Origin of the sequence: Paenibacillus sp. FSL R5-0713, assembly GCF_037973325.1 — a bacterium.
Classification (GTDB): Bacteria; Bacillota; Bacilli; order Paenibacillales; family Paenibacillaceae; genus Paenibacillus.
In genome coordinates, this window is the sequence record NZ_CP150229.1 from 2,306,860 (window position 1) to 2,422,202 (window position 115,343).

The 115,343-nt window shown below is 46.4% G+C and carries 85 protein-coding genes (2 of these 85 only partly in view); 69 read left to right on the top strand and 16 right to left on the bottom strand.

Annotated features, from left to right (window positions below; all coding sequences use genetic code 11):
* Nucleotides 1–53 carry the beginning of an SNF2-related protein gene (locus MKZ12_RS10590; RefSeq protein ID WP_339241238.1) on the bottom strand. 1,711 nt of this gene lie to the left of the window's left edge, so only the first 53 of its 1,764 coding nucleotides appear in the window; it begins with the start codon at nt 51–53; its stop codon lies beyond the left edge, outside the window.
* A 485-nt stretch (nt 54–538) separates the two neighbouring features.
* On the opposite strand from MKZ12_RS10590, the gene MKZ12_RS10595 reads away from it, so the two are divergent.
* Nucleotides 539–3,172 (top strand): adenosylcobalamin-dependent ribonucleoside-diphosphate reductase, encoded by a 2,634-nt coding sequence (locus MKZ12_RS10595; RefSeq protein ID WP_339260304.1) that lies wholly within the window; start codon nt 539–541, stop codon nt 3,170–3,172.
* A gap of 84 nt (nt 3,173–3,256) precedes the next feature.
* On the opposite strand, the gene catA is transcribed toward MKZ12_RS10595, so the two are convergent.
* A complete protein-coding gene (gene catA / locus MKZ12_RS10600) occupies nt 3,257–3,904 on the bottom strand; it encodes a type A chloramphenicol O-acetyltransferase (RefSeq protein WP_339260306.1) in 648 nt (215 codons plus the stop codon).
* Between the two features lie 231 nt (nt 3,905–4,135).
* Here catA and MKZ12_RS10605 point away from each other — a divergent pair, with 231 nt between their 5' ends.
* The 8 genes from MKZ12_RS10605 (at nt 4,136) to MKZ12_RS10640 (ending at nt 16,917) form a co-directional block, all read left to right on the top strand.
* Nucleotides 4,136–4,696 carry a flavin reductase family protein gene (locus tag MKZ12_RS10605; RefSeq protein WP_339260307.1) on the top strand — a complete coding sequence of 187 codons (561 nt, stop codon included), beginning with the start codon at nt 4,136–4,138 and terminating at the stop codon, nt 4,694–4,696.
* A 585-nt stretch (nt 4,697–5,281) separates the two neighbouring features.
* A complete protein-coding gene (locus MKZ12_RS10610; protein WP_339260308.1) occupies nt 5,282–7,366 on the top strand; it encodes an acyltransferase family protein in 2,085 nt (694 codons plus the stop codon).
* Nucleotides 7,367–7,622: 256 nt separating this feature from the next.
* On the top strand, nt 7,623–8,936 hold the full coding sequence (locus MKZ12_RS10615; protein WP_339260310.1) for an extracellular solute-binding protein: 1,314 nt from the start codon (nt 7,623–7,625) through the stop codon (nt 8,934–8,936).
* A gap of 147 nt (nt 8,937–9,083) precedes the next feature.
* Nucleotides 9,084–9,965, top strand: coding sequence for a sugar ABC transporter permease (locus MKZ12_RS10620; RefSeq protein ID WP_253433433.1), 882 nt, complete (start codon nt 9,084–9,086; stop codon nt 9,963–9,965).
* Between the two features lie 35 nt (nt 9,966–10,000).
* Nucleotides 10,001–10,855 (top strand): carbohydrate ABC transporter permease, encoded by an 855-nt coding sequence (locus MKZ12_RS10625; RefSeq protein WP_253442477.1) that lies wholly within the window; start codon nt 10,001–10,003, stop codon nt 10,853–10,855.
* Between the two features lie 30 nt (nt 10,856–10,885).
* Entirely contained in the window at nt 10,886–12,667 is a 1,782-nt protein-coding gene (locus MKZ12_RS10630) for a sensor histidine kinase (RefSeq protein ID WP_339260312.1), read from the top strand.
* Nucleotides 12,664–14,250 (top strand): helix-turn-helix domain-containing protein, encoded by a 1,587-nt coding sequence (locus tag MKZ12_RS10635; protein ID WP_339260313.1) that lies wholly within the window; start codon nt 12,664–12,666, stop codon nt 14,248–14,250. The genes MKZ12_RS10630 and MKZ12_RS10635 overlap by 4 nt, the downstream gene beginning before the upstream one ends.
* 90 nt (nt 14,251–14,340) lie before the next feature.
* On the top strand, nt 14,341–16,917 hold the full coding sequence (locus MKZ12_RS10640) for a glycoside hydrolase family 2 protein (protein WP_339260315.1): 2,577 nt from the start codon (nt 14,341–14,343) through the stop codon (nt 16,915–16,917).
* 99 nt (nt 16,918–17,016) lie between these two features.
* Here MKZ12_RS10640 and MKZ12_RS10645 read toward each other — a convergent pair whose 3' ends face one another.
* Nucleotides 17,017–18,165 carry an FAD-dependent monooxygenase gene (locus MKZ12_RS10645; RefSeq protein WP_339260316.1) on the bottom strand — a complete coding sequence of 383 codons (1,149 nt, stop codon included), beginning with the start codon at nt 18,163–18,165 and terminating at the stop codon, nt 17,017–17,019.
* Nucleotides 18,166–18,435: 270 nt separating this feature from the next.
* Between MKZ12_RS10645 and MKZ12_RS10650 the strand changes: the two genes are divergently transcribed.
* Nucleotides 18,436–18,918, top strand: coding sequence for a MarR family transcriptional regulator (locus tag MKZ12_RS10650; protein ID WP_339241265.1), 483 nt, complete (start codon nt 18,436–18,438; stop codon nt 18,916–18,918).
* A 98-nt stretch (nt 18,919–19,016) separates the two neighbouring features.
* On the opposite strand, the gene MKZ12_RS10655 is transcribed toward MKZ12_RS10650, so the two are convergent.
* On the bottom strand, nt 19,017–19,316 hold the full coding sequence (locus MKZ12_RS10655; RefSeq protein ID WP_339260318.1) for a hypothetical protein: 300 nt from the start codon (nt 19,314–19,316) through the stop codon (nt 19,017–19,019).
* A gap of 213 nt (nt 19,317–19,529) precedes the next feature.
* On the opposite strand from MKZ12_RS10655, the gene MKZ12_RS10660 reads away from it, so the two are divergent.
* From MKZ12_RS10660 to MKZ12_RS10680, 5 genes are all read left to right on the top strand, one after another.
* Complete coding sequence (locus tag MKZ12_RS10660) at nt 19,530–21,554, top strand: Na+/H+ antiporter (protein ID WP_339260319.1); 2,025 nt, start codon at nt 19,530–19,532, stop codon at nt 21,552–21,554.
* A gap of 106 nt (nt 21,555–21,660) precedes the next feature.
* Nucleotides 21,661–22,602 carry an aldo/keto reductase gene (locus MKZ12_RS10665; protein ID WP_339260320.1) on the top strand — a complete coding sequence of 314 codons (942 nt, stop codon included), beginning with the start codon at nt 21,661–21,663 and terminating at the stop codon, nt 22,600–22,602.
* Nucleotides 22,603–22,665: 63 nt separating this feature from the next.
* Nucleotides 22,666–23,454: a polysaccharide deacetylase family protein gene (locus MKZ12_RS10670; protein ID WP_339241276.1), complete on the top strand. Its 789-nt coding sequence runs from the start codon at nt 22,666–22,668 to the stop codon at nt 23,452–23,454.
* Nucleotides 23,455–23,667: 213 nt separating this feature from the next.
* Nucleotides 23,668–23,871, top strand: coding sequence for a YwbE family protein (locus MKZ12_RS10675; protein ID WP_339243006.1), 204 nt, complete (start codon nt 23,668–23,670; stop codon nt 23,869–23,871).
* Between the two features lie 2 nt (nt 23,872–23,873).
* Nucleotides 23,874–24,473, top strand: coding sequence for a DUF4269 domain-containing protein (locus MKZ12_RS10680; protein WP_339241278.1), 600 nt, complete (start codon nt 23,874–23,876; stop codon nt 24,471–24,473).
* Between the two features lie 260 nt (nt 24,474–24,733).
* On the opposite strand, the gene MKZ12_RS10685 is transcribed toward MKZ12_RS10680, so the two are convergent.
* Nucleotides 24,734–26,176: a hypothetical protein gene (locus MKZ12_RS10685; protein WP_339241280.1), complete on the bottom strand. Its 1,443-nt coding sequence runs from the start codon at nt 26,174–26,176 to the stop codon at nt 24,734–24,736.
* A gap of 379 nt (nt 26,177–26,555) precedes the next feature.
* Between MKZ12_RS10685 and MKZ12_RS10690 the strand changes: the two genes are divergently transcribed.
* The 20 genes from MKZ12_RS10690 to MKZ12_RS10785 all read left to right on the top strand — a co-directional run bounded on the left by MKZ12_RS10690 (nt 26,556) and on the right by MKZ12_RS10785 (nt 55,835).
* Nucleotides 26,556–28,355: a sensor histidine kinase gene (locus tag MKZ12_RS10690; protein ID WP_339260321.1), complete on the top strand. Its 1,800-nt coding sequence runs from the start codon at nt 26,556–26,558 to the stop codon at nt 28,353–28,355.
* Complete coding sequence (locus MKZ12_RS10695; RefSeq protein WP_339260323.1) at nt 28,330–29,943, top strand: helix-turn-helix domain-containing protein; 1,614 nt, start codon at nt 28,330–28,332, stop codon at nt 29,941–29,943. The genes MKZ12_RS10690 and MKZ12_RS10695 overlap by 26 nt, the downstream gene beginning before the upstream one ends.
* Before the next feature lie 184 nt (nt 29,944–30,127).
* Nucleotides 30,128–31,114 carry an ABC transporter permease subunit gene (locus MKZ12_RS10700; RefSeq protein WP_339241286.1) on the top strand — a complete coding sequence of 329 codons (987 nt, stop codon included), beginning with the start codon at nt 30,128–30,130 and terminating at the stop codon, nt 31,112–31,114.
* A gap of 17 nt (nt 31,115–31,131) precedes the next feature.
* Entirely contained in the window at nt 31,132–32,040 is a 909-nt protein-coding gene (locus tag MKZ12_RS10705) for a carbohydrate ABC transporter permease (protein WP_339241288.1), read from the top strand.
* Nucleotides 32,041–32,173: 133 nt separating this feature from the next.
* Nucleotides 32,174–33,706 (top strand): ABC transporter substrate-binding protein, encoded by a 1,533-nt coding sequence (locus tag MKZ12_RS10710; protein ID WP_339260326.1) that lies wholly within the window; start codon nt 32,174–32,176, stop codon nt 33,704–33,706.
* Nucleotides 33,707–33,886: 180 nt separating this feature from the next.
* A complete protein-coding gene (locus MKZ12_RS10715; RefSeq protein WP_339241292.1) occupies nt 33,887–34,585 on the top strand; it encodes a hypothetical protein in 699 nt (232 codons plus the stop codon).
* A 298-nt stretch (nt 34,586–34,883) separates the two neighbouring features.
* On the top strand, nt 34,884–36,653 hold the full coding sequence (locus tag MKZ12_RS10720) for a sensor histidine kinase (RefSeq protein WP_339260328.1): 1,770 nt from the start codon (nt 34,884–34,886) through the stop codon (nt 36,651–36,653).
* 56 nt (nt 36,654–36,709) lie between these two features.
* Complete coding sequence (locus MKZ12_RS10725) at nt 36,710–38,338, top strand: response regulator (RefSeq protein ID WP_339241297.1); 1,629 nt, start codon at nt 36,710–36,712, stop codon at nt 38,336–38,338.
* A 123-nt stretch (nt 38,339–38,461) separates the two neighbouring features.
* Nucleotides 38,462–40,153 (top strand): sugar ABC transporter, encoded by a 1,692-nt coding sequence (locus MKZ12_RS10730; protein WP_339241299.1) that lies wholly within the window; start codon nt 38,462–38,464, stop codon nt 40,151–40,153.
* 190 nt (nt 40,154–40,343) lie between these two features.
* Nucleotides 40,344–41,234, top strand: a complete 891-nt coding sequence (locus tag MKZ12_RS10735; RefSeq protein ID WP_339260329.1) for an ABC transporter permease subunit — start codon at nt 40,344–40,346, stop codon at nt 41,232–41,234.
* Nucleotides 41,235–41,263: 29 nt separating this feature from the next.
* A complete protein-coding gene (locus tag MKZ12_RS10740) occupies nt 41,264–42,142 on the top strand; it encodes a carbohydrate ABC transporter permease (RefSeq protein ID WP_076326910.1) in 879 nt (292 codons plus the stop codon).
* A gap of 32 nt (nt 42,143–42,174) precedes the next feature.
* Nucleotides 42,175–43,260 (top strand): arabinogalactan endo-1,4-beta-galactosidase, encoded by a 1,086-nt coding sequence (locus tag MKZ12_RS10745; protein ID WP_339260330.1) that lies wholly within the window; start codon nt 42,175–42,177, stop codon nt 43,258–43,260.
* A 131-nt stretch (nt 43,261–43,391) separates the two neighbouring features.
* Nucleotides 43,392–45,464, top strand: coding sequence for a beta-galactosidase (locus MKZ12_RS10750; RefSeq protein WP_339260332.1), 2,073 nt, complete (start codon nt 43,392–43,394; stop codon nt 45,462–45,464).
* A 203-nt stretch (nt 45,465–45,667) separates the two neighbouring features.
* Nucleotides 45,668–47,104: an NAD-dependent malic enzyme gene (locus MKZ12_RS10755; protein WP_339241306.1), complete on the top strand. Its 1,437-nt coding sequence runs from the start codon at nt 45,668–45,670 to the stop codon at nt 47,102–47,104.
* A 4-nt stretch (nt 47,105–47,108) separates the two neighbouring features.
* A complete protein-coding gene (locus tag MKZ12_RS10760) occupies nt 47,109–47,777 on the top strand; it encodes an HD domain-containing protein (protein ID WP_339260334.1) in 669 nt (222 codons plus the stop codon).
* A gap of 297 nt (nt 47,778–48,074) precedes the next feature.
* Nucleotides 48,075–49,142: an aromatic acid exporter family protein gene (locus tag MKZ12_RS10765; RefSeq protein WP_339260336.1), complete on the top strand. Its 1,068-nt coding sequence runs from the start codon at nt 48,075–48,077 to the stop codon at nt 49,140–49,142.
* Between the two features lie 133 nt (nt 49,143–49,275).
* Nucleotides 49,276–49,737, top strand: a complete 462-nt coding sequence (locus MKZ12_RS10770) for a pyridoxamine 5'-phosphate oxidase family protein (RefSeq protein WP_339260337.1) — start codon at nt 49,276–49,278, stop codon at nt 49,735–49,737.
* Between the two features lie 244 nt (nt 49,738–49,981).
* Complete coding sequence (gene helD / locus MKZ12_RS10775; RefSeq protein ID WP_339241313.1) at nt 49,982–52,357, top strand: RNA polymerase recycling motor HelD; 2,376 nt, start codon at nt 49,982–49,984, stop codon at nt 52,355–52,357.
* Between the two features lie 312 nt (nt 52,358–52,669).
* Nucleotides 52,670–54,529 carry an adenine deaminase C-terminal domain-containing protein gene (locus MKZ12_RS10780; protein ID WP_339260338.1) on the top strand — a complete coding sequence of 620 codons (1,860 nt, stop codon included), beginning with the start codon at nt 52,670–52,672 and terminating at the stop codon, nt 54,527–54,529.
* A 385-nt stretch (nt 54,530–54,914) separates the two neighbouring features.
* Nucleotides 54,915–55,835 (top strand): hypothetical protein, encoded by a 921-nt coding sequence (locus tag MKZ12_RS10785; RefSeq protein ID WP_339260340.1) that lies wholly within the window; start codon nt 54,915–54,917, stop codon nt 55,833–55,835.
* Nucleotides 55,836–55,892: 57 nt separating this feature from the next.
* On the opposite strand, the gene MKZ12_RS10790 is transcribed toward MKZ12_RS10785, so the two are convergent.
* Complete coding sequence (locus tag MKZ12_RS10790) at nt 55,893–56,813, bottom strand: AraC family transcriptional regulator (protein ID WP_339241318.1); 921 nt, start codon at nt 56,811–56,813, stop codon at nt 55,893–55,895.
* Between the two features lie 173 nt (nt 56,814–56,986).
* Here MKZ12_RS10790 and yicI point away from each other — a divergent pair, with 173 nt between their 5' ends.
* The 4 genes from yicI (at nt 56,987) to MKZ12_RS10810 (ending at nt 64,742) form a co-directional block, all read left to right on the top strand.
* The gene (gene yicI, locus MKZ12_RS10795; RefSeq protein ID WP_339260341.1) at nt 56,987–59,305 is read left to right on the top strand and encodes an alpha-xylosidase; all 2,319 of its coding nucleotides are present in this window, start codon (nt 56,987–56,989) and stop codon (nt 59,303–59,305) included.
* Nucleotides 59,306–59,383: 78 nt separating this feature from the next.
* The gene (locus tag MKZ12_RS10800; RefSeq protein ID WP_339260342.1) at nt 59,384–60,394 is read left to right on the top strand and encodes a phosphotransferase; all 1,011 of its coding nucleotides are present in this window, start codon (nt 59,384–59,386) and stop codon (nt 60,392–60,394) included.
* Between the two features lie 19 nt (nt 60,395–60,413).
* Complete coding sequence (locus MKZ12_RS10805) at nt 60,414–63,284, top strand: glycoside hydrolase family 3 C-terminal domain-containing protein (RefSeq protein WP_339260345.1); 2,871 nt, start codon at nt 60,414–60,416, stop codon at nt 63,282–63,284.
* Between the two features lie 159 nt (nt 63,285–63,443).
* On the top strand, nt 63,444–64,742 hold the full coding sequence (locus tag MKZ12_RS10810) for an MFS transporter (protein WP_339260346.1): 1,299 nt from the start codon (nt 63,444–63,446) through the stop codon (nt 64,740–64,742).
* A gap of 157 nt (nt 64,743–64,899) precedes the next feature.
* Here MKZ12_RS10810 and MKZ12_RS10815 read toward each other — a convergent pair whose 3' ends face one another.
* Both MKZ12_RS10815 and MKZ12_RS10820 read right to left on the bottom strand, forming a co-directional pair.
* Nucleotides 64,900–66,234, bottom strand: a complete 1,335-nt coding sequence (locus tag MKZ12_RS10815) for an MFS transporter (RefSeq protein WP_339260348.1) — start codon at nt 66,232–66,234, stop codon at nt 64,900–64,902.
* Nucleotides 66,235–66,263: 29 nt separating this feature from the next.
* Entirely contained in the window at nt 66,264–66,686 is a 423-nt protein-coding gene (locus tag MKZ12_RS10820) for a MarR family transcriptional regulator (protein ID WP_339260350.1), read from the bottom strand.
* Between the two features lie 259 nt (nt 66,687–66,945).
* Between MKZ12_RS10820 and MKZ12_RS10825 the strand changes: the two genes are divergently transcribed.
* From MKZ12_RS10825 to MKZ12_RS10835, 3 genes are all read left to right on the top strand, one after another.
* A complete protein-coding gene (locus tag MKZ12_RS10825) occupies nt 66,946–67,419 on the top strand; it encodes an RbsD/FucU domain-containing protein (RefSeq protein WP_339241332.1) in 474 nt (157 codons plus the stop codon).
* 233 nt (nt 67,420–67,652) lie between these two features.
* Nucleotides 67,653–68,153 carry a GNAT family N-acetyltransferase gene (locus MKZ12_RS10830; protein WP_339260352.1) on the top strand — a complete coding sequence of 167 codons (501 nt, stop codon included), beginning with the start codon at nt 67,653–67,655 and terminating at the stop codon, nt 68,151–68,153.
* 76 nt (nt 68,154–68,229) lie between these two features.
* On the top strand, nt 68,230–68,850 hold the full coding sequence (locus MKZ12_RS10835; protein ID WP_339241336.1) for a TraX family protein: 621 nt from the start codon (nt 68,230–68,232) through the stop codon (nt 68,848–68,850).
* A 112-nt stretch (nt 68,851–68,962) separates the two neighbouring features.
* Here the strand turns inward: MKZ12_RS10835 and MKZ12_RS10840 are convergent, their stop codons facing one another.
* Nucleotides 68,963–72,673 (bottom strand): amino acid adenylation domain-containing protein, encoded by a 3,711-nt coding sequence (locus MKZ12_RS10840; RefSeq protein ID WP_339260353.1) that lies wholly within the window; start codon nt 72,671–72,673, stop codon nt 68,963–68,965.
* A gap of 46 nt (nt 72,674–72,719) precedes the next feature.
* Entirely contained in the window at nt 72,720–74,462 is a 1,743-nt protein-coding gene (locus tag MKZ12_RS10845) for a methyl-accepting chemotaxis protein (protein WP_339243008.1), read from the bottom strand.
* A 509-nt stretch (nt 74,463–74,971) separates the two neighbouring features.
* On the opposite strand from MKZ12_RS10845, the gene rpiA reads away from it, so the two are divergent.
* The 14 genes from rpiA (at nt 74,972) to MKZ12_RS10915 (ending at nt 88,671) form a co-directional block, all read left to right on the top strand.
* Nucleotides 74,972–75,643 carry a ribose-5-phosphate isomerase RpiA gene (gene rpiA, locus MKZ12_RS10850; protein ID WP_339241340.1) on the top strand — a complete coding sequence of 224 codons (672 nt, stop codon included), beginning with the start codon at nt 74,972–74,974 and terminating at the stop codon, nt 75,641–75,643.
* Nucleotides 75,644–75,668: 25 nt separating this feature from the next.
* Nucleotides 75,669–76,268 (top strand): GNAT family protein, encoded by a 600-nt coding sequence (locus tag MKZ12_RS10855; protein ID WP_339241342.1) that lies wholly within the window; start codon nt 75,669–75,671, stop codon nt 76,266–76,268.
* A 15-nt stretch (nt 76,269–76,283) separates the two neighbouring features.
* Nucleotides 76,284–76,745, top strand: coding sequence for a MarR family transcriptional regulator (locus MKZ12_RS10860; protein WP_339241344.1), 462 nt, complete (start codon nt 76,284–76,286; stop codon nt 76,743–76,745).
* 287 nt (nt 76,746–77,032) lie between these two features.
* Nucleotides 77,033–78,127 (top strand): cobalamin-dependent protein, encoded by a 1,095-nt coding sequence (locus MKZ12_RS10865; protein WP_339260354.1) that lies wholly within the window; start codon nt 77,033–77,035, stop codon nt 78,125–78,127.
* Nucleotides 78,128–78,142: 15 nt separating this feature from the next.
* Nucleotides 78,143–79,852, top strand: coding sequence for an ATP-binding protein (locus MKZ12_RS10870; protein ID WP_339261374.1), 1,710 nt, complete (start codon nt 78,143–78,145; stop codon nt 79,850–79,852).
* A 37-nt stretch (nt 79,853–79,889) separates the two neighbouring features.
* Entirely contained in the window at nt 79,890–80,852 is a 963-nt protein-coding gene (locus MKZ12_RS10875; RefSeq protein WP_339260356.1) for an alpha/beta hydrolase, read from the top strand.
* Between the two features lie 58 nt (nt 80,853–80,910).
* Entirely contained in the window at nt 80,911–81,261 is a 351-nt protein-coding gene (locus MKZ12_RS10880; RefSeq protein ID WP_339260358.1) for a hypothetical protein, read from the top strand.
* Between the two features lie 17 nt (nt 81,262–81,278).
* Nucleotides 81,279–81,992, top strand: a complete 714-nt coding sequence (locus tag MKZ12_RS10885) for a methyltransferase domain-containing protein (RefSeq protein ID WP_339260360.1) — start codon at nt 81,279–81,281, stop codon at nt 81,990–81,992.
* A gap of 67 nt (nt 81,993–82,059) precedes the next feature.
* On the top strand, nt 82,060–82,224 hold the full coding sequence (locus tag MKZ12_RS10890; RefSeq protein ID WP_339241455.1) for a hypothetical protein: 165 nt from the start codon (nt 82,060–82,062) through the stop codon (nt 82,222–82,224).
* A gap of 184 nt (nt 82,225–82,408) precedes the next feature.
* Complete coding sequence (locus MKZ12_RS10895) at nt 82,409–82,846, top strand: GNAT family N-acetyltransferase (RefSeq protein ID WP_339241456.1); 438 nt, start codon at nt 82,409–82,411, stop codon at nt 82,844–82,846.
* Between the two features lie 215 nt (nt 82,847–83,061).
* Nucleotides 83,062–83,520, top strand: coding sequence for a MarR family transcriptional regulator (locus MKZ12_RS10900; RefSeq protein WP_339241458.1), 459 nt, complete (start codon nt 83,062–83,064; stop codon nt 83,518–83,520).
* Nucleotides 83,517–86,684: an MMPL family transporter gene (locus tag MKZ12_RS10905; protein ID WP_339260361.1), complete on the top strand. Its 3,168-nt coding sequence runs from the start codon at nt 83,517–83,519 to the stop codon at nt 86,682–86,684. The genes MKZ12_RS10900 and MKZ12_RS10905 overlap by 4 nt, the downstream gene beginning before the upstream one ends.
* Nucleotides 86,685–86,890: 206 nt before the next feature.
* Nucleotides 86,891–87,517 (top strand): GDSL-type esterase/lipase family protein, encoded by a 627-nt coding sequence (locus MKZ12_RS10910; protein ID WP_339241461.1) that lies wholly within the window; start codon nt 86,891–86,893, stop codon nt 87,515–87,517.
* A 92-nt stretch (nt 87,518–87,609) separates the two neighbouring features.
* Complete coding sequence (locus tag MKZ12_RS10915) at nt 87,610–88,671, top strand: phosphotransferase (RefSeq protein ID WP_339260363.1); 1,062 nt, start codon at nt 87,610–87,612, stop codon at nt 88,669–88,671.
* 113 nt (nt 88,672–88,784) lie between these two features.
* Here the strand turns inward: MKZ12_RS10915 and MKZ12_RS10920 are convergent, their stop codons facing one another.
* From MKZ12_RS10920 to MKZ12_RS10930, 3 genes are all read right to left on the bottom strand, one after another.
* Nucleotides 88,785–89,462: a tetratricopeptide repeat protein gene (locus tag MKZ12_RS10920; RefSeq protein ID WP_339260364.1), complete on the bottom strand. Its 678-nt coding sequence runs from the start codon at nt 89,460–89,462 to the stop codon at nt 88,785–88,787.
* 14 nt (nt 89,463–89,476) lie between these two features.
* Nucleotides 89,477–91,465 (bottom strand): translation factor GTPase family protein, encoded by a 1,989-nt coding sequence (locus tag MKZ12_RS10925; RefSeq protein WP_339260365.1) that lies wholly within the window; start codon nt 91,463–91,465, stop codon nt 89,477–89,479.
* A 141-nt stretch (nt 91,466–91,606) separates the two neighbouring features.
* Nucleotides 91,607–92,482 carry an AraC family transcriptional regulator gene (locus MKZ12_RS10930; RefSeq protein WP_339260367.1) on the bottom strand — a complete coding sequence of 292 codons (876 nt, stop codon included), beginning with the start codon at nt 92,480–92,482 and terminating at the stop codon, nt 91,607–91,609.
* A 192-nt stretch (nt 92,483–92,674) separates the two neighbouring features.
* Here MKZ12_RS10930 and MKZ12_RS10935 point away from each other — a divergent pair, with 192 nt between their 5' ends.
* Together MKZ12_RS10935 and MKZ12_RS10940 are read left to right on the top strand one after the other, a co-directional pair.
* Nucleotides 92,675–94,192 carry a tagaturonate reductase gene (locus MKZ12_RS10935; protein WP_339260369.1) on the top strand — a complete coding sequence of 506 codons (1,518 nt, stop codon included), beginning with the start codon at nt 92,675–92,677 and terminating at the stop codon, nt 94,190–94,192.
* A complete protein-coding gene (locus MKZ12_RS10940) occupies nt 94,189–95,703 on the top strand; it encodes an altronate dehydratase family protein (RefSeq protein ID WP_339260370.1) in 1,515 nt (504 codons plus the stop codon). Before MKZ12_RS10935 ends, MKZ12_RS10940 begins: the two co-directional genes overlap by 4 nt.
* Nucleotides 95,704–95,805: 102 nt before the next feature.
* On the opposite strand, the gene MKZ12_RS10945 is transcribed toward MKZ12_RS10940, so the two are convergent.
* From MKZ12_RS10945 to MKZ12_RS10955, 3 genes are all read right to left on the bottom strand, one after another.
* Nucleotides 95,806–96,492, bottom strand: coding sequence for a hypothetical protein (locus MKZ12_RS10945; RefSeq protein WP_339260373.1), 687 nt, complete (start codon nt 96,490–96,492; stop codon nt 95,806–95,808).
* Nucleotides 96,493–96,530: 38 nt separating this feature from the next.
* The gene (locus tag MKZ12_RS10950; RefSeq protein WP_339260375.1) at nt 96,531–97,484 is read right to left on the bottom strand and encodes a WYL domain-containing protein; all 954 of its coding nucleotides are present in this window, start codon (nt 97,482–97,484) and stop codon (nt 96,531–96,533) included.
* Nucleotides 97,485–97,924: 440 nt separating this feature from the next.
* Entirely contained in the window at nt 97,925–99,952 is a 2,028-nt protein-coding gene (locus tag MKZ12_RS10955; protein WP_339260376.1) for a beta-galactosidase, read from the bottom strand.
* 128 nt (nt 99,953–100,080) lie between these two features.
* Here MKZ12_RS10955 and MKZ12_RS10960 point away from each other — a divergent pair, with 128 nt between their 5' ends.
* The 11 genes from MKZ12_RS10960 to MKZ12_RS11010 all read left to right on the top strand — a co-directional run.
* Nucleotides 100,081–100,914, top strand: a complete 834-nt coding sequence (locus MKZ12_RS10960) for an AraC family transcriptional regulator (RefSeq protein ID WP_339260378.1) — start codon at nt 100,081–100,083, stop codon at nt 100,912–100,914.
* Nucleotides 100,915–101,058: 144 nt separating this feature from the next.
* Nucleotides 101,059–101,847 (top strand): alpha/beta hydrolase, encoded by a 789-nt coding sequence (locus tag MKZ12_RS10965; RefSeq protein WP_339241484.1) that lies wholly within the window; start codon nt 101,059–101,061, stop codon nt 101,845–101,847.
* A 36-nt stretch (nt 101,848–101,883) separates the two neighbouring features.
* Complete coding sequence (locus MKZ12_RS10970) at nt 101,884–102,546, top strand: SGNH/GDSL hydrolase family protein (protein ID WP_339241486.1); 663 nt, start codon at nt 101,884–101,886, stop codon at nt 102,544–102,546.
* Nucleotides 102,547–102,561: 15 nt separating this feature from the next.
* A complete protein-coding gene (locus MKZ12_RS10975) occupies nt 102,562–103,443 on the top strand; it encodes an SMP-30/gluconolactonase/LRE family protein (protein WP_339260380.1) in 882 nt (293 codons plus the stop codon).
* Nucleotides 103,444–103,870: 427 nt separating this feature from the next.
* On the top strand, nt 103,871–106,924 hold the full coding sequence (locus MKZ12_RS10980; protein ID WP_339261375.1) for a X2-like carbohydrate binding domain-containing protein: 3,054 nt from the start codon (nt 103,871–103,873) through the stop codon (nt 106,922–106,924).
* A gap of 273 nt (nt 106,925–107,197) precedes the next feature.
* Nucleotides 107,198–108,745, top strand: a complete 1,548-nt coding sequence (locus tag MKZ12_RS10985) for a response regulator transcription factor (protein ID WP_339260382.1) — start codon at nt 107,198–107,200, stop codon at nt 108,743–108,745.
* An 18-nt stretch (nt 108,746–108,763) separates the two neighbouring features.
* Nucleotides 108,764–110,533 (top strand): sensor histidine kinase, encoded by a 1,770-nt coding sequence (locus tag MKZ12_RS10990; RefSeq protein WP_339260383.1) that lies wholly within the window; start codon nt 108,764–108,766, stop codon nt 110,531–110,533.
* A gap of 351 nt (nt 110,534–110,884) precedes the next feature.
* Nucleotides 110,885–112,168 carry an extracellular solute-binding protein gene (locus MKZ12_RS10995; RefSeq protein WP_339261376.1) on the top strand — a complete coding sequence of 428 codons (1,284 nt, stop codon included), beginning with the start codon at nt 110,885–110,887 and terminating at the stop codon, nt 112,166–112,168.
* Between the two features lie 109 nt (nt 112,169–112,277).
* Nucleotides 112,278–113,201 (top strand): sugar ABC transporter permease, encoded by a 924-nt coding sequence (locus MKZ12_RS11000; protein WP_339260385.1) that lies wholly within the window; start codon nt 112,278–112,280, stop codon nt 113,199–113,201.
* A complete protein-coding gene (locus MKZ12_RS11005) occupies nt 113,194–114,024 on the top strand; it encodes a carbohydrate ABC transporter permease (protein WP_339260387.1) in 831 nt (276 codons plus the stop codon). The genes MKZ12_RS11000 and MKZ12_RS11005 overlap by 8 nt, the downstream gene beginning before the upstream one ends.
* 162 nt (nt 114,025–114,186) lie before the next feature.
* A protein-coding gene (locus tag MKZ12_RS11010) for a glycoside hydrolase family 2 TIM barrel-domain containing protein (RefSeq protein ID WP_339260388.1) crosses the window boundary here: on the top strand, nt 114,187–115,343 show its start. It continues 1,891 nt past the right edge of the window; only the first 1,157 of its 3,048 coding nucleotides appear in the window; its start codon is at nt 114,187–114,189; the stop codon falls past the right edge of the window.

The following is a 115,343-nucleotide window of genomic DNA, read 5'->3' on the forward strand; positions in this document are numbered from 1 at the left end:
ACGGGCAGCTCGGCTACAGGTTGATTCGTGTGGTGCGGGTTTTTCCGGTTCATGATGCTTCCTCCCCTGCCATACGTGATGACGTTTTATTCGTAGGTAATAGTATGGACGAATGAGAGTGAGTTCATAACTATACAAGTTGAACTACATTTTATTTGCACGAACACTACGATGACAGAACAACCTTCCAATCGCTGTTATCCCCAGATTTCTTTGATTCCCTTTTCTGAAGGGGAAATCCGGGGATAGCGTATGCTTTCGATGCAGCTTTCTTTCAGAAAGCTTTTAGGCGAACGCTTCGCTTTTTCAGGTTTTTTCTGTCCCAAAAAATTCACAGGTTTTGTATGCGTGAGTCTGAGGGTGTGTGAAGAAGCTTGTCCGAGCAGGAGAGTCCAAAAAATAAGGTCTGTGATAAAAGTCATATAGAAAATCAATATATGGTGTAATATACTGGTTTTATATCACTATATGTGGTGTTTCATCATAATTTACTTTTATAGTGAAAATGGAGCGTTAATCGGGGAGGTTGAACGTAGCGATGAAATCAAACCAACGATCGTACCAATTAGAAGGACTTAGCGAAAAAATATTTCTGGACCGATACGCCTGGAAGGATGCTGACTCGAATCATGCCAAGGTCGGAGATGTGGTACTGGTATTAACAAAGGATGATCCCAAGTTCCCAACCAAGGAAGTGGGCGAAATTATAGAACGTCAGGGTCAGCTCGTACAAGTAAGGACTCGAAGCGGAGAGATCATCGAGACCAGCGTGGAGAAACTGACACTCAACATCGAAAAAACACCGGAAGAGATGTGGAGCCGGCTTGCCAAAGCCATGGCCTCTGTTGAATCTACAGCAGATCAGCGGGCAACGTGGGAGTCCAAGTTCCGCTCCGTGTTGGAGGATTGGAAGTTAGTACCCGGAGGGCGTATTGCTGCAGGAGCGGGGGCAAGCGATGAGCTCACACTCTTTAATTGTTATGTTATTCCGTCTCCGCAGGACAGTCGGGGTGGCATCATGAAGACCTTGACCGAGATGACGGAGATTATGGCACGTGGGGGAGGTGTGGGCATTAATTTGTCTTCTTTGCGTCCTCGCCGAGCGGTGGTGAAAGGTGTCAATGGATCATCCAGCGGTTCCGTATCGTGGGGCGGATTGTTCAGTTATACGACAGGACTGATTGAACAGGGCGGAAGCCGACGGGGTGCGCTCATGCTGATGATGAATGACTGGCATCCAGATGTGCTTGATTTTATTACCGTGAAACAAACGATGGGGCAGGTGACCAATGCTAATCTGTCTGTATGTGTGAGTAACGCCTTTATGGAGGCTGTCAAGCAGGACGGAGATTGGGATTTGGTTTTCCCGGATACGAACGATCCAGACTACGACACCGAGTGGAACGGGGATATGCAGCAGTGGAAAGCCGCAGGTCATTCGGTGGTACACTATCGTACGCTGAAGGCGCGCGAAATCTGGCATACCATTATTGAATCAGCCTGGAAATCAGCAGAGCCTGGTGTGGTTTTCATGGAGTACTATAACCAGATGTCCAACAGCTGGTACTTTAATCCGATCATCTGTACTAATCCATGCGCGGAACAGGGTCTGCCTGCCTGGGGTGTATGTAATCTGTCAGCGATCAATCTGTCCAAATTCTATGATGAAACGAATCATGATGTGGCATGGGATGAACTGGCGGAAACCACTCGCATCTCGGCTAGATTTTTGGACAATGTCATTGATGCAACACCATATCATTTTGAGGAAAACAGACTGAATCAGCAGCGTGAACGCCGGGTGGGGCTTGGCACGATGGGACTGGCAGAGCTGATGATTAAGCTGCGTATAAGGTACGGCAGTCCTGAATCCCTTGAATTTCTGGATAAACTGTATGGATTCATGGCGAAGGAGGCCTATCTGGCATCGGCAGAGATTGCAGTAGAGAAGGGAGCTTTCCCGGCTTTCGAAGCTGAACCGTATTTACAGAGTGGATTCATGAAAAATATGGTTGCGAGGTACCCTGAAGTGGGAGAGGCCATTCGCAAACAGGGCATTCGAAATGTCACGCTGATCACCCAGGCGCCAACGGGAAGTACAGGTACGATGGTAGGCACATCAACAGGGATTGAGCCGTATTTCGCCTTCAAGTATTTCCGTCAAAGCCGTCTGGGTTATGATGAACAGTTCGTACCGATTGCGCAAGAGTGGCTGGATGAACATCCGGGTGAAGCTTTACCAGACTATTATGTGACGGCGATGGATCTGTCGGCTGAGAATCACATCCGGGTGCAGGCTGCGATTCAGCAATGGGTGGATAGTTCCATCTCGAAGACGGCCAACTGTCCGGCTGATTTTACGGTGGAGGATACGGCTGAGCTGTATGAACTGGCCTTCGACCTTGGCTGTAAGGGAGTAACGATATATCGAGACGGCAGTAGGGATGTGCAGGTGTTGTCCACTTCGAAGAAGGAAGAGACCCAGGAGATCGAAGATCAGAACACGGCGGAAGCAAAAGAGAAGACGGACGTATCTACAATAGATAACCCGAATAATGTAGGAGGGCAGGCAGGTGTTGAGCCGGTCAGTAGTAAGGTTGATGATGAAATCCATTCTTCCGATCAAACCTCTTCCTCTGCCACAGTGCTGGATAAACAATATAGAAGCCGCCCTCAGGTACTTCGCGGTGCAACATACAAAATTAATACGCCATTCGGAATGGCTTACATTACAATTAATGATCTGGAGGGAACGCCGGGTGAAATCTTCCTGAACGTGGGCAAAGCGGGATCGGACGTGTTCGCCATGGCCGAGGCCCTCGGTCGGGTATGCTCACTGTTTCTTCGATACGGAGATCACGGGCACAAGGTGGAACTGTTGATCAAACATCTCAAGGGAATTGGTGGTTCGGGTGCGATTGGCTTTGGAGCCAACCGGGTGGAATCGATTGCTGATGCCGTCGCCAAAGCATTGGAAAGTCATGTACAGAGCAATGTGCAGGCGAATGAAACGGGAGCTTCACAAGAACAGAACCAAGTGAAGAGCGCATATCCACAAGTGGAGAACTTTATCGAATCAAGAGATTTATGCCCTTCTTGTGGTTCGGCATCCCTGATGAATGTGGAAGGATGCAAAACATGCAGTCAATGTGGGTATAGCAAGTGCAATTAAATAGCATTTGAAAAAAAAGAGAAAAAGAAAAGGCGTTCCATGACTCCACCAAGAGTCAGGAATGCCTTTTCTTCATTTAGCTAACTAACACCATTTATGACTACGATCTGCCAATGACTGCAATACGTTGAATAGAACCCCAGCGTGATAGCCGTCGCACACGGCATGGTGTAACTGAATAGATAAGGGAAGATAAACTTTATCGTTTGTTTGAACATATTTTCCCATCGTGAAGATAGGCAACAAGAAGGTTCCCTCATTGTAAATATTCAGATTAAATCCCGTAAAGTTCACCCAGGGAATACTGGAAACGGGAAATGTATTTGGTGGTTCATTGGGTTTGGCAACCAATTGTTTATGATCTTTGTAATTCTTCATATCGTCCAGATAACGATTGTGGAACGTCTCAAAATCTTCATGGAATGTCGTCCAGATCGTCGAGAAACGTTTGTCGTCCTCATGAAAAATCGTATAGCTCGGAGACATCTCGTCCCAGTAGCCTAATCTCCCCTCGGCGTCGAAACTAGTTCGAAATTCTTGATGTGTATTGACGACCGTAGAGATCATATGAATAAGAGCTGGGTAGAACTTCATGCCTTTAAGTTTTATTTGAGCAATCAATAGCGTGATATCCAGATTAGCAGTCATGCTGTAGGTACATCTGACCTGATTCATGTAGTGGTCAAAGTAAGGCTTTCGATCCCACTGATCTAACACGATTGGATTAAACATAAAGTTAAAACCTCCTAAATTATAATAATGCCTTCATTTAGGAGGTATATTTGACTGATTTGACCATATCCTATCACATTCCCGGTATCGTATTTTGAGACATTGATCCCTCTCAGTATAACATAATAATGAATGTGTGCTTATAGCGTAATCACCCGCAAAGAGCTTCTTCAACCTGCTGCATTACTTTATAATGAAAGTGTATGTATAACGAAGAAGAGAGGGGATTAGATGCTTCAGTCGATAGAAGAACCCAAATTTTATTCTTATCCTGGAATGGTAGCGGTGGTGACTTCACGTCTTGAGGGAGTCCAGAATGTGATGGCGTCCGGATGGCATACATACATTGGATCATCTCCAGGCGTATATGGCATCTCCCTCCGTAAGGAAACATACTCCTATGAACTCATCGAGAAGAGTGGCGTATTCGGAGTTCATTTCCTACCAGGTCATCGATCAGAGTGGATTCAAGCTGCAGGAACGTTCAGTGGAAGAGATACTGATAAATTTACAAGATTCGGAATTCCGTATAAGGAAGGAATCAAGGTAAGTGTACCTATTTTGACGGACGCTTATTTTGCTTATGAATGTAAGGTTATGGATATTACAACATATGGTGACCATGAATGGATTGCAGGGGAAGTGTTGCAGCGATACCAGGATCATAGGTACTTTCTGGAGAATGGAATGGTTGATCTGGAGAAGTTGCAGATCCCAATGTACACAGGGCGCTCCACATACCGAATCTTGGATGCAAGGACAGAAGAAAAGAATCACCCGTTCTACCTCTAGGGTCCTAGGCAAGAAGAAGCAATTATGAGCAAAACTTTCAATCCGGTCTGACATAGGTTTATAATGGATAGTGGCTGCTGAGCAAGTCGGCAGCCTTTTGTTATGAATTTAATTGTTTCAATGAACGGTTGCGTGGGTATGCTGGTTTGCGCAAGCGGACAGGTAATTTTAGCCACTCGATGAAAAGTACTATATTTAACGACAAAATTAGAGTATGATTTTACAGCTATATGAGCTGGCAGGAAAGGTTACATCGGTTTAATCGTTTGTAACTATTCCTGTAAAGTATGAGGCTTATTTCGGGCGTATAATGCTAAACGTGAACTTACGAACGAATTAATATAAAGAATATTGTAATGATTAAAACTTAATGGACCGGCAACACGTCTTCTTTAAGATTATAGAATTTATCAAGAGTGTAGCATCATTGGATAGCGCTTCGACTCAGGAGCTTTCTTATGCTGTATGCTGTAAATGAAAGATGGAAGGTGCAATACGTATGTTAATGACAACCAGAACGATCAGGAGTTCCTTTATGCCCCCAACACCGATGTTGTTGACTCACAGTAACAAGGAGGGGCATGCATGTCACAATTGCCTAATAACAAGCGACATATGAACGGACTGGATGGCTTGCGAGCCATCGCTGTACTTGCGGTAATCGCGTATCATCTCAATTTGGATTTTATTCCGGGTGGATTGCTCGGTGTAGGTATATTCTTTGTTCTCTCTGGATATTTAATTACAGATATCCTCGTGTCACAGTGGCAGGAACATGGACGCATTTCACTCGGTGATTTTTGGGTAAGACGGGTAAGGCGCTTGCTTCCAGGCATGCTGACCATGACAGCTGTGGTAATGATCTGGTTGGCCTGTACAGACCCATCCCGGCTCGCTGCGCTTCGTGGTGATATCGTTTCGGGTGTATTATACATAAGCAATTGGTGGTATATCTTTCACAACGTTTCCTATTTCGAAAGTTTTGGCCCTCCATCACCGTTTGGACATTTCTGGTCACTGGCTGTGGAAGAGCAGTTTTATCTCATATGGCCTCTTCTACTGATCGCAGCAATCGTCGTGTTCAAAAGAAAGGGATGGCTGGTCGTTTTCATTGTCGTCGCAGCTGAGTTGTCTGCTGGCGCAATGGCCATCATGTATAATCCGGATCTGGACCCAAGCCGTGTATATTATGGAACAGACACGCGGGCATTCGCACTGCTTGCTGGTGCTGCTCTTGCCGTGGTGTGGCCTAGTCGCAAGCTCTCGAACTCTCTGCCTGGCATGAATCGGCTTGTACTCGATATATCGGGACTAGCTGCACTCGCTTTATTAATCTACATGATGTTGAACAGCAGTGAATATGATCCGTTTCTGTATCAAGGAGGAATGGTGCTTCAGGCTGTGGCAACAACGTTGCTGGTAGCGGTATTGGCTCACCCATCGTCATTCCTGGCACGGTTCATTGGAGCAAAGCCATTACGCTGGATTGGAGAGCGATCCTACGGATTATATCTATGGCATTATCCAGTTATTATTTTAACCAATCCCGCGGTGGATACGGGAGGAGCGCATCCTGTACGAATCATTTTACAAGTTGCTGTAACGGTTGTACTGGCTTCATTATCTCTTAAATATATTGAAAATCCGATTCGCTACAACGGATTCCGTGATTCCTGGTCCCGATTATGGGGAAGAGGGCGGTCATCGATCGGTATACGTAATGTGTGGTGGAAGCGGACAGGTCTGTTGATGACGATTCTGCTGTTGTCCTATACGGTATCCCAGATGATGGTCTCACATGCAGCGAATTCCGACTCCCATTCCGTATCGATGTCGACCACATTGAATGGAGAGAATTCTGTAGCGGAGGAACAGGGACAGGATGTTTTGCCAGCGAATACAGCGACATCCGGCTCAGGTCAAAAGAACGATGCGCATAGCCATAAACCGGAAGCAGGAACGAAAGATAATCCGGAGAACAATGAAAAACCGACAGGAGAGACGGCGCCAGACTCGAAACCTGGGGACCAGGACAATTCAACGAGTGTTGGCAAAGACGGTCAGTCTGAAGATAAGTCGGCTGATGAATCCGTGGCTAACGAGAATGATGCTCCGGACGGAGCTGAAGCGAACCCATCCGATGGAACGGATGATGTACCTGATTCATCTGAGGAACATGAAGAAACGGCTCCTCCTGCCGAGGATGGCAAGATTCATTATACCGTCATTGGAGATTCCGTGATTTTGGATGCAAAACCATATCTGGAGCAAAGTATAGCGGGAGTGTACGTGGATGGACATGTTGGCCGTCAAATGTGGCAGGCAGGCGACGTATTGGAAGGGCTGAAGCGAAACAACCAAATGGGCGGCAAGGTGGTGCTGGAGCTCGGGACGAATGGTTCCTTTAACTCCAAAAACCTGAATGCGGTGCTTGATTATCTGAAGGATGAGGATCAGGTGTATCTGGTTACTGTGCGTGTACCTCGTCCGTGGGAACGAACGGTAAACAGGGCGTTGAATGAAGCAGCATCCAACTACAGTAATGTCTCACTGATTGACTGGAACAGTGCAAGTGAAGGACACGACGAATATTTTGAAAAAGACGGTGTACATCTCACTACGCAAGGGTCAGAAGCTTTTGCAGAACTGGTGAAGAACAGTATTCAATAATACGCAATCCATATTCAATACGATTTAGCACTTATTCATTACTATAACCTAGGTTTAAGCTGCCGATGGCTGCAACAAGAAAGAGCTCTCATTGTGAGGGCTCTTTCTTGTTGTTATGAGCAATAAGTCAGCAATGTAAGTTCCAAACAGGGGAACCGATATTTTTCACCCCTGCATCCGTGGATCGTCACCTTACGGTATGATAACGTTACCATTTACAATAAGTGTAATCAAATCGCCGAGGGGGAATATAGAGATGTTGAAAAAATGGCTTTCGGGTGTTCTGGCAATAACGTTGTTCTCCATTATTCTAGCTGGCTGTGCTGGCGGAGATACTTCAGAAGGAGGCAGCGGTAATGACAAAGTAACCGTAACACTCTGGCACAACTGGACCGGACAGGATGCAAAGGCGGTTGCCATGCGTCAGATTATTGAAGATTTTCGCACGGCACATCCAGATATTGAAGTCGTGGATGAAGGACTGCCTACAGATGGTCTCAAAACCCGGCTTCGCACGGTCGCAGCTGCCAACGAGATGCCAGACCTGTTCGTAATGTGGCCGGATGCCATGACTAAGGAATTTGTAAAAGGGGATCTGTTACAACCCATCAATACCGAGCTGGACGCGAAGCCGGAGTGGAAAGATAATTTTATCCCGAACGCACTGGACGGATACACCGTGGACGGGAATATCTACTCCGTGCCCATGAATCTGGCGCCGAGTTCCTTCATCTATTACAATGAAGCTCTTTTCAAACAATACAACGTGAAAGTGCCTGAGACTTGGGCGGAACTGGAACAAGCGATTGCTACGTTTAATCAAAATAAAGTCATTCCCATGGCGCTTGGCAACAAGGCCAACTGGGTAGCACAATCGACCATATTCAGTACCCTGGCTGACCGGATCACCGGCACAGACTGGTTCCTGAAAGCGGTAGCTCAGGATGGTGCAAGCTTTACCGATCCGCAATTTATTGAAGCCCTGAACAAGATGCAAGAGCTTGGCAACACCAAAGCATTTCAGGATGGATTCAACAGTATCGATGAGACACAGATGATGCAGCTTTATTTTCAAGGTAAGGCAGCGATGGTTATGAACGGCGGATGGGCCTTGGCCAATCTGGTGAACAATGCACCTGAAGAGGTATTGAACAACACACATATTACGATTCTCCCTCCAGTGGACGGAGGTAAGGGTGAACCAAGAACCACATCCGGCGTTGTAGGAACCGGGTTGGGTGTAAGCAAAAAGCTGAGCGGTGCACAAAAAGAGGCGGCGATGGAGCTGTTCTACGCACTGGCAGGACCAGATGGTCAGAAGGCTACATTGGATAGCAGCACATTGGTGAGTTACAAGATTGATCTGGACAAAACCAAGGCGCATCCTTTGTTCGTTGAATTATATGATCTGATGCAGGAAGTAAAGATTACGCCTGTATACGATTCCAAGTTGGGATCGGCAACGGTTGAAGTTATTAACAATGCTTTGCAAGAGTTGCTCATGGGAGGTAAAGCCGAAGACATTGCGGCTAAAATCCAGGCGGCTCAAGCCAATGCAGTTAGTCAGTAATTATGGGTCAAACTAGATAGCGATTACGATGGTACAGCCAGACGATAAAGATTCAATGAACTCATCACATCGCGTATTAGCTGGTTATTCGACAAAACCCCTTCCCGGCAGGGGAGGGGTCTTTAAGTATGGAAGGGAAGTGAACAGATGAACGCACTGCGCAGTCGGCGTTTTATTATGCTGGGGCTGGCCCCGGCAGTCATCATTTATGCATTGTTTGTATTTGTACCGGTCGTATGGTCGGCGTACTACGGTTTCTTCAACTGGTCCGGCATCGGCGCATCCAAATATATTGGTATGGATAATTACGTAGAGATCTGGCATGATCCTGTATTTTGGCGGGCACTGAAAAATAACGTTATTTTTGTGTTGGCATCCGTATTTGGACAAATTCCGTTAGCACTGATGCTCGCGGTCATATTACACAAAAGCAATCCGTTACAGCGGTTCCTGCGCTCAGCCGTATTTCTGCCGATGGTACTATCGACTGTAGTGATCGGTATGATCTGGCAGTATATCTACCATCCGCAGATCGGGATATTGAACTTTCTGCTGGACGCACTGGGTCTGGAGAGTTGGAAGCTGCAATGGCTTTCCGATGACAAGATTGCGATCTTTTCCTTAGTGCCGCCGCTGCTCTGGAGTTTTGTGGGGTTGTATCTGATTATCTTCATCTCCGCATTGCAGAATATTCCAGGCGAGATTCATGATGCTGCCAAAATAGACGGTGCTTCAGGCATCCGTAAGCTGGTATCCGTCTCTTTGCCCATGATCTGGGGGACGGTTCAGGTTGCGATCATTCTATGTATCTCGGGGAGTCTGAAATCCTTCGATCTGGTCTACATCATGACCAAGGGTGGTCCGGCACATGCAACAGAACTACTTGCAACGTATATGTACAATTCGACCTTTACAACATACCGTTACGGTTTTGGTAGTGCGATCTCAACAACCATCGTACTGATCTCCCTGCTGCTGATCGGAACAAGCCAGTGGGTGACCAGTCGCAAACGAAAAGAGAATCAATAGAGAGGAGGGCTATCATGCGTGCGACACCTGTATCCATGCCATCACCACGAAGCGGCTCAGGCCATCCGATTCGCCGCCTCCGCAGCGGAATTGTTTGGACGCTGCTAACGGTCTATGGTATTTTAACATTGTATCCGTTCTACTGGCTCGTGATTAGTGCGTTCAAAACGAATGAAGATTTCTATAGCAGGCCCTTTGGTCTGCCGGAAAACTGGAATGTTGCCAATTTCAGCAATGCATGGGAAAGCTCCAGGCTGGGGACTGCTTTTGGCAATTCACTCATTGTATCCGTCGGATCACTTATTCTGACGCTGTTTATTGCAGCGCTATCTTCATTCATTCTGGCCCGTTTCCAGTTTCGCTGGAAAGGGTTAATCATGACCTTCTTTGTTGTAGGTATGCTTATTCCGATTCATAGTACACTTGTCCCTTTATTTATTTTAATGAAACAGATGTCCTTGCTAAATACGTACTGGGCATTAATATTACCTTATACGGCTTTTGCATTACCTACAGCTATTTTCGTGCTTACTGCTTATCTGACAAGTGTTCCACGTGATATTGAAGAGGCAGCTTTTATTGATGGAACAGGGCTTTGGGGGCTATTTACCCGAATCATGCTGCCCATGTCCGTACCTGCGTTGTCTACGGTTACGATTCTGAGTTTCCTGCATGCGTGGAATGACTTTTCATTTGCGCTTGTATTCATCAACAAGACCGGATTGAAAACGTTACCGCTGGCCATTGCGAACTTTGCGGACGGGTATCAAACCGATTACGGGTTAACACTTGCTGCCATGACCCTATCGGTCATTCCAACCATTATCTTGTATCTCGTATTCCAGGAACAGGTTATGAAAGGCATGACAGCTGGAGCTGTTAAAGGATAAGCGAAAGCGCATCCAGAGGAGGAGAAACGTTTGGCACGCTGGCTCACATCTTCGTTACAAAGGAAGCTATCCGTTGTTGTGACAGCTTCAATGATTGTGCCATTGCTGGCTTTGGGTCTGTTCGCCTTTCTAATCTCTTCCCGCATCACGGAGCAAAAAACAAAACTGTCCGGCATGGATACGCTGAAACAGGTGGAAGCCAATCTTCGTTATATGCTGCAGGATGCCGAGAACCTGTCCATTTTCCTGATTGGAGAAAGGGATATTCAGCATTATCTTAGCCAAAATGAGGATCACGAGATGGACAGAGTGGATATCTTGGGCAGGATGACCAATCTGGCTGCTTCCAAGAAATATATCGCCAACATCGCCATATATCCGGGGCGTTTTGATGCCACATTGTCGACCGCTACCTGGTATGAATCCAGTGAATTCAACTTATCCTATCCCTCTGTTCCTAGTGGTGAAACAGTTAAACAATGGACGGGGGTATACCCGGTCCAGAATTATGCGGGTATTCAAAATGTGATCACTTTGGTTCGGCCGATTCGCAGTATCCATGATTATCGGCCCATCGGCTGGTTAGCCATTAGTCTAGATGAGAAGGCCATATCCAAGGGATGGGCCGCTCTGGGATTAGGCAGAGGGCAAGGCAGATTGGAACTTATCGGCAGTTCTGGAGAGATTCTGTCTTCGATGGACAAATCCCGGCTTGGACTTAAGCTGGATGGTGTCGAGCCTGGGATCACAACGTTAGTTCAGGCTGGTGGTAGCGGAACCACTACGTATGGCAGTGGTGAGGATAAACGGACGCTGCTCTATTATCCGGAAGAATTGACGGGGTGGACGTTGGTCGGAACAGTCCCATATGATCAGTACAAGTCCGAGAATCGGTATATCCTTATTCTGACCGGGTGCGCCGTTGCCATGTCTGCTGCGATCAGTGCAGGTTTGGTCTGGTTTACGGTGCGGCGTGTGACGCGGCCGCTTCGCGTGCTTACCAGACATCTGTCCAGAATTGATCCGGAACGTCCTCTTCCACTGTTTCGGTCTGAAAGTGATGACGAGATCGGCAGGCTTGGGGAGAGTTACAATCTGCTCGGTTCACACATTCAGTTATTGAAGGAAGAGGTTATTCGCGGTGAAGCTCGCAAAAAGGAAGCGGATCTTCGGGTGCTCCAGGCGCAGATTAATCCGCACTTCCTATATAACACGCTCTCTTCAATTCACTGGATTGCCTTGATGTCCGAAGAGAAGCGGATCGCGGACATGGTTGAGGGCTTGAGTGATTTTCTGCGCATCAGTTTAAACAATGGTCAGGATTATTATCCTGTGGAACAAGAGATTGCTCATATCCGACATTATGTGCGGGTGCAGTCCATTCGTTTCCCTGATCAATTCGTATTGCATTACATCGTTGATCCAGCGCTTGAGAAGCGAATGATGCTGAAACTGTTGCTGCAACCGCTCGTTGAGAATGCCATGATTCATGGCATTCAGCCCAAAGCAGGCGTGGGTACCATCACTATAATGATTCGCAAGGACCCGGATAATGAACAGATGAATGTACTGGTACTGGATGATGGTGTCGGCATGGAGCCGAACAGGCTGGAGCAATTAAGGATAAGTATTAGGGAATGGAAGGGAAAACAGCCGGAAAAACAGCTAAACCAAGGCGGTTATGGACTCTGCAATGTGAATGAGAGACTGCTTCTCCATTATGGAGCGGATGCACAGCTAGAAGTCGACAGCAGGGTTGGGGGAGGTACCCGGATTTCGTTTTCCATTCCAATCTTGGAGGGTTCGCCATGAGACTATTAATTGTGGATGATGAAGTAATTATCCGTACAGGGCTTGCCAGCGTTATCGCTTGGCATGAACTCGGAATTGAACTTCTTCAACCGGCTGCCTCGGCAGAGGAGGCGTTAGCACGCATGGCTGAGGAACGTCCGCATATCCTGATGACGGATATTCGGATGACAGGCAGATCAGGGCTGGAACTGGCAGAAGAGGGACTGCGATTGTTACCTGAACTGGAGGTCATTATTTTGTCCGGATACGATGACTTTTCTTATGCGCAGCAGGCGATACGCCAAGGGGTTACAGATTATCTGCTCAAAACAAGCAAGCCGGAAGAGATCATCAAGACCGTATTACAGGCCAAACAACGGATCACGGAACGTTGGGCAGAGAAGTCCAGAGAGGGACAGCTTATGCGGGAGAATCGGGAGCGGTTATTCGCTGGTTGGATCATTGACGGTGACACCACTTCGGGCCAATTTCCTTCGTTTTTGCGTTCTGATGCTGGAATAGAGGCAGCAAATGATGGTCTTGATGATGAACAGATTCGCAGACAAGTCATTGTACTTCGAGCAGAGGGTTGGGATCGATCCTCGGATGCACTATTACGATTCGCGGTGCAGAATACCCTAGAGGATATGCTACCGGGTGCCATTGCGCATATAGAGAAACAGCAAATTATATGTGTAGTTTCATGGCCGCCTGTGGAACAGGAATATCCGTTCAAGCTGGAGAGTGCATTACGTCGGGTGGAGCAATTACTGAAGTGTACTCTGCGTGCAGCAGTAGGTCTGCCTGTGCGTGGATATGCAGATCTGCACGAAAGCTACCGAACGGCTTCAACTGCTTTCCGATATCAAGGTTTGATGGATGATAAAGTATGGCATTATGAGCACGTTCAGGAGCGCCAAGGTGGTAAAACTGTACTTACGCATGAAGAAGAGACCACACTTGGTTCAATATTGTTAGATAATGATTCAGTGAGGTTAACGACATGGACGCGTGAACTGGTGGCTAATCTGACTACAGAACCGGAGGTCACGCCAGAATCGTTCAGTGCTTGTCTGCACTCTGCGGTCATTGCAGGTCATCGCTGGCTTACCCGTACAATGCGAGCGACAGGGCGTGAAGAAACCGCAAGGCTTGAACCTTGGTTGCCGGAACCGGATGCCGAAGCTGTAGATCTTGGGGATATGTTGTTCCACCATCTGTATGGTCTGATGCATGTCTATCATAGCCGAATGGGTCAGGGACAGGCTGCCCATGTGCAAAAGGCTATTGGTTATATTGAATCATCACTGGCACAGGACATTAATCTGCAGCAGGTAGCTGGACATGTCCATTTGCATCCGGGTCACCTGAGTGAACTTTTTAAAAAGGAAATGGGTGTGACCTTTGGAGATTTTGTCACCGATATGCGTATCCGAAGAGCGATGGATATGCTCGCCGTGTCTCCAGCGAAGGTCAGTGAAGTCGCTGCCATTAGCGGCTACGAAGACGTGAAATATTTTAGCAGGCTGTTCAAAAAACATACCGGCAAGACCCCGAGTGAATATCGCGAAGAGGCGTTATCGTTCAAACCTTCGGGAAGTTAGAAATGAGCAGACCAGGCAGCATGTCTTGCATTTCTGCAAACGTTTTCGATAGAGTATTACTCAGGGTTATTGGAGAGTGAGGGTGTATTAATGAAGATCCATAGTTCAAGTCAGGATTTATCGGGACAATGGAAAATACAGCATTTTGAAGTTGGAGAGAAACGGGCAATGGATATGGCAGCTGCTGCGCTGGATGACCGTTTCTGGATCGGGGCAGAAGTGCCTGGGGATGTACATGCTGCACTGATTGAGCGCAGTATCATTGATCCGCCCTATTACGGTCATAATGATGTCAAAAGTCGCTGGATTGAGCAAAAGGAATGGTGGTACCGTACAACCTTCAATCTGGTGAGAGATGCGGAGACGGAAGAGCACTTTGAATTGGTGTTTGAAGGATTGGATACGTTTGCAACGGTATATGTGAATGGCCATGAAGTTGGAAAAACGGCAAATATGCTTATGTCACATACATTTAATGTAACGTCTCTGGTACGCAGTGGCTGGAATGCGATTGCTGTCAAGTTCGATCCGCTTCACCTGCATCACCGGGACAAAGAAACCTTCGACTGGTCCTCGTATACGAAGGAACGGCCATGGTTGCGCAAAGCAGCGATGAACTTTGGCTGGGACTGGGGACCACGCATGGTGACGGTGGGAATCTGGGGTGCCGTACGGCTGGAAAAACGAACAATAGCCAAGCTGGAAAGTGTGTATGCTCGAACGGAATCAGTCAGTCCAGAGCATGCTGTGTTACACGTCACGGCAGATGTGAAGTCCGTCTTGTCTTTCCGCAGCAGACAGAAACGTGAGCAGACTGTGGTTACGTCCTGTAATGTTCGTCTGCTGGATCGCAACGGACACGAGGTAGCAGGTGCCAATGAACTGCCTGTAGAAGGTGGTAAGGCAGATACCACGTTGAACGTCACGTCACCTCAGTTATGGTGGACTCATGATCTGGGTGAGCCGTATCTGTATACGTTAGAGGTTACATTGTGTGCTGACGGCATCGAGGTGGATCGTTACAGCGAACCTTATGGGTTACGAACGATTGAGCTGGCTCTTCACAATGAACAGGGTGAAGATGCATTTACATTTATTCTGAACGGAGTCAAAGTATATGCCAAGGGTGCCAACTGGATTCCGGCTGATCATCTGATTGGTGCCATCCCGAGCTCCCGGTATCGTGAGCTTGTCGAGCTGTCGGTAGAAGGACATATGAACATGCTGCGCGTCTGGGCCGGTGGCATCTATGAGAAAGATGTCTTCTACGATGAGTGTGACCGGCAAGGGGTGTTGGTGTGGCAGGATTTTGCATTTGCGAATGCGTTGTTCCCGGATTTCAATCGTGATTTCATGGATAATGTCCGGCAAGAGGTAGAAAACAATGTCATCCGTCTGCGTAACCGTGCCTCGCTTGCCATCTGGTGTGGCAATAACGAGATTGACTGGCTTTATGACATGAAGTCTGCAAGTGGGGATATTACCAGTCCGTTCTACGGCGAACTTATCTATCATGAACTGATCCCTGAAGTGCTGGATCGCTTGGATCTGTCCCGTCCGTACTGGCCTTCTTCTCCGTTTGGGGATAGCAATGGTCAGGATGCGAATGATCCCGATGTCGGGGATCGTCACAACTGGCAGGTATGGCATGGCTCGGTCTATCCAAGGAAGCATGGAGAGCCGCCCCTGCTGGACTATAGTATTGAAGGTGTGACGTTCAAAAATTATAAAAAGGATCATGCGCTTTTCAGCAGTGAATTTGGTATGCATGCCTCGGCCAATCGTTACACGCTGGAGAAAAATATGCCCGCAGGGCAGTTTTATTGGGGCAGTCCGGAGATGGCCTACCGTAACAAGGATACCAACCATCAAAAAGGCATTCTGCTGATGGAAGGTTACACAGGCATTCCGCAAAATATAGAAGAATACATGAACTATTCCATGCTGACTCAAGCAGAAGGATTGCGCTACGGAATTGAACATTTCCGACGGATTAATCACCGTAACAGCGGTGCACTCGTGTGGCAATTAAATGATAGTTGGCCAGGTACAAGCTGGTCCATGATTGATTATGAACTGCTGCCGAAGGCATCCTTTTATTACGGGAAAATATTCTTTCATCCTGTCTTGTTGTCACTGGAGCATGAGCCGGGGGAGCCGCTTGCGTTGTGGGTCGTGAACGATACACGGGACGTGCTGAAAGGCGAGCTTCGGTTCAATGTCTATGAATTGCAAGGAGAGAAGATCTATTCCAGCACACATGCTGTTGAAGTAACATCTCAATCCGCATTGTGTATTGCCGAATTAACTGAAGTAGAGGTGTTACAGGGCAGACGTGCGGAGGAAGTCATGGTTGAGTTGGTATCCGAAGGATTTACGGCGCCGATCAATCGGTACTTCTTGCGTGATCCTAAGGATGTGTCATTGCCGGAATCTCAATTGAGTGTACATGTGAATGAAGAGGAACAGTCTGTAACGGTTACGGCGAGTGGAGCAATTGCACGATTGGTGAAGTTGGAGCTCCCTCTTGGGCGTGTGCGATTCAGTGATAATTATTTTGATCTGCTCCCGGGCGAGAGCCGGACGGTAAGACTTCGTCATCCAGAGCGATCGTCTTTGCCACTGACGGAACTTCGAGTCAGTGCCATGAACGGCAGAGAAGGATAAAATAATAATAATAGACTTCGACTTCGATTCTAGTTCGAGGTTTTAAGGTGGTAATCCTGATCAGGGATGCCACCTTTTTTGCTTTTGCAGCAAGTGAATTCATGTATTCGTGTCAGGTGATCTTATCGGGTTTTGAAGAAAAGATTCATAGCGCTGCTGAAAAGACGACTCCATCTCCACTTGTCGTGCAAGTTGCTGTTGAACCTTCGCTCCGCGAATCGTCTGAAGTTCCTGAAGTTGTGCAGTGGAATTGAATTGGTCTGTGGCCATCTGAACAAGTAATTCGGAGAGCACATCCGCATCTTCGAGCGCAGCATTAAGTCCGAACGCACCGGTTGGGGTCATGGTATGAGCGGCATCACCGATGAGTACAACATTGTCTTGTGCCCACGACTGGCAATAGCTGCTTTCGACAGATAACAGAACAAAATCACTCCAGCTCTGAATGTTGGCAGCTACAGAATCAGACAGGCAAGGAAATGCGGAGACAAGTTTGTCTACAAAAGGAGCAATCGGCTGCTCTCGCAGCTTGGAGTATGCTCCTTCGGGGATGTTCCAGCCAATCTGAACATAACCGCCAAACTGTGAGAATAGTGCGAGCTGTTGACCATCCATGCTGGCCATCCGAACAGCCGGTTCCCAACCTATCGGTGCCGGAATACGCGCCCACAGTAGATCATACCCATGCTTGCGAATTTCGGGGGTCAAACCGGAATGTTTGCGTACAGCAGAGTATCTGCCATCAGCACCGACAATAACAGATGCTTCGATGGAGGCGGGCACGCCGTTCTGTCGAATGTTAATACCAACGATATGGCCGTTTTTGTCTCGTAGCATACCCGTCATTATCGTATTGAATCGTACTGGTTCGTTTGAACTGTGTTGCTGAGCGTGCGACGTGATGGCTTCCAGGAGATGATCTTGCGGAACATGAATACCCACATGAGATTCTCCGTTACCCGGGGATATTGTATGAACAATCTGACCATTTTCCCAATATTGAATCTGCTCCAAGAGCAGTGCTCCACGTTCCTTGACGAGGGAATAGAGGCCGTGTTTATTTAAAATTGTTTCGCCGTCCACATTGAGCAACTCTCCGCGGAACGATTTGTGCAGGTGGGGTTGCCGCTCTATGAGCATCGTGGATATTCCTTTTTGATTCAGTAAATATGAAAGTAAGGCACCACCTGGCCCAGCGCCGACGATGCAAACATCCGTTTTTAATGGTGATTGTAAGTTCTGATTCATGTGCATAAGTCCCTTGCAGTATAATGGTGACTCTTGTTTACTTTATAACAACAAATTTATTAAAATCATTAAGTAACTAAAAGTAACTTTGAAGATATAGGTTATTATAAACAAACCCGTTGCCATAATGCAATAGGTGCAACCCAAAATAGAACACAAGTCTTTCGGTAGAGTATAAGGTGTCCAATACAAGCGTATTTTTCACAAACATCATAGTGTAAATATGTTACAATATAAGGTAGGTTATGATGAAAGGCAGGAGGAACGTTTATGAGCCCGGATACGGAGCGAAACTCTCAATTGGCAAATGTAGATCAATTGTTGGAGGCCTTCTTCAGATATAAAAATAAAGTATTGGATCAGCAGCAGAAGACCGAAACCAACTGTAAACTGAATCCGACAAAAAGTCATATATTGGGCATGATTTTACGTGAACAACGCTGTATGGCGGTTGATGTGGCGAGACAACTCAGCTTGTCCTCCGGTGCAACCACGATTGTACTGAATCAACTGGAAACGGAAGGCTTGATCCAGCGGGTGCGCAGTGAAGAAGATCGTAGAATTGTTTGGCTGTCCTTAACGGATGAAGGGGCGCAGCTTGCGAAGACACTTAATGCGAATCGTGGCCGAATGACCTGGGAATTGTTACAAGCACTTTCCGAAGAGGAGCAGCAGCAGATGTTCGGCATGTTGAAGAAAATTGAACTGAAACTGCTGGAGAACATGAAGTCGTTTGAGCAGATCCATCGATAATGCATATATGACTTGTTCTTTTGAAGACGTCAGTCCTCATGAGTTCGTCCCTTTTTGCGGGGGGGATGAGCCTTGAAGACTGGCGTTTTTGAGTTTGTTCACAAATGAAAGCGAACCACATGATCCGTCAATCCTTCCTGAATCAACACTTCTTTTTGTTTCCTGCCCATCAGGTCAAAGTGGGGAAATGGCTGCCGCTGATGAATATATCGGGGGTCCAACCCGTGATCGTTACACCAACACTCGAGACGTTCCAGATCTGCACAGCCAACTTTGGTGACACTGGTGATGCCGGGGAATCGGTTGTCAATCCAGAAATGAGTGAGGTACGCAATCTCACCACGAGCAACTTGTTCCTTCCACGCAGCCAACTCTTGTCGTTTAATTCCAAATGCCATAGATACAAGTTCCTTTCCAAACGGGTATTGTCCTGAGCATATTGTAACATCTTATATACAGAATCCATCAGAATTCTTCAAAATAGACTAGTCTGAGACGAGATGATTGGGTATATGAATATGACAACATTTTTATAACAAAGTCTGGATTATGTTAAAATAAACCTATACAACAAAGGTTTCACACTTCTATAGCGGAAAGGGATTGTCATCATGGAAATATTTATAGCCGTACTTGTTTTACTGGTACTGATCGGTTTATCGAACATCCTCAACCGGTTTGTACCTTTTATTCCCGTTCCGCTCATTCAAATCGTGCTCGGTGTAGCCATAGCTCTGCTTCCTGCCGGGGTACACTTGCAGTTGAATCCGGAATTGTTCTTTGTACTTTTCATCGCACCATTGTTATACAACGACGGGAAGCGAACACCACGGAATGAATTATGGAATCTCCGTGCACCTATCCTTCTGCTTGCGTTGGGACTTGTGTTCGTGACGGTGGTTGTGGCGGGATATGCCATTCATTGGCTGATTCCTACGATTCCGTTACCCGCGGCTTTTGCTCTTGCAGCCATATTGTCCCCGACAGATGCAGTGGCTGTTGGTGCTATGGCAGGACGAGTACATTTGCCTAAAAGCATACATAGGCTTCTTGAAGGTGAAGCATTAATGAATGATGCATCCGGCTTGGTCGCCTTCAAATTCGCCATTGCAGCCACGGTCACAGGTGTGTTTTCCCTGGCACAGGCAACCTTCAGTTTTATTCTGATTGCCATTGGCGGACTTCTCGTCGGTGCATTGTTATCTTTTCTATTAATCCGGCTCGGGATGTGGATTCGCAGACTGGGCATGGAAGATGTAACAATTCACATGCTGTTGCAAATACTCACGCCATTTATCATCTATCTGGTAAGTGAAGAAATTGGGGTATCAGGTATTCTTGCGGTAGTGGCAGGCGGTATTATCCACGCCATTGAGCGTGACCGCGCTGAATCGGTTCAGCTGAAAATGCAGGTGGTATCTGCCAGCACATGGTCAGTCATTTTATTTATACTAAATGGTCTGGTGTTTGTAATTCTGGGTGTACAGGTCCCGGATGTTTTAAGTACCATTTTCGAAAATGTTTCGTTTAATAATCTGCAAGTGCTGGGCTATGTGGGCTTGATCTCGGTGCTACTGCTGGTTCTGCGCTTTCTCTGGATCTATCTGTTCTGGCAAGGGAATGAATGGCTGCGTACCAAATCCTCTATAGGCAGGCCCAAATTCAAGGATATCACGATTATTTCCCTATCTGGGGTACGTGGGGCTGTCACATTGGCGGGTGCCTTCTCCATTCCTTATGTGCTTCAGGATGGTTCACCTTTCCCTGAACGGGATCTCATTATTTTCCTGGCGGCAGGGGTTATCCTTTTCTCCCTGATTGCGGCGAGTGTGTTTCTTCCGGTTTTGGCTAAGAACGCTGGGGGATCCACCGAAGAAACACCACAGAAGTCCGAGCGAAAAGCACATGACATTATGCTGAATGCCGCAATACGGGCTGTCAAATCCGAAATGAATGATGAAAACAAAGCTGCAGCACTCGCGGTCGTCTCCGATCTATCCAAATATATTAGGCAGGCCGCAGGTCAGCTTACCGCGGATAAACGTAAATATATCCAGAAACAGGAAACGGCTATTAACCTGATTGCCACCCGAGCGGAGCGAAAAGAAATCGAAGCGATGCTGGATGAAAATGCAATTGCTTCCGATGCTGCTTTCAAATGTGACAGTTGGCTGGATCGCAAGGAAATGATGTTGGCCAATCGCGCAAACACTCAGATGATGACCTCAATCAATGAGATCGGGCGTATGCTGGGTCATCTATTCACCAATCGATCCCAGAAGCCGAGTCAACCATTCATGCTAGAAAATGCAGAACTTTTCCGTCAGGTGAAGTTACGCACCTCTGAAGCGGCAATTAAGGCCATTCGTGCCCATATGAACGATGGGAATCGAATCGTAGCTTTGTCAGTCATCGCCAAATATGAACGTGTCATTGCCAAACTGCGAACCTGGAACCAAGGGAAAACGGAAGATCCGTTTAATCAGGAGAAGCTTGAGTTGCAGATGGTGGCGATTCAGGAACAGCGCAATACAGTGCAACAATTGTATGAGAACGGTGAGATTAATCGTGATGTGGCTGCCAAGCTGCGCCGGTTTATTAATGATGTGGAAGCAACTGCGCTGAAAAACACCTAATCCGATAAATCCGATATTTTAAATAAGTTAAACGGTCTGATATACTATGGAACAAGAAAATGAATCACTATCCATTATATATCGATCAGTAAGGGAGAGATGAGACATGGTAAAACAACAAATACGGTTGGGCAAGACCGATCTGGTCGTAAATCCCATTGGACTGGGTGCAAATGCTGTAGGAGGGCATAATATCTATCCGGATATGCTGAATGATGAGACGGGTAAGGAAGTAGTTCGTACAGCTTTGAAACAAGGGATTAACTTTCTGGATACGGCATATATTTACGGACCTGAGCATTCAGAGCGATTGATCGGCGAAGTATTGAAGGAAACCGGTCAGCGTCAGAATACCATCATTGCGACCAAGGCAGCTCATAAATTGGTGGATGGCAAGATTGTCATGGATAACTCACCTGCTTTTCTGAAGACATCCGTAGATGAGGCGTTGAAACGTCTGCAAACGGATTACATTGATCTGTTCTACATTCACTTTCCGGATGAACATACGCCTAAGGATGAAGCGGTAGATGCGTTAAAACAATTAAAAGACGCTGGTAAAATTCGTGCGATTGGCGTATCTAATTTCTCCATTGATCAGTTACGTGAAGCCAACAAAGACGGGCATGTAGACGTATTACAGTCAGAATATAATCTGTTCAAAAGAGAAGCGGAGAAAGAGCTGTTGCCGTATACGGCTGAGCATAATATTTCTTTTGTGCCTTACTTCCCACTGGCAGCTGGACTGCTCGGTGGTAAATATAATCGTAATACAACCTTTCAGGATGGACGGGCGAAGAATCCGCTGTTCACGGGTGAAGCCTTCATCGAAAATTTGGATAAAGTTGAGCAACTGCGCAGCATAGCACAATCCAAGGATGTTGAGGTTGCTCATCTGGTTCTGGCCTGGTACCTGACGCAGCCATCGATTGATGCACTGATTCCAGGTGCCAAGAGACCAGAGCAGGTCATTAACAATCTGCAAACATTAAATGTGGAATTAACTGCTGAAGAAATTGCCGTCGTGGATCAGATCTTTCGTTCATGAGTTCGGGTGAATCGGGAAATGCTAACAGGGAGTTTACGTTTGAAGACAAAGTGAGGACACAACATGAACCTGAAGGCAGCCCGAGTCATCGGATTGTTCACGCTAATTATTTTGCTGGGTAGCAGTTCTGCTTATGCGAAGCCTGTACAGAAGAACCGTCAGTATTATGAGGAACGAGGAGAGATCGTGTGGGAAGTTCCCACACAGGATAAACTCATCGCTCTGACCTTTGATGATGGACCAGATCCGGTTCAGACTCCGCAGATTCTGGCATTGCTTCAGCAATATCAAGCCAAAGGAACCTTTTTTGTACTAGGCAAATGGGCAGAGAAATTTCCTGAACTGATTAAGCAGGAACAGCTCGAAGGGCATGAAATCGCCAATCATACGTATGCGCACACGTATGCAGTCCGATCAACACGTGCGGACAAGTACATGAAGGATATGAACGCAGCGGAAAGTTCCATCATTGAAGCGGGTGCGGAGCGGCCCTTGTTGTTCAGACCGCCTGGCGGTTATTACAATGATATGGTCATTCAGGCTGCCAAACAAAAAGGGTATACCATCGTACTCTGGTCCTGGCATCAGGATACACGAGACTGGGCTTCCCCAGGTGTGTCGGCTATCGTTAAAAAAGTACTGAATAACGCCCGTAATGGGGATATTGTACTCTTCCATGATAAGGTGGAAGGCAAATCCCATACGGTAGCTGCACTCAAAACGATTTTGCCAAAGTTACAGCAGCAGGGATATCGATTCGTGACGGTGTCTGAGCTGCTTGCTGTGAAGGCACGTGAAGCTGCGAAGGATGGGGCTGCACCTTCTTCTTCGTTGAAGCATGTGAAGCCCTAGATATTGCAATTCAATTAGAAACCGCAGGCCTCGGGATATAGAGACCTGCGGTTTCTTTATATTTGATCTCCATATGAAACATGAATCCAGGAGTGGGAAGTGTTGTCTGTCTCCCTTTTGTTTTGAAACCAAAACGTCTACAATAGATGGAGCTTTGTATGAAGAGCTACTTGAACCATGATATGAATGATGACATAGAGGAGAGTGAACATGATGAATGGACAACAACGAATAAATATTAAACCGGGTCTTGAAGTGGATATTGTATTGAAGCAGGACCAAGCTACAGGTAAGCTGACACGTGGCATTGTAAAGGATCTGTTAACCAAGTCCCCTACCCATCCACACGGAATCAAAGTACGACTGACGAGTGGCCAAGTTGGACGTGTGAAACAGGTCATTACAGGATCGAACTAACTGTGGCTCAAGGCGTTGAAATGAGCACGACCGCAGAAGTAATGGCACATCTGGCTTCGGGTAATGCACGTCAGCAGGACGCATATCGCGTAATACAGAGCAGTGGTTTGCTCGAACTATTAGCTGCCTACCACCCCTATCCGGCGGGCACAGTACCGATTGATGTTGATGTTCCTGGCAGTGATCTGGATCTGCTGTGTTATGCGGAGGATCTGGATGCCTTTGAAGCTGAGATGTATGAACAGATCGGAGCGATTGGTGAGTTTCAATGTGTTCGTGGTGGGGATCTTCCAGACCAACGTCCTTATGTGACTTGTCATTTGCAAGTGGGACATTGGCCTGTGGAGATTTTTGCCCAATCCGTGCCAGTTAACAGGCAGAATGCATACCTACATATGATTGTGGAGTGGAGATTGTTACAACTGTGGGGAGACGCAGGACATCGTGAGATCCGCAGACTAAAACAAGCAGGGTGGAAGACGGAGCCTGCATTTGCTTCTGTACTTGGATTACAGGGAGATCCATATGTGGAGATGCTGCATCTGGCCGAGATGAAGCGTGAAGAGCTCTGGAGATGGGCGCGTTCACGCACGTTTTTTTAAAATGTCTATTTGAGATGAACTAATCATTTACACGATAACGGAGAGGACAGAAAAAACTGAAAAAGCGAAGCTACAAGCTTTCTACAAGAAAGCTACTTCGAAAGCATACACTTCGCCTAAAAGCTTTCTGAAAGAAAGCTACATCGGAAGCATATGCTTATTACCTGATTTTCGCTTTATCAAGGGAATCAAAAAATCTGGGAATAACAGCGATTGGAAGGTGCTTCTGTCATCGAAGTGTCAGTGTAAATAACCTTTGCTCAGATCAGAAAGATAGCTACAATCGTCGTTACCGTAAGTCCCAGCAATACAGGCTTCAGGTTGCGTCTTGCAAGTTCAAAAGGACTGACTCCGCAGATTGCAGCAGCAGGAATTAACGCCCATGGAATCAAGGTTCCGCCACCTACCCATATGGCTGCAACCTGACCCAGCGCGGTCAGCACAGGTGCAGAACCTGCCGAACCTGCGAACATGGACGCAATCGAGCCAACCAGGGAAATACCCGAGAACCCCGAACCATCCATTCCGGTCACTGCTCCGGTCACCGTCATTGTAATTGCGCCCACGGTTCCATTCAGTGGTACCAGTCCAGCAAGTGCGACCCCGAGATCATTCACGATCCCGTGAGAACCTTCAGGAAGAGGGTTGCTGAACAACTCCGTAATTGCAGCATCTCCCAGATAAAAAAACGCAGCTATGGGAATAACCGGTCCAAATACCTTGAAACCAAACTGAAATCCTTCTATTAAATAATGGGTCGTTTCCTCAGGTCCAGCATGACGATGTGCGGCAAGGGTGACAGCGATCAGTATGACCACAGCGGTTCCACCAATCAGAGCGGTTGCATCGCCGCCTTGCAACTTCAATACAAACATCAGAATCACATCAACTGCGAATAACAGAGGGATAAGCAGTGCAAAAGCTTTTTGCAGACGGGGTGACATCACTTGACCTTGAACAGGCTGATTAGCAGGTAGGGTGGTGGGCACAGTCTCTGATGAGGAAGAGGGTTCCGTGCTCACGGTACCTGATATGGCATCTGGGGAATGAACAGGTGAGCCTGATCTCATCTCTTTGCGCAGCATCCAGAAGGCTGTAAGGGTAGATACGGTTCCCATGACAATAACCAAAGGGATGCTGGCCGTCATGACGGAAGTAACGGGTAGACCGGCTGCATCAGCTGTGAGTTTGGGAGCCCCCTGAATAATGTAATCTCCTGACAGTGCAATCCCGTGTCCAAACAGGTTCATGGCAATGGCAGCTCCAATGGGAGGAAGACCTACACGCACCGCTACAGGAAGAAGAACTGCACCGACGAGTGCTACGGCCGGCGATGGCCAGAAAAATAGCGATACGACCATCATAATCAATCCGATACCCCAATATGCGACCTGAGGAGAACGGATAAACCGGGTGACGGGTGTCACCATGACCTCATTAATACCGGTTCTGATCAGAACACGGCTCATCGCTACAATAATCGAGATGATAAAGATCGTACTTATCAATTCTTTTGTTGCATAGATAAAACTGCTGAAGATCCCGGCAACTGAGCCGCTTAAGGTTTCGGTTGCCAGAAGTCCAATGGTCATAATACCCGCGACACAGATGATCGTGGTGTCCCTGCGCCGGATCATTACGGCGATGATCAAGACGATAAATGCCAGATAGACATAATGTAATGCAGTGAGTTGAATATTCATTGAACAGGCCTCCCTACATCCTGGTGAATAACCCAAGGAGTGATATATCGTATGCATGTCAAGACCGGGCGTTCGTGGAGTCCGGGGCTTGCTACATCATTTATTTTTAGGGAGAAGCTTCAGAGTAATAATGAAGGATTTTTTTTACAACTGGAGAATTTATTACAACATGAAGCTTGTTACTATCGAAATGGGAGCGGATGAAAGTCACCAGAATTGACATATGAAGGTCACGGGAACCCATAGACAATGGCAAGCAGGGGTGATTACAATAAACATGCCATCATAAGGAAGAAAATAGAAAAAAATGATGTTGAATCAAAAAAAGTGTGTGTTCAAAAGCAGACTTCTTGAACTACCTCCAAAAGGGCGGGAATCCATGAACTTGATCCGTTCACTTCGTTTTAAATTTATCGTGGGTCTTACATTGATCATGCTGCCACTATTCATGCTGCTTTATTACAACAACGTCTACGCCATGAAAGTCGTCCGTGACAAAGTATCCCTCACCAATATGAGTCATCTCGCCAAGAGTGTGGAGCAGAATGAACGTGTATTACAGGAGACGAATCGGTATTTATATAGTCTGGGCGAGAGGGACCCGGATATTATCTCTCTGTTTTTTCTGAAATATGGCAGCGGCGATTATATTATTGCCAAGCAACGAATTATGAACAAATTCATGACAGATATCGGTTTTTATAATCTAATCGATTCTTTTTTTCTATATGATGCCGTGAATGATGATCTGCTGCTCGCCACTTCAGGCAATTATGATGTCAAAAAGTCGGTTGTGCAGGAGAGTATGCCTGTCCAGATGCAGCAATTGGAAGGGGATATCCAGAAGCCGGAATGGAGCATCGTGCGTGGCGGGACGTGGAATGCACTGGTCAAAACGGTGCGAATCAACCAGCAGTTCTATGCAGGTGCACTTGTCGATATGAATGCATTGAATCACACACAACCATTCACTGAATCCGGGGATCGGAGTGGCGCAGTTATTGTTGGAACAGACGGTGGCGCATTATCTGATTCCACTTTGACTACTGCACAGATTCAGCTTGCTGCAGCGCATCTTCCTGGCCTGAAAGATCCGTATCAGGTGATCTCCGAAGTTGTGAACAAGGGAGAAGCACGTCAATATCTGATGTTGGGTATTGCCTCGGCGATGTCCCAGATGAATTATATCGTGCTGCTGCCTGAGGAAGACATGATGCGTAACCTCCCGTTTTTCCAGCAGATCATTCGTCTGCTCCCCATCGGTGCGGCAGTAATTCTGGTTACTGCACTGATCTTTTTGCGGCATCTGTTATTCCGCCCAATGAATGCGTTGATTCGAGGTATGAGAAGGGTGAGCCGTGGAGATCTCGATGTGAAGCTGGACCCGCCATCTTCTTCGGAACTTGAATTTATGACACGAAGTTTCAATCAGATGACCAGTGAGATCAGGCATCTGAAGATTGATGTGTATGAGGAACAACTGCGAACGCGGGAGGCAGAGTTCAAACAATTACAGATGCAAATTAATCCTCACTTTTACCTGAATTCACTTAATATTATTCATAGTCTGGCTTCCTTGCAAAAGCATGAGTTGGTGCAGCAGATGGCGGGTCATCTTGCCGATTATTTTCGATTCAGTCTGCGCGCAGGCAAACGTGTCATTCGTCTGGATGAAGAGCTGGAGCACATTCGTCATTACTTGGAAATTCAAAAGCTGAGGTTTCCAAGCAGATTCGATTTTGAACTGGATGTCGAACCGAATCTGGAGCATTATGTGATTCCTCCTTTAACCATTCAGCCCTTTGTGGAGAATGCCATTATTCATGGATTTCAGCGCCGGACGCAAGCCTTCGTCATTCGGATCGTGGCACGTTTCGGTACGAACTCATCCGGTCAGGTCGATGGCACGGTGCTTCAATTGATGATTGCAGATAATGGTGTCGGTTTTGATAAGGAGTTATTGGAGCGTCTGCAACATGGACAATACACTGAAGACCCGAGTGGACAGCATATCGGTATATGGAACGTGGCTCATCGGCTTTTAGTGAAGTATGGTGATCAAGCCAGTTTGCAGTTTGGAAATGGGGCGGATCATGGCGCCAAAGTCATCATTGATTTGCCCGCACAGACCGAAGAGGAAGAAGGGGGAGCCCATGCGGAACCTGTTGATCGTGGATGATGAAATGTACGCATTACAAGCGATGGTGGAAGGCGTTAACTGGCAAGCAGCAGGCGTCGAGCAGGTATTCAGTGCTTGTGATGCCGAAGAGGCAAGAGAAATCTTAAGAGCAAATGCTATTGATATTATGATCTGTGATATTGAGATGCCTGGTGAAACAGGACTTGACCTGCAAAGCTGGGTGTTAAAACATGATCCAGGCATACTGACCATTTTCCTGACTGGGCATGCTTTATTCGATTATGCTCAGACAGCCATCAAGCTAAATAGCTTTGATTATGTGTTGAAGCCGGCTCCAGCGGATCAATTGATTAAGGTAGTAACCCAGGCGGTGGAGAAGATCAAGGATGGAGAGCAGCGTACCCGTACCAACGAAGTTTATGAGACCGTATACAAACGCTGGAAGACCCATAAACCGCTACTAACAGAACGCTTCTGGAAAGATGCCATCTCTCAGCGCATCACGTTAACCAAACAACGGTTGCAAGAGCTCGCAGAATTGTATGGTGCCGAGATTGATCCGCAGGCTCGTGTGTTACCCATTGTGATCTCGGTAGAGGAGTGGCTGCGTGAGTTTGACCTGCGCGACGAGGAGGTGCTGGAATATGCGCTCCGTAATGCAGCCAGGGAGATCCTGCTTGGCAACAAGCCGGGTGAGGTGTTTCAGGATCAAAGTGGATTGAATATTGTACTCGCTTACGAGCAAGACGGCATCATCCCGAGTGCGAGCGAAGTGGCACAACGTTGTCAGGGGTATATCCAGGATTGTGGTACGTATTTCTACTGCCGATTGTCCTGTTATGTTGGTGTCCCGGTTGCTGTAACTGAACTGCAAGGCATGTTAAATGAACTGATGGATATGGAACGCCGCAATATTAAGGAGCTTGAAGAAGTTTTTGTCTATGATGAGCGGGGAAGAGATCAGGAAGATCGCTTTTTGCCTATTCCATGGTTTTCGGAATTATCCATTCTTTTTGAGACAGGGAAAGTAGGGGATTTGCGAGAACGTGTGGATGAAATTTTTGAATTGCTTGCTGCCCAGGAGGGATTGTCTCCTGAAATGCTGCATCTCTACTATCATGCCATGCTGCATGTGGTCTATCCACTGCTTCATCAGAAGAACGTGTCAATACGCAGTCTGTATCCGGGTGAACGGGAGCCGGAAGAGAGTATGGTGACAAGGTCGCTGCCGCAGTTGAAGCAGTGGACGTCGGATCTGATTGATCGTGTTATCCCGGTGTTGTACCCGGACGATCATAGTCCTATGACCATTGTGGATCAGTTGTGCGTTTATATTGAAACCCATATTGGTGAAGAACTTATGCGAGAGGAACTTGCAGCTTTTGCCGGATTCAATCCCGCTTATCTATCCCGTCTGTTTCGGAAAGAGAAGGGCATGTCCCTATCTGAGTTTATCCTGCAGGGCAGAGTAGCTAAAGCGAAAACGTTGTTGTCCCAGTCCACCGTCAAGGTAACGGACATCGCTGGCAAGGTGGGGTATTATAATTACTCGCATTTCACCAAAATGTTCAAAAAGTGCACGGGGATCACACCACAGGAGTTTCGTAAACAGTCACGTACCGTATAGTCCAAGGCGCAGCATGCTTCGTCTTTGTTTTGTTTTTTTTGGTACTAAAGTCATAATTTGATAAGTCAACAGGTCACCACAGCAGATAGAGGTCTTACTCCCCCCGCCGTATACTTGAACCACAGGAGCCGCAACGGAGCTTCATCCTGAGGAAGAATTCAAGAGGAGTGAGGGAGAACAAGTTATGAAGACACAACCCCAGGCGGGTAAGGGAGTACGGATATCGGAAATACCGGGAGAAACAGTCCGAAAGCGCAAGTCTGTGTGGCACAATCTTGGCAAATTCAAGGTGTTGTATCTCATGTTCTTGCCAGGTGTCCTGTTTCTGCTGGTGAACAACTACATGCCGATGTTCGGCGTTCTGATCGCATTCAAAAATGTAAACTATGCTGATGGTATTTGGGGAAGCCCGTGGAGTGGATGGGACAATTTCAAATATTTGTTCTCAACCAGTGATGCATGGGAAATTACTCGAAATACACTCGCGTATAACACCGTGTTTATTGCACTGAATCTCTTTGTAGGTGTCGGGCTTGCTATTCTGCTCAATGAAGTGAAAAACAAGGCAATGTCCAAGTTATATCAATCACTTATGCTATTGCCGTATTTCCTGTCCATGATTGTGGTCAGTTATCTGGTACTGGCTTTCCTGGGCAAGGATTCAGGGTTCATGAACTCCACAATTCTGCAGATGTTCGGCGGTCAGCCGATCGACTGGTATTCCGAGCCGAAGTATTGGCCGTATATTTTGCCACTGGTGAATACTTGGAAGAACATTGGATATTATGCCGTCATCTATCTGGCAGCTGTCGTGGGTATCGATGAAGAATACTATGAAGCAGCTGTGCTCGATGGAGCAACCAAATGGCATCAGATCCGCTTCATCACCATTCCGTTCCTCATACCTTTAATCGTCATTATGACGTTATTGCAGATTGGCCGTATATTCTATGCGGACTTCAGCCTGTTCTACCAGGTTCCATTGGAGTCAGGAGCACTGTTCCCTGTAACAAATGTACTGGATACTTATGTATATCGTACGTTCCTTATCGGTGGAGATATCGGAATGTCATCAGCAGCAGGTCTATATCAAGCCATCGTCGGATTTGTGCTGGTTCTTGTATCCAATACCATTGTAAGACGAATAGATAAAGATAATGCATTATTTTGAGAGGAGGCAAGTCAGCTGTGAAATCACATGATCCACTAGCCGTATCGAAGCGTTCCGCATCCGTTATTCATGCGATGTTTCTATTCTATGCCGTTGCCTGTATTGTGCCGATCCTGCTTGTCTTCGCCATCTCATTTTCGGACGAGACAACCGTAATTGCCAATGGATATAAGCTTATTCCAGAGAAGTTCAGCCTGACGGCTTATGAGTTTCTGTTCAGAGATATGGATCAGATCCTTCACTCGTATGGTATATCCTTTATTGTTACCGTTGTAGGTACCATAACAAGTGTTGCGCTGACCGCATTGTATGCGTATCCGCTCTCGCGAAGAGATCTGCCTTACCGGGGCTGGTTCGCCTTTTTCATCTTCTTTACAATGTTGTTCAATGGAGGTCTGGTACCTTGGTATCTGGTCTATGTCAATGTATTGGATCTGAAAAACTCCATATTGGCACTCATACTGCCGCTACTGCTATCCCCATTCTTTGTACTGGTTATGCGTACATTCTTCGCGAACTCCATTCCGGTGTCCATTCTGGAATCCGCTCGGATTGATGGTGCAGGAGAATTGAGAACGTTTGCACGTATCGTACTACCGCTCTCTCTTCCCGTTATGGCAACCGTCGCGTTGTTCAGTACACTGAATTACTGGAATGACTGGTACCTTAGCATGATTTTTATATCAGATAACCGGACGATCAGCCTTCAGTACCTTATGTATCGAACGCTGCTCGATATTCAATATTTAACAACCAACTCCAACGTCTCTTCACAGATTTCATCGCAGGGTGGCTTGCTGAATCTGCCTAACAAAACGCTGCAAATGGCGATGGCTGTGGTCGGTATTGGTCCAATTGTACTGGCATATCCGTTCTTCCAGCGTTATTTCATCAAAGGTCTTACGGTTGGCGCTGTGAAGGGATAACTCTGAACCGGTTAGCGGAGAGGGCAAGGTAAATGAAGATGGACTGAAAGGGCATATACAGAAGTAGTTACAGGTTTATTTGTGAATTGGGGAAATCGGTTGTATGGTTCAACACATGACAGGAGGGGTTCAATTGGTTAGAACATTAAAGGTATGGTCACGCATGATGGCAACAGTTATGGCGCTGAGCCTGGTGCTGGCAGCTTGCTCAACAGACAAGGGTGGAACAACAACACCTGGCGCAGAAGGCGGAGGAGCAAGTGAAGGTGGGGGCAAACCCTACGAAGTGACACTGTTTTATCCAGGGACACCACAGAAGGATGTCGCTCTGGTGGAAGCCGAGATTAACAAAAAGATGGAGCCGAAGATTGGAGCCACGCTTAAGATCAATGCCATTGACTGGGGGCAATGGGATAACAAGCTGAATCTCATGATCTCCTCGGGTGAAAAATCAGACATTATCTTCACTGCAGCTTGGCAGAACTACACGGTGAATGTAGCGAAAGGTGCATTCTTGCCATTGAATGATCTGCTGGATACCTATGGTCAGGATATCAAGAAAAACCTGGACCCTGCCTTTCTGGAAGGTTCCCAGGTGGACGGCGTGAATTACGGGGTTCCTACGAATAAGGAACTCGCTGCCACACGGGGTGTGTTGGTACGTAAAGATCTGGCTGACAAGTATAAGCTGGACCTGACGGCTGTAAAGACTTGGGCTGATCTGGAGCCACTGCTCAAAACAATCAAGGAAAACGAGCCAGGCATTACACCATTCTATATGTCCAACACCAATGGTAACGGGCTGTTAGAGAATCTGGATTGGGATTATCTCGGTGATGCTTCCGTACCTGGAGTGATCTCCAAAACTGCAGGCGGAACAACGGTTCTGAATGAAGTGGAGACGCCTGAATTCAAAGAAGCGGCTGAACTGGCCCGCAAGTGGTATCAAGCAGGATATATCAATAGTGATGCTGCTACGTCCAATGTATTTCCGAAAGACCAAGCGAAGGCTGGAAAAGCGTTTCTCTGGACAGATGGCATGAAGCCAGGGAAGGATAAAGAAGAAGAAGGGTATGTGGGTTTCCCACTGACTCAGATTGAGATGACACAGCCGACAATCACGACAGGTGATGCATCTGGAGCAATGCTTGCAATCTCCCGTTCTTCCGAGCAACCGGAGAAAGCGATGCAGGTCATTAACCTGCTGCATTCCGACAAGGAAATTAACAACTTGCTGAACTTCGGAATTGAAGGCACCCACTATGTGAAAAAAGACGGACAGGATAATATCATTACTCTCCCTGAAGGCGTAGATGCCAACAGTCGTACCTACAATCCAGGTGCCCAGTGGCAGCTTGGTAACCAGTTCCTGAACTTCCTCTGGGATAATGAAGACCCGCAAAAGTGGGAAAAGTTCAAAGAATTTAACGCCAAAGGTGTGAAGTCCCCAGCACTGGGCTTTACATTCAACAGTCAATCGGTCAAAAATGAAATTGCTGCAGTCAACAACGTGAACAAACAGTTCAAGCCGGGCATGACATCGGGCGCCGTTGATCCAAATGAAATGATTCCGAAATATCTGGAAAAATTGAAAGCAGCGGGAATTGATAAAATTATTGCAGCCAAACAGGAACAACTCGATGCATTCCTTGCCAAAAGTAAATAAAATGATCATCAGTTATGATAAGAGACTTGTATTCTACAAGCTCTTGTCGGTGACAAATCAAAAGGACGTTTTCGGTGAACAACCGAAGACGTTCTTTTATTGTTATTTTTTTGATTTGGATTGTTAATCATAATTAGGAAAAATATGATATAATCAGGTGGTTGATTAGGGGGTGTTTGTGTGTCGAGGACCAGACTTGTGTTCTCTGGGGCTTTATTGCTATTTGCGATCATCTTTACATTTAACCATCATCTTGGTTTTTCTGTTGGAGATACAATACTGTCAGCAATAGGTATATCACCGTATACTACATCTTACTTAAGTGGTGTACATATCACACTTTTCCTCGGATTGGGGATCTTCGCCTGTGGCTTTTATCTTACTCGCAAAGAGATTGGTCGGTCGTTTCCGGGACTTGCGAAAGGGTTGTGGATTGTTGTTCTCGCTCTTGTTCTCAGTTACTCGTATATGACGGATAAATTCATGTATATAGCCAAGTGGGAGGCTAAAGGCATAGATTCGGTATCCTATCTACAGAATGCAAGCTCATGTACCTTTAACGTACTGAAAACGGGTGAGACCCGAGCAACCTGTGACCTGACACTCAAAAATTACGGTAGAGATCCCGTATCCGCTGTGTTATTGCCTGATCTCGCACGCAGTTATAAGTTTAAGGATGATCCACTATTGGAAGCCTTGCGGTCTGTCCAATTAAGGCCAGTACATATTGAGATTGAACCCCATGGAACGTTTACAGGGGAATTGGAGTTTTATGGGAAAGCGGAATCCCCACTGTACGTCAGCGGGAAACTCATGGATATTGTGCTCGATGTAGGCGTGGATGGAGCGAATACGGTGTTTGATTACGATATGCCATAGTTGATATTTTTATAGAAAATAAGAATAATTACATAAACAGATGTGGAATAAGATCAATCTAGATAGAACGTTCAAAGAGATATACTAAAATCAGATTAAGAGCTGGCTCATGGCTGGCTCTTTTTGTGCGTGGAAGTTGCAATTAGTGCTGAAATATTGGTTTTATCTCCTTCCCCCTTCAATTGGTAACGCTTACGCTAGATAATGAATTGGTTTGTCTCAAAAAAATAGTTTGTCTTTACCGCTTACATCATTACAATTAATGTCACGACAAATTAAGACAAGGTGAGATGAAAAGATGTCATATCGGACAAACCTGTTTTCCAAAATGGTCATTCTTATTCTGATTATGCTGATTCCTGTAGTGCTTCTGTACTGGTACTCCAATCACAAAACCACAGCTGTTCTCAGAGATGAGTTGAATCGATCGAATAGTAACCAGCTTGAATTTTTCCAAAATCAAGTGAACACGCACATCGAGCTGTTATCCTCCTGGCCGAATCTGCTCATACATGATCCTGACATTGCCAGCTTCCGGCGAATCTACGCGGATAGTAACTACTTTGACCTAGATGCGATCAATCTGGTCAAACGTATTCAGAATAAGCTAAGTATTCAGGAAAGCTCATCCAATTGGGCGACAAAGTTATATCTGTACTCTCCTTCGCTGGGCAGGGTGGTTTCGGAAAGGGATGCACGTTCTTACGATAAACAAGCGCTGAGGGAGAATATCAGTTCCGGCTGGGATGTACGCAAAATTCAGGATGGGGAAGACGATCGGTTTATGTTTAGCTGGATTACCGTATCTCCATACGGCATTAAAGACCCGGCTAATAATGCGGAAACGATTATTAAACTGGAGTTTGATAGTGACAACATTCGGGATATGCTCGATAAATTCAAGGACGATGGCAGGCATGACCCCTTCTATTTCCGTGAAGAATCGGGAGTTATCTATAATCGGACTTCGGATCGTTCGTTAACGAACCAATTGATGAAAGAACTATCCATCCATGAACTTCAGGATGTGGATAATCGGACTGCGGTGATAGATGGCGAGCCCTACATGGTTAACACCGTGAAATCAAGCACGACAGGCTGGTATCTGGTGGACTATATGCCTTTATCCGATATTCTGAAGCCGATTCATCAATCGAATATGCTCTTCTATTCTTCGATGATTTGTTTGTTGTTGATGAGTTTTGGCGTGGCCTACTTGTTATATGTCCAGGTGCAGGTACCAGTGAAACAACTTATTCGCGGTTTCCAGCGGTTGAAGCAGGAAGATTATTCGGTGAGGATTAAGCCGAAGGGTCGCAATGAATTCAGTTTTCTGTCTGAACGGTTCAACTTGATGGTGGAGCAGATCCAGCAGTTATTTGAACACGTTTACCTGGAACAGATTCATGTGCGTGAAGCCCGCTTGAAGCAGCTGCAATCGCAGATTAACCCGCACTTCTTCTATAATTGTTTCTCCTTCATTACGAGTATGGCGAAGCTGAAGCGTATGGATGCGGTTGTCGCGATGTCGCATAACCTCTCCCGATATTATCGGTATACGACAAGGCAGGAGCGGGATGTAGTGCCGTTGACAGAGGAAATTGAATTTGTCAGCTGTTATCTGGAGATCCAACGAATGCGTATGGACCGAATTCATTACAAGCTTGATCTGTCTGATGAGATGTTAAGAGAGGAAGTACCGCCCCTGATTGTACAACCACTGGTGGAGAATGCGGTAATCCACGGTATCGAAGCGGATGCGGAAGCCGGAGAAATAAGGGTTTCTGGGGAAAAACAGGGCGGTGTCATGGTTCTTGTCGTAGAAGATGACGGGCAAGGCATGACTCAGGAGGCACGTGAGGCGCTTCTGAATAAGCTCAGGGGAACGATGGATCAGGAGATGGGCTGTGGCCTGTGGAATGTGAATCAGAGACTCCAGCTTCGATATGGGGAGCAGGCAGGGCTTGATATAACGGAATCGGAACTTGGTGGATTACGGGTTACACTATCGTGGCCTGCCGAGAGGGAGCTTCTCCCAGATAGCCAAGATAGTATCGAGAACATGTGAGAGCCTGGTTAGAAATTGAACTTAGTGCATAACGAACGAGATAGGGAGTGACTTGCTTGATAGATATACTGCTAGTAGATGACGAAACGTATGTAACAGAAAGTCTGGAACTTACAATCCCCTGGGGAGAGCTTGGAGTAACGACTGTGTTTCGTGCCGCTTCCGGTAAAGAAGCGCTGGAGATTATGGAGGAAAATGCAGTAGATATTGTGGTAACCGATATTCGCATGCCGGGCATGTCCGGACTGGATCTAATTGCAGAGGTAAGCAAGCGTTGGTCCCATATTCGCTGTATCTTGCTGACCGGTCACAGTGATTTTACTTATGCGAAGAAAGCGATTCAATTGCAGGCAGCGGATTATATTTTGAAACCTGTGAACGATGATGAATTTATGAGTTCCGTCTCGGCAGCCATCACATCTCTTCGTGATGAGTGGGATGAATTCGACAAATATCACCGGCTTTTATACAGTCGGAAGTCTGACTATAAAATTTTACGGGAAAATCTGATGCATGATCTGCTGCTGGGACGTGAGATTACGGGGCGGGCACTTCGGGAACAACTGCAACAATATGAGATTCATATTGACCCGGAACAATCGGCTGTGATGATGCTGATTCGTCTCACAGGACGCTTCTCATCAATGGATCAGCAATCTCTGGATCTGATGGATTTTGCGGTAGGGAATATTGCAGAGGAAGTGCTCGGAGAGCAATTCAACGTGTGGTTTGGTCGCGGACCTCATGAGTGTCTGGTTATGTTTTTGCAGAATCAGGGACAGATCGAAGCTCCGCAGATGGACTTGGAGACGTTGAGAACCTCAGCTGAAACTTTCCGTGAGCATGTCATTCGATATCTACAGGGGGATCTGTCCATGGTCGTTACACCATCATTTCCTTTTAATGAATTGACAGCAGCTTATCGAAAAAGCCTGGGTTCCCTTGTCCTTTCAGGACCGGAAGAACACAAGATTATATATATGGACATGGATCAGGCACTCGGCAAAAGATCGGAGAATGATGCGACCCAGGCGCTCGAAGAGTTGTACAAACCGCCTGTACTTCCGCAATTGCTTGAGACCAAGCAATGGGAAGCGGCAGCGCGTAAGCTGAACACGGTCTTTGACGCGGCAGAACAGGTACGATTGTCCCGAGAACATGTGTATGAGATGTATCTGTCTGTAACCAATGCATTCATGTATATTGCCCATAAACAGGGGCATCTGGTACATGAAATTGATCATGCGGGATTCGATCTGCTCCTTGCTCATCAGTTGATCCAATCCCCCGAGAAGCTGCGGCGCTGGGCAACCGAGATGCTGGCGAAGCTTCAGGAAGAGTTGTCCGATCAGGAAGGTGTGCAGAGCCGCAGACATGTGATCAAGCAGGTTCAGGAGCTGGTGACAAGTGATACGGGACAGGATCTGTCGGTGAAGATGATTGCGGACAAGGTATATTTGCACCCCGTATACCTATCAAAAATCTACAAGGCAGAGACTGGGGAAGGTCTCGGGGATTACATGATTCGGATGCGCATGGAACGCGCGCTATATCTGCTTAAAAATAGCAACAAAAAAATATACGAGATTACGAGTGAACTTGGCTATCAGAATCCGCAATATTTCAGCAAAATGTTCAAAAAGCATTATGGGATGACACCCAATGAATTTCGGGATCAGGCATAATTACAACAACATTCCAGAATATAGGTTGGCAAAGGTGCAGAAATCTTGATTTCGTATCATAGGATCAAAGTCCTGGTCAGCCTATAATGAAAGGGTAACCAAAACGATTTAAGGGGGAACAACATGAGAGCGCAATCAACGAAAAAGAGATTCTTGACGCTTCTCGCTACAACGCTGAGTCTAACTGTCGTTCTTGCAGGATGTTCAGGAGGCAGTGGGGGCGGAGATAGTGCAACACCAAGTACGTCTGGAACCCAAAACGAATACAAAGAAAAGTATGATCCGGAAGTAACCATTACAACAGCATGGGGAATCGATCCTGAGCTGAAGTTTAAAAATGGCGAATCCATGGAAAATAACGTGGCAACCAAGTGGGCCAAGGAAAAATTCGGGATTAATGTCAGCGCGCTCTGGTCAGTAACAGACACAAACAGTGCGTTTGCAACTAAACTTCGTCTGGCTATGTCCTCTGGACAGGAAATGCCAGATATCGTGACGATTGGTAGTGCGGACAATCTCGTTGCTCAAGACTTGATCGACTCTGGCATGTACGAAGAGGTCGGTCCACTGTTCGACAAATATGCTTCTGACACATGGAAAAAAGCGATGGAGCAAGATCCTAACGTGTGGAACCAATATAGTCGTGATGGCAAAAGAATGGGTATCCCTGTTCTGGACTATGCCTACAACAATGATTATTTATTGTGGATTCGTCAGGATTGGCTGGACAAGTTGAATCTGAAAGCACCAAAAACAATCGATGAGCTGGAAACCGTTATGGAAGCATTCAAAAACAATAACCCGGACGGCTTGGCTCCGGATAAAGTCACTCCGCTCAGCGTTGGTTTCAAAACATCCATGAACACTTGGATGGGAGATGTATCTTGGATATTTGGTGCATATGGCACCTTACCTCAACAATGGAATCTTGCTGCGGATGGCAAGTTGGAGTATGGCTCCATCAATCCGGGTATGAAACAAGGTCTGACCAAATTGAGCGAATGGCTCAAAAAAGGATATATCCCGCAGGAAGCAGCGCTATGGGATGAGAACAAAACAGCAGAGCCAGCCGTTGCAGGAACTGCCGGCATTATTCCAGGACCTTACTGGATGAGTGGATGGCCACTTCTCGATACAGTGAAAAATGTACCGAGTGCGGTATGGAAACCGATTGAAATTCCTACCGGTCCTGAAGGAAAAGCGATGCGTCACGGAACACAGTTCGTGAATGGTGTTACGTTGATCAAAAAGGATATGGCACATCCAGAAGCATTCTTTACGTATCAGAATTACCTCTTCGACAATTATGCAGACCCAGCACCGGGCAGCCCTTATGATAATGGTCTGTTTGCAGGTTATGACTATCAATTGGATGCAAACGGAAAACAATTGCCGATTGACCAGATCGAAGGCGGATACGTGAACGTTGTACGTTATTTGCTTGTTCGTGATGGTGCACGTATTCCAGATGCACAGATGAAAGCTCTGATGAATCTGGCTAATGGCAAAGAGCCTGAAACGAAGCTTGAGAAAGACGTTGCTGTCAATTACGGTAAAGAAACTCCTGCCGCAGCAAAAGTGTTATTGAGCCAGGAAGAAATCTCCTTCAAAAACATGTTCACAGGTCCAACAACACAGACGATGAAATCCAAGCTGGACTATCTGAACAAAATCGAGAATCAGGCATTTAACGAAATTATCTATGGCAAAAATCCGGCTGATGCGTTTGATACCTTTGTACAAACGTGGAAATCGGGTGGCGGTGACCAAATCACGCAAGAGGTTAACGAATGGTATGACAGTGTGAAAAAATAGTTTTAAGCAGCGCCCAGACGACTAACGTCTGGGCGCTTTTTTTGGTTTATTCAAGCTGCGGCAAAGTGGTTGAATTTGTGCCATTTATATTGCTTTTATGTGCTGTTTGGACCCCGTAAAAGGTTGATATAATCGCAATATAAGCCACTCAGGGAGTACTTGAGTAGGAAGAAATACAGGGGGAGCAATCATGAGAACTTTGAAACGCACTTGGCCATTCCACGTTATGCTGTTGCCAGCCATTATCTTTCTGATTATCTTCAGTTATGTGCCTATGGGCGGGATTATTATGGCATTCCAGAACTACAAGCCATGGCTTGGAATTAGCGGTTCTGAATGGGTCGGGCTGGACAACTTTAGATATTTGTTTGAACGTGAAGACAGCTTACAGGTCATCTGGAACACATTGATTATTGCTGTACTTAAACTGATTTTCAATTTATTTGTTCCATTTGTTTTTGCCATTCTTTTGAATGAGGTTCGCAAGATGGCTATACAGCGTACGATTCAAACGCTTGTCTATTTACCTCACTTCTTGTCCTGGGTCATCCTGGGCGGGATTTTGATAGATCTGTTGTCAACAGGCGGCTTGGTTAACCGGGTTCTGGGAACCTTCGGACTTGGGCCATATTTCTTCCTGGGAGACAACAGCTGGTTCCGATCTACGATCATTTTGACAGATGTGTGGAAAGAATTTGGCTATAACATGATTGTTTTTCTGGCTGCCCTTGCCGGAATTAATCCAGCATTGTACGAAGCAGCAGAAATTGACGGAGCGGGACGCTGGAAACAGACACTGCACATTACAATTCCTTCACTTGTGCCGATGCTGATGGTTGTGGGAACACTGGCACTTGGTAACGTACTGAATGCCGGATTTGACCAGATTTTCAACTTGTATAACCCGCTCGTATATCAAACGGGTGACATCATTGATACATTTGTATATCGTTCCGCAATGCAAAATGGTGAGATGGGCTTTGCAACGGCGATCGGATTATTCAAATCGGTTATTAGCATGATCTTGATTCTTGTATCGTACAGCTTAGCCAAAAAATACGCCGGATACCGCATATTCTAAACGAATGAACAGAGAAAGAAGGGACCACGATGTATCATAAATCATTGCCTTATCGCGTGTTTAATATAGTCAATACCTGCTTTCTGATTTTGGTCGCCATCATGTGTATTGTACCGATGATTCATGTACTGGCAGTATCCTTTAGTACAAAGGCTGCTGCTGATGCAAATCTGGTCAATCTCTGGCCTGTAGGCTTCTCACTTGAGGCATACAAAAAAACGATGAACAATCCAATTTTCTTGAACTCGCTCTGGATCTCGCTCCTGCGTACAGTGATCGGTACAGCCATTACGTTGCTGATTACGTTCCTGGCGGCGTATCCATTGTCCAAAGAAAATAGTGAGTTCAAAGGCAGAACGATCTACTCCTGGATCTTTGTATTCAGCATGATTTTCAACGGGGGACTCGTGCCATTCTATATGGTTATTCAGAAGATTGGGTTGATGGATTCCTTCTGGGTACTGGTGCTCCCGGGGGCAGTTAACACATTCCTGGTCATTCTGATGCTGAACTTCTTCCGCGGTATTCCAAAAGAGCTGGAGGAAGCAGCGCTGATGGATGGAGCTAACCATTTCAGAACATTGTTCAGTATCTTCCTTCCCATTTCGATGCCGTCCATTGCAACCATTGCATTGTTCAGTATGGTGTTCCACTGGAATTCCTGGTTTGATGGATTGCTCTATATGAATAACGCCAAGGATTACCCACTTGCTACATTTATGCAAACGGTCATTATTGGACGTGACATGAGTAGCATGAGCATGAATCCAAAAGAAATGGAAGCTCTCTCTCAAACTACGGTAAGGGCAGCTCAGATCTTCATCGGAAGTGCACCGATCTTGATTGTGTATCCTTTCCTGCAACGTTTCTTTGTCAAAGGTATGACGTTGGGCTCAGTTAAAGGCTGAGCCTGTACCCCAAATTAATGGAGGTTGATACAGTGAGCAACTTGACGGAAAAGGCATTCGTTCTGGGAATGGATGTGTCTTTTATGGATGAAATCGAACAGCATGGCGGGAGCTACAGTGATGTGGATGGCAAGGAACAAGACTTGCTGTCCATCCTGAAGTTCAATGACACTAACGCGATTCGACTTCGAATCTGGAATGATCCTGTTGGTGGATTCTGCAATCTGGAGCGCACGGTGGAGATAGCCAAACGGATCAAGAAACAGGGATTGAAATTTTTGCTTGATTTCCATTACTCTGATCGCTGGGCTGATCCAGCCAATCAATGGAAGCCGAAAGCTTGGGAGAATCTGTCCTATGAAGAGCTTCAACGTGCAGTATGCATGTATACGGCTGATGTTCTGAGAACGTTAAAGGAAAACGATGCGCTTCCAGACATGGTGCAGGTCGGCAACGAGATTACGCCGGGCATGTTATGGAATGAGGGACGTGTCGGTGGAGAAGAGCATGATACGGATGAACAGTGGGAGCGTTTTGCAGGCCTTGTGAAGTACGGAATTGCTGCGGTCAAATCCGTTGACCCGGATATCCAGATTATGATACATATTGATCGTGGTGGAGATAACGCCGAGAGCCGCAAGTTTTACGATCGCTTTGAAGCACTCGGTGTGGAGTTCGATATCATTGGTCTATCGTATTATCCTTGGTGGCACGGCACACTTGATGCGTTACGCGACAATCTTCATGATCTGGCTGAGCGTTATGGCAAACCTGTCAATGTGGTTGAAACGGCTTATCCATGGACACTGGAGCAGCCAGAAGGCATCGAATGGATTTTGAATCAGGAAGAATTGTTGTTGCCAGGATACCCTGCAAGTGTAGAGGGGCAGACCCGATATCTGAAGGATCTGTTGCAGATTATTCGCGAAGTTCCTGGTGGTTTGGGGCACGGATTCTATTATTGGGAACCTGCATGGATACCAAGTAAAGAAGAATGGTCCGTTGGACATCCGAATAACTGGGGCAACCTCACCATGTTTGATTTTAAAGGTCGGAAGTTGGAATCGTTTACAGCACTAGCTACTACGGAAGAATCTGATGTTGTGACATACGTGTAATATCATACAGGTTCACAAGTGGTATCTGATGAAAAGATGAAGCCATGCCAGAAGATAAGCTTGGTAATTTGAGTCGTGAATATCGTTGTATTCAATAAAAATTGTAATTCAAAAGCAAGGGAGTTGTCCTTATGACATACAAATATGCACCTGTAAGTTCCAAAGCCCCGCACATGTTGCATGGCGCAGACTATAACCCGGAGCAATGGCTCCGCTACCCTGAAGTTCTGGAAGAAGATATTCGCTTGATGAAGCTTGCCAAGTGTAACGTGATGTCCATTGGTATCTTCTCATGGGTATCCCTTGAGCCGGAAGAGGGTGTATACACGTTTGAATGGCTGGATCAGGTGTTGGATCGTTTTGCAGCAAACGGAATCTATGCCTTCCTGGCTACACCAAGTGGTGCCAGACCTGCCTGGATGTCCGCCAAGTATCCGGAAGTGCTCCGCGTATCCGAGAATCGTGTCCGCAATCTGCATGGTTTCCGTCACAACCATTGTTATACTTCCCCGGTATACCGTGAGAAGGTTACTGCAATCAATACAAGACTGGCAGAACGTTATTCAAATCATCCGGCTGTTATCGGCTGGCACATCTCGAATGAGTTTGGCGGAGACTGTCATTGTGATTATTGTCAGGAAGCATTCCGTGGTTGGGTTCAGAAGAAGTATCAAACACTTGATGAACTGAACCATTCGTGGTGGACCACATTCTGGAGCCATACGGTTACAGACTGGAGTCAAGTGGAATCTCCGGCTCCTCACGGTGAGACACAGGTACACGCAATGAATCTGGATTGGCGCCGTTTCGTTACGGATCAGACAGCTGATTTTATCGTGCATGAAACGAAACCATTGAAAGCTCAGAATCCCGATCTGCCAGTCACAACCAACCTGATGGAATTCTATGGCGGCCTGAACTATTGGAAGTTCGCTGATATTCTGGACTTCCTCTCTTGGGACAGTTATCCCACTTGGCATGATGCAGATGACGACGCGAAACAGGCGTCCCGGATCGCAATGATGCATGACATCGTTCGTTCCATCAAAGGCGGTCAGCCGTTCTTGCTGATGGAGAGTACGCCAAGTTCGACGAATTGGCAAGATGTCAGCAAGCTGAAAAAACCGGGCATGCATCTGCTCTCTTCTCTCCAGGCTGTAGCACACGGTTCCGATAGTGTTCAGTATTTCCAGTGGAGAAAGAGCCGGGGTTCCAGCGAAAAACTTCATGGTGCGGTGGTAGACCACGTAGGAACGGAACATACACGTGTGTTCCAAGATGTCACCGACGTAGGAACGGCGCTTGAAGGCATGGAAGCCATTGTAGGAACAGCGGTTCCATCAGAAGTTGCAATCATATTCGATTGGGAAAACCGCTGGGCTGTTAATGATTCACAGGGTCCGCGCAATATCGGTGTGAAGTATGAGCAGACCGTGGAGGAGCATTACGAAGCGTTTTGGAAAAAAGGAGTCGCTGTAGACGTTATTGATATGGATGCAGACCTGTCCAAGTACAAGTTGTTGATTGCTCCAATGCTCTATCTGGTACGTGAAGGTGTTGGCGAACGCATTGAGAAGTTTGTAGAACAAGGCGGTACGTTTGTAGCCACTTACTGGTCTGGTATTGTAAACGAAAACGATCTGTGTTTCCTGGGTGGATTCCCAGGGCCACTGCGTAAGACACTTGGCATCTGGTCCGAGGAAATTGACGGATTGCATGATCGTGATCTGAACGGAATTATCCCCGAGCAGGGTAACGAGCTTCAGCTCAATACAGCGTACGATGCGATTGAACTGTGTGATCTGATCCATCTGGAAGGCGCGAAGTCTCTGGCTACGTACCGTTCTGACTTCTATGCCGGACGCCCGGCATTGACAGTTAACCAATTGGGCTCAGGGAAAGCGTATTATGTAGCGACACGTCTGAAAGCACCATTCTATGATGATTTCTACGCAAAACTAATCGCTGACCTGAACATTGAGCGTGGACTTCAAACAGAACTGCCTGCCGGAACAACGGCACATACGCGTACAGATGGTACAGCAGATTATGTATTTGTACAGAACTATACACCAGATGAGAAACGGATTGAATTAGATGCACAGTCCTACACGGATCTGCTCAGTGGTGATGCTGTGGAATCCAGTCTTAGCTTGAATCCATATGACATTCGTGTCCTGCGCAGACCGGCTGCCCGGAAATAATAGGTTCATCCTTACTTTATAAAGATTTAAGATACTAGAAAAGTGCCCTGAACGCCTGACATTGGTGTTTAGGGCATCTTTTTATTTTAAGTATATGGCTGTTGAACCACTTTTTCTGGACAAGATAAAGGATAAACGTGTCCGCGCAGCGAAGACAAACAGGTAACTTGTAACTCAAGACTTTCAGTCTGGGAGGAATGGAAATGAATCAAAGAAATCTGGATGGTAACAGCATTATTATTCGACTGGAAATGACAACGAAGGATATCAAGTTTGGCGAAGTGGCTTCGGCCATCTCGGAAGCTGGGGGAGACATCATTGCCATCGACGTGATTTCTACCAATCAGGATGTAAGCGTTCGCGACTTGACAGTCGCCGTTACAGATGCACAAGATAACAGTAAAATTATAGAAGGGGTGCGCCAGCTTAAAGGTGTGTCCATTATTAATGTATCAGATCGGACGTTCCTGCTTCATCTGGGCGGTAAGATCGAAGTAACACCAAAGACACCGATTCACAACCGGGAAGATCTGTCACGTGTGTACACTCCGGATGTGGCTCGTGTATGTTCAGCCATTTCAGAAGAGCCTGGCAAAGCCTTCTCTTTAACAATTAAACGGAATACCGTGGCCGTTATATCGGATGGCAGTGCCGTGCTTGGACTTGGTAATATTGGTCCTCGTGCAGCGATGCCTGTCATGGAAGGTAAAGCAATGTTATTCAAACAATTTGCAGGTGTGGATGCCTTCCCAATCTGCCTGGACACACAGGACACCGAGGAAATCATACGTACTGTGAAAGCGATATCACCTGGTTTTGGCGGCATTAATCTGGAGGATATCTCATCACCTCGCTGTTTCGAGATTGAACGTCGTCTGAATGAAGAATTGGATATTCCGGTATTTCATGATGACCAGCATGGCACAGCAGTTGTGTTATATGCCGGTCTGATCAATGCGCTCAAACTGGTTGGCAAGTCCATTGAAGATGTGAAAATCGTGGTCTGTGGTATTGGTGCAGCAGGTGTAGCATGCAGTAACATATTATTGTCTGCGGGAGCCAGCCGGCTTATAGGTGTCGATCGTGAGGGGGCAATTGTACGGACACAAACTTATGAGAATGAAGTCTGGAGTGATTATGCAGCTCGTACTAACCCCGAACTGGAGACTGGCTCTTTGCGTGATGTTATTCGCGGAGCCGATGTGTTCATTGGCCTGTCCCGCGGCAATCTGTTGACTCGCGAAGATGTGCAGACCATGGCAGAAGATCCAATCGTGTTTGCAATGGCAAATCCGGTACCTGAGATTATGCCTGCCTTGGTGGAAGACATTGTAGCGGTAATGGCAACGGGACGATCCGATTATCCGAATCAGATCAACAACGTGTTATGTTTCCCGGGCATCTTCAGGGCAGTTCTGGACTGCCGAGCCACCGAAATTAATGAAGAAATGAAGCTGGCAGCCGCTCAAGCGATTGCGTCGGCCATTACGGATGAAGAGCGTACACGTTATTACATTATTCCGAGTGTGTTCAATGATAAAGTGGTCAAATCGATGCGCAGTCGCGTCATTGAAGCAGCTGTTAAGACGGGTGTAGCTCGACGTATTCCGCGTGAACAGTCCCGTGAAGGCGGGGAATAATAAGATGTCAGAATTAGATGAAATAACGGCAGAGGCTGTTCTGCGAGCCGCCCGATCGTTTGTTCAAGGTGATTCATCCAAGCATAGTGATGGTCATGACTGGCCGCACATTGAACGAGTGACTGCACTTGCGGTCGAACTCGCTCACCGCATGGGGGCAGATCCATTTGTCTGCGAACTGGCGGCATTATTACATGATGTACCGGATGAAAAGCTGAATGAGAGCTTGGAAGCTGGAATGGCGAAACTGAATGAATGGCTGGATACCCAGCCTCTTGACCCGGATATACGTAATAAGGTTGTGGGTATTATTAGCACCATCTCATATGCGGGAGGCCAGCGTCCTGCGGTCAATTCGCTTGAAGCACAGGTTGTGCAGGATGCGGATCGTCTGGATGCGCTGGGTGCGATTGGCATCGCACGCACCTTTGCCTTTTCAGGAGCGAGAGGACGCGAGATGTACGATCCGTCCCTTCCCCCACGGGAGCAGATGACCCGTGAGGAATATCGCAACGGGCGCAGCACAACGATTAATCATTTTTACGAAAAGCTGTTCAAGCTCAAGGATCTGATGAATACCACTTATGGCAAGGAGCTGGCCAAGCAGCGTCATGATTATATGGTGCAGTTCGTGGATCAGTTCAAAAGAGAGTGGGCGGGCACAGACCGTTAGGCAGGCATCATAAGCATGAGTATTCCTTAGAGATAATATAAACTTAGGCGAATCTTCGAATTGGTGAAAATCCATTTTGAGGATTTGCTTCTTTTTAGGTTAATAATGTGTATTAACATACATAAATGAATCCATTTCATAGTACCTCTGACTTATGACATGGCAACGGAAGGTCTTCCATGGTACAATAAATCGTTCTCCTGAATGTATTCAGGCAAAAAAAGAAATATGGGGTAATAATGAACATGATTATCAAATGTAAAATTTCAGGTTCGGTAAAGAGGAGGGGTCACCACCATGTCATTTGGTGCTCGTGTACTTAAGACGGGAATTGCGGTCACGCTTGCCTTGTACCTTAGCAGCCTGTTTTTGAACCCGCAATCTCCCGTGCCTGCCGCAATCGCAGCTATATTCGCGATGCAGCCTTCCATCTATCGCTCCTGGAAATACTTTCTGGATCAGCTGCAAACGACCACACTTGGAGCTATTGTGGCCCTGGTTGGCGGTATGGTATTGTCCAATGAGCCAATCGCTGTTGGATTAATTATTGTACTTGTCATCATGATTTGTCTTAAATTGAATATGGGTGAGACGGTTGGATTGACACTGGTCACGGTTGTATCCATTATGGAAGCTTCGGGTGACTGGCATTTTGCACTCAATCGTTTTCTGTTGACACTGGTTGGTATTGTATCGGCGTTTCTCATCAACATTACGGTATTTCCTCCGAAACCGAAGATTCAGTTCGTGAAGCAGATCCAGAGTGTGTTCAGCGGTATGTCGTTGCTTCTGCGAACCTCAATCTCGGATGAAATCAAGGAAGTTGTATTCCGGGAGGAGAAAAGCAACCTGGGCGGTTCCATTAAGTCTTTGTCTGACAAGTATAACTTGTTCGAAGAGGAACAGAAAAAGATGAAACGTTCGAAATTCAGCGAAACTCGGCAGATGGTAGTCTACAAGCAAATGCTGCTGAGTCTGCAAAAAGGCTATGAGGTGCTGGATTCGGTTGAACGTCACTATTTCCAGGCACCACGGTCAACAGCGATGGATCAGTTTTTTGATTCTCATCTGGAACTTGTAATTAAATTCCATGAGCATGCATTGCTCAAGTTCGAGGATAAGCTGAAACCGAACGGAGAAGAGGCCGCACAGTTTGTATTGGACAATGACCGTTTCATGGAGCAGGCGATCACCCAGTTTGATATCGACAAGGAAGGCATGTTACGACTGTCGATCGTGGCTGCTGCGATTTATGATTACGGATATCAGTTGGAACGTCTGAATCGACTTGCCGAGCATGTGCATAGCTCCAGTGAAGACAAAGACTCACAGGACAAAATTTTGAATTGGCTTAAGTGGCCTTAAGTGCGAATTGCGTACCTGCTTCATGATCATATACAATGGAATTACAACATTGCCCGGACAATCGTGTCCGGGTTGTTTTGTCGTACATACAGCTGAATGGCATAAATGAATTTTAACGAACTGAGGGATAGACATGATTATAGAGGAATTGGACGCTGAACTAATGGAGTGGTTGAGTGGGACAAATCTGGAGAATAAACAACACGAAGCGATGCAACTGCTGACCGTATCCGAGGATCAGTGGCCGCATCAGGCGATGATTAGTATGGGGGAAGTGATTGCGATAAGTCCCCGTCAGCTTAGACTTGCTCTGTGGCAAGGTACACAGACCAGTATGAACATGAGCAAAACAGGCAAGGCTACCTTGATTGCGGTTCAAGGACATCGATTGCTGCATATTCGTATGAAAGTAGAGTTGCTGCCTGAGATTAAGGGGGCTGTTCATCCGAGAAATCGTTTTGAAGCACAGGTGCTCCAGGTACGTATGGATCATGCGCCATATGCGGAGATTACTTCAGGAATAACCTTTCAACTAAAAGATGAACGTGGAGCAATTACACGTTGGCAAGAGACGATTGAGGAATTACAAAAGTAGGCATAAACAGTTTGATCAGTTGAGGACCCAGTGATTGGGTAATAATGAAGATGAAAACAACAAAAAACGCCTCCGCTTGCATCGGGACGTTGTCACTGGTACAATAAAAAATGGTTTTCAGAAAATTAGAACTAATTAACATATAATTAAAATGTTTACTTTCTAATAATTATACCATTGCCTTTTCGGGCTTGTCAAATGGGATTTTGAGGACACAATCCGGGGAAAGAGGGGCTATTAACATATGAGTACAGAGCAGCAATGGAGCGAAGAGCAGCGACGGGTCAACATGGTGACCGATCAGATTGAACGCAAGATCACAACGTTAGAAGATGAAGTCGGTTCCTTCCGTGATGAAGTGGTTGGCATGAGAAAAGACTTCTGGGACGAAGTGACAATGAACTTTAGCGAAGCGGACGATGTGGGGGAAACTTCAACCAGCATGCGGCAGCAGTCTCAGGTATTGTCCGATCGGGAGCGCAGTCATCTCAATACAGCGGCGGCGTTGGATAAAATGAAACGACTGCATCATTCACCGTATTTTGGCCGGATCGATTTCAAGGAAGAGGGATACCCGAATGCGGAACGCATCTATCTGGGGATTGCATCGTTATTAGACGAGAAAGAGGAATCCTTTCTCGTCTACGACTGGCGTGCACCGATCTCCAACCTCTATTATGACGGAGCACCGGGCCCGATCACATATCGTACACCAAGCGGGGAGATCAGCGGTGATATAGAGATGAAGCGGCAGTTTGTCATTCGGGACGGACGTATTCGTTTTATGTTTGACACGGGAGTTACGATTGGTGATGAGTTGTTGCAGGCTGTACTTAGTCGAACTTCAGATGCACAGATGAAGAGTATTGTTGCGACCATTCAGAAGGAGCAGAACCGGATTATCCGTAATGACCGGACACGCATGCTGATTGTGCAAGGCGCAGCCGGCAGTGGCAAAACATCCGCCGCGCTCCAGCGTGTGGCCTATCTTCTCTATAAATATCGCGAGCATCTGCAAGCGGATCAGATGGTTCTTTTTTCACCAAACCCGATGTTCAACAGTTATGTCTCCACGGTACTGCCTGAGCTTGGGGAGGAAAACATGTTGCAAACGACCTTCCAGGAGTATCTGGAGCGCCGTTTGGGTCGTGAATATCAATTGGAAGATCCGTTTATTCAGCTCGAATATGTACTTACGGGAACAGAAGATCCCGATTATGATGTTCGCATGTCCAGCATTCGGTTCAAATCCTCGGAATCTTTCCTGAAAGTCATTACGCGTTATAAGGAGAGCATGCTGTCAGGTGGCATGAAATTCAAGCCGGTTCGCTTTCAGGGCCGAGCAATTGTTACGTCAGAGGCTATGGCTGAGAAATTCTACAGTTTCGAGTCATCCGTTAAGCTGGTGAGCCGACTGGAGATGTTGCGGGATTGGATGCTGAAAGAACTATCTGCCTTTGGTAAAGGTGAACTGGATGCGCCTTGGGTCGATCAGCAGCTTGATCTGATGGAGCCGGAGGATCTGCAACGTGCATACCAACGGTTAAAGCGTAAGCAAAAAGGAAAGACCCATACGTTTAATGACTTCGAGCAAGAAAGAGAAATTCTGGCACGTATGGTAGTCAGTGACCGACTCAAACCGTTACGGAAATGGATCAAGTCCTTGCGGTTCGTCGATATAAGACAATTATATGCACATCTGTTCAACGATGAGGGTCAGATGGTGCGATTGCTGGGTGACGAAGCGTTGCCTGCCCAATGGGATGAAATCTGTAGGATGACTTTACGCAGATTGAAGCTCCAGGAGTTGGCATATGAAGATATTACGCCATACTTGTACCTGCGTGAGCTCATGCTTGGTTTCCATATTAACTCCAATATTCGTCATGTCATTATTGATGAAGCCCAGGATTATTCTGCGTTTCAATTGGCATTTATGAAGAGATTGTTCCCTCGGGCGAAAATAACAGCACTCGGTGACTTCAATCAGGCGATCTATGCCCACTCTTCAGTCCTTAGTGGAACAGGACCTTTGACTAATCTGTACGGTCCAGACAATACAGAGGTAATTGAGCTGACCAGGAGCTATCGTTCTACCCGGGAGATCGTGGAGTTTACCCGTGGCATGGTGCCTGGCGGGGAAGAGATCATTCCATTTAACCGTAGCGGCGAGAAGCCTAAAGTTATCGTTTCTTCTGATTCCGATCGTCATATGAACGTCATCACGACAGACCTCAAGCACTTGATTGAGGAAGGGTATGAATCAGTTGCCGTAATCTGCAAGACCGCCGAAGAGAGCAGAGAGGTACATGCTGCATTGAGCAAGATACTGCCCTCAGCACCGAAGTTAATTAAGAAAACGACGCTGGCTTTTGAACAGGGTGTTCATGTCATTCCTGCGTATCTGGCCAAAGGTGTGGAATTTGATGCTGTCCTGATCTATGACGGCTCTGCGGAGCAGTATGCCCATGAGCATGAACGCAAATTGTTCTACACGGCTTGTACGCGAGCGATGCATCTGCTGCACGTTTACTGCGTGGGCACACCGAGTCCTTTCATTACCTCGCAGTCGGAAGAATGGTATGATCTTGGCAAGGTGTCTGCTGCGCAAGTGGACTGACATATCACATTCATGTGCATGAAAAAGGCTTCCGTTCAGTGGAACGGGAGTCTTTCTGTATATGATACATATATCGGGAAGAAGCTAACTTCACGAGGGACGTATACATGATGAGATTCCAGCCATATAGGTGATCGCATGGAATGAAAATACCTAACGTGAATTCGTAAGGATTGGGTTCTGTGGATAAATATGACTCCATAATTTGTATTGAGGCACAATGGATGTTATTTTTCTTTACACATGAGGTCTGGACTCATATAATCGTAACAATATATTTTTTTTGGATCGTTTATTAAAGGAGGCAACAATATGAACAAATCATCTTTTGAACGGCCGCTTATGGCCGATTGTGTACCGGATCTGGTCGCTACAGCCCGGGGAGATATGCCAGCGACTTTGGTCATTCGGGGAGGCACGCTCGTAAACGTGATATCAGGTGAGATTTTGCCTGAGATGTCCATAGCTGTACAAGGAGCTCGAATTGCTTATGTTGGTAAAAATGTAAGCCACACGATCGGAGAACATACCCGGATTATTGAAGCGAACGGCAAATATATCGCTCCTGGATTGCTGGATGGACACTGCCATATTGAAAGTACTCAGATGAAAGTAACCGAGTTTGCGAGAGCGGTATTGCCTTCAGGCACAACGGGAGGTTTCTTTGACCCGCATGAGATCTCCAACGTGCTTGGTCTCAAAGGTCTGAGGCTGATGCTGGATGAAGCGCGGACCACACCGATGGCTGCTTATATGCAGGTGGCTTCCTGTGTGCCTTCCACCCATCCGGGACTGGAGACAACAGGTGCTTATATCGGGCCAGAAGAGGTGGCTGAGGCTCTTTCCTGGGGGCCGGACATGATTGGTCTTGGGGAAGTGATGAACTTCCCTGGTGTCGTTTACGGGGACGAGACGATGATTGGTGAGATCCAGGCGACCCTCCGGGCTGGCAAAGTGGCAGATGGTCACTTCACTTGGGCAGCAGATGACTGGCGTTTGCCGGCATACGCAGCAAGTGGAGTTACGGGGGATCATGAATGTGTGACCAAGGAAGATGTGGTCGAACGTCTGCGACTCGGGATGTATGCGAAGATGCGTCAAGGTTCGGCATGGCATGATGTGGCGGAGACCATCAAAGCCTGTACGGAGCTTGGACTGGATACACGCCGGATGATGCTGGTAACCGATGACCGAAGCTCTGAATCCCTGCTCAAAGAAGGGCATATGGACTTTGTGGTTCGTCTCGCCATTTCCCAAGGTGTGAAGCCGGTCACGGCTTTCCAGATGGCTACCATTAACACGGCTGAGCGGTTCGGGGTTGCACGCGACATTGGTGCGGTTATTCCGGGCAATATAGCGGATATTATTCTGCTGGACGGCCGACTGGCGGATGTACGTGTGGGCATGACAATTGCTGCCGGGCAAGTCGTAGCCGAGAACGGGAAAATGACGGCGGTCTGGGACAGCTTCACATACCCGGAGGAAGCGCTGAACACGGTGAAGTTGGAAGCGAATATTCAGCCAGAAGATCTGGAACTTGCTGCACCGATTGCAGAAGGTACGATTGGTGCCAAGATCATTCATGTGACAGAGAACCATGTGGATACGAAGGAGAAACACCTGCCTGTCACGGTGCAGGATGGTAAGGTTGTGGTTTCAACTTCCGGGGAAGTATGCAAAATCGCGGTATTGGAGCGTCACAAACAAACCGGGAATCGGGCGGTTGCTCTTGTTGGAGGCATTGGCTTCACATCACCTGCAGCAATTGCGATGACGGTGGCTCATGATAGTCACAACCTGTTGATTATCGGTAATGATGATGCCCTGATGGCCGAAGCCGGTAACCGGGTCATTCGCATGCAAGGTGGGGTAGCCGTGGTAACGGCAGCAGGGGTGACCGAATTCCCGCTGCGGATTGCAGGTTTGATGTCAACCGAGTCTTTCGAAGTCGTTGCAGCCCAATCGGCAGCAATCAGTGAAGCTTTACAGTCCGCAGGATGTACGTTGAATAATGCGTTCATGACCCTTTCCTTGCTTGCGCTGGTAGTGATTCCGGAATTACGGTTGTCCGACAAGGGGCTTGTGCGGATCTCGGCAGAAGGTATTGAACTGGTCTCCCTTTTCGATGAAGTGGTTGACAGTACACCGGCAGTTCAATCGGGTAATGAATGAATAGATTTATCGACTAGAGCTCAATAAATGGATATACATGAAAAGCCGCCTTAGGGCGGTTTTTTTGTGCGTTTTGGGAGAAAACGCTTTCTAGGTCTTCTGGTTCTTGGTGTACATATGGCAATAATGACTGAAGTCATGCTGAAATAAGGGTGAATTTAGAAAAAAGAGAATATTCGTGACTTTTGAACTATAAATACAGAACTACGAATTCCCGAAATATAATTATATGATTCTTTCGTCGTAAGTCTTAAAGATGATATTGCATATAGAAGCAATTCGATTTCGTCGTACCTAATAAGGCTCCATTAAATGTATATGAAACGACACAATTTCATCCAGATTTGCACGTCAGAGCTGATAACTTCAGAGGGAGTGTACAAATATGAAAAGCAAAAAGGGGTACCGTTTTATCTTGTTACTGTGTTGTTTGATACTGTGCGCGAGTACAGCCTGTTCTTCCAAAGCCATTGCAGATGGTTCAGTCGACAGTTATGCAACGATTCATGGGAAACTTGATGCACCCGTGAGAGCGACATGGGTGTGGGATACTACCCAGATCCGAAGTAATCCTCAAGAGGTGTTAACTTACGCTACAGCCAATAAGATCAATACGATCTATCTACAGATGAACCGGGATATAAAAATTCCTGAGTATAAAAGCTTTATCCGCCAGGCGAGAGCCAAGAATATTGCGGTTGACGTGATGGATGGAAGATCGGCCTGGGGATTGACGGAGAGTCGGGAGCAGATTGCATCTTTCCTGGACTGGATTGAGGCTTATCAAGCGCAGGCATTACCCAATGAGAAATTTGCGGGTATTCATCTGGATATCGAGCCACATGTGCACCCGCAATGGAAAATCAATCAGGCCAGTGTGATTACCCAGTGGCAAGGAAATGTGGAGTACATTGTTGAGCGAGCATCACGGATGAAGATGCCCGTAGCGGCTGATCTGCCATTCTGGCTCGATAACTACAAAATTCCGGGTTCAACGATGGCGGTTAGCAGCTGGATGATTCGAAAGTTTGATTCCATTACGATTATGGCTTACCGTGATACAGCTGCTGCAATCTATAGTGTAGCGAAGGATGAACTTGCAGAAGCGGCTCTGCTTGGCAAAACGATCTCCATAGCTGTGGAAACAAAGCAAAGTAAGGAAGGCGACTTCATTACTTTTTATGAAGAGGGATCTGCTTATATGGAAGCACAATTGAAGTTGGTCGAAAAAATGGCTTCAGTACATGCGTCCTTTAACGGTTTCTCCGTACATGAATACACTTCATGGAAGACATTGAAAAAGTGAGACACCAATGAATAAAGAAGGTGCTTGCAGCCAGAGAGCTGTGAGCACCTTCTTCTATTATACCTGAACCAAGGCAGATTCCATGGCCACATTCTCATAGAACATTTTGCGATACTGTGAAGGCGTTGTGGCTTTATGCCTTTTAAATGTGGTGATAAAGTAGCTTAGATGATCAAAACCGACATCCATGGCGATATCAACAATTTTGTGATCCGTATTCTCAAGCTGGACGCAGGCTTGTTGAACGCGGTAATAATTAATGTAATCAACCGGAGTTTTCTGCACCATCTGTTTGAAAAAACGGCAGAAGTGTCCTTCGCTCATATTGGCTTCATCGGCCAGTTCTTTCAGCTTCAATGGTTCAGGATAACGCTTGTGGATATACCCGAGCACGGATTTCAGGCGCTCTACCTTGTCATGGCTCCCTGTAGCTACGGTGCCTTTGAGCGGAACAGGTTTCATATGTTCGAACATTCGGGCAAATATGAGATACAGGTATGCTTTCGTTGACATTTCACACGTTTCTGTTCGGGCAGCATGGTCGGCAAATATGCGCTTCAGGTGATCCAGAATTTCTTGTCCCCAATCCTCATCTGCTTTGATATGAAAAGGGGGAACTACGGTTTTGCGCACCAGTGGACCGATGAATTTCTCCTGTACCGTATCGAAGGTACGACTGCCGAGCAGCTCGGGATTAAATACAATGGAAGAGAATACACAGGGAACATCACCCTTCAGATAACCTGCATGAATCTCACCTCGATTGATAAAAATGGCTTCTCCAGCTTGAACCTCAATGGTGTTCATATCAATCTGAAAGACCGCACAGCCCTGAGTAACCATGGTGAACTCCATTTCATCATGCCAGTGGCAATCCAGAATGCTATCGCCGTTCAGTTGTTGTATATCCGGGTATACACTGACTGGATACATGGCATTCCCGTGTATTCGGTCTTCCCGTAATCGTTCACGTTCCATATCAGATTCTCCTTTTTGTATCATTATTAATGTAATCGTTTCCATAGATTGGTGCTGATGTTCAAGAATCGGATGGTTATTATCAAAATCGTGATATATTTGGTCAAAATAAGAGAAGAAATTCATCATTAATATCAATATTATTATAGTATAACCAAAGGGGGAAAGAAAACATGAAATTTACTGATGGATTCTGGATGACTCGTGAAGGGTATCAGATTCAAAACCCGACTGACATTCGTGATATTGTACAAAAAGAAAATTCCTTGACCGTATATGCGGCAACTAAATATATTCGTAGCAAAGGCGACACGTTGAATGGTACATTGCTGAAAGCAACGTACAGCTCACCTATGCCTAACGTTATTCGAGTAACGTTGAATCACCATAAAGGCGGAGTGAAAAAAGGCCCTGTATTTGAGCTGAATACGCAAGATGCAAACGTTGACATCTCCAAAAATGAACAAGGGGCTGTTCTGAAAAGCGGCAATCTGGAAGTTCAAATCGATAAAACAAACGGTTGGGACGTCAGCTTCCTGTATGGAGGAAAACGCATTACTGGTAGCGGTCAACGAGCGGCTGGTTATATTACAGGTCCGAGCAAGGAAGCGTACTTCCGCGAGCAGCTTGATCTTGGCATTGGTGAATACGTTTACGGACTCGGTGAGCGCTTCACACCGTTTGTTAAAAACGGTCAAATCGTAGATACCTGGAATGAAGATGGCGGTACAAGCAGTGAACAGTCCTATAAAAACATTCCTTTCTATCTGTCCAATAAAGGATATGGTGTATTTGTAAACCATCCGGAGCGCGTATCGTATGAGATTGCATCTGAGAACGTATCTAAAGTACAGTTCAGTGTAGAAGGGGAGACGTTGGAGTACTTCATTATCGGCGGCGACAATCCGAAGGATGTACTGGATAATTATACGAAATTAACAGGTAAACCAGCGCTTCCACCCGCATGGACATTTGGTCTTTGGCTGACCACATCATTTACAACAGATTATGATGAAGCAACCGTTAACCATTTCGTAGATGGCATGGCTGAACGTGATCTTCCACTGTCTGTATTCCATTTTGACTGCTTCTGGATGAAGGAATACCAATGGTCTGATTTTGTATGGGATGAAGCAATGTTCCCGGATCCGGAAGGCATGCTTGCACGTCTGAAAGAGAAGGGTCTCAAAATCTGTGCTTGGATCAATCCATATATTGCAGAGAAATCCTACTTGTTCGATGAAGGTATGGAGAACGGTTATCTGGTCAAAACAGCCGATGGCAGCGTATGGCAATGGGATATGTGGCAAGCAGGTATGGCTCTAGTTGATTTCACGAATCCGGATGCTGTGAATTGGTATAAGAGCAAGCTGGAAGTTCTGCTGGATCAAGGTGTAGATTCCTTCAAGACAGACTTCGGTGAAAGAATTCCGACAGATGTTGTGTACTTCGATGGTTCTGATCCGGTTAAAATGCACAACTATTACACACAGCTCTATAACAAAGCTGTATTTGAATTGCTCGAAGAGAAGATTGGCAAAAACGAAGCTGCCCTGTTTGCACGCTCTGCAACAGCCGGTGGTCAACAGTTCCCGGTTCACTGGGGCGGTGACTGCTCTTCCACGTATGAATCCATGGCTGAATCGCTTCGCGGTGGTCTCTCACTTGGGCTTTCCGGTTTCGGATTCTGGAGTCATGATATCAGCGGCTTCGAAAGCACAGCGAGCCCTGACGTATACAAACGTTGGGTACAATTCGGACTTTTATCTTCACACAGCCGCCTGCATGGCAGCACTTCGTATCGTGTGCCTTGGTTGTTTGACGAGGAATCCGTGGACGTTGTTCGTGACTTTACCAAACTCAAAATCAGCCTGATGCCGTACCTGTACAATTCTGCGGTGGAGTCAACGGTAAAAGGTATTCCGATGATGCGTGCAATGCTGCTCGATTTCCCGGAGGACCCAACAACATATAACCTGGATACGCAATACATGTTCGGTGATTCAATTCTCGTGGCGCCAATCTTCAACAAGGAAGGCGATGTGCGTTATTACCTGCCTGAAGGAAATTGGACGAACTATCTGACAGGAGCGAAGGTACAAGGTGGACGCTGGATCAGTGAAAACCATGACTTCAAAACACTGCCTATGATGGTTAAACCAAACAGCCTGATCGCTGTTGGTGCTGTAGATCATAAACCGGATTATGACTTTGCGAATGATGTGTCCCTGCATTTGTTCGAACTGGCTGATGGTCAAACGGCTCAAGCGGTTGTTGTGAACCAGGCTGCTGAACAGGAACTGACAGTTAACGTTACACGTAATGGATCAGTGCTGGACGTTCGTGCTGAAGGCGCGGGCAAACCATGGAACTTGGTGCTTCGCGGTATCGAGAGTGTATCCAGCGTTGAAGGTGGTTCCCAAGTGTCAGGTTCAACTGGTGTTGTTATTACAGCAGCAGCAGGCGCAACCTCGCTTACAATTCAACTGTAAAGTGATATAGTAGATAGATGAAAGGACGGTGCCGCAAGGTGCCGTCTGTTTGTCTACAATGATAGGAGATTGAATGAAATGAGTATGATGAATTCAGGTTTACACTGTACGATATCGGCTGAGATGCTGCATCAATTGGTAGAGAATACTTTTGGAAGCGATACCAAAGTGAAGGGGTTTGCACTCCTGCAAGGAGGGCTTTTCAATACAACCTATCGGATTCAACTTGATCATGCATCCCATACGGATGTGATTTTACGTTTGGCTCCAGTGCGGGGAGAGATGGCAGCTGGTTCAGCGAGTGATCCCCTCTTTTCGTTCGAACGTACGATGATGGCAGCTGAACCGATTGTGTATGAATACTACCGTAAGACAGGCATTCCTGCTCCAAACATTATCGCCTGTGATGATAGCGGGTCCATCATTCCAAGAAGTTACATGTTTATGACGTTTATTCCCAGTAAGCAATTAGATCACGCATCGATTTCAGGCATGGACAAAGAGCGATTGTATCATCAGCTTGGCGCGTATACCGCCATCATGCATCAGATCGAGGGTGCATCGTTTGGCTGGCCACAAGGAGATGGGGCGATTAAAGGTTCGAATCAATGGTCCGAGGTGCTGCACTCTTATGCTGAAGAAACGGCACTTAAAGCGGCACAAGTCGATTATATGCCAGGTGTGGGGGAAGAGATCGCAGCTATATTCATGAAAAATAAAGACTTATTTGATCAGGTAACCCGTCCGGTACTGGTTCATAATGACCTGTGGGAAGCGAATGTGCTTGTTCATGAGGAAAAGGGTGAGCTACACATTGCGGCCATCATTGATGGAGATCGTTCCATGTTTGCCGACAGGGAGTATGAAGCCATATTGTCGACAGAATCGGTGGCTTTTCATGAAGGATATGATCATCCACTGGACCCGTCCCCAGAAGGACAGGCACGGAGACTCGCGTACCGAATACTGTCTTCATATTTTAATGCTTACGTTCATGAACATCAGGTCAATCAACCTGAAGATGGTCAGAAGTATCGCCAGCGTACGCTGGATTTACTTGAGCAATGGAAGCAACTTGCACATCACTAATTCGCAGGGGGAATGAAGGATGAAGGAGTATCATCAATACCCGATGTGGGATGCATCACGTTCACTTGAGGAACGGTTGGATGACCTGATTGCACGATTAACAACGGAAGAGAAGATCAGACTAATACCTACTCGCGAAGCGGCTGTACCAAGACTGGGCATTCCAGCCTACAACGTTGGGGGCGAAGCTGCCCACGGGGTTGCATGGAAAGGAGAGGCAACGGTATTTCCGCAACCGCTCGGTCTATCAAGTACCTGGAATACGAGACTCATGCGAGAGATTGGTTCAGTCATTGGCGATGAGGCGAGGGCATACCATCACCGTAATCCAGAAGTTCACGGGTTAACCTTGTGGGCACCGACGGTTGACCTTGAACGTGACCCACGCTGGGGCAGAACGGAAGAGGGATATGGCGAAGATCCGGTTCTTACGGGTGAAATGTCGGCAGCTCTCGTCAAAGGTATGCAGGGAAATGATCCTTTTTATCTGAAAATGGTCGCGACATTGAAACACTTTTTTGCCAATAATAATGAGAAAGATCGGCTGAATTGTTCATCGAGCATCGATCCGCGGAATCTGCGGGAATATTATTTAAAAGCCTTTGAGACACCATTTGTGGAAGGCGGTGCCTTGTCCATGATGACAGCTTACAATTCCATCAACGGTACACCTGCCATTGAGAGTCCATATGTGAATGATGTGGTTAAGGGTGAGTGGGCGATGCCAGGTTTTATTGTATGTGATGGAGGGGATCTGTCTCAGACAGTTAACTATCATGGTTATCACACCAGTCATGCCGAATCCGCAGCAGGTGCGTTGAAGGCAGGAGTGGATTGTCTTACGGATGAGGTTGATCTAGTCGTATCTGCTCTGGAAGATGCTCTTGAGCAGGAGCTGTTGGAGATAGCTGATTTGGACCGAGCGATTCGTAACATCTTCAGTGTACGGATGCGTCTCGGACAACTGGATCAATCCGGACGCAACCCCTATGCGTCTATACCTGAGTCGGTACTATGTGCACCGGAGCACGCCAAACTCAGTTATCGTGCTGCTGCCGAATCCATTGTTTTACTGCAAAATGATGGATTACTTCCCTTGAAGCCGGAAGCATTACAGAAGATCAGTGTCATTGGACCACTTGCCGATGTGGTCTATACTGATTGGTACAGTGGCACGCTGCCTTATCGTGTATCCGTCCTCGATGGGCTGCGTAATCGATTACCCCAAACAGACGTAACGTATACAGACGGAAATGACCATATTCAGTTGAAGACAGCAGACGGACAGGTTATTTCCTTGGGAGCGGAAGGTATTCTCGTCGCCGTACCGGAGGACAGTGCACCTACAGCCGCCGAGTTTGTACATCAGGATTGGGGATCGGGAAGTCATACGCTGAGAAGTGTGAACAATCATCGATACGTTAGTTTGACCGAGCAAGGCGTCTATCAGGCTAACGCACCAGAGATTGGCGGCTGGTTTGTGAAGGAAGTTGTTCAATTCGAAACCCAGTCGGACGGCAGCAACATCTTGCGGACGTGGAACAGTATTCCCGTTGGAATGAGCGAACATCAGGGACATTCTGCTTTATCGCCAGTGTCACCACAGGCAGAACCAGCGGTTTTTGAGATCGACATTGTGGCACGCGGAATAGAACAAGCCGTAGAAGCAGCACGTGACAGTCAGGCTTCGGTCGTTGTTGTTGGCAACAGCCCGTACATCAATGGCAAAGAAGAAATCGACCGCCCGAGTCTGCTGCTTCCGCCGAATCAGGTCGAACTTGTCAAAGCCGTGTGTGAAACGAATCCCAATACGGTGGTTGTCATTATGGGCAGTTATCCATTTGCCTTGCAGGAGTTGAAAGGTATTGCCCGGGCAATTGTATATATGACACATGCAGGTCAGGAATTGGGTAATGCGCTTGCGGATGTGCTGTTAGGTCATTATGCCCCGGCAGGCAGACTGAACATGACATGGTATGCAGATGAATCCCAGCTTCCTGACATCATGGATTATGACATTATTCAGAGTGGCATGACCTATATGTATCATCAAGGACCGATCCAATATGCATTTGGTCATGGCCTGACCTATTCGGAGTTTGAATACGGGGCGATTCGTGTAAGTCGTAGTGCCCCGGTGGAAGATACCAACACAGATCATTTGAAGATTGAAGTGGAGATACACAATACAGGTGAACGTGACAGTGATGAAGTCGTGCAAATCTATGGATCTTCATATACCTCGCGAGTGAAGCGTGCTCAGAAGCAACTGCTTGCTTTTCGTCGTATCCATGTGAAGGCAGGGACGCGTGTTACAATAGGTTTCGAGGTTCCTGTTCAGAAGCTGGCGCTATGGGATGTTACCCGAGATCGATACTGCCTGGAGACAGCGACCTGGGCCATCCTGGCAGGGCGTTCTTCCGCCGATATACGCCAGTCGGCAGATATTCAGATTGAAGGTGAGACGATTCCTGATCGTCCGCTGCACATGCTTACCTTTGCCGAGAATTACGATGCTTGTAGAGGTGTTCTGTTGGATGAATGTCTGGAGGGACGTTCGGCAGTTCGGGCAATCACTCGGGAAGAACCTTTGTATCGCGATGGTCAGTCATCCTGGATCACTTTCAACCATAACGCTGTTCAGGACATACAAGGATTTGAAGCCAGAGTGGCAGCTTATGGGGAAGAGGGCAGACTGGAGATTCGTTCTGGAGGATTGGAGGGCGAACTGCTCGGTGTGTGTGTGGTTTCTGGACCCGGAGGCAGTGTGAATGGGAAAGATATCAAGTGGACAACGGTCCAGTGTTCGCTTGAGGCGTCACATCAGGTGAATGAGCTGTATATTATTTTCAAAGGTGGAGCAGCGTTACGCCACTTTAGATTGGTGTAGTTCTAGACATTATGAGCCAAATAAGCTGTCATGCACTAATATGTGCAGGCAGCTTATTTGTGTGAACAAGCGGTAACATCCAGCATGTCCTGAATAATCAACCTCCGAAACAAGCACAATAATGCTGTTGTGTGTAGAATCTGTAAAGGTGGTTGTGGTATGAACGATAAAAAGTGGGACCTCGTCGCACTTGCTTCCATCCCTTTAATTATGACCTTGGGTAACTCCATGCTTATACCGATCCTGCCACAGATTGAACGTGAGTTGAAGGTATCTGCATTTAAGGTCAGTATGCTCATTACAGTCTACGCTGTAGTTGCCATCCTGCTTATTCCTCTTGCAGGGTATTTGTCTGATCGTTTTGGCAGAAAAGCAGTCATAATTCCGAGTCTCATCATTGCAGCCGTTGGGGGAGCTGTAGCTGGTGTGGCTGCATGGATGTTAAGCGGAAATATAGCCTACTGGACCATATTAGGTGGCAGGTTATTGCAGGGGGTCGGAGCAGCGGGGGCATTCCCGATTGTGATTCCTTTGGTTGGGGACATGTTCAATGATGAAGATCAGGTATCTAAAAGCCTGGGAATCATTGAAACTTCGAATACATTTGGTAAAGTGTTAAGTCCAATTCTGGGAGCAGCACTGGCTGTTTGGTTATGGTACCTACCTTTTATGGCTATTCCCGTACTCTGTGTTCTGTCGCTGATCCTGGTTATATTCTTGGTGAAAACACCAAAGAAAAAAGAAAAACCGCCCACCTTTACAGAATTTGTGGCTTCCATTAAGGATGTACTAAAAGAAAAAGGACGCTGGTTGTACGCCTTGTTTGCGATCGGTGGAATTTGTATGTTTATTCTTTTTGGTGTGCTTTATTATCTATCCGAGACATTGGAGAGCGAGTTCGCCATGAAGGGCATTGTTAAAGGTCTCGTACTTGCCATTCCGCTAGCGGCACTGTGTCTTTTTTCCTTTTGCGCAGGGAAATGGATTGGAAAGAGCAAACCTCGGATGAAGTGGCTTGGTTTCGCAGGACTTATTCTTGTAACCGTTTCGCTGGGTGTTATTGGTGTTTTCGATAATATCTACGTAGTCGTGGGTCTATTCACATTGGGAAGTGCGGGAATAGGGGCAACCTTACCATGTCTGGATGCTCTAATTACAGAAGGTGTGGACAAGAAGCAGAGAGGTACGATTACGGCTTTGTTCAGTAGTATGCGATTCATCGGTGTATCACTCGGCCCACCTGTTGTTTCTTTGCTCATTGGCAAACAACATTTTTTGCTTTTTGGTGTGCTTGCTGCTTCTGCAGCTGTAGGAGGACTACTTACATTATTCGCAGTTAAGCCGGATAAAGGAGACCAACCTACTTCAGGAAGCGGACAGAAACAGGAACGGCACATCGATCGAATGGAGACAAGTAGTGGTTATGCCCCGATAAGGCGCAAGAAAAGTCCACTTTAAATTGAAGGTCCTGTATGCTACGTTCATTTCCGGGCTGTCTTAAGTCGATTTAATATTCAGATCTGTTCCAATAAAAAAACGCGTTTACGTCTAAGAAAGCGGATGATTTGCTTTCTCGGTGTAAACGCGTTTTTATGTTCAGAATGATTGTAACCAATCAGTCGTGTTTGCTTTTATCTGACTGACTAGTTTCGGTGGGGATGGCTCCAGATGAATCCTTTTGATCTTGAGGTGAATCCGTTGCAGGGATATGAGTATGAGTGAGCAGAGCATGAGCTTCTATGGAGAAGCTGCCGCTTCGTTTTCCCTGAATCAGATATATAAGCAAGAACAGAATCATAAACATCACGGAATATCGGTACATATCGGTATAACTCGTTATGGCCGCAATGGCGCCAAGAAGAAGCGCACCTGTCGCAATACCCAGATCCAGCGAGTTCAAAAACATGCCATTAGCCATGCCACGTTGAGAAGGAGATACGACTTGAATCATCCAGGTCTGCAGAGACGACTGCATGGAACCATAGCCTATCCCGTATAAAAAGGCAGCAATGAACAGGACTGACATGGAGGATGCATATGAGAGTAGAATGAGTCCGGCAGCAATGAAGATTGCTCCTGGAATCAGCAGTGCTTTTGGACCCTTATTGTCATAGATTCGTCCTGCAAAGGGTCTAACCAATAACACGGCGAGTGCATTAAACAAAAAGAACAGCGCAGGATTGGCCAGATTGGCTTCCTTGCCATACAAGACGATGAATCCGACGAGCCCACCATAGGTGATGGATAACAGGCAATTCAGCACACTGGGCAGAATCAGCTTGCGGTTGAACGGTGTCTTTTGTTTTGGGTTGGATCCTGAATCACTTGTAGTAGCTTGTGGAATGATACGTTCACTGTTATTGTTTCTGGCGGCTTTTTTACGGGTCAGCGTGTAACTAAGTGGATAGATTACAGCGAGAACACCAGCAGTACATAACATCAGGGTTACAAATCCGGCACCCTGGAGCAGAGTCACCCCTATGATGGGTCCCATGGACATGGCCAGGCTAGTTGATAGCCCGAAGTAACCCATGCCTTCACCCATTCGTTTGACGGGCACAATGTCCGAGGCCATTGTTGGAAAAGCGGTACTGCTCATACCGAACCCGATACCAAATAACATTCTTAGCAATAAAAGCACGGCTATGCCCGCAGCAAAATAATAGCCGAGCGTTGCCAGCAGGGCTACGGAGAGGCCGATATAGATCATGGCGTTACGAAGACCCTTCTCCAGTGCTTTCGCGGAGTAGAGACGGGCTGCAATGGCACTTAGTGCAAACAGACAGGTGAAGAGGCTGACCTCAAATGCATTAGCGTGAAATCGCTCCTGAACGTAAGACGGAAGTGGTGAGACGATCATGTGCAGTTGTAGAAATAACAAAAAGTTGCATAGCATTAGCAAAATAAAATCGGTGGTCCATAGCCTTACTTGTGTAGATTGTTCTTTCATGATGACGTATTCCCCCTGAGTTGTGATTCTTACAAGTTGCGGTTAATGAGGGAAAGAGTATGTTTAAATGCTTCCATCTGGTCTTCGGATATACCTTCAGCAAGTTCTTTATTCATTTCTCTTTCGATCGGAACGAGGACATCAATTAACGCTTTGCCTTCCTTGGTGAGGTATAACAGATAGGCTCTGCGATCGTGTTCACTGGTCCGGCGTTCTACCAAACCCTTTTTCTCAAGCAGATCAATAATCCGGGCTGTGGTGGGCTGGTCTTTGAAGACACGTGAAGCGAGTTCTTTCTGATTCACACCTTCCCCACGGTCAACATTAAACAGCACAGAAAATTGCTCTGTTGTAATATCATAAGGTTTGAATCGCATTGCGAGTAGGGCTACCGCTTTACGATGCGTGAAACCCAACATGAATCCGACAGACTGTTCAAGTGTGTAGTCCATATAATTAACGAGACCTCGCTTTCCATCATAAAAAGTTCTGAACCAATTAGTTGTTATAACAACTATATGTGAAACAAGTATTTTTGTCAAAATGAAATATTCCATATCAGTCAAGCCGGAGCACTATGCATGGATTAAAAAATACTGTTAGAATGGTAATGAAACCGCTTCGATTCAATGCAAGTTCATCGTGCTTTTGAAGAATGGAGAAAACCAATTTCCTCTAACCGCTGTTGGAGAAGACCAAGGAGAGCTGTGTGTGCTGAAGAATATCCCTGCAATAATTCCTCCAGAATTGCTCAAAATTATGTCTGAAATGGGGCATGGGGACGAGCTGGTGCTGGCTGACGGCAATTTCCCGGCAGCGAGTCATGCCAAGCGACTGGTGCGCTGTGATGCACTGGGAGTTGTCGAACTATTGGAAGCCATCCTGCAATTATACCCACTGGATACCTATGCTGAGCGTCCCGCTGCTGTCATGCAGGTTGTAAAGGGGGATCAGGTGGTACCGATCATATGGGAAGACTACCGCCGTTTAATTGAAGAATATGAAGGCATCACGGATGCATTGGATCATGAAGAGCGATTTGATTTTTATAAACGTGCTTCGAATGCCTATGTGATTGTTGCAACGGGTGAGCGTGCACAATATGCCAATCTGATTCTGAAGAAAGGCGTCATTTTTCCTGATGCTGATCCTGGTCAGCAACAACAGAACGCTGAATCGAACTGAATATTTACGGCGACGGAGCACCCGATGCTTTGGTCGCCTTTTTATTTTTGCCAATAACAAGGCAGTATAACAAAATGTTCAGAATTGGCATGGACGAACGAATATTCAGCTTAATGCCCAAGATACTACAAACTTTGATACAGATGATGAATGGGGAAAGAGAAGAGATTATTTTAAAATATAAAGATCACAAAGGATGAGACGTTGGTCTCCAATTAAAGGAGTTGAGTGAAGTGCAGCAACGAATCAGACAAGCGGGTCTTCCAGAATGCAATGAGGTGGGTCGATTGTTCAATGAGTACAGGATGTTCTACAACCAGAATGCTGACATTGATGCAGCACGTCAGTATATTAAAGAACGAATGGAACGCCATGACTCGGTGATTTTGGTAGCAGAAACCGATGTGGAAAGTGATCAAGGGACAGATGTTTGTAATGGTGTGCCAAGTTCGCATGGCTTGAGTTGTACCGGATTCGTTCAGCTGTATCCCGGTTTCAGTTCGGTATCGATGGGGCCGATCTGGGTGCTTAATGATCTATATGTGCATCCTGATTATCGTCAGAAAGGCATTGCAAGGAAACTGTTGCAAGCAGCCAAGCAATTGGCATCTGAGCGTGGAGTTCTTCGTATATCACTTTCTACTGAGTTAACTAACACGCAAGCACAAGCTTTATATGAATCCGAAGGATATGCACAGGATACCAAATTCATGTATTATGAACTTAATGTATAAGAGGGTGCTCAAAAAAGACGCATGATATAAATGAATGGCAGACCCGTAATAGGGAACGAGGGAGGGGAGTCGCAACATGATGCAGTGGATTGCCATGATCACGATGTTAATTGATCATATAGGGGCTGTCTTTTTTCCACATATTATAGAGTTGAGAATTATAGGTCGTATCGCTTTTCCAATCTATGCTTTTGCAGTGTATATCGGTTATAAACATACACGAGATGTACAAAAATACATATGGCGTCTGTTCTGGATTGCGATAATATCACAGGTGCCGTTCATGGCTGCGTTTAATCATTATTCTCTGAACGTGGTATGGACATTGTGGTCTGCCCTGTTGGTTCTATTCGTTATCGATAAACTGCCATCCCGTCTACTGGGTATTCCAATCGTCATTGGGGCAGGTTGGTTCATGGAAATTAGCCAAATGGATTACGGAATGTACGGGTTGTTATTGGTTCTGTTATTCCGTTATTTCCAAGGTCCTGTGCTTGTTATGGCACATGTTGTGTTAAATGCACTATATCTTCTGCTGCATCATAGCTCTGTGCAAATGTATAGCGTGTTGGCCACCGCTGGTATTGCTGTTGCTCAGTATTACCAAGCAGGATTCCGGATGAAGGGGCCACGATGGGTCTGGCGCTATTTCTATCCAGCTCACCTCGCCGTCATAGCAATCATTCGCTGGACATAAAGTAATGCCCAAAATGCGAAGTGAAGAAGCCATCTTACCGTCAGTGAATGACGATAAGATGGCTTTTCTCTGTGTGGCTATATATATTAATCAGGTTGATGCTAGAGTGGACTTACTCCATTGCTGTTGAAGTGCCATACTGGCGCCGAATTGCGGCGGGGAAATACCCAATCTGAACAGCGTAGTCTAACATGACGGAGATGAATCGATCATCTGTTTTCGCACATGAGATTCCGGCAGGTTCCACATAAGCCGTTGTGACAGGGCAAGCATAGACATAAGCTGAATCCTTCGCTCCGTCGCCTTCAAGCTGTGCAATAGCCAACTGAAGAGCTTCCGGCTCCTTGCTGACGCTGGCATCGAACAGCCAACGGGTGTACTCGGCAAAAGGAAGTGTCTCGACATTGTAACCAGCCCGATTCACAGAACGGATCAGCTCATCATAGCGGATCGGCTCCGGATTACAGATGTGGAATACACGGCCGGCTGTATCCTGACGTAAGGCCAGATGAACAATGGCTTCACTTGCATAGTTGATCGGTGTGAAATCAACCATCCAGTCTGCCGCAGGCGCTTTGCCAAGCAATAACATGGCTTTGATCATGCGATAGAAGGCATTACTATCAATATTGGACTGGAAGCGTCCCGTTTCCGAGTGGCAAGTTAGATTACCTGCACGATAAATGCTGACAGGTACACCTTCCTCGGCCGCCATCATGAGTACTTTCTCGGCTTCAAGCTTGCTGTCCGAATACAGGTTGTCCACATGCAAGTCAGCCGGGAACCGATCATATTGCAGGGAGGATTCCCATTGTCCGCTGAGTGCGAGATCTTCCGGAATGCCCATCGTGGATACATGGTGGAAGGAGGCCCCAGGTTTGCTACGAATCAGATCCAGCAAGGCGACCGTTCCTTCCACGTTTGTTTTGGCGAACTGATCGGCATCTCCAAAATGACGTACGTCTGCTGCGCAGTGGATGACACGATCAATTCGTTCATGGACATAAGCCGTTTGTTCAGCTGAAAGACCGAGATTAGGTTGTTCGAGATCCCCTTCAATAATCTCCACGCGGGAAGATAGTTGATCAGTCAGTTGTTTGCCGAAATATCCTTCCAGCACGTTAGTCAAACGTTCCATTGCAGTTATTCCATTGGATGGTCGACGGACCAGCGTGTAGATTCGTGTACTGGAATTCAGAATTAACTGTTGAAGCACATGAGAACCCAGATAACCGGTGGCTCCGGTCAGTAACACATGCTCAGGTTCACGAATGAGCGGATACCCCAACTGGGACGCCAGTTCCACAGGGTGTTCGGATAATTGTGTGATCATGTCATCCGTCACCGTCGAATGCGTTACTTCTGCTGTACTTTGTGACAGTACTTCCACGCGACGAGCAAGAGCACGGACTGTTTTCTCGGCAAAGAAGTCGGCAATTTTCAGCTGCGGGTAATGTGGCTTCAGAATGACGAGTACATGAATGACCCGGAGTGAATCACCACCGATATTGAAGAAGCTATCTTCGACACCGAAGTCGTCGTGTTGAAGAATTTCTTTCCATGCATCCAGGATAATGGATTCCGTCTCTGTCTCCGGCAGAACCCGGTCAGGGCGGTCTTCATGTCGTTCCACATGAGGCAGGGAGACCATCGCTTTGCGATTGATTTTTCCAGTCGGTGCAATCGGCATTTCATCCAACTGACAGATCCACTTTGGTACAAAATAAGAAGGAAGTTTCGCGGTCAGTGCTGCCTTGATGTCGGAAACAGAAAGGGTACTGCCATCTTTTGATGTAAAATACCCAACCAGCATATTCTGTCCATCCGATTCTTTCTTTGGAATGACCGCAACGTTCTGAATCTGATCAAGCCGTGCAAAGTGATCTTCAATCTCGCCGATCTCAATGCGGTGTCCCCGAATTTTTAGCTGTGAGTCACTGCGACCAACATATTCCAGTAACCCGGTATCCAGCAATTTGGCAATATCGCCAGACTTGTAGATTTTTTCACCTATTGCAAAAGGGTTCTCAATGAATGCTTGCTTTGTACGTTCTGGCTGATTCAGATAACCTTTGGCCAGTGCAGGGGTAGCGATATATACTTCACCAGGTACACCAGCAGGACAGAGCTGTTGTTCTTCATTCACAATGTAGACTTTGTAATTATGAATCGGTTTACCAATGGGGATGTTCACCACATGTTCTGGAACCTGCTCACTGATGCGGTGAGTGGCTGTGGCTACTGTACATTCGGTAGGTCCGTATACATTAACAATATCAATCTGGTTTCCAAATTTACGCTGGAAGGCACGAACCTGCTCACCATAGAGCGCTTCTCCGGCTACAGTAATGATTCTGACTTTGGCCAGCTTGTGGAAACCTTCATCGGATAAATAGGAAGCAAGCTGATTGAAGAAAATCGTAGGCAGGATCGTAATGATCGTTGTTCCTGTCCGTTCAATTGCACTTGCGAATTCTTCAACAGATACACGTTCTTCCGCAGACAACAGATATAATTCTGCTCCATAGAACAAGGCGCCAACGGTATCCCACACGGATGCATCGAAGCTGTATGTAGCAAACTGGGTTAATACATCACCTGGTTGAATGTCACAATCACGTTGAACCACACTGCCAAGGTTGGTTACACCCCGGTGGGCAATCAGCGCCCCTTTGGGCTTACCGGTCGACCCTGACGTGTAGATAATATACGCAAGATCATCTGGCTGGATATCCAGATTGGGGTTGCTTGCTGCAAATCCGGCTAGACGACCATCCACAGAGAGAATCTGACGGACCGTAGCTATATTGGAGAACAAGCTGGAAGCTTGTGCAAAAGAGGCTTCCGTTGTCAGCACGAATGAAGACGCCGTATCTTCCACAATATAACTGTTACGTTCTTTTGGATGCTCAGGGTCAATTGGAACATATGCACCCCCTGCCTTCAGAATACCCAGCAGGGAGATGATGGTCTCCAGACTTCGATCCATAAAGATACTGACGAATTCACCTTTCTGCAATCCATTGGATAACAGAACGCGTGCAACCTGATTCGCTCGTTCATTCAATTCTCTGTACGTGTAACTTTGGGATGGTGATGTTATTGCGGGCGAATCCGGATATGCTGCTGCCGTTGCTTCGAACCAGCCATGGACCGTCTGATTCTCTGGTTCGAGCACGGAAGTATCATTCATCTCCCGGTATAACAATCGATCTGAGGCGGAAAGAATATCCACCGTACCGATCGCTTTCTCACCGTCACGAACGAGGGCGAGTAGAAGAGTCTGATAATATTCTGCATATCTCAGCACGGTAGACTCTTTTAACAGTGAACTATCATAGAACAGATCAAGGATGAGCATGTTCCGATCATCATCTCGAACATTCCAATTTAATATTTGTGGTGCTTGAGGCAACTGTACGCTATTCAGCATGAACAACGTTTCAGGGTATCCACCGTTTTGCAACGTGTATTCAATCTTGAGCTGCTCTGAAACCTGATGACATAGTTGGTTGAAGGTCAATTTACCCTGAATCTGTAAAGAAAGATAGGAAGCTGCCTGATCGGGGGCAAGTATACCTATGGCAAGTTCCTGTTCAGCTGACAATCGGTATAACAAGGCTGCATAAGCTGAGAGGAGTACCGGGTACACCATCTGTTCTCCAAACTTCTGTTTAAGATCACGGCTCAGAGAATCATGTAATGTGATTTGAGCAGACTGATAAGAGAATGATTGTTGACGTCGCCCAAAATCCAGTGGAATCTGCAGAACGGGCAAGCTAGATTCCATGGAATGGCTAGAAGATGGTTGGTTTTCAATCACTTCAGTTATTCCTCCTTGGTTCAAACCGAATGTTTGTGGATTTGAATTATTGTTTGCTTACATTGAAATGAGAGATTAGTTCTTGGAGTTCCTCAGACATGCTGTTAAGGCGTGTGGAGGAGTCTACCAGTGTGATCAAAGATGCTTTTTGCTCATCAACAGATGAGGAAATTTGTTCACTGCTGTTTGCAGTCTTGCTTACGCTTGAAGACAAGTCCTCTGCTGTAGCGGTCATTTCTTCAGTACCCGCAGAGATTTCTTCCGTCGCGCTTGATACTTCCTGAATCTGATTAGATACTTTTTTCGCTGCTTCTAAAATGTCTTCGAACAGTTGACCTGTTTGATCGGCTACGCTGAGCCCTGTATCTACTTCTGACGTACCTTGTTCCATAGCACGTACAGCTTGTTTGATTCCAGCTTGAATCTCCTGAATCAATACGCCAACCTGGCTGGTCGCTTGTTCAGACTGCTCGGCAAGTTTGCGTACTTCACCTGCAACAACTGCAAATCCTCTTCCTTCTTCACCAACACGTGCTGCTTCAATGGAGGCATTCAGGGCAAGCAAGTTTGTTTGGCTGGAGATTCCCGAGATAATATTGAGAATATCGCCAATTTCCTGTGAACGACTCTCCAGAACCTCAATGGCAGAAGCAGTATTCTTAACCGATTCGGTAATCAGGTTCATCTGTTCGGATACTTGACGGACAACGCTGTTACCTTGTTGTGAACGACGTTCCATTTCATAGGCTTCATCCGCTACACTAGCGGAGCTGGTGGCAATTGTCTGGATTACAGTAGCCATCTCGGACATGGCACGTGCACTATCTCGGGTTGCCTGTTCCTGTGAACGAATGTTGGAAGTGATTTGAGTTACGTTGTTATTGATAGAATCTGCATTGTCACTGTTGCGTTCGGAAACTTCATATAGCTCTTTGGCAGACTGATTAACTTCTTGTGATGTGATTTGCACTTTAACGATAGTATCGTTGATTTTGCGAACCATGGTGTTGAACTTCTCATTAACGAGTCCTAGATCGTCTTTGCCTGTCGGAATGTTGACATTCAAATTACCCCGACTGACGTCATCAATTCCTTTGATCAAATGACGGATAGGGGAAAGGGTGTTTTTAACAACAAGGTATTGGATAATCAGGAATAACAGCAAGAAAGCCACAAGGATGATAATTCCGTTTTTTAGCAAGGAGTTAAGTCCTGCGGGTACGGCTGATGCATCTGCATCAATGGCAAAATATGAGAAAATCTTACCGTTGCTGTCTTTGATCGGATATGCAATGGTTGTCCAAGTTCCGAAATCATCGGAATAGAATGTGGTGAATGTAGGGCGGTCCGTATTAAGCATTTCTTTCAGTGCGTTGGCTACAACGACCGGCTGCTCATACATGTCACCTATATTTACGTTCTCACTTTGAAAAGCCTCTCTTAGGTTGGTCGGCATCGCTACAAGGGAAGTTAATCTCTTGTTATCGCCACCGAGCTCAACACCGAAGATGTAGGCTTGTGCAATGTTAGGATAATATTCTTGCATTTCATCAAAATACGCTCGTAATTTCGTTTGTGCTGCTCCATCATAGCTGCCTTCCGCAATAGCAGCTTGTACCTCGGCAGGATTGATATCTTCAGCCCATTTTTTGGTGATTTGTTCCACCTGTCCATGCAGTTGATCAACAAGAACTGTTTTTTGAAAATAGTAACTGCTTGCGATAAGTGCTACCCCGATGATAATGATATTGGTAAATGAGAGTAACAAATTTTTGGAGAAAAACGACATGCTTTTCCAACTTAATGATTTCACTAAATTCCACTCCTGATCTTCTTTAAATTAAGAAACTTTAGGTTGCTTTGGTACAGTGAACTAGATCATTCCGGGATCCCCTCCAAAGGAAATTTATGCGACCATGGTCTTGGTTTATCAGTCGCTTTCGTAGAGACTTATGTACCGTATGAACCATAGGTGTCTAATTATTAAAACACATCTATAATTAATATGTCGTATAAAATGTCGTTAAATTGAATAGTATCGTTAAATTTTTTTTAATATTTTACGTATTTATGGACATATCAGACGGTTTATAGGTATTTAGAACTGTTTATTTTAAAATTTCCCATTTTTTAGCTTCATTCTGTATTCTATAACATGGTGGGTAAAAAAACATCCTTCAACAAAACAAAAATAAGATGGCAAAGATGCAACAGAAGGCACGGATATACATCGGAAGCGGTTTTATCTATAATAACTACATATGCATTTCTCAAATTATGAGCAGCGGGGGTTTATAGATGAATCTTAAACAGATAGCAGCAGAGCGTGCGGCGGAATATGTTGAAGATGGAATGAAGGTTGGATTGGGTACAGGTTCAACAGCTTATTATGCCATCTGCCGAATCGGTGAGCGTGTACGTGATGGATTGAACATTCAAGCGGTTGCCACTTCAGAGGCTTCGGACAAGCTTGCCCGTGAATGGGGGATTCCTATCATTCCATTTGACCAGATTGGACGTCTGGATCTGACCATTGATGGCGCTGATGAAGTAGATCCCGAATTTAACCTGATCAAAGGGGGAGGAGGGGCTCTTTTGCGTGAGAAAATCGTGGCGGCCAATAGTGACAAATTGATTATTGTGGCGGATGGCAGCAAAGCCGTGCAAAAGTTGGGTAAATTCCCACTTCCGGTTGAAGTTGTTCCATTTGCTTCGGAGTGGACCTTCCAGGCCCTCGAAAAATTGGGGTGTCAACCACAGTGGCGGATGGATGGACAGCAACGTTATCTGACAGACAACGGAAACCTGATAGCGGATTGTCATATGGAAGCGATTGATCACGCCGCGAGCCTTAATGTTCAATTGAACATGTTACCAGGTGTTGTTGATAACGGACTTTTTGTGGATATGGCGAGCACAGTCATTCTTGCCCAAGCGGACGGCAGTATCGAAGAGCTCCATCGTTCTTAATATGGAAGAGGGTGCGTTACATCTCATGAAAGAACTACCCATCGTGGATGGTGAACTTGTTCTCCGGTGTGTGGAGAAAAAGGATCTGAAAGAACTCTATGAATTGATCTACTGTGATGACGCACCTGAATGGAAGCAATGGGATGCACCTTATTACCCACTTAAACACGAAAGTTATGAAAGTTTCGAACAAGGTATGCTCAAACGATTGGACGTTGATGCAAGTGATTCCAAACCGGTATCGATCCGTATCATTGAATCCGACAGACAAATTGTGGGCACGATCAGCTATTATATAGAAGATGAGTTATCCATGTGGCTGGAAATGGGGATTGTAATATACAGATCTGCCCAGTGGGGACGCGGGGTTGGTACACGTTCACTTGTCATGTGGTCAAGTCATTTGTTCGAACATCTTCCTTTGGTTCGCGTTGGACTGACTACTTGGTCTGGTAATGAACGAATGATGCGTGCGGCCGTAAAAGCCGGATTACAGGTGGAAGGGCGAATGCGGAAGTGTCGTATCGTTCGTGGGGAGTACTATGATTCAATTCGTATGGGAATGCTCCGTGAGGAGTGGGAGCAGAAGTTGGCTCCTCATACGAGCCGAAATGTAAACAACTGATGGAGGATTATTGAAATGCTGAACACGGAGGACAACCGGGAACTGTCTTTACAATTATTCGTGGTTCTTGTTCGGGCCTACAATTCTGTGACCTCACGTTCCAATCGGGACATCCAGAGTCACGGACTGAATACGACAGAATTTGGTGTGCTTGATTTGTTATATCATAAGGGACCGCAGGCATTGCAAAAGATTGGTGAAAAAGTGCTAATGTCCAGTGGTAATATTACGTATGTTGTAGATAAGTTGCAAAATAAAAATCTGCTGTTTCGTCGACCATCCAAGGAAGATCGGCGTGTCATTTACGCTGAGTTAACCGATGAAGGAAGAGAATTGTTCACACAGATATTTCCTCAACACCATCAGGTCATCATCGATGCTTTGGAAGGACTTGATCCTTCCGAGAAAGTGGATGCGATTCGGATGTTGAAGAAGCTGGGACTGGCGGCAGAAGGGAAAACTGACTTGCGTTCATAACGCAGGTCAGTTTTTTTGTGGAACCAAAAGTAAAGGCTTATACTGGCTGACTGGCTTGCAAGGCCCTCCATAATATAGGAAGATTGTTCTATACATGCATGGCGTAAAATACATGATCATCAAAAATTCATGTATAATGGAACAGAACTTTTTAGAGCGGAATGGATGGATTGGTTGGATCAAATAGAAGAACCTATCCCGATTGCAAGTTAGCTAACATTGATCTCATTCTGGATAAGTCACGAATGATGATGGAGATGTGATGCGGGTAGAGGAGGGGTGCATCTATGAGTTATCAAGAAGCAGGAGAACGTTTACTCCAGGAATCGGGAAACTTAGCGGATAAAATAACGGAGAAACAGTATCTTAGACAGCCCGATTTACTTGAGCGATTTGGTGAGAACGGAAAAATGCGAACCAAACAAGATTCTCAGTATAGCTTGAACTATTTGGCAGAAAGTGCGCTCTTACAGAGTCCGGGCCTGTTTACTCATTATATTGCCTGGCTGAAAGTTCTACTTGAAGGTTACAAGGTATCACAAGAAGACCTGGCGATTAATCTCAACCTGATTAAAGAGGCATTGGAAGAAGAATTTGACCATCCGTCAAAGGCACTTCTACTCGATTATCTGGAGATGGGAATATATAGAACAACACAAATGGAGTCACAGGCGGGTTATATTAACGAATCCATGCCATATGGAGATGCTGCGCAATCGTACTTGCAGTGTTTACTTGAGAATAAACGGAAAGAAGCCTTCGAGATCATTGAAGCTCAGTTAGAAGCTGGGGTGACGATTCGTGATATTTATCGATATATTTTTCAGCCTACCCAATATGAAGTCGGACGATTGTGGCAGAATCATCAGATCAGTGTGGGGCAAGAGCACTTTTGTACGGCAGCGACCCAATCATTCATCTCACGTCTCTATTCTCGCTGGTTGACTCATGCGGGTGAGGGTAAAAGGCTGGTTGCCACCTGTGTAGGCAGTGAACAACATGAGATCGGACTGCGTATGCTCACAGATGTGTTCGAGATGGAAGGCTGGGATACGCACTATCTGGGAGCCAATGTTCCTAATGGAAGTGTAGTCGAGGCTATAGAGCGCCATCAGGGTGATGTTGTTGCGATTTCAGTTACGATGACGTATCACCTTCATCTGGCCAAAGAATTGATTCAACTGATTCGTCATCATCCGGCAACGGCACATGTAAAGATTATGGTCGGGGGATATCCTTTTAACATTGATCAGGATTTGTGGAAAACGATAGGAGCCGACGGTTATGCTCCGGGAGCCGATGAAGCAGTTGCGGTTGCAGAACAATTATTGGCTCAGCCAGCTACATGCAATCATCTGGATCTGGATATGGTTAGGGATTAGGAGAGGGATGATGTGATGTCTACTGAGAACGGAGAGATACAGAGGCTGCGCAGAACGATTGAGCAGTTATCGGATCAGATGATTCGGAGCAAAGAGCAAGAGGAACGTATACTCGCGGAGTTCTCGGATATGAATAATGAACTGGTAACACTCCAGCGTCTGCTTGCGAAGAACAATAATAATCTTGAAGCTGCACGTCAGCAAGCAGTAGATGCAGGGGAATCCAAAAACGCATTTATTGCAGGCATCAGTCATGATTTTCGCACGCCATTAAATGGCATATTGGGGATGGCTGAGATGCTTAAGCTGTCCCCCTTGTCTGAAGAACAGGAGACTTCGGTTTCCGTTATACAGGATGCTGCCAAACTGCTACTTAAGTTGATTCAGGATCTTCTGGATCTATCCAAACTTGAGGCGGGTCAGATGCGGCTTGAACGGGGAGAAGTGGATCTGCAAGAGACGATAAATTATATTGTTCGTTTGCTTGAACCCCAAGTCAGAAAGAACGGCAATCGGTTATCAGTAGACTGTGACCCCGGCATCTCCAATCTTCTTGAAGGGGATTCAACGAGGATTACGCAGATATTGATCAATCTCATTCAAAATGCGAACAAATTCACATCAAAAGGCTCTGTACAGATACGAGTCACTCTTAGTAAGGATGATGTGAACAAGCAAATCATTCGATTTGAAGTTGAAGATACAGGGATTGGTATTTCGGAAGAAGATCAGACCCAGTTATTTCAACCCTATGTGCAGACAGAACGAGGACGCTCGAGAGAGTATGAAGGGACAGGACTCGGATTATCCATTTGCAGATCACTCGTTATTCTAATGGAAGGTGAGATTGGAGTAGAGAGTCAGGAGGGTGAAGGATCAACATTCTGGTTCGAACTTGCACTTGGCAAAAAACACGTTAATCAGGCCGTGAATGAGTCTGCTACATCCACTCCAGAGTATCGAAGGGAGGCTATGCATGATGAAACTGCTTCTGTATCCGTATTACTGGCCGATGATAATGTCATCAACCGGCAGCTTGTTATGCTGCAGCTCAAAAAGCTGGGAATAACCCAAGTGGATTCTGTAGTGAATGGGGAAGAGGCCGTTGCAGCTTTTCACAGCAAAAAATACAGTTTGATTCTCATGGATTATATGATGCCATTAATGGATGGTTTGGAAGCAACACGCCAAATCCGCTCCATAGAAATGGATGAAATGCGCCATCCCACACCCATCATTGCAATGACAGGTAATGTTATGCAGGGAGAGAAAGACAAGTGTATGGAAGCCGGGATGAACGACTTTATTGGCAAACCCTTCACGCTGGAAGTGCTGAGTAAGATGATCCAGAAGTGGCAGCAATCCTCCGAAGCGACAGAGGTACTGAATATGAGCATCGTGCATGAGATTGCGGAATTAAACACCGATGGCGATCGCACACTCCTTGGCATGTTGTTGGATATGTATCGTACCGAAACACCTGGCAAAATTGAGGTGCTGCGCAGAAATATTGTGTCTGGCGACCATGTTGCTGCTACTGAAGTAGCCCATGATCTGAAATCAGGGAGTCTGAGTCTGGGGATTCGTTATTTATCAACTTTGTTTGCCCAGATAGAGCAGTTCGCGAAGGAAGGTCAATCACGGAAAGCAGAACCTTTGCTGGATGCTTTGTTACCTGCCTACCAAGCCGCCTGTGCGTCACTGCAACGAGTAAGTAAAGATTGATAATATCTCAAATAAGGAAAGAGGGTAGAACCCGTTCATGATATTCTACGTACTTGCAGTAATGGTACTGATCCTTCTTGCTCTTCTGTGGACAGGTGGACTTTATTTTTTCAAAACCGCCATTCGTCGTACGCCAAAAACGTTTTTGGTGGATAATCCGAATCTGATGCCTGAGCCGGACAATGAAATCATCAGCAGTGCTTCTGACCTGAAGTGGCTGGATGCTCAGCCTACAGAAGAGGTAATCCTTCAATCGTATGATGGACTACAACTGCATGGTACATGGCTTAATTCCAATAAGGGGTCAGATCAGACCGTGATTCTGGCACATGGTTATTCGGGGAAAGGCAGAGAAATGGCTGGATTTGCCCGATTTTATGCGGAAAAGCATGGGTATAACGTGTTAATGCCGGATGATCGGGGTCATGGCCGGAGCGAAGGTGACATCATCGGTTTTGGCTGGTTAGACCGTAAGGATTATGTACAGTGGAGCAACTGGGTGCTTGAAAAATTGGGTACAAAAGGGGAAATCATATTGCACGGCATATCCATGGGAGGAGCAACCGTACTGATGACAGGTGGTGAAACCCTGCCGGCTCAGGTTAAAGCGATTGTGTCTGATTGTGCATATACATCTGTGGAAGAAGAACTGACGTTCCAGTTAAAGCAACTATACAAGCTGCCTGCATTTCCGTTCATACCTGTCACAAGTCTGATCTCCCGGTGGAAAGCAGGGTATTCCTTCAAAGAGGCTTCTGCGCTCAAGCAACTTGCCAAAGTTAACGTTCCCGTGTTGTTCATTCATGGAGAGGCGGATACGTTTGTACCAACGGAAATGGTGTACAGGTTGTACGAAGCTTGCCCAACCAAAAAGGAATTGCTGACCGTCCCCCGTGCGGGTCATGGCACAGCGTTTCAAGTTGATCGCACCGGATATGAGGCGGCACTGGAATCCTTTATGAAGAACCATCTGTCGCATCCAGCATCGGTAACCCATTGATTTCTTATATTGTATTATGGGTATTCATGGATAGGACAGATGTGGAAGGAGGCGGAAGATGGCACGCACACAAAGGAAATGTTCTTACTGCCATGAAGGAATGGCAGAAGATGAGTTTAAGTGCAAATCTTGCGGTAATCTGGTTGCCACAAAAACGGCAATACCTGAACAACCTTATATGACTGAATATGAAGAATCGGTATTGGATCGTTATTCCATCACGTTGCTTGTACTGATTACACTTTTTCTCGCTCCGGTGGCTATTTCCATTGGTGGGATCATGTTGTTTAACGACAGTTCATACAAGAGAGATACGGGTAAATTACTTGTAACGGCTGGATTGGTCATCATGTTCATTTTTTCAATCCTTTTATTCGCTGGTACCGGGACATTGACGTTTAATTTCTAAACTATGGGGGTGTCTTAATGGGAAATGAACAATTTGAGGCTGCGCGAAAAGCAGAGGCAGGTTATCATTCTAACTTCTATGAGAATAATGAATTATTCTCCTCGGGTACTTGGATGTCCAGGCCAATGCCTATGGTTATGGATATGCTGGAACGTATCCTCGCTCACAAGGAGGAACTGCGTGTCCTTGATCTGGGATGCGGAGTAGGAAGGCATACGATACCCATTGCACAGCGTCTTGCACAGACGAACAGTGAAGTCATCGGTGTGGATTTGCTGGACGAGGCTGTAGATGGACTTCGCAAGTATGCGAAAGAATATAAGGTGGATCATCTCGTGCAAGCTGTAAAAGCAGACGTTGAGCATTATGCCATCGAGAAGGATTATTTTGACTTTATAGCTGCTTGTTCTTGTCTGGAACATGTATCGAATAAACAAGCATTCAAGGAAGCGCTAGAGCGGTTACAAGCAGGAACTCGAACAGGTGGCATTCATTGTATTACGATGAGTACCAATGTGGAGGAGAAAGAAATGAACTCAGGCCGTGATGTCGAGCCGTTAATTGAATTGAACCTGCCCACAGCAGAGGCTATTGCTATACTCGAGGAGGCTTATAAAGGCTGGAATATTCTGCTTCAAGAACATGTTACACAGACGATTGAAGAGGATAAGTATGATGAACCGACACAATTTCGTTGTGAACTGCTACGTTTCGCTGTGCAAAAGCAATAAATTCTCTGCCGGGACCTGATTAAAGCCCCGGCACTCTTATTATTCCGTTGGGAGGGAGAAGTTAGGGATGAATACATACGTAATTGGGATGGATGGAGGAGGGAGCCACACCCGTGTGGCTGTCGCCGATCAGAACGGAAGGTTGTTATCCTATGTGCAAAAGGGAGGTTGCAATCGTTATCACGATATCCATGCCGAGCAACATGTGTTGGAAGGTATCGCGAGTATGTGACTCCGCTGCCGATAAGGCTGTTGGGGGCGCACTGTTGGATGCTTATCATTTGGCGCAGATTAACGTTTCGGATAACCTCTCGACTGTGCTTCAATCGGAACTGAATCGTTATACGACTTGAACTTTGCGAGGCTAACGACTACAATACGATAACGGAAACAAGCAAGGTATAGGAGGAATAAGGGTGTTAATTAATTTGAAATCACGCATAGAAGAACCGGTAGTACAGGAGCTGTTATCTTACTCGGTCTTTCCTGATCCGGATCATCTGAAACGTGCGTTGAAACAATATGTAGAGAATGACGAACTGTATCTGGCCGGATATGAAGCAGAGGAGCAATTGATCGGTCTGATCGGTTATGAGCATACAGGCTCCAGCGAGATTACCATCCACCATATTGCCGTTCTGCCGGAGAACCGCCTCAAAAATTATGGTCGCGGCATGATTTCACAGCTGCTGGAGAAATACAATCCTGACACTTTGATTGCAGAGACGGATCTGGAGGCCCTGGAGTTTTACCGGAATACGGGATTCATCGTATATAGTCTGGGCGAGCTTTATCCAGGTGTGGAGCGGTTCCGTTGTGTACTTGAAAAAGAGGAAGATACAGACGAAGAATAACGCAGAAGTGTTCTACTACTTTATAAAATAAATAGAGCATACGCATTACAGGATGTTGGATTTGGCAATTAGCTGAGTCGGACGTCCTGTTTTTTTATTGTTCTCATCAAAAAAAGCAGGAGTAAAGTATTGCTTTTCAATATAGTTTCATTATAGAATAGTTTCACAGGAGAATAGTTCGTTAAGCGAACTATATTGCGAAAGGAGAATGATGAATGAACAGACCGGATGCTGGAAGTTTGGTTAATCGCTATTTGGATGCTTCTTTCTTGGTAACCAAACGGTTTGATACCCAGATACGTGAACGTGTAGGGCAGATTTTGACGATGGATCAGTTCTGTTCCCTTCGACTTATTAATGAGAAGCAGACTTGTACACCCTCTGATCTGGCAGAACTATTATGCATAGGCAAGAGCAGTATTACTGCTCTGGTCAACAAGCTGGTGGATCGTGATCTGGTCGATCGTGCAGGGGATGAACGTGACCGCAGGGTCGTATATTTAACTCTGACGGACAACGGGCGACAGGTGTACAGGGAGACAGAACAGGAAATACAGCAGATTCTGGAGCCGTATCTGGTTCATTTTACACCGGAAGAGGTTCGGATTTTCATTGAATCTTTTGAGAAGCTGGCAGCTTTGCTAACGCATGAAGGAGGACAGGAGAACGAATGAGAGCGATACTGAAAGCAAGATGGTGGTTAATGGGGCTATGGGTGGTTGTAGCTGCCGTATTGATGTTTACCGCCCCTAACATGAGTGAGTTAATCCGGGAGAAGGGACAGTTTTCGGTTCCTGAAGGGTATTCTTCCACCCAGGCTGCAAAGATTCTGAATGAAGCTGCGGCACAAAAAGGAGAACAGCAGGGCAGCCAAATTGCTCTTGTATTTTATAATCCCGATGGTCTGGGTACCACGGGGAAACAAGAGGCAGAGAAGGCTGTTAAACAATTGGAGGCCGACAAAGAGAAGCTGGGCATTCTGTCCATTCTGGAACCTTTCTCCCAACCTGAATTGTCCGAGAAGATGATCTCGGCTGATGGCAAAACGATATTAACGTCGCTATCTATTGATCAGGGAGATCGTACAGTCAAGGAAATGCGGGAAGACCTGAATGAAACATTGAAGTCCGTCAATGTGGAGCACTACATAACCGGTAAAGGTCTGATTGACGAGGATACCATTGAAAGTTCCCAAGAGGGGCTCAAGAAATCGGAATATATTACCGTTGTCTTTATTTTACTCATTCTGTTCCTGGTGTTCCGTTCGTTTGTAGCTCCGTTTGTACCGCTGCTGACGGTGGGGATCAGTTACATTGTATCGCAACAGATTGTGGCATTCCTCGTGGATGGAGTCGACTTCCCGATATCAACGTTTACACAGATCTTTATGGTCGCCGTTATGTTCGGGATTGGTACGGATTATTGCATCCTGTTAATCAGTCGGTTCAAGGAAGAACTGGCTCATCATGAAAATACGTGGGACGCCATCATTGCTACCTATCGTACTGCGGGTAAAACGGTACTCTTCTCAGCACTGGCCGTGCTGGTTGGATTTATTGCGATCGGCTTTGCCCAGTTTATGTTGTATCGTTCTGCAGTTGCCGTAGCTGTGGGTATTGCCGTAATGATGCTCGCCTTGGTGACGATCGTTCCCTTCTTCATGGCGGTATTAGGCAAGAAGTTATTCTGGCCGTCGAAGGGTTCGCTTGAACATGCGGAGAGCAAGATCTATGGTGTAGCTGGCCGCTTCTCACTGAAACGTCCATGGGCTGCGCTGCTCATCGTTGCGGCTGTCTGTGTGCCTTTATTGGCAACCTACGATGGCAAACTGTCGTTCAACAGTCTCGATGAGATTGGGGAGAAATATGATTCCGTAAAAGCATTCAACATTATCTCCGACAGCTTTGGTCCGGGTGAATCGCTGCCGGGTCAGATCGTCATTCAGAACGATGAAGCGATGGATAATGCGAAGTATATGGCTGTAGCCGAGAAAATTAGCCGTGAAGTAGAGAAAGTGGCCGGAGTCTCTGGTGTCCGCAGTATGACACGACCTACGGGTGATGAGATCAAAGATTTTGAAGTTACACAGCAAGTGGGAACATTATCGGATGGACTGGGAGAAGGCAAGACGGGTCTGGACAAAATCCGTGATGGTCTGAGTGAAGCCAGCAGTCAGCTAAGTAAAAATGAACCCCAATTAAAAGAAGCTGCTGATGGGGCAGGAAAACTTACCCAAGGGACCTCGCAGTTGCAATCGGGTATCACGCAACTCAGTGAGGGACTTGGGCAGATTGAAAAAGGTATTCGAGATGGTTCCGCAGGTGCCGGTGAATTAAAAGCCGGGCTTCAGCAAGCCAAAACGAGTGCAGATCAACTTGCGCAGGCGAATAATCAGTTACTTGAAGCTTATCGTCAGGCGGGAGCTGGTGTCGCTGCACTGGGGGAAGGAACTCGTGAACTGGAGCAACAACTAAGCGGGGTCTCAACAGCTTTGACCAGTCTCTCCGAATCCTTCACAGCACTTGAAGAGCGATATCCTGAATTACAGCAAGATGCTGATTACCAGCGTATCAAAGGCACGATTGGTGAAACAGGTTCTGGTACAGCGCAGCTCGCTCAAGGTTTGGGTCAGATTCAGACCAAGCTGGGAGAAGCCGCTGCTGGAATAAATCAGGCCAATGAAGGTTTTGCCTCCGCAGCAGCCGGACAGAAGGCTCTTGCTGATGGTCTGGGCCAAATTGTAACGGGAATCAGTCAGTTACAATCCGGTCTTAAACAGGCTGCTGATGGTCAGGGGAAAGTCATTAGTGAGATTCCTTCCATTCAGGATGGACTTGGCCAGCTTCAGGGTGGTCAGGAGAAAATGCAGCAAGGTTTCACGGATCTGAGTGGTCAGCTGACACAACTGACAGATGGACTGAACCAAAGTGTCGATGGCATCAAACAGGTTTCAGGAGGATTGGATTCGGCACAGGATTATCTGACGCAATTGCAAAATTCACCGGATTCGGATCTGGCAGGCTGGTACGTTCCTGAAGAAGCTCTGAACAGCAAAGACTTCAAACAGGTATATGATACGTATCTTTCCGAAGATCGAAAAACGATGACGATTGATGTTATTTTTGCAGAGAATCCATACGGCACAGAAGCTATTGACCGTGTTCCTGACATTGAAGCGGCAGTACATCGTGCGGTACAAGGCAGTACGCTTGAAAAAGCAGACATAGCTATAGGTGGCGTGACGAGTACATTTGCAGATTTGCAGGAGATCTCGAATAATGACTATACACGTACTGTCATGCTGATGCTGGCGGGTACATTCATTATTCTGGTCGTGCTGCTTCGTTCGGTCATTATGCCATTGTATCTAATCGTTTCCTTATTACTGGCTTATTTCACATCAATGGCGTTAACCGAAGTGGTCTTTGTTAATATCCTTGGATTCGCAGGCATCAGCTGGGTTACTCCGTTCTTCGGATTTGTCATGCTGATTGCACTCGGTGTGGATTATAGCATCTTCCTGATGGATCGTTTCAATGAGAACAAAGGCATGAAAGTACAGGATGCCATATTGTACGCGATGAAAAACATGGGAACCGTTATTCTATCTGCAGCGGTCATTCTGAGCGGAACTTTTGCTGCGATGTATCCATCCGGTGTTCTCTCAATGATGCAGATTGCTACAGTAGTTCTTAGCGGGCTGATCCTGTACTCTCTGCTCTTCCTGCCATTCTTCGTGCCAGTGATGGTGAAGATGTTTGGCCGGGCGAACTGGTGGCCGTTCCCTAACAAGAAACAGGCGGATTCCGTTGAGTCGGATCGGACCATAGGCATGTAATATAATGCATTGCAATGAATGGATTAGGCTCTGCCGTGTTATGCGGCAGGGCTTTTTCTTTTTTTAAATCTGTAGAAAAACCACATCTTGTGCAAAAGAAAGGTGCTTGCCTAAGGACACCATCCCGCGCCTTGTCTTGCCACTCATCATAAGATATAGAGCAGTTCATTATTGTTCAGGAATTCACAGCAGAGAGGGGCGACGGGATGGTATATCGATATGTGGCTATAGGAGATTCATTAACGGTCGGTACAGGAGCGTTGCTGGGCACCGGCTTTGTTCCTTTATATCGGCGAATGGCAGAAATGAATGTTCGTACATTTGTATCTATGGAAAATATGGGCGTAAATGGACTGACGTCTGGGGGGATGTTGCAGATGATTTCTTCGCATCCCCGCGTACGGCAATCGCTGAGTGAGGCGGATATCATTACATTATCCATTGGCGGGAATGATCTGATTCGTACCTTTAAATCAAGTGGCGGCATACCCAATGCCAGTAAAATGACACAGGTGCTTGGAGAAACCCGCAGTAATGTATCCCAGATCATGAGGCACATTCGGCAGTTAAAGGGCAATAGTGAGTATATGGTCCGATCTATCGGATTGTACAACCCGTATCCACAAGCGACGGAAGCAGCCTACTGGGTGCGCCAATATAATTCATTTTTGAATGGAGCGGGATCGGGCAACTATGCGTGTGCTCAGGTTTATGACAAGTTCGAAGGTCGTGAGCGTGAGCTGTTGTTCTGGGACAGAGTGCATCCCAATGCGAGAGGCTATCGTGTTATTGCAGAGCAGCTTAATCGAACCGGATATTATCCGTTCTCATGATCACATTGGAACAGAACTAGACCGAGCGATGGACTTCCTTTAAGATAAATAAAAGACCGTTCCATTTTGAGAGATAAAGGGGTTAATTTTTGGTGCAAAATGTCGAATCCGGTTCCCTCCATCATTCAGAGCAGCAACGTATATCCGAAGTGTTGGCCTCCTATGGTTTCACATCGGACTGGATAGGTGAGCGTGGAAAAGGTGGGATGAATAATTCTACCTACATGCTCCATATAGACGGGACGAGTTACGTAATGAGACAATATGAAACACATAATGATCCGATGAAAATCACCTTTGAACACGAGGTGCTTGAAGCCCTCCAGCGTTCGAACTTTAAGCTTCATACACCTTCACCTGTAAGGCGGTTATCTGGCGAGGGGGATACCTTTCTTCCTGTAAAAGATACCCTCACAGGTCATACCAAAATTGCGACGCTGTTTCATTATCGGGAAGGTGTCAATCCCATCTGGCATAAGCCAGACCAATTATTTGGACTCGGTAAAGCGGCGGGGGCCCTGTCTTCTGTTATGGCAACGCTGGATATACCACTTGAACCTGTGTATCCACCGTACTACCAAATTCAGGATGCGTATCCGCTCTGTTCACCAGAACGATTATTACAACTATGCGCATCGCCGCCAGAGGCATTAATCGCATGTGCGCATGAGCTGAAGCAACTGGGAGATGCGCTGCCAGATCTGTTTGATGCCCTGCGGGGAATGGAACAGTTGCCGCATCAATTGGTCCATGGAGACGTGAATGCCTCAAATGTTTTGTCAGATAAGCAGGATGGTGAAATCTGTGCCATTTTGGATTTTGAATTTGCGACATGGGATTTGCGGGTCATGGAGCTGGCTGTTCCGATGTCTGATCTTCTTACCATGGACAAGAGTGAAGATTGGATGTGGCAGGCACAAGAGGGACTGATCAGGGGATTTCGGGAACAGGTCAGTCTTGAACCGGAAGAGTTGTTAGCCATTCCTCGATTAATTCTGCTGCGCAGTCTGGATGTGGTCATGCATTTCATCAGTCGGATGTTCGAGGGCACAGATGAGCCGGAAGTGGCTGTGGATCAGATTAAGAAGCTCAAACAGCGGATGGACTGGATGCGTCTGAATGAAGAACGCCTGCATGAAATTTTGGTATATTAATATCATTGTTATGAAAAAAGTGCACTGTTTCTGCTCATACGAGGGCAGAGATCAGTGCACTTTTATTAGTTAGAAGAGTGATATCTGAAGATTACATCGGATAACGGATGACACTACAATCCACGTTTGCGGAACCAACTGCGGACAGCCCAGCGGCGCTCCTGACGTTTCTTGTATTTGGGCAACGAACGATATACGTTCAACGATTGCTCGTAAGCCTGCTTCGCATCTGCATTGCGTCCAAGGGAACGATGGACCGTGCCGAGCAGATAATACGCTTCACTGGAAGAGGAATGAATCTCCTGAAATTGATGTACATAATCCAGCGCTTTATCCTCATGTGTATCTTTGAAGGCCCCGGCAAGGGTTAAGTACGGGCGTCCGTACTTGACTCTTGGGTTGATCTCAAGGGCTTTTAAAATGTGACGTTCTCCCATTTCGATGTTGCCCAGGTGAAGCTCAGTGGTTCCCAGTGCCTCCCAATATTCTGCGGATTGTTCGTATGGGCGCTCCAGTTCAAGCAATAAGGCATGTGCTTCAGTGTAACGTTTGCGCTCAATTAACAGGCGAGCCAGTTCCAGCTTGGAAGACACTTCATTGGGACTCATGGCAAGCTGTTGGCGAAGCCGGGAGATGTTACGCAAACGCTTGAGAGGTCTGGTGAAGCTTGGGAATACCCCAACGTATCGACGATCCAGGAAATACAGGATAACGAGTAAAATGAGGATGGCAATGAACGGATTACCTACAATCCGCCATAGAAGGCCAAAGATAAGAAATTTAATAAGCACAGGTTCAACTCCAATTATGATGTAATCGCATTTCGTACACTTAAAATATATTTCGATTGGTCCAACGGATTAACTCCTCTGCGTTTGCGAGCAGGGTTCACATCCGCAGGACAATCCTGGTATCCGGCAAATGAAGTGGTAAGCACTCCGCGTCCGCCAGTCTCGGAACGCAGCTTCACCGGATAATCCATTGACGTTGCAAGAGGCATAAGTCCTTCAATAATACAGCGTCCACTACCGATGACAGGGGCTTCGAAGGTTGCCCGCATATGTACCAGATCGCTGAGGGCCTTACCGCCATATTCCTCCGGGACCGTTAGTCGGAACTGAAGAAGGGGTTCCAGCAACGTGGTACCTGTTCTCGCTAATCCATCCATGATTCCCATAGGCGTGGCTACGACAAAATCCAGCGGATGGGTATGCCAGACATGATGTTCTCCCTCCACCAGCGTGATACGCAGGTCAGTTACTTCCCAACCGAGCATACCTTGAGACAAGGCTTCGGGAATCCGCCGTTCAACTTCATTCTGATAACGTAACAGCAGATCATCGGTCCTTACGGTTGAGGCATAGATCAGACCGCTTCCGCGAGGCAAAGGTTCAATCCTGAAGCGTAGGATGGCCCAGCAGGGCTTGGGCATCGTATAAGCGATGTAACCTTCCCCGGCTGCACGAGGCGTTTCCTTATAGATAACGGATGGTGGATCGAACACAACATCCAAACCGAAACGGCTCCGTAACAGGCTGGATAAAATCTCAAGCTGAATGGTTCCCATGACCTTGAGATGCAGCTCTCGTTCCTCCGGCAACCATTGCAGGTCAAGTAAGGGGTCTTCATCCGTCAACTCTTGCAATGCTGCGACAAGATCGGGGTAACGTGCCGGGTCCTTGCCATGCACTTGTACGGTCAACAAAGGCACAGCCATCTGTGGCAAAGGAGGCACACCCTCGGGACTGCCAATAATGTCCCCCACATGTGTATCACTCAGTCCGAACAGTGCTGCAATCTGCCCTGCATGAACGCTACCTGTATCGGCCCATTTCCGTCCATCCATACGGCGAATCTGCGTCACTTTCTCTTCAAGTTCCCGCGTCGAATTATGAATGGTATCCCGGTTGTGGAGACTGCCACCATACATGCGAACGTAGGCCGTGCGTCCCATCGTGCGGTCACGTTCAATCTTGAACACAACACCCGATACCGGGGAATCCACAGGTTGTGCAGGTGGAGGCAGAAATGCAAGGACCGTGTCCAGCAATGCCGTGACACCGATTCCTTTGCCGGAGGCACCATAACACACAGGGAACATCTCACCCTGATGCACATACCGCAAGAAGGCTTCATTCAGATCCCTTTGGGATAATGGAGTCTCATGAATGTAGGCTTCCATGACCTCTGGGTCCAGTTCAGCGAGTATCTCGACCAGACCTGGGATGGATGGTGTGAGATCTGACAGCGTATCCTGATTATCATTCCATAGGGAGTTGATGCCATGAAATGTATCTTCGTGGAATTGATACGTTTGGATTTCGCATGAGAAAGGGGACAGGGTGGAACGAATCTGTTCCATGACTGCTGGGGCAGATGCGCCAATCCGATCCATTTTATTAATATAAATGATGGTTGGGATGCGGAGTGAACGAAGGGCATGCCAGATGGCCTCACTCTGGGCTTGAATTCCCTCTACTGCGGACAGAATGAGTATAGCGCCGTCCATCACCCGAAGTGCTCGCTCGACTTCCGAGCTGAAATCAATATGTCCAGGTGTATCAATGAGGTCAATGATGGTGTTCTTCCAGATTAGAGAGGTCATGGCTGCCTGAACGGATATGCCACGTTCCTTTTCAATGTCCAGTGAGTCTGTGGCGGTTGTTCCTTCATCTACACGTCCCGGACTGCGGACGACACCACTCTCATATAACATATGCTCAGTGGTTGTTGTTTTCCCCGCATCCACATGGGCGAAGATGCCAATATTCCTGCGATTCAATTCGTTTAACATGGACTGCCAAGCTCCTCTGACAACGGAATGCAATATTTCCGACAAGTAATAATCCAGATTATCATACCACATCTACCATATGGAAGAATATGTGGATATATATGATTAAAGCGGGAGAACTACGTTCAGGACGGTTTTAGTTTAACGTGAGCTGTTCATGGCTCTGCGGTAAGCTGCGGGAGTTGTACCAGTCAATTTTTTGAATTGACGATAAAAGTGGGGCAGACTGTCGAACCCGCAAGCATCAGCAACGGCTGCCATCGTCTCATCGCCCTGCACCAGATGTTCTTTCGCCATAATAACTCTTCGGGCTAATGCGTAATCCGTTAGAGTCATGCCCGTGTATCGTTTGAAGGCACGACTGAAGTGGGCTGGTGATACCGCAGCATACTGAGCCAGTTCATTCAGGGATAGGCCATTTCGAAGGTTATCGTCAATATGAGAGATCGTAGAAGAGAGCCATGAGGGTCCCGCAGCGGATTTCCCCGGGTTCGCAGGTCCCGCAGCTTCCAGACGTTCCAGAAAAATGAGCAACAGTTGTAGCCTCAACAGGGCCGCATGTGCGCTTAGATGATGACCGAGCTGAAGTTCGGTCTGTATATCATCAATAAGGGCTGCTACCTGTGATTGCTCTTGTGTACTCAGATGTCTCTTATACACTCGTTGTCTGCGACAACGTTCAAACAGGCTTAACATAGAAGAAGCAGCGCCTCCAGCGGTCGAGGCCAGCAATCCCGGGCTGAAGAACAATGCGGAAGATGTGACAGGATTTCCAGCATCCGGCAAGGCTCGATGAACTGTGCTGCCCGGAATAATGAACAGATCTCCTTCCTGCATATTTTCAAGTCCTGTATCAATAAAGATGCTTCCCTGACCCCGATATACATAGATAATTTCATGCCAGTCATGAAGATGATCCGGCAATTCATTCTGGGGAGATTTGGTGTCGCTGTACACCAGGCGGAACGGGATACCGGATTCTGCCTGAATAGTTGTACGAACAGGTGAACGTTCCATAAAGACTCCTTTCCAGACGATCGTCTTCAACGAGATGTTATACCTGGTCATGAGAGAGTATATTTACCGCAATATAAGCAATTTAATTTCCTTTTATTGATGATACAATGAATTTAAAGCGTTTACAATAAAAGGGTGCAGAGCCTTCGAACTGCATTCCGACAGTACAAATAATCGATGAGGTGAGTGTCCATGTCGGCAAGCACGAAACGGCCAGGGTTGAAGCTGAATTTACTGGGGAGCGACGGTCAGCGCAAGTGCAAGGAGATTATGGAGCGCCCCGTGAAGGTTTTGCAGATCGGAGAAGGTAATTTCTTGCGGGGATTTGCGGACTGGATGCTTCATGAGAGTGCCAGACAAGGCAAATTCCATGGAAGTGTAGCTGTTACCCAACCACGACCGGGAGGCAAGGCCAAGCTGGAACAGATTCGCGATCAGGATGGATTATATACGATGATTACGAGAGGTCTGTCTCAAGGGAAGCCGGTTGAGCGGACAGAGTTGATCTCCATTTTTTCACAGTGTATCAATCCGTATGAGGAATGGGATGCCTTTCTGAACTTGGCAGAACTGCCTTCACTTGAGTTCGTTATTTCCAATACAACTGAATCAGGATTGAAATATTCGTATGCGGACTATATCGAGGGTGAACCGGTTCAATCCTTTCCGGGGAAATTAACGGTGTTTCTGCATCGGCGATATTTGAAATTTGATGGTGACCCATCCAGAGGTTTGATTCATCTGCCATGTGAGCTGCTTGAAGGCAATGGGAATGTGCTGCGCAGTTGTGTCCTCCAGCATAGTGAGGATTATGGGTATTCAGATGGTTTTCGTTCATGGATCGAGAATCATAATCATTTCCTGAACAATCTGGTAGATCGAATTGTGACAGGTGCGCCGACCCGGGAGGAAGCTGATTCCTTGACGAATCGCTGGGGGTATGAGGATCAGTTGATTAATACGGCAGAGCCATATCATTTCTGGGCTATTCAGGGAGATGAATCATTGGACAAAAAACTTCCTCTTAAGCAGGCAGGTCTCAATGTACATTGGGTGAAAGATCTGAAGCCTTTCCAGATACGCAAGGTTCGTATTTTGAATGGGGCACATACCTTAATGTCATCCCTCGGCATTCTGCAAGGCAAGCAGCATGTGAGAGAAACGATGGAAGATCCGCATTTTGGCTCATGGATCAGGGAAGCTGTGCATCAGGAGATCGTTCCTGCCCTGGATATGCCCGATCATCAGCTGGACCAATATGCGGAAGAAGTCTTTGAACGCTTCCTTAACCCGTACATTGATCACAAATTGCAAGATATTGCATTGAATACGATCGGAAAATTCAAGGTTCGTGTTCTGCCTACACTGTTGTCTTACGAGCAAAATCAGGGAAGTTGGCCAGTACGTTTAATTGAAGGATTTGCTGGATTATTATGTCTCTATCGTCCTGTGAATACGCCAGAGGGTTACAAGGCACAACGACTGAATGGGGATGACATTCTGCTGCGGGATGACCCCGATGTGCTGAGTGCTTTGGCCGCACACTGGGACGGTTATGACACGCTCAACAGGGATCAGAAGCAACTGGATCACCGGGTAGCGGCTGTGTTGTCGGATACTCTGATCTGGGGCGAAAATCTGGATGCAAGAGAAGGGCTGCGTGCAGCACTTGTTCGTGAAATTGGTTTGTTGGAAGGTGAAGGGAAATGAACACAACAAGTACAATCAATGATTGGATTGCCATTCAACCACAGGATGACGTCATTATAGCGCTTCGTAATTATGCCAAAGGAGAACAGATTACACTGCCAGACGGAGTTTCTTTTAATTTGCTGGATGACGTGCCCAAAGGGCATAAGATTGCTGTTCATACGCTGGCACCGGGTGATGATGTGATGAAGTATGGTTTCTCCATCGGGATTGCGAAAGAGCAGATTAGGCAGGGAAGCTGGATTCATAGTCACAACCTGAAGACGGGTCTGCACGGATTACTTGAATATGAGTACCAACCGGGAGTCCAGATTCAGACGGACATGCCTCCGGAACATCTGCGCTCATTCGATGGATATTTGCGTCCCAATGGTGAAGCAGGTATCCGTAATGAAATCTGGATTGTGAACACGGTTGGATGTATCAATAAAGTGTGTGAAGCTTTGGCACGTATGGGTCAGTCCCAGTTTGGAAGCCGGGTAGATGGTGTATTTCACTTTCCACATCCATTCGGGTGCTCACAGCTTGGCGATGATCTGAAGTATACACAACAGTTGCTGGCCTCTTTGGTGGAGCATCCGAATGCTGGAGGTGTGCTGGTCATCGGGCTGGGCTGTGAGAACAATCAGGTCGATGAATTTCGTGAGTGTATCGCTCCGGAATACCGAGGCAAAGTACGGTTTCTCAAAGCGCAAGAAACGGATGACGAGCTTGAGGAAGGACTTCGACTGATGGAAGAACTTGTGGAGATCGCCGAACATGAACAACGGCAGCCGCTTCCGCTCAGTAAACTCAAGATTGGTTTGAAGTGTGGTGGGTCGGATGGTTTATCCGGCATTACAGCCAATCCGCTGGTCGGTGCGGTTGCTGATATGTTGGTTGCTGCCGGGGGGACGGCTATTCTGACGGAAGTTCCGGAGATGTTTGGTGCGGAGACGATCTTGATGAATCGTGCTGCCAATGAGCAAGTATTTCACGATCTGGTGGACCTCGTGAACGGCTTCAAGCAATATTTTGTGAACCATGGCCAGAATATCTATGAGAATCCTTCACCTGGTAATAAGGCAGGTGGCATTACCACACTCGAGGAAAAGTCACTTGGATGTACGCAAAAGGGAGGGCGTTCTTCAGTCGTTGACGTTCTGCGCTATGGCAAACGTGTAACTCAAACTGGTCTGAATATTGTAGAAGCACCGGGTAATGATTTGGTGTCTGTCACGGCACTGTCTGCGGCAGGTGCACATATCGTGCTCTTCACAACAGGACGGGGCACTCCATTCGGAGGCCCGGTACCTACCGTCAAGATTGCGACTCAATCCGATCTTGCGAATCGAAAAAAACACTGGATCGACTTCAACGCAGGCCAACTGTTGGAGGGGCAGACGATGGATGAGGTCAAAGTACAGCTGTTCAGCCAACTGATTGACATTGCTTCAGGACGGTCTCATACACTCAGTGAGCAGCATGGATTCCGAGAGATTGCCATATTCAAGGATGGCGTGATTCTCTAAATCCATGCTGGATGGAGAGGACTATCGTCTGAGATGCATTATAAGGTAAACCACACAGCCAATTCCGGTTGAAATTTGCACGACAACCGGGATTGGCTTCATTTAGATTCCACGGATGCCCATTTCTTTGGTAATGCTTGATAATGCGGCGGAAGATGCGTGTTGCTGCAGTTGTGTAACCAGCAGCTCACGTGCTTCTTCTACGCTGCCTTCAAATGGTGTAATGCCATGACGTTGCATCCAGTGATCTGCGGTCTCATATGCGGAGCTGTTCCATGCGACTTTGCCTTCAGCGAGCCCCTCTTTTTCTTTGGTTCCACTGATCACAATGGCAGCACAGCTCTGAAGGTCCAGTAGCCCGCTGTCAAATGCTTTTTTATCCTCTTTTGCCCCGAAACCGGCTTGTGATCGCAAGGCACGTCCATCGATACCTTCCTGATCTGCAATTAACGCATGGAGTTTGAACGCTTCACGGGAGAGCAACCCTGCTTCATACTGCTCCTGGGCGGTTCTGGAGTCGGAAAGCAGTCGGTGGACCCAAGGGAAGTATTCACGCGATACAAGAAGCGCTTTCTTTTTGACGAATTTTCCATATGCAGCGATGCCTTCTTCAGCCAGGCGTGAACGCCATAACCAGGGATCGCGTTCATCATCCTTGTGCCAATGTTCTTTGGGAGTTAGCGACGATAGAGAGGGGTATTCGGCGAATAGTGGTGCCAAAGGCAGCATCCCTATAGACTGGATGCGTTGTACTGCTTCTTCGTATGTTATAACGGGTTCATATGTCATGATATCAGCAGGCTCCTTTAAAAAGAATGATGAAGCGATTATTGGGTTGAAGCAATATATCTTCGGCTCACTTCCTCGGCATGCTGACGAATCTCGCTCCGGAGTTTGAGGGGCTCGATCACTTCAGCCTCACGTCCCAATCGGTAAAAAAACCGTACGGCCCAGTCCCATTCTCCGGGTGGACAGAGAAATGCCAATTCCCAGAGATCTGGGGCAATTTCAATCATTTTTTCACCGATATGCTCGTCCTGTTCGGCTTCAACCATACCCCGATAACTCAGTCGTACTCTAACCAGAGTTGGCGGTTGTTCGGGAGGGATCGGCTTGTTGCGCTGTTGCTCTGCCTGTTCGCTTAACGCCTGTTCATCCTGTGGCTCGATCGCCTTGACATCCATTATTCGATCGACCCGGAACAGACGCTGTTCACCATGTTCGATCGAATATGCTTCACAATACCAGAAGCCGGAGGAAGCATATACCCGTGTGGGACAGATATGCAGCCATCGCATACGTGATACGGAGCGGTACAGCACACTTAACCATCCTTGTTCAGGTATACAGGCCAGCAATGGATCGAGGTGATGAAGGATGTAATTGCGATCTGGAATGTGATGATGCAGTTGTTTGAGCATGGGATCAATTCGGGCCATGATACCATCTGGAATAATGGCTTTAACTTTGTTCATCAGAGTCCAGCGTTTCTCATGAAAGGGCGTGTCAGCGTAGCGACTCAGACCCTCAAGAGCGAATATGAGCGTCGCTGCCTCTACCGGGTCCAGTTGTAATGGGGGCAATACATAACCTTCCATTAAACTAAAACCACCTCCCGGACCCGAAATGGCAATAATGGGCACATTCATCTCGGAGAGGGACTGAATATCCCGGAGGATTGTACGACGGGAAACTTCGAATTTCTCACCTAATGAGTGTGCCGTTTCGTGACCATGCTGTAGTGCCATTACGATGGCAGCAAGCCGATTTGTTCTGTTCATGTCAGCCACTCCGTTTCGATCTTTGCGCCGCCGGAAAGTGATGTCGTAGTTATACTTACTATTGTAACAACGAATAAGTGACATCATGAGTGTCACCAATATTTCAGCTGTTCATCATTTTATGATAGATCAGCAACAGGGTTTACAAGCAAGTTCCGGCAGGCATTGTTAAAATGTATGTCTCGTCCAATTCGCTTTGCAATGTGATATTTCCTTCTATTAATTAAACCACAGATCATGCCAAAAACCCGTATCAAGTGTGAACGGATACGGGAAGTAGCAGCTTATAGATTGCAGAAGAGGATAAAGGTATGAAAATTATACCACTATCCTTGCTGAACACAATAACAAGCACAAAAGGAATAAATATGTGACACTTTGTATCACGGGTATTTCTGCCACATGATGTGCTTCCAATGATTCGAATGAAGCGAAATTACTTATTTCATTTCGAGCAATTGCACCCCGCGGGCCTCAATCTCAACCTTTCCCGACAGTTCGCGTTGGGTGAGCAGATCATGAGCCTGGGCTGTACCGAGATCATAGGATTGCGTAGTTGCGTTATGGTTCATGACAAACAGGTAAGGTTTGCCGTCTTTGGTACGTGCGCTTACTTCAACACCTTCCGGTGTCTCAAGCAAGGACTCTACATTCTTGGCTGCTGCAAGCTGTCCCAGCAAACCATCCAGGAAGTGTTCATCCGGGTCGGATGCAACGTACCAGGCTTCACCTTGGCCAAAGGTATTCCGTGTCACCACAGGCATGCCTTTATAAAAGTCGTCTCCATACTCCGCGATGACTTCGGCTCCTTCACCGTGCAGCAGGTCACACAGCATGCCGCAGCCATATTCTCCTTTGAGATCGCCGTAGGCTTCTTTGAGAACAATGCGATTCTTTTGCTCAGGTAGCAGGGCATCAATCTCCTCCACCCAGATACCGAGCAGTTTACGGAGTTCTCCCGGATATCCACCTGTGGTTACGAGATCGTTCTCATTCACAATGCCACTGAAGAAGGTCGTCAGGAACGTTCCACCTGCTTCAACATACTTCTCCAATTTGGCGGCAAACCCTGGTTTAACCATGTAAAGGACAGGGGCAAGGACAATGTCGTATTTGCTCATATCCGTATCCACACTGATGATATCTACTTGTATGTTGCGGCGGAAGAAGGCTGCATAATATTTATGGATCTGATCCACATAGTTCAGGGCAACTGTAGGTCCGCTTGATTTTTCAATGGCCCACCAGTTATCCCAGTCGAACACAATCGCTACTTTGGATTCAACAGATGCATCCAGCGTGGTATCACCAAGGATCTGCAATTCCTTGCCGAGCTCAGCGACTTCGCGGAATACACGTGTATTCTCATGTCCAGCATGTTCGATAACTGCACCATGATACTTCTCACAGGCACCGATGGAGCGGCGAAGCTGGAAGAACATGATGGTATCGGCCCCGTGCGCAACAGATTGATAACTCCACAGACGCATGACACCTGGACGTTTCAGCGAATTATACGGCTGCCAGTTCTGCTGACTTGGTGTTTGTTCCATAAGCATGAACGGTTGACCATCCTTCAATCCGCGCATAAGGTCATGAGCCATGGCCGTGAAGCTGACAGGTGTTGCGAGACCGGGATAGCTGTCCCAGGAGACGATATCCATATGTTTTGCCCATTTGAAATAGTCCAATTGCTTGAAGAAGCCCATCAGATTGGTCGTCACAACGGAGTCCGGAATGTGTTTTTTGATCGCATCGTACTCTAACAGATAACAATCCAGCATGCTGTCGGAATTAAAGCGAGAGTAGTCCAGCGAGATTCCCTGGAATGTTGAATTGTTGTTCCCCCAATGTTCGCTCAGGTTGCTTGGAAGTACAATCTCGTCCCAATCGTAGAAGGTATGCCCCCAGAAATTCGTGTTCCATGCTTGGTTGACCCGTTCCAGAGTCTGATAACGTTCCTTCAGATACACGCGGAATGCTTTCTCACAGTTATCACAGTAACAATCACCGCCATATTCATTGGAGATGTGCCATACGAGAACTGCGGGGTGATCCTTGTATCGTTCGGCCAGTTTATCTGCAATCTTCTCAGCGTATTTGCGATAGGTTGGGCTGTTGGGACAGGAATTATGTCGCCCGCCGAATTTGCGTTTGCGTCCGTCAGCATCTACACGAAGCACGTCTGGATATTTCTTCGCCATCCAGGCCGGATGGGCAGCCGTACTCGTTGCAAGGCATATATAGACACCATTCTCATATAGACGATTAATCAGTTGGTCGAGTTCTTCAAAACGGTAAGTAACTTCATCAGGCTGAATCAATGCCCATGAGAATACGTTGATCGTGGCAATATCAATGCCTGCCAATTGGAACATGCGCAGGTCTTCAAGGTGGGTTTCGTGATCCCACTGTTCCGGGTTATAATCGCCGCCGTAGAACATTTTGGGTAGTTTGCTGCTAATCAATGTGTTCACCTCTTGTATAAGAATAATCCTATACTATATGATACATATGACTTTTAAAATATAATAAAAGTAATGACTCATATAAGAATACGGAAGTCTAATTCAGCCTATACCTAAGGAGGCATCCCATGTTTATCTCACCCCGACATCAACGATATTTCATGACATCACGTGATCAGCCGCTGCCTCTTTATATTGAGAGTCTGGGTTATAACGGCAATCAGGAGAAGGTGTCCAGACCTGCGGGGTATCCCTGTTATCACTGGCTTCAGACCGTGAAGGGAGCCGGAGAATTCAAGTTTGCTGGGTCCACGGTCATACTGGGGGAAGCATCCGGTATTTTGCTGCCTCCGAATGAACCGCATGAATATGTGCGCGCTCAGGGGGAGTGGGAGACACTATACATTACATTTGGCGGTTCGCAGTGTCCGGCAATCATGGAGTCACTTGGTCTGGGTGAAGCGGCATTCCATCAGTGGGAGAAGGGCAGACCATTTAACAATTACGGCCAGGAGGTACTGGAGTCAATCAGCAGTGATCAAGATTTGTCGGGACTCGAAGCGTCAGCGGATATATACCGATTTCTGATTATGCTCAAAAAACATGGTATGACGGGCAATCGTCATTCCATCTCACATGCCGTGGAGAGATTGGCCCCACTCATTGCATTCATGGAGCAGCATTATGGGAATCCCGAGATTGGGCTTGAACATATGGCTGCCGTTACGGGGATCTCATCCAGGCATTTGAACACCTTGTTCAAACAGTCTTTTGGCATGACAGCCTATAGTTATTTCATTCTGCTGCGTATTCGCAAAGCCAAGGAAATCATGACAGGTGATACTGCCCTGACGATTAAGGAAACTGCAATTCGGGTTGGCTTTCGGGATTCAAGCCATTTTGTTGCTACTTTTCGCAGGATTGAGGGAGTGACTCCCGAACAGTTCCGTAATTTGTACTAACTTGTACTCAAATGATTAAAAAGTGATGCCAGGAAGGTATTGATGCATGAGGGTCATTGCCGTTATGATGGTATCGATTCCTGAGATTCGAAAACGTTTAAACGGACACTTAGTATCCGTTCTACTTGGAGAGGATGATTGAAGATGACAACCACGATACCCTTATGGGATCATGCTGCACCTTATGCAGCGCAGGGTCATGAAGACGACATGCCACATTTGATTCCATTTATTCAGCCCGGTTCCGAGAGCGCTGTCATTGTATGCCCTGGTGGTGGCTATGGATTTTTGGCTGATCATGAAGGTGCTCCAATAGCCGAATTGCTGAACCGTGCAGGCATCAGTGCATTTGTCCTGAAATATCGGGTGGCACCTCACCAGCATCCAGCACCGATAACAGATGGTCAGCGTGCCATACGTTATGTTCGTGCGCATGCCGAGCAGTACGGCATCAATCCTGCCAAGATTGCAGTACTTGGTTTCTCCGCAGGAGGACATCTTGCAGCAACACTGGGAACGCTGTATGACGAGGGACAACACGATCATGAGGATCGTATTGAACGCCAGAGTTCACGCCCGGACCGGGTTATTCTCTGTTATCCGGTCATTACGATGGAGTCCTATGGACATGCCGGTTCCCGTGAAAATCTGCTTGGATCTGACGCGTCTGCCGAGCAGATTAAAGCTTTCAGCGCGGAGCAGCAGGTGAGAGCGGATGCTCCTGAAGCGTTCATCTGGCACACCAGTGATGATCAGGCAGTACCTGTAGAGAATAGCTTGCGTTATGCACTGGCATTGGGTGCGCATGGCATTCCTTATGACTTGCATGTTTTTGAAAAGGGCTCACATGGACTTGGATTGGCTGAGGACAACCCAGCCGTTCGGGTATGGTCGGATCTATGCTTGACATGGCTTAAGAACCAAGGCTGGTAATTATATTAGCGCTTTAGAGCGAAGGAGTAAATGACAATGAAATTGCAGAAAAATGATAAGCTTCTGTTTATCGGAGATTCGATCACAGACTGTGGTCGGGAACATCCTGTAGGCGAAGGAAGTTCAGGTCTGGGCCATGGTTATGTAGCGCAAGTCTATGCCCTGTTGCGATCCATCTATCCGGAATTGATGTTGCGTGTCCAGAATGTGGGTAATAGTGGGAATACGATTCGTGATCTGAAACAGCGCTGGGATCGTGATGTGCTGGACCTTAAACCGGATTGGCTCACAATCATGATCGGTATTAACGATGTATGGCGTCAGTTTGATAACCCACTCTCAACAGACTCCCATGTGTTTCTTGAAGAATACGAATCCACATTGCGTGAACTGGTGGCTTCGGTTCGTCCCAACCTAAAAGGACTGGTATTGATGACGCCTTATTACCTTGAGGCCAATCCGGAAGATCCGATGCGGGCCACGATGGATATCTACGGAGAAGCGGTACGCAGGGTTGCCAGCGAGTATGATGCGGTGTATGTGGATACACAGGCTGCATTTGCTCCATTTTGGGATCATTTCTATACGTCTGTGCTGACTTATGACCGAGTACATCCGGATGCAACGGGCCATATGGTACTGTCCAAAGCATTTTTGGATGCCATCGGATTCGAATGGTCGGGCGGCGTCAAATCTTAAAAAGGACGTGATGGCATGAGCAATGTAACTATTGCAGTACAAACCCCCGCATTGCTGGGGGAAGGGCCGAGCTGGGATGCGGAGAACAATCGATTATTGTGGGTAGATATTGAAAGTTTCAAGGTGCATGTGTATGATCCGGCTACAGGTCAGGATCAAGCTTATGATGTGGGTGAACATGTCGGCGCGGTTGTTCCGTATCGGGGTGACGAGGTTGTGGTTGCATTACGCAGTGGGTTTCATACGTTTCACCTGATTACGGGTGAGCTGCATGCCATTGAGGACCCCGAACAAGATAAGGATACCAATCGGTTTAATGATGGCAAGTGTGATGCAAAGGGCCGTTTCTGGGCAGGCACGATGAGCATGAATAATGAAAGCAAAGCCGGATCATTGTATTGTTTGGAGGAAGGACAACCTGTTCGCACGATGGTACAAGGTGTATCTACATCCAACGGTCTGGGTTGGAGTCCGGACCGGAAGACCATGTATTATATTGATACTCCTACACGTTCGATTGACCGGTTTGATTTTGATCTGACAGCAGGTACGATACAGAATCGGACAAGTGTCATTCATATACCGGAGGAATTCGGTTTTCCGGATGGCATGACGGTTGATGGTGAGGGCATGCTGTGGGTTGCACATTGGGGCGGAGGAAGAATCACTCGCTGGAACCCGGATACATCTGAACTGTTGCAACAGATTGATATACCGGCAGATCAGGTAACCTCCTGCTGTTTTGGCGGACCCGATCTCGAAGAACTTTACATTACAACAGCACGTATAGGGATTAAGGAAGAACGTCTGAAAGCGACGCCGGATGCGGGTTCACTGTTTGTCGTCAGACCGGGAGTTAAAGGTCAGGAGACTCATGCCTATGGTAGCTCGAAATAAACAGGTGCCAATCATGTAGTGAACTTCTGTCTGGTCGGCCAGGTAAGAAATGATTCATTTTGTACTCTTATATAAAATATAACATGTCGAAAGGTGCTGTTCTAACAGCATCTTTTTTTATTGTACAGACAAGTTTAAACACTAAAAATATTTTACAAAAAACGATTTCGACAGAGGGGTTTTTGAATTTCCATCGAATGTTATTTATTGAAAGTATTATCCATATAACCGTGAATTAAGAATGATTATGTAAGCGCTTAACAATAAGGCTGGAGGGAGGTGAGACTTCTTGTATCAAGGGATGCATTGATTCGTCTGGCACGCCATCATCAGCACGATGAGACAGCGGGGATAGACCAAAATGCAGTAACAAAGTTAAAGAGGAGGATAAGTTGATATGAGAACGTTTATGGGGAAATTACGAATCATGAGCCTGACAGTTGCTGTAGTAACTGCTTCGCTGGGAGGACTTGCTGGAACTACATCGGCGGCGCCGAGTGACGCCTATGAGTGGAAAAATGTGGTGACAGGTGCAGGAGGCGGGTTTGTACCGGGTATTATTTTCAACGAATCTGAAAAGGATCTGATCTATGCCCGTACGGATATCGGGGGAGCCTATCGCTGGAATGCGGATGACGAGAGCTGGATACCCTTAACGGATTTTGTTGGCTGGGATGACTGGAACAAGAATGGTGTGGACGCACTGGCTACGGACCCGGTTGATCCTGATCGCGTGTATATGGCAGTTGGGACGTATACGAACTCGTGGGACCAAAATAATGGTTCCATCTTGCGTTCTTCGGATCGGGGAGATACATGGCAGACTACAACACTTCCGTTCAAAGTGGGCGGTAACATGCCAGGACGTTCGATGGGCGAACGCTTGAGCGTGGATCCGAATGATAACCGTATCCTGTATTTCGGTGCACGAAGTGGTCATGGTTTATGGAAAAGTACTGATTACGGTGTGACCTGGAACGAAGTCACAAGCTTCCCGAATCCGGGGAATTATGTGCAAGACCCTTCGAATGAGTATACCAGTGACATCGTAGGCCTGGCATGGATTACGTTTGACAAAACAACAGGTTCGGCAGGGCAGGCAACCCAGACTATCTATGTGGGTGTTGCGGATAAAGCTCAGAGTGTATATAGAAGTACGAATGGCGGCCTGACCTGGTCAGCTGTTGCGGGTCAACCAACAGGTTATATCCCGCATCATGGTGTGTTTGATTCAGATGGAAGCCTCTATATTACGTACAGCGATGGTGTTGGACCCTATGATGGGACAAAAGGTGACGTTTGGAAACTGAACACGTCAACAGGTGTCTGGACCAACATCAGCCCTGTTCCAAGCAGCAGCACGGATAATTATTTTGGATATGGCGGATTGGCTGTCGATGCCCAGAATCCCGGTACATTGATGGTTGCGACATTGAATTCCTGGTGGCCTGATGCCACGTTGTTCCGCAGTACAGATGGGGGAGCGACATGGACACGCATATGGGAATTTGATGGATATCCGAACCGGAAGTTACGGTATACACAGGATATTTCGGCAGCGCCATGGCTCACATTTGGCACGAATCCTGCCCCACCCGAAACTACTCCAAAACTGGGCTGGATGATCGGTGATCTGGAGATTGATCCGTTTGATTCGGATCGCATGATGTATGGAACAGGTGCTACGATCTATGGAACAAAGAACCTGACAGACTGGGATGATGACGAAAAAATCAATATTTCAGTGATGGCTAAAGGTGTTGAAGAGATTGCAGTACTGGATCTGATCAGCCCGCCAAGTGGTGCACATTTGGTAAGCGGATTGGGGGATGTCTCCGGATTCCGTCATAACAATCTGGACCAGGCGCCAGCGACCATATTTACGAGTCCGAACTATCCTTCCACAGAAAGTCTGGATTTTGCAGAGTTAAGTCCGAATACGATGGTTCGCGTAGGGAAAGCAGATTATGCTGCCGATCCAAATGCAAGATCCATTGGTTTGTCCAGTGATGGAGGCACGACATGGTATAAAGCAAATGCAGAACCTGCCGGCACAACCGGAGGGGGGACTGTAGCCATCTCTGCAGATGGTAACCGACTGGTATGGAGTACGTCAGACAAAGGTGTACATTACTCGACTGGTGGCAATTCCTGGACGGCAAGTACGGGGATACCTGCCCAGGCGAAAGTGGTTTCAGATCGTGTCAACCCTAACAAATTCTATGGATTCGCAGCGGGCAAAATCTATGTGAGTGTGAATGGTGGCGCTACCTTCACGGCATCATCTGCGACCGGACTTCCAGTGGAAGGAAATGCCGATCTGGATGCCGTTCCAGGTGTTGAAGGTGAACTATGGTTTGCAGGTGGTAGTGAGGAAGCAGGTCCTTACGGATTGTGGCATTCCACGGATTCAGGAGCGACATTCACGAAGCTTGCCAATGTAGAGGAAGCAGACAGTATCGGATTTGGTAAAGCGGCCCCTGGGCAGAACGTTGTTGCGTTATATACGGTTGCACAGATCGATGGAACACGTGGATTCTTCCGCTCCGATGACGGTGGGGCTAATTGGGTTCGTATCAACGATGATCAGCATCAGTATGCTCGTGTAACCACAATTACAGGTGATCCACGTTTGTATGGCAGAGTATATCTCGGAACGAATGGCCGCGGAATTTTGTATGCTGACCGTGTTGGAGGTAACAATGGCGGAGGAGACGGCGGGGGTACAACACCAGTAACCAACTCTGCAATTACACCAGTTACAGCCGAATTTGATCGCAAAGCCGGTAATCAGGTTGATATTCCAGTCACGTTAACGCTGAACGGCAATACACTTGTATCCATTCGTAATGGGAATGCAACGCTGGTTTCGGGTACAGATTACACGTTAACAGGCAATGAGGTCGTATTGAGTAAAAATTATCTGGCTTCCCTGCCAAATGGCGCAGCGGCACTAACCTTTCAATTCAGCGCAGGCGCTCATGCTACCTTGAATCTGCTCATCAAAGACACGACAGCTGCACCAGCTGGAACCATCCGCATTGAAATGTTTAATAGCAACACATCGGCAACGGGCAACTCCATCAGCCCCAAATTCAAACTGACGAATACGGGCACTACAGCATTGGATCTGTCTGATGTGAAAATCAGATACTATTACACGATAAACGGTGAACAGCCTCAGAACTTCTTCGCTGACTGGGCGACAGCCGGCAGTTCGAATGTAACAGGTACATTCAGTGCACTCAATCCAGTACGGACGGGTGCCGATCACGTGCTTGAGATCGGCTTCACAGCTTCGGCTGGAATATTAAATGCAGGACAAAGCACGGAAATCCATACTCGCATCTCCAAGAGCAATTGGACCAACTATACGCAAACGGATGATTATTCTTTTGCAGGCAGTCAGACCGCCTATACGGAGTGGTCCAAAGTCACGGGTTATATCGCGGGAAGTCTCCAGTGGGGAATTGAACCATAAGGGATAGATTTAACATAATAAAAGATTGAAAATAGGGGTCCTGATTCGCCAAATGATCGAAAGGCGATTCAGGACTTCTTATTTTGTCGAAATATAGTGTAAACTATAGATAGTTACCATTGAATATACGATCGTTTTAGGATATAAAAAGATGTACAATCAATTTAATTTTAATGTAACCGCTAACACTGGAAAGTGTTTATAACCGATATATAATAAGTTGGTATAGCCTGTACAGATATAGAGGAAAGATTAGACAAGGGGGTCGCGATCATGAACCGGTTGTGCAAGGTGCTGATTGTTGACGATGAGTTTCTGGTAAGGCAGGGCATAAAGCATCATATGAACTGGGAAGCAGAAGGATTTATCATTGTGGGTGAAGCTTCCAACGGTGAAGAAGGTTTACAGCAGGTGAGCCTGTTAAAACCGGATATTGTGATTACCGACATTGTCATGCCTGTCATGGATGGTGAAACGTTTGTCCGTACACTAAAAGCCAATAATCCGCAGATTGAAGTTATTGTACTTAGCAGTTTCAGTGAGTTCGAATATGTACGATCTACGCTTCAGCACGGAGCAGCAGATTATATACTGAAACCGAAGCTGGACACGAATGAATTATTGCAGGTCCTTCAACGCACAGCGGGTAAAATTCCGGAGCTGCAGTTTGAGCCGTCGCACGATGGCTGGAGACTTGGACAGCTGATGGAGAAGATGTTATCCGGATTTACATTGGATGAAGATAGTGAAATGGCGATGATACGAGATACCTTTCCCCACAAATCCTTTCGTTTACTTGTATATGAACCGATGGATGCTGGAGGGAAGCGACTGAAGCTGGATCAGGAACAGATGGAATCCAGGCTCCGCAGTGATCTGCCTGAAGTGGAATGTGCTATGGTTCCGGCAGAGGGTACATTACCTGTGATGCTTCTTAATGTCGATCCCGCGAGAGATGGCTGGTTGGTTGAACGGATTAGACAGTTGGCGAGTGAAAAAGCTACAGGAGAAGGCGGTCCTGGTTGGGTACTTAGTGAAAGCTTTACTTCATTTGAACAGATGGGTGTTGTCTATCGCGAACGCCTGATTAAACTGATGGAATATCGCTTCTATTATAAGGATCGACCCATTCTGGTGTATGGTGAACTGCCTCCACTGCATCCCGCTGGTTATCAGTTTAATGTGAATATGTTCTTACAGCATGTGAAGCGTAACCGGGTCGAAACGGCAAGAGAGTATCTACAGGAACATGCGACAACCCTTGGACGGGATTATATTGCCGATGTGTTTGAGATCAAATCATTTCTCGGTAACTTGATCTTCAATGTGACCATTACCCTCGCGGATATGGATGTTCAGTCTTCCGGGTTGGAAGAGAGCAAATATACGTATTTCAAAAATGTGGACGGGGCTTCGAGTCTGGACGAAGTCATGACTGTACTTGATCAGTTTATGACGGAAGTTCAGGAGTGCACCGCCGGTGCAGGTGGAAAACGAAGTGACCCGAATATGAAGATGCTGCTGGATTATATGCATGAGCATTTTGACCAGCCACTCGGACTTGCTGAAGTAGCCAAGCACTTTCATTTCAATCCATCGTATTTATCCAGTTATTTTTCATCTCACAAAAAAGAAGGATTTAATGAATATCTGAATAAAATTCGGATTGAAAAAGCCGAGGAACTGCTGCGATCCGATGATGTAACGATCTCTGAAATTAGCAGTATGGTAGGCTATTCCGATCATAGTTATTTTTGCAAAGTGTTCAAAAAATTCACCGGACTATCACCAAGCCGATACCGGCGCAAATTCTGGGCATAAAGTCAGAAGGATAAGATCATGAAGAAATGGATGAACAGATTATCTCGTCTCGGTTTATTTCCCAAGTTGTTTCTGGTTATGGTCATCAGTATTGTTCTCGTCTCTGTACTCATCTTATGGACGACCATTCATATGTCTACCAATCTGTTTACCGAGACGTTCAGTATCACAAACTCCAAAGTGCTTAATCAGATCAAGACCAATTTTGAGTCTTTTAATGAATCGATTGCTGCGGTTACCAATAATGTAACTCAAAGTGGTGCCATTCGGGGATTTCTGTCTGAGGGGGATGCAGACTCAGTCTCAACGGCCAAATCTTTCTATAATATGCGTGAAACCATGAACCGGGTTCAAACCATTATCGAGTCATATGAAGTGGGGATTACCATTGTGGGTGTGAACGGACGAAGTTTTTCCACCAATCCGGCTTACATTAAGAAGACAGGAGATGAATTGAAGCAGGAGCCTATTACTAAAGAAGCGCTCGAGTCGCCGAGTCGGCTAATCTTTGACTATTACCGTGGTGATACCAGTGAAGGCGAACTGCAGATGATTTCTGCAACAAAGGCATTGACGGATCGAACAAGAAGTCATATATACGGGACACTTTATGTCACGATGAGAGAAGTGGAGTTCCAACAGTTCTATTCCAGTTTCACGAGTCGGGGTAATGATGTGGTCATTATGAACGAAAAGGGCGAAATCATATCTTCAAACCGTATGGACTGGATCGGAACAATTCAGCCGGAGCTACTCACATATGCTAAGGATTTGAGTGGGGACGCTTCGAAAAGTATTAATGCTCGTGTCATGGGGCAGGAGAGCATTGTTCTATCCGAGTATTTACCCTTTTATCGGTTTTACCTGATTAATGTGGTGGATAAAGATATGGCGATGGGGCAGCTCATTGACATGAAGACGGTTGCGTTGATCTGTACAGCGATCGTTATCGGTGCGCTTGTTCTGGTGTTTCTGATTACCAGCCAAATCACCAAATCTCTGCGCAGACTGGTGAAGCAGATGTCTAATATCACGAAAAGTGATCTGGATAACTACATACCGGTTAGTGGCAGTTACGAGAGTCGGCAACTGGGCCATGCGTACAACTACATGCTTGATGAATTGCATGATTATGTGGATCAATTAGTACAGACACAGCATGAACAACGAAACGCAGAGCTTGCGGCATTACAGAGTCAGATTAATCCTCATTTCTTGTACAATACACTTGCATCTGTCAAAGTGCTGGTGCAACAAGGCAACAAGGACAGGGCTGCGGATACCATTAATGCCTTGATTGGATTGCTGCAAAATACGATCAGTGATGTGAGTCAGACGGTTACAGTGGAGCAAGAAGTTGAGAATTTGAAAAATTATGTCTTCATTAATCACGTCAGATACGGTGGCCGAATTAAAGCAGCTTTTTACGTTGCTCCGGATTGTACACACTATCATATACCCAAACTGGTGATCCAGCCGTTTATCGAGAACGCATTTTTCCATGGATTTATCAAGAAAGACACGGGTACGATTCATGTCATGGTGTCCAGAGCAGGAGAATCACTTATCTGTGAGATTATGGATAATGGCGATGGTATTGAAGGATTTGTCATGGGAGAAACGTTGCCCAATCCGAAAAATAATCGTCAACTTTTCAGCGGGATCGGTATTCGCAATGTACATGACCGTATTGAGTTATTATATGGTTCGCCTTATGGTGTTACCATTATGAGTAAAGTCGGGGAAGGGACGAGAGTCACCGTTACACTGCCTTTAATCACGGGTTGAATTCTAGCCTGTTTCAATTAAATACGATTAAAATCAAGATCCCTCGTGGCTGTATTTTTGCAGAAACGGGGGATTTTGGTGTGTCAGAGTTGCAATGAAAACACATATTTGTACGATTTCAAGATCAAGATAATACAAAATCAAAAGAAATTACAAAAAACCAAATTTAATGCAAACGGTTTCTGTAAAGGTTTTCATTGTGGCAATAAGATGACAAATCCGCACAAAATTATTACTAACGAATGGAGATATGGGAATGATAAGATGAATACATCGAAAGCAACCGCTTTCAGAAAACGCAAACAAATTACACACAAAGAGGTCGAAGGGGAGTTGAACGTTTTGAAAAAAATGTGGGTATTGATGCTCGTTACAGTACTGCTGTTGTCCGCATGTTCATCCGGTGGTGGAGGTAATTCTGCCAGTGGTGGAGATGAAAAAACAAACGAAATTACGATCTGGGCTTGGGACAAAGCATTTAATGTCGCTGCTCTTGAACAAGCAAAAGAAATTTATCAAAAAGAAAATCCTGATTTGAAGATCAACATCATTGAGAATGCTCAAGATGCGATTATCCAGAAGCTGAACACAGGATTGAACTCTGGAACAAGCAGCGGTCTTCCAAACATTGTATTGATTGAAGACTATCGTGCACAAAGCTTCCTGAGTGCGTATCCGGATGCGTTTAAAGATTTGTCTTCTACAATTAAAGCTTCCGATTTTGCAGATTACAAAATTGGACCAACTTCTTATGAGGGCAAACAATATGGAGTTCCATTTGACTCCGGCGTAGCAGGTTTGTACTACAGAACGGATTTGCTGGAACAAGCGGGCTACAAGTCTGCTGACTTGCAAGACATCACTTGGGATGATTACATCCAAATCGGTAAAGATGTAAAAGCAAAAACAGGTAAAGAGCTGCTGTCTCTTGACCCGAATGATCTTGGAATCATTCGCATGATGATCCAAACAGCAGGAAAATGGTACACTGCAGAAGATGGCAAAACACCTGACATTAGCAGTAACCCTGCATTGAAAGAAGCTTTCGAAACGTACAAAAAAATGATGGATGCCAACATTGTTAAATTGCACTCTGACTGGAGTCAATTCGTTGCCAACGCCAATAACGGTAGCGTAGCAACAATTCCTACAGGTAACTGGTTCTCACCATCTGTACGTCAAGAAGCATCCCAATCCGGTAAATGGGCTGTAGCTCCAATGCCGAAAATGGCTGGTCAATCTAACTCTGTACATGCATCCAACTTGGGCGGTAGCTCCTGGTATGTTATGAACAATGTACCTGGTGCAGATCAAGCAGCTGACTTCATGGCTAAAACATTTGGTTCTGACAAACAATTGTACCAAGACTTGTTGACAAACATTGGTGCGATCGGTACGTACAAACCGGCTACTGATGGTGATGCGTACAACAAGCCAGATGAGTTCTTCAGCGGTCAAAAAATCTTCAGTGATTTCGCAAATTGGACCAAAGAAATTCCAAATGTAAACTATGGTAGCAACACATATGCAATTGAAGACATTCTGGTTGTTGAAATGCAAGCGTACCTGAATGGTAAATCAATTGATGAAGTTTTGGCTGAAGCACAAAAACAAGCTGAAGCACAATTAAACTAGGATACCCAAGGTAACTTATAGAACCCAAGGTAACTCGGAGCCGTCTCCCTTGTCTGGCGCAAGTCGAACCGGATAAGGCGAGAGGCTCTGTGGGTTCTATCCATGTTCCATGGAGAGAGAGAGGAGCCATACTGTGAAAGCCATAAATACAGGAGACAGTCTCCAAAAGAAAAGTAATTTGACTGGATGGGCTTTTGTTTTGCTGGCTGTTATCGGAATTGTAGCATTTTACTTTTATCCGATGATTCAAGCGCTGCTCTTATCATTCAAGTCTGGCAAAGGAGCCAATCTTGAATTTTCGGGCCTTGCGAACTACAAAAGATTGTTAGTTGATACAACGTTCCGCACAGCATTATCGAACACATTCATCTACTTGATCATTCAAGTGCCAGTAATGATTATTCTCGGTTTGTTTATTTCCGTATTGCTGAATGACAGCACACTGCGCTTCCGGAGTTTCTTCCGCACAGCCATTTTCTTGCCTTGTGTAACTTCATTGGTAGCCTATTCCGTTGTATTCAAATATTTGTTTGCACCTGATGGAATGGTCAATCAATTCTTGATGGGCTTGCACATTATTGGTGATCCAATTCAATGGATCACAGACCCGTTCTGGGCTAAAATTACGATCATAATCGCCGTTACTTGGCGTTGGACCGGATATAACATGATTTTCTATCTGTCATCTCTGCAGAACATCGATCAATCGATCTATGAAGCAGCCAAAATAGACGGAGCCAATGCATTCACCCAATTTTTCAAAATTACAGTTCCTTTGCTCAAACCCATTATCCTCTTCACATCGATCACATCAACGATTGGTACATTGCAAATCTTCGATGAGATTATGAATATTACCAAGGGTGGTCCAGGTAATGCGACCATGTCGATCTCACAGTATATCTACAACCTTTCGTTCAAATATTCACCGGACTTTGGATATGCAGCAACGGTTTCATATTCCATTGTAATTTTGATCATTGTATTGTCCATTATCCAGTTTAAAGTGGCAGGTGATAATAAAAATGGCTAAATTTAATGCAAAACGAATTTTCACTTATGTGTTCCTGTCCATCGTCGCTTTTGTATCCATTTTTCCATTCTTCTGGATGTTGGTCAGTTCAACGAATGCGTCTGTTGATGTAACCAAAGGCAGATTGTTACCGGGTTCGGCTTTCATTGATAACTTTAACAAACTGCTTGATTCGACAAATCTCGTGCAGGCTCTCGGGAACTCGGCTATTATCTCGATCGTCTCGACTGCTCTGGCGCTGTTGATTGGTTCCATGGCAGGTTATGGATTCGAGGTATTCCGTACGAAGTCCCGTGATATCGTGTTTAACATCCTGTTGTTATCCATGATGATCCCGTTTGCAGCAATCATGGTACCCCTGTATCGCATGTTTGCAACAATCTCGGGAGTTGCACCGGTTATCGGAATCAATACGATGGCAGCAGTTATCTTACCAACCATTGCAACAGCGTTCCTGATCTTCTTCTTCCGTCAGAACACCAAAATGTTCCCGAAAGACTTGCTGGAAGCTGGACGTATTGATGGTTTGAGCGAACTCGGCATCTTCCTGAAGATCTATATGCCAACAATGAAAACAACATATGCAGCGGCAGCAATTATTACATTCATGAGTAGCTGGAACAACTATCTGTGGCCACTCATTGTATTGCAAACGCCTGACCAACAAACGATTCCGCTATTGATCTCAAATCTTGGTGCTGGTTATGCTCCAGATTATGGAGTAATCATGACAGCGATCGTTATTGCAACACTACCTACAGCAATCGTATTCTTCATCATGCAGAAACATTTTGTTGCAGGTATGGTAGGTTCCGTGAAATAAGCATAACCGCATAATGCGTCCGTATCGGACGAGTGCAGGAAAGAGAAGAGGACGCCTGTCAGGCGTACCTCTGTCTTTTTTGTATTTTGTATGAATGCAAGTGGAAATTCACATGAACCTTGAATAAGCCAAACTATACCGTTTTTAAGGGAGAGAGAGCCGATGAAAGCAACAAAGGCAGATATCAACTGGTTGGGAGACGTAAGTGTATTTGAGGTGAACCGCCTTCATGCTTATTCCGATCACCGTTATTACCAAACAATGGACGAGGCAGTAGGTTCAGGCGCGATGTCCATGCGTTATGATCTGAATGGTACGTGGAAATTCAACTATGCCATTCGTCCAGACAGCCGTCCTGAATTTTTCTATACATCCGATTTTCCCAGTGAAGGCTGGGATGACATTGAAGTTCCGGGACATATCCAGTTACAAGGATACGGACAGATTCAATACGTAAACACACAATACCCTTGGGATGGCCTGAACGAAATTCGTCCACCGGCATTGCCCCAGGATAAAAACCCTGTTGGAAGTTATATTCGCACGTTCCACCTGCCGACAGGTTGGGAGTCAAATCCCGTATATATTTCTTTCCAAGGTGTAGAGTCCGCATTCTATGTATGGCTTAACGGACAATTTGTAGGCTACGGGGAGGACAGCTTTACGCCGTCTGACTTTGACTTGACGCCATTCCTTCAGGATGGTGAGAACAAACTGGCAGTCGAAGTGTATCAACGCAGCACAGGCAGCTGGCTGGAAGATCAGGATTTCTGGCGTTTCTCCGGTATTTTCAGAGATGTGTATCTGTATACGGTCCCTGCTGCACACGTACGTGATGTTCATGTTCGCACAGATCTGGACAAGTCCTATACGAACGGTACCTTACAACTAGATTTGAAACTGGAAGGAAAAGCGGTTGCTGGAGCACGTGTAGAGGCTGAACTTCGTGATCGTGAAGGCAATACCGTAAAAACGTTTGAATCCAAGGTTAACGATGGTCAAGTAAGTCTTCGTGAAGACATTGGTACAGTGAACCTGTGGAGCGCAGAGATTCCATACTTGTATCGCCTCTATATTCGTGTATATGATGCTGCGGGTACACTGGTTGAGGTTGTTCCTCAAGCCGTTGGTTTCCGTACATTTGAAATGATTGACAAAGTCATGCACATTAATGGTAAACGTATCGTATTCAAAGGTGTGAATCGTCATGAGTTCAACCCGCGTCGTGGACGTGCGGTTACGAAGGAAGACATGCTGTGGGATGTTCGTACGATCAAACAGAACAACATGAATGCCGTACGTACGTCACACTATCCAAA

Coding starts and splice junctions, on each gene's coding strand:
- MKZ12_RS10595 (WP_339260304.1), top strand. CDS start 539: ATGAAATCAAACCAACGATCGTACCAATTAGAAGGACTTAGCGAAAAA.
- catA (WP_339260306.1), bottom strand. CDS start 3,904: ATGTTTAATCCAATCGTGTTAGATCAGTGGGATCGAAAGCCTTACTTT.
- MKZ12_RS10605 (WP_339260307.1), top strand. CDS start 4,136: ATGCTTCAGTCGATAGAAGAACCCAAATTTTATTCTTATCCTGGAATG.
- MKZ12_RS10610 (WP_339260308.1), top strand. CDS start 5,282: ATGTCACAATTGCCTAATAACAAGCGACATATGAACGGACTGGATGGC.
- MKZ12_RS10615 (WP_339260310.1), top strand. CDS start 7,623: ATGTTGAAAAAATGGCTTTCGGGTGTTCTGGCAATAACGTTGTTCTCC.
- MKZ12_RS10620 (WP_253433433.1), top strand. CDS start 9,084: ATGAACGCACTGCGCAGTCGGCGTTTTATTATGCTGGGGCTGGCCCCG.
- MKZ12_RS10625 (WP_253442477.1), top strand. CDS start 10,001: ATGCCATCACCACGAAGCGGCTCAGGCCATCCGATTCGCCGCCTCCGC.
- MKZ12_RS10635 (WP_339260313.1), top strand. CDS start 12,664: ATGAGACTATTAATTGTGGATGATGAAGTAATTATCCGTACAGGGCTT.
- MKZ12_RS10640 (WP_339260315.1), top strand. CDS start 14,341: ATGAAGATCCATAGTTCAAGTCAGGATTTATCGGGACAATGGAAAATA.
- MKZ12_RS10645 (WP_339260316.1), bottom strand. CDS start 18,165: ATGAATCAGAACTTACAATCACCATTAAAAACGGATGTTTGCATCGTC.
- MKZ12_RS10650 (WP_339241265.1), top strand. CDS start 18,436: ATGAGCCCGGATACGGAGCGAAACTCTCAATTGGCAAATGTAGATCAA.
- MKZ12_RS10655 (WP_339260318.1), bottom strand. CDS start 19,316: ATGGCATTTGGAATTAAACGACAAGAGTTGGCTGCGTGGAAGGAACAA.
- MKZ12_RS10660 (WP_339260319.1), top strand. CDS start 19,530: ATGGAAATATTTATAGCCGTACTTGTTTTACTGGTACTGATCGGTTTA.
- MKZ12_RS10665 (WP_339260320.1), top strand. CDS start 21,661: ATGGTAAAACAACAAATACGGTTGGGCAAGACCGATCTGGTCGTAAAT.
- MKZ12_RS10670 (WP_339241276.1), top strand. CDS start 22,666: ATGAACCTGAAGGCAGCCCGAGTCATCGGATTGTTCACGCTAATTATT.
- MKZ12_RS10675 (WP_339243006.1), top strand. CDS start 23,668: ATGAATGGACAACAACGAATAAATATTAAACCGGGTCTTGAAGTGGAT.
- MKZ12_RS10685 (WP_339241280.1), bottom strand. CDS start 26,176: ATGAATATTCAACTCACTGCATTACATTATGTCTATCTGGCATTTATC.
- MKZ12_RS10690 (WP_339260321.1), top strand. CDS start 26,556: ATGAACTTGATCCGTTCACTTCGTTTTAAATTTATCGTGGGTCTTACA.
- MKZ12_RS10695 (WP_339260323.1), top strand. CDS start 28,330: ATGCGGAACCTGTTGATCGTGGATGATGAAATGTACGCATTACAAGCG.
- MKZ12_RS10700 (WP_339241286.1), top strand. CDS start 30,128: ATGAAGACACAACCCCAGGCGGGTAAGGGAGTACGGATATCGGAAATA.
- MKZ12_RS10720 (WP_339260328.1), top strand. CDS start 34,884: ATGTCATATCGGACAAACCTGTTTTCCAAAATGGTCATTCTTATTCTG.
- MKZ12_RS10730 (WP_339241299.1), top strand. CDS start 38,462: ATGAGAGCGCAATCAACGAAAAAGAGATTCTTGACGCTTCTCGCTACA.
- MKZ12_RS10735 (WP_339260329.1), top strand. CDS start 40,344: ATGAGAACTTTGAAACGCACTTGGCCATTCCACGTTATGCTGTTGCCA.
- MKZ12_RS10740 (WP_076326910.1), top strand. CDS start 41,264: ATGTATCATAAATCATTGCCTTATCGCGTGTTTAATATAGTCAATACC.
- MKZ12_RS10750 (WP_339260332.1), top strand. CDS start 43,392: ATGACATACAAATATGCACCTGTAAGTTCCAAAGCCCCGCACATGTTG.
- MKZ12_RS10755 (WP_339241306.1), top strand. CDS start 45,668: ATGAATCAAAGAAATCTGGATGGTAACAGCATTATTATTCGACTGGAA.
- MKZ12_RS10760 (WP_339260334.1), top strand. CDS start 47,109: ATGTCAGAATTAGATGAAATAACGGCAGAGGCTGTTCTGCGAGCCGCC.
- MKZ12_RS10765 (WP_339260336.1), top strand. CDS start 48,075: ATGTCATTTGGTGCTCGTGTACTTAAGACGGGAATTGCGGTCACGCTT.
- MKZ12_RS10770 (WP_339260337.1), top strand. CDS start 49,276: ATGATTATAGAGGAATTGGACGCTGAACTAATGGAGTGGTTGAGTGGG.
- helD (WP_339241313.1), top strand. CDS start 49,982: ATGAGTACAGAGCAGCAATGGAGCGAAGAGCAGCGACGGGTCAACATG.
- MKZ12_RS10780 (WP_339260338.1), top strand. CDS start 52,670: ATGAACAAATCATCTTTTGAACGGCCGCTTATGGCCGATTGTGTACCG.
- MKZ12_RS10785 (WP_339260340.1), top strand. CDS start 54,915: ATGAAAAGCAAAAAGGGGTACCGTTTTATCTTGTTACTGTGTTGTTTG.
- MKZ12_RS10790 (WP_339241318.1), bottom strand. CDS start 56,813: ATGGAACGTGAACGATTACGGGAAGACCGAATACACGGGAATGCCATG.
- yicI (WP_339260341.1), top strand. CDS start 56,987: ATGAAATTTACTGATGGATTCTGGATGACTCGTGAAGGGTATCAGATT.
- MKZ12_RS10800 (WP_339260342.1), top strand. CDS start 59,384: ATGAGTATGATGAATTCAGGTTTACACTGTACGATATCGGCTGAGATG.
- MKZ12_RS10805 (WP_339260345.1), top strand. CDS start 60,414: ATGAAGGAGTATCATCAATACCCGATGTGGGATGCATCACGTTCACTT.
- MKZ12_RS10810 (WP_339260346.1), top strand. CDS start 63,444: ATGAACGATAAAAAGTGGGACCTCGTCGCACTTGCTTCCATCCCTTTA.
- MKZ12_RS10815 (WP_339260348.1), bottom strand. CDS start 66,234: ATGAAAGAACAATCTACACAAGTAAGGCTATGGACCACCGATTTTATT.
- MKZ12_RS10820 (WP_339260350.1), bottom strand. CDS start 66,686: ATGGACTACACACTTGAACAGTCTGTCGGATTCATGTTGGGTTTCACG.
- MKZ12_RS10835 (WP_339241336.1), top strand. CDS start 68,230: ATGATGCAGTGGATTGCCATGATCACGATGTTAATTGATCATATAGGG.
- MKZ12_RS10845 (WP_339243008.1), bottom strand. CDS start 74,462: ATGTCGTTTTTCTCCAAAAATTTGTTACTCTCATTTACCAATATCATT.
- rpiA (WP_339241340.1), top strand. CDS start 74,972: ATGAATCTTAAACAGATAGCAGCAGAGCGTGCGGCGGAATATGTTGAA.
- MKZ12_RS10855 (WP_339241342.1), top strand. CDS start 75,669: ATGAAAGAACTACCCATCGTGGATGGTGAACTTGTTCTCCGGTGTGTG.
- MKZ12_RS10860 (WP_339241344.1), top strand. CDS start 76,284: ATGCTGAACACGGAGGACAACCGGGAACTGTCTTTACAATTATTCGTG.
- MKZ12_RS10865 (WP_339260354.1), top strand. CDS start 77,033: ATGAGTTATCAAGAAGCAGGAGAACGTTTACTCCAGGAATCGGGAAAC.
- MKZ12_RS10870 (WP_339261374.1), top strand. CDS start 78,143: ATGTCTACTGAGAACGGAGAGATACAGAGGCTGCGCAGAACGATTGAG.
- MKZ12_RS10875 (WP_339260356.1), top strand. CDS start 79,890: ATGATATTCTACGTACTTGCAGTAATGGTACTGATCCTTCTTGCTCTT.
- MKZ12_RS10880 (WP_339260358.1), top strand. CDS start 80,911: ATGGCACGCACACAAAGGAAATGTTCTTACTGCCATGAAGGAATGGCA.
- MKZ12_RS10885 (WP_339260360.1), top strand. CDS start 81,279: ATGGGAAATGAACAATTTGAGGCTGCGCGAAAAGCAGAGGCAGGTTAT.
- MKZ12_RS10890 (WP_339241455.1), top strand. CDS start 82,060: ATGAATACATACGTAATTGGGATGGATGGAGGAGGGAGCCACACCCGT.
- MKZ12_RS10900 (WP_339241458.1), top strand. CDS start 83,062: ATGAACAGACCGGATGCTGGAAGTTTGGTTAATCGCTATTTGGATGCT.
- MKZ12_RS10905 (WP_339260361.1), top strand. CDS start 83,517: ATGAGAGCGATACTGAAAGCAAGATGGTGGTTAATGGGGCTATGGGTG.
- MKZ12_RS10910 (WP_339241461.1), top strand. CDS start 86,891: ATGGTATATCGATATGTGGCTATAGGAGATTCATTAACGGTCGGTACA.
- MKZ12_RS10925 (WP_339260365.1), bottom strand. CDS start 91,465: ATGTTAAACGAATTGAATCGCAGGAATATTGGCATCTTCGCCCATGTG.
- MKZ12_RS10930 (WP_339260367.1), bottom strand. CDS start 92,482: ATGGAACGTTCACCTGTTCGTACAACTATTCAGGCAGAATCCGGTATC.
- MKZ12_RS10935 (WP_339260369.1), top strand. CDS start 92,675: ATGTCGGCAAGCACGAAACGGCCAGGGTTGAAGCTGAATTTACTGGGG.
- MKZ12_RS10940 (WP_339260370.1), top strand. CDS start 94,189: ATGAACACAACAAGTACAATCAATGATTGGATTGCCATTCAACCACAG.
- MKZ12_RS10945 (WP_339260373.1), bottom strand. CDS start 96,492: ATGACATATGAACCCGTTATAACATACGAAGAAGCAGTACAACGCATC.
- MKZ12_RS10950 (WP_339260375.1), bottom strand. CDS start 97,484: ATGAACAGAACAAATCGGCTTGCTGCCATCGTAATGGCACTACAGCAT.
- MKZ12_RS10960 (WP_339260378.1), top strand. CDS start 100,081: ATGTTTATCTCACCCCGACATCAACGATATTTCATGACATCACGTGAT.
- MKZ12_RS10965 (WP_339241484.1), top strand. CDS start 101,059: ATGACAACCACGATACCCTTATGGGATCATGCTGCACCTTATGCAGCG.
- MKZ12_RS10970 (WP_339241486.1), top strand. CDS start 101,884: ATGAAATTGCAGAAAAATGATAAGCTTCTGTTTATCGGAGATTCGATC.
- MKZ12_RS10975 (WP_339260380.1), top strand. CDS start 102,562: ATGAGCAATGTAACTATTGCAGTACAAACCCCCGCATTGCTGGGGGAA.
- MKZ12_RS10980 (WP_339261375.1), top strand. CDS start 103,871: ATGAGCCTGACAGTTGCTGTAGTAACTGCTTCGCTGGGAGGACTTGCT.
- MKZ12_RS10985 (WP_339260382.1), top strand. CDS start 107,198: ATGAACCGGTTGTGCAAGGTGCTGATTGTTGACGATGAGTTTCTGGTA.
- MKZ12_RS10990 (WP_339260383.1), top strand. CDS start 108,764: ATGAAGAAATGGATGAACAGATTATCTCGTCTCGGTTTATTTCCCAAG.
- MKZ12_RS10995 (WP_339261376.1), top strand. CDS start 110,885: ATGTGGGTATTGATGCTCGTTACAGTACTGCTGTTGTCCGCATGTTCA.
- MKZ12_RS11000 (WP_339260385.1), top strand. CDS start 112,278: ATGGAGAGAGAGAGGAGCCATACTGTGAAAGCCATAAATACAGGAGAC.
- MKZ12_RS11005 (WP_339260387.1), top strand. CDS start 113,194: ATGGCTAAATTTAATGCAAAACGAATTTTCACTTATGTGTTCCTGTCC.